Source organism: Clostridium lentum (genome assembly GCF_014287815.1).
GTDB classification, from domain to species: domain Bacteria; phylum Bacillota; class Clostridia; order Clostridiales; family Clostridiaceae; genus Clostridium; species Clostridium lentum.
Genome location: NZ_JACOOQ010000001.1, coordinates 57,672 through 173,014 on the forward strand (window position 1 = coordinate 57,672; position 115,343 = coordinate 173,014).

At 27.6% G+C, this 115,343-nt stretch carries 102 protein-coding genes and 2 riboswitches (1 of these 104 only partly in view); of the genes, 90 read left to right on the forward strand and 12 right to left on the reverse strand.

What is annotated here, in order from left to right; genetic code table 11:
• Positions 1 to 2,064: the 3' portion of a bifunctional lysylphosphatidylglycerol flippase/synthetase MprF gene (gene mprF / locus H8R92_RS00285; RefSeq protein ID WP_186834355.1), read on the forward strand. 528 nt of this gene lie to the left of the window's left edge; the window shows 2,064 of its 2,592 coding nt (coding positions 529-2,592); its start codon lies beyond the left edge, outside the window; its stop codon occupies positions 2,062 to 2,064.
• Positions 2,065 to 2,115: 51 nt separating this feature from the next.
• On the opposite strand, the gene H8R92_RS00290 is transcribed toward mprF, so the two are convergent.
• A complete protein-coding gene (locus tag H8R92_RS00290; protein WP_186834356.1) occupies positions 2,116 to 4,176 on the reverse strand; it encodes an LTA synthase family protein in 2,061 nt (686 codons plus the stop codon).
• Positions 4,177 to 4,375: 199 nt separating this feature from the next.
• Positions 4,376 to 7,087 carry a YfhO family protein gene (locus tag H8R92_RS00295; RefSeq protein WP_186834357.1) on the reverse strand — a complete coding sequence of 904 codons (2,712 nt, stop codon included), beginning with the start codon at positions 7,085 to 7,087 and terminating at the stop codon, positions 4,376 to 4,378.
• 249 nt (positions 7,088 to 7,336) lie between these two features.
• Between H8R92_RS00295 and H8R92_RS00300 the strand changes: the two genes are divergently transcribed.
• Positions 7,337 to 9,262, forward strand: a complete 1,926-nt coding sequence (locus H8R92_RS00300) for an FUSC family protein (RefSeq protein WP_186834358.1) — start codon at positions 7,337 to 7,339, stop codon at positions 9,260 to 9,262.
• A 308-nt stretch (positions 9,263 to 9,570) separates the two neighbouring features.
• Here the strand turns inward: H8R92_RS00300 and H8R92_RS00305 are convergent, their stop codons facing one another.
• Both H8R92_RS00305 and H8R92_RS00310 read right to left on the reverse strand, forming a co-directional pair.
• Complete coding sequence (locus H8R92_RS00305; protein ID WP_022168670.1) at positions 9,571 to 9,906, reverse strand: hypothetical protein; 336 nt, start codon at positions 9,904 to 9,906, stop codon at positions 9,571 to 9,573.
• A 12-nt stretch (positions 9,907 to 9,918) separates the two neighbouring features.
• On the reverse strand, positions 9,919 to 10,320 hold the full coding sequence (locus H8R92_RS00310; protein ID WP_186834359.1) for a YtxH domain-containing protein: 402 nt from the start codon (positions 10,318 to 10,320) through the stop codon (positions 9,919 to 9,921).
• Between the two features lie 271 nt (positions 10,321 to 10,591).
• Between H8R92_RS00310 and H8R92_RS00315 the strand changes: the two genes are divergently transcribed.
• The 6 genes from H8R92_RS00315 (at position 10,592) to H8R92_RS00340 (ending at position 15,541) form a co-directional block, all read left to right on the forward strand.
• Complete coding sequence (locus H8R92_RS00315) at positions 10,592 to 10,888, forward strand: nitrous oxide-stimulated promoter family protein (protein WP_186834360.1); 297 nt, start codon at positions 10,592 to 10,594, stop codon at positions 10,886 to 10,888.
• Between the two features lie 13 nt (positions 10,889 to 10,901).
• Entirely contained in the window at positions 10,902 to 11,321 is a 420-nt protein-coding gene (locus tag H8R92_RS00320) for a YbaN family protein (protein WP_186834361.1), read from the forward strand.
• Between the two features lie 24 nt (positions 11,322 to 11,345).
• Positions 11,346 to 11,666 (forward strand): hypothetical protein, encoded by a 321-nt coding sequence (locus H8R92_RS00325; RefSeq protein WP_186834362.1) that lies wholly within the window; start codon positions 11,346 to 11,348, stop codon positions 11,664 to 11,666.
• A 127-nt stretch (positions 11,667 to 11,793) separates the two neighbouring features.
• Positions 11,794 to 14,412 (forward strand): calcium-translocating P-type ATPase, PMCA-type, encoded by a 2,619-nt coding sequence (locus H8R92_RS00330; RefSeq protein ID WP_022212265.1) that lies wholly within the window; start codon positions 11,794 to 11,796, stop codon positions 14,410 to 14,412.
• Between the two features lie 54 nt (positions 14,413 to 14,466).
• Positions 14,467 to 15,303: a mechanosensitive ion channel family protein gene (locus H8R92_RS00335; protein WP_186834363.1), complete on the forward strand. Its 837-nt coding sequence runs from the start codon at positions 14,467 to 14,469 to the stop codon at positions 15,301 to 15,303.
• Between the two features lie 79 nt (positions 15,304 to 15,382).
• The gene (locus tag H8R92_RS00340) at positions 15,383 to 15,541 is read left to right on the forward strand and encodes a hypothetical protein (RefSeq protein ID WP_022212263.1); all 159 of its coding nucleotides are present in this window, start codon (positions 15,383 to 15,385) and stop codon (positions 15,539 to 15,541) included.
• Between the two features lie 111 nt (positions 15,542 to 15,652).
• On the opposite strand, the gene H8R92_RS00345 is transcribed toward H8R92_RS00340, so the two are convergent.
• Entirely contained in the window at positions 15,653 to 17,338 is a 1,686-nt protein-coding gene (locus H8R92_RS00345) for a PTS transporter subunit EIIC (RefSeq protein ID WP_186834364.1), read from the reverse strand.
• 699 nt (positions 17,339 to 18,037) lie between these two features.
• Between H8R92_RS00345 and sfsA the strand changes: the two genes are divergently transcribed.
• The 9 genes from sfsA (at position 18,038) to H8R92_RS00390 (ending at position 29,670) form a co-directional block, all read left to right on the forward strand.
• Positions 18,038 to 18,730 carry a DNA/RNA nuclease SfsA gene (gene sfsA / locus H8R92_RS00350; protein WP_186834365.1) on the forward strand — a complete coding sequence of 231 codons (693 nt, stop codon included), beginning with the start codon at positions 18,038 to 18,040 and terminating at the stop codon, positions 18,728 to 18,730.
• A gap of 112 nt (positions 18,731 to 18,842) precedes the next feature.
• The gene (locus tag H8R92_RS00355; RefSeq protein WP_022212261.1) at positions 18,843 to 19,517 is read left to right on the forward strand and encodes a beta/alpha barrel domain-containing protein; all 675 of its coding nucleotides are present in this window, start codon (positions 18,843 to 18,845) and stop codon (positions 19,515 to 19,517) included.
• A gap of 172 nt (positions 19,518 to 19,689) precedes the next feature.
• Positions 19,690 to 19,862: riboswitch (Lysine riboswitch) on the forward strand.
• Positions 19,863 to 19,995: 133 nt separating this feature from the next.
• A complete protein-coding gene (gene lysA / locus H8R92_RS00360; RefSeq protein ID WP_186834366.1) occupies positions 19,996 to 21,285 on the forward strand; it encodes a diaminopimelate decarboxylase in 1,290 nt (429 codons plus the stop codon).
• A 224-nt stretch (positions 21,286 to 21,509) separates the two neighbouring features.
• Positions 21,510 to 21,737 (forward strand): DUF3006 domain-containing protein, encoded by a 228-nt coding sequence (locus H8R92_RS00365; protein ID WP_022212259.1) that lies wholly within the window; start codon positions 21,510 to 21,512, stop codon positions 21,735 to 21,737.
• Positions 21,725 to 22,279 (forward strand): signal peptidase I, encoded by a 555-nt coding sequence (lepB, locus tag H8R92_RS00370; RefSeq protein WP_374047278.1) that lies wholly within the window; start codon positions 21,725 to 21,727, stop codon positions 22,277 to 22,279. Before H8R92_RS00365 ends, lepB begins: the two co-directional genes overlap by 13 nt.
• 28 nt (positions 22,280 to 22,307) lie before the next feature.
• Positions 22,308 to 24,248, forward strand: coding sequence for an ATP-dependent zinc metalloprotease FtsH (ftsH, locus tag H8R92_RS00375; RefSeq protein ID WP_186834367.1), 1,941 nt, complete (start codon positions 22,308 to 22,310; stop codon positions 24,246 to 24,248).
• A gap of 70 nt (positions 24,249 to 24,318) precedes the next feature.
• On the forward strand, positions 24,319 to 26,421 hold the full coding sequence (locus tag H8R92_RS00380; RefSeq protein WP_186834368.1) for a HelD family protein: 2,103 nt from the start codon (positions 24,319 to 24,321) through the stop codon (positions 26,419 to 26,421).
• Between the two features lie 159 nt (positions 26,422 to 26,580).
• Positions 26,581 to 26,756: riboswitch (Lysine riboswitch) on the forward strand.
• A gap of 202 nt (positions 26,757 to 26,958) precedes the next feature.
• Entirely contained in the window at positions 26,959 to 28,401 is a 1,443-nt protein-coding gene (locus H8R92_RS00385; protein WP_186834369.1) for a YfcC family protein, read from the forward strand.
• 135 nt (positions 28,402 to 28,536) lie between these two features.
• Entirely contained in the window at positions 28,537 to 29,670 is a 1,134-nt protein-coding gene (locus H8R92_RS00390; RefSeq protein ID WP_186834370.1) for a M20 family metallopeptidase, read from the forward strand.
• Between the two features lie 69 nt (positions 29,671 to 29,739).
• Here the strand turns inward: H8R92_RS00390 and H8R92_RS00395 are convergent, their stop codons facing one another.
• Together H8R92_RS00395 and H8R92_RS00400 are read right to left on the reverse strand one after the other, a co-directional pair.
• Complete coding sequence (locus tag H8R92_RS00395; RefSeq protein ID WP_022168688.1) at positions 29,740 to 29,892, reverse strand: hypothetical protein; 153 nt, start codon at positions 29,890 to 29,892, stop codon at positions 29,740 to 29,742.
• Positions 29,893 to 29,977: 85 nt separating this feature from the next.
• Positions 29,978 to 31,063, reverse strand: a complete 1,086-nt coding sequence (locus H8R92_RS00400) for a PRK06851 family protein (protein WP_186834371.1) — start codon at positions 31,061 to 31,063, stop codon at positions 29,978 to 29,980.
• A 182-nt stretch (positions 31,064 to 31,245) separates the two neighbouring features.
• Here H8R92_RS00400 and H8R92_RS00405 point away from each other — a divergent pair, with 182 nt between their 5' ends.
• The 5 genes from H8R92_RS00405 (at position 31,246) to H8R92_RS00425 (ending at position 37,052) form a co-directional block, all read left to right on the forward strand.
• Complete coding sequence (locus tag H8R92_RS00405) at positions 31,246 to 32,079, forward strand: transporter substrate-binding domain-containing protein (RefSeq protein WP_186834372.1); 834 nt, start codon at positions 31,246 to 31,248, stop codon at positions 32,077 to 32,079.
• 16 nt (positions 32,080 to 32,095) lie between these two features.
• Positions 32,096 to 32,776 (forward strand): amino acid ABC transporter permease, encoded by a 681-nt coding sequence (locus H8R92_RS00410; protein WP_022212243.1) that lies wholly within the window; start codon positions 32,096 to 32,098, stop codon positions 32,774 to 32,776.
• Positions 32,763 to 33,485 carry an amino acid ABC transporter ATP-binding protein gene (locus H8R92_RS00415; RefSeq protein WP_022212242.1) on the forward strand — a complete coding sequence of 241 codons (723 nt, stop codon included), beginning with the start codon at positions 32,763 to 32,765 and terminating at the stop codon, positions 33,483 to 33,485. Before H8R92_RS00410 ends, H8R92_RS00415 begins: the two co-directional genes overlap by 14 nt.
• A gap of 118 nt (positions 33,486 to 33,603) precedes the next feature.
• On the forward strand, positions 33,604 to 36,210 hold the full coding sequence (locus H8R92_RS00420) for a tetratricopeptide repeat protein (protein WP_186834373.1): 2,607 nt from the start codon (positions 33,604 to 33,606) through the stop codon (positions 36,208 to 36,210).
• Positions 36,211 to 36,341: 131 nt separating this feature from the next.
• The gene (locus H8R92_RS00425; protein ID WP_186834374.1) at positions 36,342 to 37,052 is read left to right on the forward strand and encodes a Fic family protein; all 711 of its coding nucleotides are present in this window, start codon (positions 36,342 to 36,344) and stop codon (positions 37,050 to 37,052) included.
• Between the two features lie 116 nt (positions 37,053 to 37,168).
• Here H8R92_RS00425 and H8R92_RS00430 read toward each other — a convergent pair whose 3' ends face one another.
• Positions 37,169 to 38,347 (reverse strand): cation diffusion facilitator family transporter, encoded by a 1,179-nt coding sequence (locus H8R92_RS00430; protein ID WP_186834375.1) that lies wholly within the window; start codon positions 38,345 to 38,347, stop codon positions 37,169 to 37,171.
• A 162-nt stretch (positions 38,348 to 38,509) separates the two neighbouring features.
• Between H8R92_RS00430 and H8R92_RS00435 the strand changes: the two genes are divergently transcribed.
• Positions 38,510 to 39,805, forward strand: a complete 1,296-nt coding sequence (locus tag H8R92_RS00435; protein WP_186834376.1) for a M18 family aminopeptidase — start codon at positions 38,510 to 38,512, stop codon at positions 39,803 to 39,805.
• Between the two features lie 52 nt (positions 39,806 to 39,857).
• Here H8R92_RS00435 and H8R92_RS00440 read toward each other — a convergent pair whose 3' ends face one another.
• On the reverse strand, positions 39,858 to 40,286 hold the full coding sequence (locus tag H8R92_RS00440; protein ID WP_186834377.1) for a prepilin-type N-terminal cleavage/methylation domain-containing protein: 429 nt from the start codon (positions 40,284 to 40,286) through the stop codon (positions 39,858 to 39,860).
• A 282-nt stretch (positions 40,287 to 40,568) separates the two neighbouring features.
• Between H8R92_RS00440 and H8R92_RS00445 the strand changes: the two genes are divergently transcribed.
• Positions 40,569 to 41,303 carry a hypothetical protein gene (locus H8R92_RS00445; RefSeq protein ID WP_243166538.1) on the forward strand — a complete coding sequence of 245 codons (735 nt, stop codon included), beginning with the start codon at positions 40,569 to 40,571 and terminating at the stop codon, positions 41,301 to 41,303.
• 233 nt (positions 41,304 to 41,536) lie between these two features.
• Here H8R92_RS00445 and H8R92_RS00450 read toward each other — a convergent pair whose 3' ends face one another.
• Complete coding sequence (locus tag H8R92_RS00450) at positions 41,537 to 41,746, reverse strand: hypothetical protein (protein ID WP_186834379.1); 210 nt, start codon at positions 41,744 to 41,746, stop codon at positions 41,537 to 41,539.
• 136 nt (positions 41,747 to 41,882) lie between these two features.
• On the opposite strand from H8R92_RS00450, the gene H8R92_RS00455 reads away from it, so the two are divergent.
• The 53 genes from H8R92_RS00455 to H8R92_RS00715 all read left to right on the forward strand — a co-directional run bounded on the left by H8R92_RS00455 (position 41,883) and on the right by H8R92_RS00715 (position 99,683).
• Positions 41,883 to 42,821 carry a type I phosphomannose isomerase catalytic subunit gene (locus H8R92_RS00455; protein ID WP_186834380.1) on the forward strand — a complete coding sequence of 313 codons (939 nt, stop codon included), beginning with the start codon at positions 41,883 to 41,885 and terminating at the stop codon, positions 42,819 to 42,821.
• 201 nt (positions 42,822 to 43,022) lie between these two features.
• Complete coding sequence (locus H8R92_RS00460) at positions 43,023 to 43,943, forward strand: CPBP family intramembrane glutamic endopeptidase (protein WP_186834381.1); 921 nt, start codon at positions 43,023 to 43,025, stop codon at positions 43,941 to 43,943.
• A 292-nt stretch (positions 43,944 to 44,235) separates the two neighbouring features.
• On the forward strand, positions 44,236 to 44,838 hold the full coding sequence (locus tag H8R92_RS00465) for an ATP/GTP-binding protein (protein ID WP_022212232.1): 603 nt from the start codon (positions 44,236 to 44,238) through the stop codon (positions 44,836 to 44,838).
• A 259-nt stretch (positions 44,839 to 45,097) separates the two neighbouring features.
• Positions 45,098 to 45,541, forward strand: coding sequence for a MarR family winged helix-turn-helix transcriptional regulator (locus tag H8R92_RS00470; protein ID WP_022212231.1), 444 nt, complete (start codon positions 45,098 to 45,100; stop codon positions 45,539 to 45,541).
• A 70-nt stretch (positions 45,542 to 45,611) separates the two neighbouring features.
• Positions 45,612 to 47,345, forward strand: a complete 1,734-nt coding sequence (locus tag H8R92_RS00475; RefSeq protein WP_022212230.1) for an ABC transporter ATP-binding protein — start codon at positions 45,612 to 45,614, stop codon at positions 47,343 to 47,345.
• Between the two features lie 43 nt (positions 47,346 to 47,388).
• Positions 47,389 to 49,245, forward strand: a complete 1,857-nt coding sequence (locus H8R92_RS00480) for an ABC transporter ATP-binding protein (protein WP_207722783.1) — start codon at positions 47,389 to 47,391, stop codon at positions 49,243 to 49,245.
• Between the two features lie 131 nt (positions 49,246 to 49,376).
• A complete protein-coding gene (locus H8R92_RS00485; protein WP_186834382.1) occupies positions 49,377 to 50,537 on the forward strand; it encodes a DUF6688 domain-containing protein in 1,161 nt (386 codons plus the stop codon).
• Positions 50,538 to 50,742: 205 nt separating this feature from the next.
• The gene (locus tag H8R92_RS13410; protein WP_186834383.1) at positions 50,743 to 52,419 is read left to right on the forward strand and encodes a PP2C family protein-serine/threonine phosphatase; all 1,677 of its coding nucleotides are present in this window, start codon (positions 50,743 to 50,745) and stop codon (positions 52,417 to 52,419) included.
• 18 nt (positions 52,420 to 52,437) lie between these two features.
• Entirely contained in the window at positions 52,438 to 53,796 is a 1,359-nt protein-coding gene (locus H8R92_RS00495) for a vWA domain-containing protein (protein ID WP_186834384.1), read from the forward strand.
• 18 nt (positions 53,797 to 53,814) lie between these two features.
• Positions 53,815 to 54,321, forward strand: a complete 507-nt coding sequence (locus H8R92_RS00500) for an FHA domain-containing protein (RefSeq protein WP_186834385.1) — start codon at positions 53,815 to 53,817, stop codon at positions 54,319 to 54,321.
• An 11-nt stretch (positions 54,322 to 54,332) separates the two neighbouring features.
• Positions 54,333 to 55,469 carry a serine/threonine protein kinase gene (locus tag H8R92_RS00505; RefSeq protein WP_186834386.1) on the forward strand — a complete coding sequence of 379 codons (1,137 nt, stop codon included), beginning with the start codon at positions 54,333 to 54,335 and terminating at the stop codon, positions 55,467 to 55,469.
• Positions 55,466 to 56,545, forward strand: coding sequence for a serine/threonine-protein kinase (locus tag H8R92_RS00510; protein WP_022212223.1), 1,080 nt, complete (start codon positions 55,466 to 55,468; stop codon positions 56,543 to 56,545). Before H8R92_RS00505 ends, H8R92_RS00510 begins: the two co-directional genes overlap by 4 nt.
• A gap of 30 nt (positions 56,546 to 56,575) precedes the next feature.
• Positions 56,576 to 57,280: a hypothetical protein gene (locus tag H8R92_RS00515; RefSeq protein ID WP_186834387.1), complete on the forward strand. Its 705-nt coding sequence runs from the start codon at positions 56,576 to 56,578 to the stop codon at positions 57,278 to 57,280.
• Between the two features lie 283 nt (positions 57,281 to 57,563).
• Positions 57,564 to 59,159, forward strand: a complete 1,596-nt coding sequence (locus H8R92_RS00520; protein ID WP_022212221.1) for a peptide chain release factor 3 — start codon at positions 57,564 to 57,566, stop codon at positions 59,157 to 59,159.
• A gap of 342 nt (positions 59,160 to 59,501) precedes the next feature.
• Entirely contained in the window at positions 59,502 to 61,436 is a 1,935-nt protein-coding gene (locus tag H8R92_RS00525; RefSeq protein WP_186834388.1) for a polysaccharide biosynthesis protein, read from the forward strand.
• Between the two features lie 31 nt (positions 61,437 to 61,467).
• The gene (locus H8R92_RS00530) at positions 61,468 to 62,607 is read left to right on the forward strand and encodes an aminotransferase class I/II-fold pyridoxal phosphate-dependent enzyme (protein WP_186834389.1); all 1,140 of its coding nucleotides are present in this window, start codon (positions 61,468 to 61,470) and stop codon (positions 62,605 to 62,607) included.
• A 36-nt stretch (positions 62,608 to 62,643) separates the two neighbouring features.
• Positions 62,644 to 63,249 (forward strand): sugar transferase, encoded by a 606-nt coding sequence (locus tag H8R92_RS00535; protein WP_186834510.1) that lies wholly within the window; start codon positions 62,644 to 62,646, stop codon positions 63,247 to 63,249.
• Between the two features lie 26 nt (positions 63,250 to 63,275).
• Positions 63,276 to 63,980, forward strand: a complete 705-nt coding sequence (locus H8R92_RS00540; RefSeq protein WP_186834390.1) for a YveK family protein — start codon at positions 63,276 to 63,278, stop codon at positions 63,978 to 63,980.
• A complete protein-coding gene (locus H8R92_RS00545; protein WP_186834391.1) occupies positions 63,964 to 64,662 on the forward strand; it encodes a CpsD/CapB family tyrosine-protein kinase in 699 nt (232 codons plus the stop codon). The genes H8R92_RS00540 and H8R92_RS00545 overlap by 17 nt, the downstream gene beginning before the upstream one ends.
• A gap of 24 nt (positions 64,663 to 64,686) precedes the next feature.
• Positions 64,687 to 65,361, forward strand: a complete 675-nt coding sequence (locus H8R92_RS00550) for an acetyltransferase (protein WP_186834392.1) — start codon at positions 64,687 to 64,689, stop codon at positions 65,359 to 65,361.
• Complete coding sequence (locus tag H8R92_RS00555; RefSeq protein WP_186834393.1) at positions 65,330 to 66,487, forward strand: glycosyltransferase family 4 protein; 1,158 nt, start codon at positions 65,330 to 65,332, stop codon at positions 66,485 to 66,487. The genes H8R92_RS00550 and H8R92_RS00555 overlap by 32 nt, the downstream gene beginning before the upstream one ends.
• Positions 66,480 to 67,562, forward strand: a complete 1,083-nt coding sequence (locus H8R92_RS00560) for a glycosyltransferase family 4 protein (protein WP_243175327.1) — start codon at positions 66,480 to 66,482, stop codon at positions 67,560 to 67,562. The genes H8R92_RS00555 and H8R92_RS00560 overlap by 8 nt, the downstream gene beginning before the upstream one ends.
• 22 nt (positions 67,563 to 67,584) lie before the next feature.
• Positions 67,585 to 68,832 (forward strand): hypothetical protein, encoded by a 1,248-nt coding sequence (locus tag H8R92_RS00565; RefSeq protein WP_186834394.1) that lies wholly within the window; start codon positions 67,585 to 67,587, stop codon positions 68,830 to 68,832.
• A gap of 16 nt (positions 68,833 to 68,848) precedes the next feature.
• Positions 68,849 to 69,934 carry a glycosyltransferase family 4 protein gene (locus tag H8R92_RS00570; RefSeq protein ID WP_186834395.1) on the forward strand — a complete coding sequence of 362 codons (1,086 nt, stop codon included), beginning with the start codon at positions 68,849 to 68,851 and terminating at the stop codon, positions 69,932 to 69,934.
• Positions 69,935 to 69,945: 11 nt separating this feature from the next.
• Entirely contained in the window at positions 69,946 to 71,016 is a 1,071-nt protein-coding gene (locus H8R92_RS00575; protein ID WP_022212210.1) for a glycosyltransferase, read from the forward strand.
• A gap of 34 nt (positions 71,017 to 71,050) precedes the next feature.
• Entirely contained in the window at positions 71,051 to 72,121 is a 1,071-nt protein-coding gene (locus H8R92_RS00580) for a glycosyltransferase (protein WP_302630683.1), read from the forward strand.
• Positions 72,114 to 73,148, forward strand: a complete 1,035-nt coding sequence (locus tag H8R92_RS00585) for a glycosyltransferase family 2 protein (RefSeq protein WP_022212208.1) — start codon at positions 72,114 to 72,116, stop codon at positions 73,146 to 73,148. The genes H8R92_RS00580 and H8R92_RS00585 overlap by 8 nt, the downstream gene beginning before the upstream one ends.
• Positions 73,148 to 74,170 carry a glycosyltransferase family 2 protein gene (locus H8R92_RS00590; protein WP_022212207.1) on the forward strand — a complete coding sequence of 341 codons (1,023 nt, stop codon included), beginning with the start codon at positions 73,148 to 73,150 and terminating at the stop codon, positions 74,168 to 74,170. The genes H8R92_RS00585 and H8R92_RS00590 overlap by 1 nt, the downstream gene beginning before the upstream one ends.
• A 10-nt stretch (positions 74,171 to 74,180) precedes the next feature.
• Complete coding sequence (locus H8R92_RS00595) at positions 74,181 to 75,341, forward strand: glycosyltransferase (RefSeq protein ID WP_022212206.1); 1,161 nt, start codon at positions 74,181 to 74,183, stop codon at positions 75,339 to 75,341.
• Positions 75,295 to 76,290, forward strand: a complete 996-nt coding sequence (locus tag H8R92_RS00600) for a glycosyltransferase (RefSeq protein WP_243166540.1) — start codon at positions 75,295 to 75,297, stop codon at positions 76,288 to 76,290. Before H8R92_RS00595 ends, H8R92_RS00600 begins: the two co-directional genes overlap by 47 nt.
• Before the next feature lies 1 nt (position 76,291).
• Positions 76,292 to 77,569 (forward strand): glycosyltransferase family 4 protein, encoded by a 1,278-nt coding sequence (locus H8R92_RS00605; protein ID WP_022212204.1) that lies wholly within the window; start codon positions 76,292 to 76,294, stop codon positions 77,567 to 77,569.
• Positions 77,570 to 77,584: 15 nt separating this feature from the next.
• Positions 77,585 to 78,583 carry a glycosyltransferase gene (locus tag H8R92_RS00610; protein WP_186834396.1) on the forward strand — a complete coding sequence of 333 codons (999 nt, stop codon included), beginning with the start codon at positions 77,585 to 77,587 and terminating at the stop codon, positions 78,581 to 78,583.
• A gap of 10 nt (positions 78,584 to 78,593) precedes the next feature.
• The gene (locus H8R92_RS00615; protein ID WP_022212202.1) at positions 78,594 to 79,670 is read left to right on the forward strand and encodes a polysaccharide pyruvyl transferase family protein; all 1,077 of its coding nucleotides are present in this window, start codon (positions 78,594 to 78,596) and stop codon (positions 79,668 to 79,670) included.
• A gap of 65 nt (positions 79,671 to 79,735) precedes the next feature.
• A complete protein-coding gene (locus H8R92_RS00620; RefSeq protein ID WP_022212201.1) occupies positions 79,736 to 80,731 on the forward strand; it encodes a glycosyltransferase family 2 protein in 996 nt (331 codons plus the stop codon).
• Positions 80,732 to 80,777: 46 nt separating this feature from the next.
• On the forward strand, positions 80,778 to 82,316 hold the full coding sequence (locus H8R92_RS00625) for an MATE family efflux transporter (protein ID WP_022212200.1): 1,539 nt from the start codon (positions 80,778 to 80,780) through the stop codon (positions 82,314 to 82,316).
• Positions 82,317 to 82,338: 22 nt separating this feature from the next.
• Positions 82,339 to 83,592, forward strand: a complete 1,254-nt coding sequence (locus H8R92_RS00630; protein ID WP_022212199.1) for a hypothetical protein — start codon at positions 82,339 to 82,341, stop codon at positions 83,590 to 83,592.
• 209 nt (positions 83,593 to 83,801) lie between these two features.
• The gene (locus H8R92_RS00635) at positions 83,802 to 85,973 is read left to right on the forward strand and encodes a hypothetical protein (RefSeq protein ID WP_022212198.1); all 2,172 of its coding nucleotides are present in this window, start codon (positions 83,802 to 83,804) and stop codon (positions 85,971 to 85,973) included.
• An 86-nt stretch (positions 85,974 to 86,059) separates the two neighbouring features.
• The gene (locus H8R92_RS00640) at positions 86,060 to 86,656 is read left to right on the forward strand and encodes a hypothetical protein (protein WP_022212197.1); all 597 of its coding nucleotides are present in this window, start codon (positions 86,060 to 86,062) and stop codon (positions 86,654 to 86,656) included.
• Between the two features lie 17 nt (positions 86,657 to 86,673).
• The gene (locus H8R92_RS00645; RefSeq protein ID WP_022212196.1) at positions 86,674 to 88,899 is read left to right on the forward strand and encodes a hypothetical protein; all 2,226 of its coding nucleotides are present in this window, start codon (positions 86,674 to 86,676) and stop codon (positions 88,897 to 88,899) included.
• Positions 88,900 to 89,153: 254 nt separating this feature from the next.
• Positions 89,154 to 90,239 carry an acyltransferase family protein gene (locus tag H8R92_RS00650; protein WP_022212195.1) on the forward strand — a complete coding sequence of 362 codons (1,086 nt, stop codon included), beginning with the start codon at positions 89,154 to 89,156 and terminating at the stop codon, positions 90,237 to 90,239.
• 86 nt (positions 90,240 to 90,325) lie between these two features.
• On the forward strand, positions 90,326 to 91,321 hold the full coding sequence (locus H8R92_RS00655) for an acyltransferase family protein (protein ID WP_022212194.1): 996 nt from the start codon (positions 90,326 to 90,328) through the stop codon (positions 91,319 to 91,321).
• A gap of 136 nt (positions 91,322 to 91,457) precedes the next feature.
• Complete coding sequence (locus H8R92_RS00660) at positions 91,458 to 92,345, forward strand: metallophosphoesterase (RefSeq protein ID WP_186834397.1); 888 nt, start codon at positions 91,458 to 91,460, stop codon at positions 92,343 to 92,345.
• Between the two features lie 146 nt (positions 92,346 to 92,491).
• The gene (locus H8R92_RS00665) at positions 92,492 to 92,758 is read left to right on the forward strand and encodes a hypothetical protein (protein WP_186834398.1); all 267 of its coding nucleotides are present in this window, start codon (positions 92,492 to 92,494) and stop codon (positions 92,756 to 92,758) included.
• 95 nt (positions 92,759 to 92,853) lie between these two features.
• On the forward strand, positions 92,854 to 93,417 hold the full coding sequence (locus tag H8R92_RS00670; RefSeq protein WP_022212191.1) for a thioredoxin domain-containing protein: 564 nt from the start codon (positions 92,854 to 92,856) through the stop codon (positions 93,415 to 93,417).
• Between the two features lie 233 nt (positions 93,418 to 93,650).
• On the forward strand, positions 93,651 to 94,853 hold the full coding sequence (locus tag H8R92_RS00675; RefSeq protein ID WP_022212190.1) for a nucleotidyltransferase domain-containing protein: 1,203 nt from the start codon (positions 93,651 to 93,653) through the stop codon (positions 94,851 to 94,853).
• A gap of 44 nt (positions 94,854 to 94,897) precedes the next feature.
• The gene (locus H8R92_RS00680) at positions 94,898 to 96,220 is read left to right on the forward strand and encodes a UDP-glucose dehydrogenase family protein (protein ID WP_022212189.1); all 1,323 of its coding nucleotides are present in this window, start codon (positions 94,898 to 94,900) and stop codon (positions 96,218 to 96,220) included.
• Positions 96,221 to 96,363: 143 nt separating this feature from the next.
• On the forward strand, positions 96,364 to 96,609 hold the full coding sequence (locus H8R92_RS00685; RefSeq protein WP_022212188.1) for a hypothetical protein: 246 nt from the start codon (positions 96,364 to 96,366) through the stop codon (positions 96,607 to 96,609).
• 106 nt (positions 96,610 to 96,715) lie between these two features.
• Positions 96,716 to 97,654 (forward strand): phosphoenolpyruvate carboxykinase (ATP), encoded by a 939-nt coding sequence (locus H8R92_RS00690; RefSeq protein WP_022212187.1) that lies wholly within the window; start codon positions 96,716 to 96,718, stop codon positions 97,652 to 97,654.
• A gap of 15 nt (positions 97,655 to 97,669) precedes the next feature.
• A complete protein-coding gene (locus tag H8R92_RS00695) occupies positions 97,670 to 97,999 on the forward strand; it encodes a lasso peptide biosynthesis PqqD family chaperone (protein ID WP_022212186.1) in 330 nt (109 codons plus the stop codon).
• The gene (locus tag H8R92_RS00700) at positions 97,974 to 98,432 is read left to right on the forward strand and encodes a lasso peptide biosynthesis B2 protein (protein WP_022212185.1); all 459 of its coding nucleotides are present in this window, start codon (positions 97,974 to 97,976) and stop codon (positions 98,430 to 98,432) included. The genes H8R92_RS00695 and H8R92_RS00700 overlap by 26 nt, the downstream gene beginning before the upstream one ends.
• 60 nt (positions 98,433 to 98,492) lie before the next feature.
• Entirely contained in the window at positions 98,493 to 98,732 is a 240-nt protein-coding gene (locus tag H8R92_RS00705; protein WP_022212184.1) for a hypothetical protein, read from the forward strand.
• 188 nt (positions 98,733 to 98,920) lie between these two features.
• Entirely contained in the window at positions 98,921 to 99,304 is a 384-nt protein-coding gene (locus H8R92_RS00710; protein WP_022212183.1) for a nucleotidyltransferase domain-containing protein, read from the forward strand.
• Positions 99,297 to 99,683, forward strand: a complete 387-nt coding sequence (locus H8R92_RS00715) for a HEPN domain-containing protein (protein WP_022212182.1) — start codon at positions 99,297 to 99,299, stop codon at positions 99,681 to 99,683. Before H8R92_RS00710 ends, H8R92_RS00715 begins: the two co-directional genes overlap by 8 nt.
• Before the next feature lie 58 nt (positions 99,684 to 99,741).
• Here H8R92_RS00715 and H8R92_RS00720 read toward each other — a convergent pair whose 3' ends face one another.
• Positions 99,742 to 101,469 carry an ABC transporter ATP-binding protein gene (locus H8R92_RS00720; protein WP_207722781.1) on the reverse strand — a complete coding sequence of 576 codons (1,728 nt, stop codon included), beginning with the start codon at positions 101,467 to 101,469 and terminating at the stop codon, positions 99,742 to 99,744.
• 204 nt (positions 101,470 to 101,673) lie between these two features.
• Here H8R92_RS00720 and H8R92_RS13280 point away from each other — a divergent pair, with 204 nt between their 5' ends.
• The 10 genes from H8R92_RS13280 (at position 101,674) to H8R92_RS00765 (ending at position 113,207) form a co-directional block, all read left to right on the forward strand.
• Entirely contained in the window at positions 101,674 to 101,796 is a 123-nt protein-coding gene (locus tag H8R92_RS13280; RefSeq protein WP_022212180.1) for a hypothetical protein, read from the forward strand.
• On the forward strand, positions 101,783 to 104,413 hold the full coding sequence (locus H8R92_RS00725) for a YfhO family protein (RefSeq protein ID WP_186834399.1): 2,631 nt from the start codon (positions 101,783 to 101,785) through the stop codon (positions 104,411 to 104,413). The genes H8R92_RS13280 and H8R92_RS00725 overlap by 14 nt, the downstream gene beginning before the upstream one ends.
• A 139-nt stretch (positions 104,414 to 104,552) precedes the next feature.
• Positions 104,553 to 106,130, forward strand: a complete 1,578-nt coding sequence (locus H8R92_RS00730; RefSeq protein ID WP_186834400.1) for an efflux RND transporter periplasmic adaptor subunit — start codon at positions 104,553 to 104,555, stop codon at positions 106,128 to 106,130.
• Positions 106,130 to 106,840, forward strand: a complete 711-nt coding sequence (locus H8R92_RS00735) for an ABC transporter ATP-binding protein (RefSeq protein WP_022212177.1) — start codon at positions 106,130 to 106,132, stop codon at positions 106,838 to 106,840. The genes H8R92_RS00730 and H8R92_RS00735 overlap by 1 nt, the downstream gene beginning before the upstream one ends.
• Complete coding sequence (locus H8R92_RS00740) at positions 106,840 to 108,126, forward strand: ABC transporter permease (protein WP_186834401.1); 1,287 nt, start codon at positions 106,840 to 106,842, stop codon at positions 108,124 to 108,126. The genes H8R92_RS00735 and H8R92_RS00740 overlap by 1 nt, the downstream gene beginning before the upstream one ends.
• A gap of 19 nt (positions 108,127 to 108,145) precedes the next feature.
• Entirely contained in the window at positions 108,146 to 108,844 is a 699-nt protein-coding gene (locus tag H8R92_RS00745) for a response regulator transcription factor (RefSeq protein WP_022167042.1), read from the forward strand.
• Positions 108,831 to 110,468 carry a sensor histidine kinase gene (locus H8R92_RS00750; protein ID WP_186834402.1) on the forward strand — a complete coding sequence of 546 codons (1,638 nt, stop codon included), beginning with the start codon at positions 108,831 to 108,833 and terminating at the stop codon, positions 110,466 to 110,468. Before H8R92_RS00745 ends, H8R92_RS00750 begins: the two co-directional genes overlap by 14 nt.
• Before the next feature lie 177 nt (positions 110,469 to 110,645).
• A complete protein-coding gene (locus H8R92_RS00755) occupies positions 110,646 to 110,792 on the forward strand; it encodes an aspartyl-phosphate phosphatase Spo0E family protein (protein ID WP_186834403.1) in 147 nt (48 codons plus the stop codon).
• Between the two features lie 140 nt (positions 110,793 to 110,932).
• Positions 110,933 to 111,640 (forward strand): LytR/AlgR family response regulator transcription factor, encoded by a 708-nt coding sequence (locus H8R92_RS00760; protein ID WP_022212172.1) that lies wholly within the window; start codon positions 110,933 to 110,935, stop codon positions 111,638 to 111,640.
• A 136-nt stretch (positions 111,641 to 111,776) separates the two neighbouring features.
• Complete coding sequence (locus tag H8R92_RS00765) at positions 111,777 to 113,207, forward strand: SpaA isopeptide-forming pilin-related protein (RefSeq protein WP_186834404.1); 1,431 nt, start codon at positions 111,777 to 111,779, stop codon at positions 113,205 to 113,207.
• A gap of 60 nt (positions 113,208 to 113,267) precedes the next feature.
• On the opposite strand, the gene H8R92_RS00770 is transcribed toward H8R92_RS00765, so the two are convergent.
• Positions 113,268 to 113,828, reverse strand: a complete 561-nt coding sequence (locus tag H8R92_RS00770; protein ID WP_186834405.1) for an RNA polymerase sigma factor — start codon at positions 113,826 to 113,828, stop codon at positions 113,268 to 113,270.
• Positions 113,829 to 114,067: 239 nt separating this feature from the next.
• Here H8R92_RS00770 and H8R92_RS00775 point away from each other — a divergent pair, with 239 nt between their 5' ends.
• The 3 genes from H8R92_RS00775 to H8R92_RS00785 all read left to right on the forward strand — a co-directional run bounded on the left by H8R92_RS00775 (position 114,068) and on the right by H8R92_RS00785 (position 115,179).
• Entirely contained in the window at positions 114,068 to 114,298 is a 231-nt protein-coding gene (locus H8R92_RS00775) for a single-stranded DNA-binding protein (RefSeq protein WP_022212169.1), read from the forward strand.
• Between the two features lie 291 nt (positions 114,299 to 114,589).
• Positions 114,590 to 114,814, forward strand: a complete 225-nt coding sequence (locus H8R92_RS00780; RefSeq protein WP_186834406.1) for a DUF1659 domain-containing protein — start codon at positions 114,590 to 114,592, stop codon at positions 114,812 to 114,814.
• A 149-nt stretch (positions 114,815 to 114,963) separates the two neighbouring features.
• Positions 114,964 to 115,179 (forward strand): DUF2922 domain-containing protein, encoded by a 216-nt coding sequence (locus H8R92_RS00785; RefSeq protein ID WP_186834407.1) that lies wholly within the window; start codon positions 114,964 to 114,966, stop codon positions 115,177 to 115,179.
• The last annotated feature ends 164 nt before the right edge of the window (positions 115,180 to 115,343 follow it).

The following is a 115,343-nucleotide window of genomic DNA, read 5'->3' on the forward strand; positions in this document are numbered from 1 at the left end:
TTTAGTACATGTAAATGTATAAAAGATAAGAATAAAGAAGCATATTTAATTAATTTGAAGATAATGTCTATTTCGATTCTTGAATGGATAACAACTATTTTATTAATTTATGGATTAATAGTTATTTTAGGAATAAAAGTAACATTAGTTCAATTTGCACCTGTATATATTAAAGCAATAATAATAGCTATTATTAGTATGGTACCAGGTGGTGCAGGAACATTTGATTTAACATTACTTGTAGGATTAAAGAAATTTAATGTTCAATCAGAACAAATATTATTATTACTTATATTATATAGGATAAGTTATTATATAGTTCCTTTATTAATAGGGGTAATATTATACATAACTGAATTATATAACAATACTAATTCAGAAATAAAAGAATTGATGTCAAGAATTAACTCTAAAATAGCAAGTACTATTTTAACATTAACAGTTTATATTACTGGAATACTTTTAATATTTTGGATAGAGATTGATATTAGTAAAGTAATTCATAGAAGTTCAATATTTAAAATTAATATATTGGATTTTGCTTTATATTTAAGTATTGTATTAGGATTTTTATTAGTAGTTTTAGCATCAATTTTAAATACTAGAACTAAAAAAGTATATTATATTTTAGTAACAAGCTTTGCGTTAATAACATTATTAACAATGACAGTTATAAAAAGTTTTACTAGCTATTTAGTGGTAATCATTGGATGGTTATTAATTATTTTAAGTAAAAATAGATTTTATAAAAAAGGGTTTATATATACATGGAAAAGTGCTATGAAAAGTATATGCTCAGTTTTAATTTTATTTACTATAAGCTTAATTGTTAATTCACCTTCTTATTCACAGCTTAATTCATTAGATATTAATTCATTAGATATTAATTCAATAAATATTAATTTTAATTCAGAAGAATTTAATTCAGAAGAATTTGATTTATCAAAGATTGATATTGAAGAATCAAAAGCATATGTAGAAAGAATAATAATTTCAATATTTTTAGGTGTAATAATTTCAATATCATTAGTTATAATTTTACTTAATATAAATAGATTTAATAAATTCCCTAAGGAAAAATTAAATAAAGAAAAAATTAAAGAGATAATTTCAAAGCATGGTGGATCAAGTTTAGCTCATTATGTTTTTGTTGGAGATAAATATGTGTATATAAATGATACAGAAGATGTATTTTTCCAATATCAAATTATAAGTGATAAAATAGTTATTTTAGGAAACCCTATAGGAAATGAAAATTCGTTCTTTAATGCTACTAGAGAATTTTATGATTTAGCAGATTTGTATGGATACACATTAGTGTTTACTGGAGTAGATATAAATATATTCCCAGAGCTTCATGATATGGGATATGATTTTATGAAACTTGGTCAAGAAGCAATTGTAAAATTAGAGGATTTCTCATTAGCAGGAAATAAAAATAAGAGTAAAAGACAAGCTGTATCTAGAATTGATAAAGCAGGATATACTTTTTCTATAGAAGAACCTCCATTTACAGATGAGCTATTTAAAGAATTAAAGGATGTTTCTGATGAATGGTTAAATGGTAAAAAAGAGAAAGGGTTCTGTGTAGGTTATTTTGATAGGGAATATATTGAAATGGACAAAATAGCTATAGTTAGAAATGCTGAAGGAGAAATTAAAGCATTTGCAACAATTATGCCTATGTATGATAATAAAACTCTATCAGTGGATCTTATGAGATTTAAAGATATACAATTAAATGGAATAATGGATTTTATATTTGTAAACTTATTTGAATATAGTAAAGAAAATGGATATGAATTCTTTAATTTAGGGTTAGTTCCATTAGCTGAAGTAGGAGAAAGTAAGTATTCATTTATAAGGGAAAAAATAGCATATCAAATATTTATTAATGGAAACTTTATTTATTCTTTTAAAGGATTAAAAAAGTTTAAAGATAAATATGCAAGTGATTGGAATGAAAAGTATATAGCTTATAAGAAAGAAAGTTCACTAGTAATTACATGTATTCAAATATTAAAACTTTTATCTCAAGAAAAAGATACTAGTGATAAAAATTAATTTAGATATTATAAATAAAAACTCTCGGTTATTAAGCCGGGAGTTTTTATTTTACTGTATTATAGTTTTCTCAAGAGAAAGTATGTCACTGTTTTCATTTAAAACATCACCATAAATATATGGTTCAGATTTACTTAAAGTAAAGTTGGTAATAGTAACTTGATCTACCCTTATAGAATCTGAATCACTTAGCTTTGTATCATCAAGCATTAGATAATTTGGAGATATAAAGGTAGTTGATTTTTCATGACCATTTATAGCAATTCTACTGAATGTAGTAAAGTTTTCTCCTTCTACAAATACTTGACCATCTTGTTCATACACATTAGATATTGTTATTGGGGCAACTCCCATTTGTAATTTAGTTCTTTCAAATGGATTAATTCCACCATAGATATATTGATTACCATAAAGCATATCATATTGAAGAAGCTTTAAGTTACGTTGATAATCTTCATCTTCTGAATGATTTTGATGGAAGTTTATTAAAGTTCCAGCAGTTAGATGAAGTCTATCAAGAGTGTATGAAGTTAATTGATAAGCATATAAGTTCTTATCTTCCTTAGGTAAGTTAAAATTAGACCACATTACATAAGGAGTTTCAAAGTTATTATTATAAGTAAGGTCCTCATTTTCAATACCTAAGCTTGGTAAGTGATCACCATACATAACTAACACTATATCTTCATCATAGTTAGATAATGATTGGATTAATTCACCAATAAAGTTATCCATTTCATGAATTTCATTAGTATAATATTCATATGCATAACGAGTTCCTTCGTCTTCAATGCCACCAACAGTTATTGCTGGGTTTTCAAGAACTTTATGTTCAGGATAATCACCGTGACCTTGAACAGAAATAGTATAAACATAATCTTGTTGATCCACAGTAGAATCTAGTGCTTTGATTATTTCTTCAGTAAGGACTCTATCTTTTGCCCAGCCTAAAGGTGTATATTCAAGGTTGTTCATATATTCAATAGATGTAAAGGTATCGAAACCTAATCTTGAAAATACTCTATGTCTTGTATAAAAGGTACCTTTATTATTATGGATTGCATGAGAACTATATCCTAAATCTTTTAAAGAGTAAGCAGCACTTTCAACTGTCTTTTCCTTTAAGATTGATTTATAAGGATATTCTCCAGGTCCAAAGTAATCTAAGCTCATTCCTGAAATAATTTCAAATTCAGTGTTAGCAGTACCGGCTCCAATAGATGGAACCTCCACTAATCCAGAAGAATAATTTTTAGATAAGCTTCTGAAATTAGGAATTGGATCTTGTGAGAAAGTTACTCCTTCAACTTGTGTAATATCGAAGAATGACTCTAATTGCAAGAAGATAATATTTGGAGTTCCATATTGTTCATTTGCTAGAGAGCTTGTACTAGCTAATACAGATATGTTATCTTCATCGGCACCAACTTGTGTATCTTTTGTAAAGATACTATTGATTGTTTCTTCAGAGTAATTAGTAGGTTTATCTATTCCTGTATTTAATAATGTATTACCAAAGCAATAAGGGAATCCATAATCTAAATAAGCAAAAGCTATATTTCCAAAGTAATCGGTAATAATATTAGCTTTTAAAGCAATCTTTGTTACTCCAAAAAAAGAAAAGAATAGTAATAAGAATGTTGGAATGTTTCTGCTATATTTAATTTTGCCTTGGTATTTTGGTGCAAATATAAAGAATAAAACAAGACCAATTAAGGCAAGTATTAATCCACCACAAATTAAAATTAATTGGAAATTATTAAAATAAGTATGCAACAATGAAAAAGCATTTTTTATCATTGTAAAATCAACTGCTGTAAAAGGGGTAACTCTACTACTTAAAATAATACCGTTAGTTATTCCGAATCCAAGCCAAATAGTACAAATTACTGCATAAACGAAAACACGTCTTTTAAATAAGAATATAAGTGCTAATGATATACAGATAATGAAAGAGTTATATAAGAACACAAGTGGACTTTTTGTCATGTATTTAAAGCCTTCTACCAATGACCTTCTACTAAAAAACTCTATTGCTAAGTTTAAAAACATTGATGTTAATATACAAATAAAAATAGGGTTTTTAAAAGGATTTTTTTTAAAAACTTTCATTTTTACCTCCCATAAATTATATACAAAATATTATATTTGTTAAATAAAGTTAATATTTCAAAAGTAATTTTAGCACTTTTTTAGCAAAAGTAAATACTTTAGGTAAAAATGTAATAAATTTGTAACTAATGTACGTTTTCTAAAGTACTGGTGGTAAATATTTATTAAATAAAAAGAAAGGTGAAAAACATCACCTTCCTTAAGAAAATAATCTAAAGATAAATATGTATATAGGAATTACATAGAAAATAAAAAGTATTAAAAATAAAAGCAAACAGTATAGATTATAAGAAATTGATAGTAACTTAGAATTAATCTTATATCCATTTTTAACCCAGTATAAGAAGATGAAAAGGATTATTGTAAGTGTAGATAAGCTTGTGACGGTACCAAACTTAAATCCTTTAGGATAATAAGCAAGTTCAATATAGTTATACCCTTCAATTAAAGGTATTCCAATAAAACCATCAAAAACATTTTCTATAGGCTGACCATTGCCATTTATTGTACAAATCCATCCTTCATCATAGGGTATAGTAAGGAAGAGCATTTGATTATTATCGTTAGCACTTGCCTGACAAATTAAATTATTATCATAAGTAATGATATCGGAATAGCTAGCTGTTTTATCAAAAACAAATTTTTCAAATTTATCAATGTCCATACTGCCCACAGATAATTCGGTGATATCAAAATCTCTTAAGACTTCAAGTTTTATGGTTACATCTTCAGTAGAATAGCTTCCTAAATCTAAAAGACCATTATTAAATGTTGAAGGAAAAGTACCATCAGCACTTTGATAAAATCTATTTGATAAATTGCAGTTAAGTAATTGATCATTAATATAAACTTTAAAGCAGTTGAATATTTCGATATTTTGGCTATTATCTAAACTTTTTAGGCAGTTTAAATATAGCTGATTATTAAAGCAATTTACTGTTACTTCTAAATAAGCAGGGGAAGATGAATCTATTATTTCATAGGAATAAGTACCTTCGTTATTTGTAACGTTTAAATTAGTAAGTTTGAAGGAGTTATATTCTTTAAAAAGGTTCTCTTCATCATTACTTAATGCCTTATATAGGTTATTTTGAGCTTCAAAAACCGATTTTGAATTGATAATTACTTCAGTATCAGTACCTTTTGTAAGTAGTAATCCATTATTGATAAAATAATTATTTTTATATATATTAAATGAACCAATAGAATCTAAATAGCTATAGTATTTTGAAGATAATTCACTATCAACTATTACATATTTTATATTGAATAAGCTATCGCTGAAGATAGTTCCTCCAACATCAGAAGTTCTCATCCATACAGAACTATAACCTAATTTTTTCATGATATTCATATGATCCTTATTGGTTAATGATGAAAAATGAGATAAATCATTTTTATTAGATATATAGGAGCTGTTAAAATTAAATAAATTAAAGGTATCTTTTATTCTAAAGTAACTTTCATCATTAAAATCATATGAATATAAGGAATTTAATACATCATATTCCTCACTGATATAAGGTGTATAGCTATCTATACATATATATATTAAACCATTAAATAGAACTTGAATAAAGAAGAACGTACTTAAGGTAATATACAGTAGTTTACCTTTGGCAATAAGGAATAATATCATATAGCAAATAAAGCAAACTATAAATAAGATAAATAGTATCAAGAAAACTTCCTTATTAGAATGTAAGGTAAGAGTCCTTATAGTATCTTGAATTACCAGATAATAATTTTTATAAACATAATAAATAGCACTTACAAATATAAAGGTTATAGGAATAAGAGAAATAAATTTTAGAGAATTTTTATTTCTGCAACCATATTTATTAATGTAGTATGCTGCCATTATTATTAAGATAAATGTTGGTATAAAGGCAAAGTTTAATGAAAAGCTTGAGTAGCATCCCATGTACCATAATTTATTTATACCATCAATTATTACTTGGATGGTGGTAAAAGCAATGGTGCTTAAAGTTAAGATAATGAATTTTCTATTTTCCTTGTATTTAATCAGTAACATTATGATAAAAGGTAAGATAGCACCAATTAAAAAGAAATAAGAAATTTTATCTAAAATATATGAAAATGGTGATCCATTTAAAATAGTTGTAATAGATTCAGGCACTCTATTAGATTTCAAAATTTGTATGGTAGACGGTAATGTTAAAGGCAGTACTATAAGCGATGAAAAGAATGTACTGCATAATATTTTAAATATTCTATCCTTTATAAATTCCTTAGGACAATAAAGTTTTAAATAAATAAAGGATGCAAAAATAATAAATAAAAATAACATAAAGCCCACATAAAAGTTACAGGCTGATGCTATGGTAAATAGAGTTATATAATAAGCTGGATTACCATCATCATATAATCTTCGCAATGCTAAAAGTAGTAAGGGAAAGATTATAAGAAAATCAAGATAACCAATCAGTTGATACATAATAAATGTATAGCTACATAAACCATAGCATACTGAAAAGAAATACATCCACCATTTTGATAAATTCTTAAATGTTCTTTGAAAGAAGAACATAGAAGAAACTGTTATTAAGCATACTTTAAGGACAAGCAATATATTCATAAAGTTAGGAATAAAGTTTCTTGGTATCAAAACAGTCAGTAATGAAAAAGGACTTATTAGATAATAAGCAGATATACCTAGAAAGTTTTGCCCCATACCACTGGAGAAATCATAAAATATACTATTATCTGTACGCAATATATCAGATAATTTATAAAATAAAGGTATTTGCTGCTCATACATATCTGCCCAGGCAATGCTACCATTACCAAAAGGAAATAGCCCCTTTAAATAATAAATTATGCCAAATACAATAAGTATGAAAGTAGACGGTATTAAATATATAATTATGTTTTTATATTTCTTATTCAAAAGTATCCTCCTTTTTTTTTAAAAGAAAAAAGTTTATATAAAAAAGAATATCATTAAATTAATATTATTGGAAATAAATTTTATAATATACAAAAAAGTTTAATATATTAATATTTAAAGTGGAGAATGGAAGATATAGTATTATATTATACTATATCTTTTATTTTTTTATATAGTATAAATAAACTTTTACAAAGTTTTAATATAATGTATAATATAAGTATAAAAAATTAAAAGGGGGAAGTGTTAATGAAATATGAAAAAGTAGTTAATAAAGAAAATATAAAAAAACAAACCTTTATGTTTGTTTTTATAGTAGCTTTTATTATGAGCTTTAAAAGTATTTTTGGTGACCAAAATACTTTAATAGGAGTAAGCACCATTACAGCTATGTTGATGTTTATAAATGTAGATTTAACTATGTCACCTATGGAGAATTTAATGAAACTTATACTTTTAAATGTAATAACTGGCGTTGGAGCATATATTTCATTATTAAATCCATGGATAGGTATTCCTATAAATTTTATAATAATATTTATAATCAGTTATAAGTTATATTTTAATTTAAAGGAATCGTTATATCTTCCATTCACGTTGCAATATGCTTTTATTTTATCAATACCTGTAACATTAAAGGAAATGCCAATTAGATTGGCTTCATTATTAGTTGCACCTATAGCAATAATGAGTTTTCAAATGCTTTTTAATAGACAAAAAATCTTTAAAAAGGGTAATAGAATTATTGAAAATATTTGTAGTAAAATAATAGAAAAAATAGATATTATATTAGATGAAGATAATGTTGAAAAAAATAATTCTTATATAGATAAAGATATTAGAAAGTATATAGATGAATTTAGAGCTATTGTTTATGATAATAGAAAAGAAAATTTTTATATAACAGAAGAAGCAAGAATTAAGATAAATATTTTATCAACGCTTGAAAAGATATCTATAAATTTAAATAAAGATTATAATGTTGAAGAACTTAAAGGTATATTAATGGGTTTAAGACAATGTATGAAAAGGCTTAATGTAGTACTAGGTGAAGATAATAATATAAAAGAGTTAGAAGATTATATAGATAGTGTTATTGATAATCATAAAGATATACAAGCTAGTAGAATACATGCTATACAAATTTTAAATTCTTTAGAAATATTAAAGGTTGCTCTTACAGAATTGAGAGTGTTAGGTAAAGAAAATTATAATAATATTAAATTTACAGAAACTGATTATCCTACTCAATTGCAATCAATAAATAAGAAGAGATTTATTATGAATTCAGTAAAACTTTCTTTTGCAATAAGATCAGCTATTGGAATTTCTTTAGCAGCTTTTGTTAGTGATTACTTTAATTTATCAGAAGGAAGATGGATTATATTTACTATGGTTTCATTGGTAGTTCCTATATATGAGGCTTCCATAAAGAAGGCTAAGGATAGATTTATAGCTACCATAATAGGAGCAGTTATAATAGTGATACTGTTTAGTATTTTTAAAAGTGTTGGTATAAGAAGTATGATTCTTATTGGTGCTGGTTATGTAAATTCATATTTAAAAGAATATAAGCATAAGACCATATGTACTACAGTGTCGGCTATAGGTTCTGCAGCTTTATTAGGAAATACTACTGTTTTAACTTTAAGAAGAATAATATTTGTTGCCATTGGTGTTGTATTAGCAATAATTATAAATAGATTTATCTTACCAAGAAAAATTGAAGACTATACCAGAGAGTTAGAAGGTATGTATTTAGAGGCAGTAAAAGCAATGCTTAAGAAGGTATATTTATCACCAACAGAAAACAATATGCATGGTATGAATAATTTATTTATTATTACATCATTAATTGAAAGTAGATTGGAGAATAATAAAGAGTTTCTTAATAAGAGAGCAATAAAGTCTATCAGTCAAAACAGGCTTTTAATATTAAATATTCATGAATTATATATTTTATTTAGTAATGATAAATTTAAAAATATAGATTCAAAATATATAGTGGAAGATATGAAGATGATTACTTCATTTACAGATCAAAATATCAAGGAGCTATTAGACAAAATAGAAGACCATATTAAGAAATCAGACAACATCTACAATAAGATGATGCTTGAAAATATAAGAGAAGTTTATAAAGAAATATACAAAATAAACAAATACGTTTCATAATTATGAATTAATTATGAAATCATTACAGAGTTTATTTATTGTCAGTATTAAAACTATGTAACATAAAGAAAGCCTCCTTCATATATTATAGGGAAAAGATAATATATGAAGGGGGATTTTTAATGAAGAGATAATAGCCTCTATTTTGTATAAATTATTAGATGGACAAGATATAGTATCTGAAATGGCTAAGATAGCAATTATTGCACCAGAGGCAGTAATAAGTGGATTATATTTATTTGAAATAGCAGCTTTATAAATAAGAAAAAAGTAGAGGAATCCAAAACAATAATTTTGGATTCCTTTTACTATTTTATGAATATAGATGCAATTATATTTATAATGTCCTTTATAGTTTCATAGTTTGAAAGAAAGTTATCCTTAGCAACAATAGCCTCAGCAGTTGCTTCTGTAGCTACATCTGTAATTCCCTTTACATTATCAGTTATATCAATTGCATTTTTAGAAATAGTAGGAAGATTACTACAAGCCTTAGTTATATTATTTTTATTGCTATCAATTAATGAGTTTATATTATTAACAAGCTTTAAAACTTTTAATATAAGTATAATAAATAATATAAGTGCAGCTATTCCTAATGAACCTAAGATGACATTTAATAATAGCGATAAGCTTATGTACATATTAATCTCCTATTAAACTTCTTCAGTTAATTCTTCTTCTGTTATTTCTTCATCAACTTCTGTATCAGCTAAAGCTAATTCTTCAACTACATCACAAGCTTCTTGCTTTTGACCTTTTTTAGAAGCTAAGTATTCAGAAATTTTTTCTTTAGCAGTAGAAACATCTTTTTTACCTTCACTAACTTTTTTGCTTATAGCAGCTTTAGTTGCTTTAGTTTTTTCAACTAACTTATCTTTAGTTTCAGAAGATTTATTAGCAATATTTTCTCTAGTTTCTTTTCCAGACTTAGGTGCAAATAACACTCCTGCAGTAGCACCAGCAGTAACTCCTAGAGCAGCAGTTAAAGCAGCTGTTTTTACCATTTTAGCTTTTTGTTTTTTCTTCTTTTTATTTATTAAATCATAGATACTCATAATTTCCCTCCAATAGTTTATTTTTATTAATTATACTGGGCGGTATAAAGAATAACAAGTTAAAAAAAGTAATTTTTTCATAAAAAAGTAATAAAAGGTGGTGGCGTATAAAAATAAATTTTCTTTATAGTAAAATAATTAAAATTTTACTGATGATTAATTCTAAAAATACAATAAAAAGAAACTAAAAATACTTAAAATGTATAGAAAATTACTATGATATCTTAAAGTATATAAATGAAAATAATTATCATTTAAAAGGGAGAAAATTATGACAAGAATAGAAAGAGAAAAACAAACCATAAAGCTTATGGTAGAAATATATTGTAAAAAGAAACATGGCACTAAAGGTGAACTTTGTGCGGAATGTCAGGAGTTCTTAGAATATGCTCATAAGAGATTAAGTTTTTGTAAATTTGGAGAAGAAAAATCAACCTGTTCAAGATGTCCAATTCACTGTTACAAGAAGGATATGAAAGAAAAAGCAAAAGAGGTAATGAAATTTTCAGGACCAAGAATGTTATTATACAAACCTTCAGAAGTAGTAAGACATGCATTAAATAAATAAGGAGATTTGAGATATGAGTAAGGTTAAAAAAGGTATTTATATATGCATTGGTTTGGTAGCGTTTGCTTTAGGTGCAATAGGTGTAATTTTACCAATTCTACCAACAACGCCATTTCTATTATTAGCATCATTTTGTTTTGCTAAGGGATCAGAAAGATTTAATACTTGGTTTATAAACACTAAAGTATATAAAAAGCACTTAGAATCATTTGTTAAGGAAAGAGCAATGACATTAAAGCAAAAGGTGATTTTATTAACATTTGCAGATACCATGATAGCAATTCCACTAATAACTGTAGATGTATTGCCTATGAGAATAACCTTAATAGCATTAATATTATTTAAGCTATACTATTTTATATTTAAAATCAAAACTATCACACCAGAGGAGAAGGCTTCTAGAGATGCTGCAAGAGCAACAGCTACTAGTTAAATATAGCTAAGGAGGAAATAAAAAATGGAAAGAATATCATCATCATTATTTTACTTATCATTATTAGTTTATTATATACCAAAATTATTTAAGGTTAAGAAAAAAGTTTATGTTAAAGCTCATATGTTTTTAGGTGCAATATCAGTTCTTGCAATGATAGCAGCAGTAGTCTTAAAATTTGGACAGGCTGATTTTATTAAGTACATTGGATTTGCCAGCATAATGATAGCAATAGGTATAACAGGAACTATTATGAAGAAAAATTATAAACTGTACAGAGTACTTCATATAGTATTTACTATTTCATTTTTTGTATATCTTCCTTTAGCAATTAAATTCATGTAATAAATTAATTTAAAAAAGAAATAGATATTATAAAAAGACTGCAAGTTATGAAATTTGCAGTCTTTTTATAATATTTGAAAAAATACAAATACTAAAGTCATGAAAAATTAAGGAAGGAGATTTTTTTATGGCTTATAGAAAAGAAATAGAACAGGTTTTTAAGGAGTTGGACACTAGCAAGAATGGACTTAGTAGCAGTGATGCAGCTTCAAGGCTAAAGGCTGATGGATATAATGAACTTACTGAAGGTAAAAAGACACCTTTGTGGAAGATGTTTTTTGAAAATTTGGCAGATCCACTAGTGATAATTCTTATAGTGGCAGCAGTGGTACAAATCTTTTTAGGTGAATTAGTAGAATCAATAATAATATTGATTGTTGTTATTTTAAATGCAATTTTAGGAGTAACTCAATCTAGAAAAGCAGAAAGCTCATTGGATAGTTTAAAGAAGTTATCAGCTCCTAATGCTAAGGTCATAAGAGATGGTAAAAAGGTTACTATTCAGGTAAGAGAACTTGTGGCAGGAGATATAGTTCTTTTAGAAGCTGGTGATTATGTACCAGCAGATGGTAGGCTTATTGAAGCTGAGAGTCTTAAGGTTGTGGAAGGAATGCTTACAGGTGAATCAGAACCAGTGCTTAAGCATACAGAGAGAATTGAAGATGAAGTTGTTGTAGGAGATAGAAGAAATTCAGTTTTTAGTGGTGCAACTGTAGTTTATGGTAGAGGAATAATGGCAGTGACAGCCACAGGGATGAATACGGAAGTTGGTAAGGTTGCAACACTTCTTGAAAGTGCAGGTACTAAGCAAACGCCTTTACAGGTTAAATTAGATAGTTTTGGTAAAAAGCTAGGGCTTATTATAATGATAATTGCTGCTATTATTTTTGGTGTAGAGGTTTTTAGAGGGTATAGAGCTGGTGGAAATTTAAAAGACTTAATATTTAGTTCATTTATGTTTGCAATTGCAGTGGCAGTGGCAGCTATTCCAGAGGCTTTATCATCAATAGTAACCATAGTTCTTTCTGTAGGAACAAAGGAAATGGCACAAAAGCAAGCTATCATAAGAAAGCTTCCAGCTGTGGAAACTTTAGGTTCTACAAGTATTATATGTACTGATAAGACAGGAACCCTTACACAAAATAAAATGACGGTAGTAGATTTCTTTATGTATGGCGTAAAGAAGGAGCAGATAGACAAAGATACAACTTTAGAAAGCCAAGATGGAGCAATGAATTTAAGTTCAACATTATGTAATGATTCAGAAATTGCTGAAGGTGGAGTAGAAATAGGAGATCCAACAGAAGTAGCTTTTTTAAGATATGCAGAAAAACGAGGTCTTGATTATAAGGAAATAAGAGATAAATATGATAGGTTAAATGAAATTCCTTTTGATTCTGATAGAAAATTGATGTCTACTGTAAATTCTATTGGTGGCAATGCAATTATGTTTGTTAAAGGAGCACCAGATATAGTATTACAAAGATCAATAAAGGCACTAAATGATGGTGATGAAGTACCTATGACAGAAGAAATATTAAATAAATATAAGCAAATCAATGAAGAGTTTTCTGATAGAGCACTTAGGGTGTTGGCATTTTCCATTAAAGATGTTCCTGATGAGAACTTTGTGCCAGCTATAGAAGACGAAGTTGATCTTACCTTTGTAGGGCTTATGGCAATGATTGATCCACCAAGAAAGGAAGTGTTTGGAGCAGTTAAAGAAGCCATTAGTGCTGGTATAAAGACAATTATGATAACAGGTGACCATAAGACTACAGCAGCAGCCATTGCCAAAGAGCTTGGAATAATGTCTAAAGATGATAAGGCATTAACTGGTAAAGAATTAGATGCATTAAGTGAGGGAGAATTAAGCGAACAATTGGAACATATCACTGTTTATGCGAGAGTTTCGCCAGAAAATAAAATAAGAATAGTAAAGGCATGGCAAGAAAAAGGAAAAGTTACAGCCATGACTGGTGATGGAGTTAATGATGCTCCAGCACTTAAGCAAGCTAATATAGGCATTGGTATGGGGAGTGGAACTGATGTTGCTAAGGATGCAGCAGCAATGGTTTTAACTGATGATAATTTTGCAACTATAGTCAATGCTATAGAAATAGGAAGGACAGTATATAGCAATATAAAAAAATCTATTACTTATCTTTTAGCAGGAAACCTTGCAGCTATTATAGCAATAGTATTTGCAGTAGTGATAAATTGGGAAAATCCTTTTACTACTTTACAGTTGCTATTCATTAATCTTATTAATGACTCTTTACCTGCTATTGCTTTAGCTTTTGAAGTTGCTGAGCCTAATACTATGAATAAACCACCTAGAGATATTAATGAAGGGATATTACAAGGAGGTACTAGTAGTGTTATTTTAATAAGAGGAATAATAATAAGTATTGTTGTTATTATTGCACAATACTTAGGTAATAAAACTTCACCTATACTAGGTGCAGCTATGGCATTTTCAACTATTACATTAAGTAGAATATTTCAAACTTTACCAGCAAGATCAGATAATATTTCTGTTTTTAATATTGGTGTAGCAAAGAATAAATATGTTTTAGGAGCAATAGGTATATGTCTTTTATTATATTTAATAGTATTGCTTCCAGGATTAAGAGCAATATTTTCAATACCAAATTACTTTGGGGTTATGGAATTTGCTATATGTATATTACTTGCTTTAATATCGACAGTATTGATGGAGTTGGTAAAAATATTTAAAAAATAATATTTAAGATGATATAATATAAAATGTCTTATAGAATAAGGATGGAGGGCAAAAATGAAAGATATTGTATCGTTAGAAAGGATGTTAGAAAAACTATATGAATGGGTAATTACTAGAGGGGTAAATATGTTTTTTGGAGTTATATTTCTCTCCATAGGATGGAAGGTTATTAATAAAACATTAAAAAGAATTAGAAGGATACTGGAAAGTAAAAATGCAGATCCAACAATTACTAGATTTCTTGATAATGTAATGAATGTTACCTTAAAAACAGTGCTTATTATAATAATACTTCAATACATTGGAGTGAACTTAACTGGGCTTACTACTATAGTAGCATCAGCAGGAGTAGCTCTCAGTCTTGCTTTAAAAGGAAGTTTAGCAAATTTGGCTGGAGGAGTTATTATTCTTGTAGCTAGACCTTTTAATGTAGGAGATTTTATAGAGACAACAGAGCATTCAGGTGTTGTTGAAAAAATAAGCATATTTTATACATATTTAGTTACCTTTGATAATAAGCAAATATTAATTCCTAATGGAATTTTAACAGATAGTAGTATAGTAAACTATTCTTCAAAAGAAATAAGAAGAGTAGATCTTACTTTTAGTGTATCTTATGAAGAAGATGTAATTAGAGTAAAAAATGTACTTATAAATATATTGAAAAATAATGAATTAGTATTGGAAGAACCAGAATTTTTTGTTGGAATATCAATGCATGGTGATAGTGCTATAAACTTTATTGTTAAAGCATGGTGTAAAACAGAAGATTATTGGACTGTATATTATGATCTTCTTGAAACAGTAAAAATTAAGTTTGATGAAGAGGGAATATCAATACCATATCCTCAAATGGATCTGCATGTAAAGAAAAATATAATTATAGATTAATATGTATGAGCCTTAAGTAACTTTCCTAAGTAACTGAGAATAAATTAATAATATAGGAAAGGATATAAGGTGATTTAATATGGATAAGGGAATTAATATTCGTAGTGTACTATTGGTGAAAAAAGCTGTTAAAATATTAGACTACTTAGGAACTAAATACGATATTGAGAAGTTAAAAAAGAGACCAGATATATGTAAAGAAATAATCAATAAATTCAAAGATGAATATATGGTATAAATAAAAGGTATAAAAAAGAGGCTGTCACATTAAATGACAGCCTTATATTGTTGAGTGAGTTTGTTATTTACATGAGTTGTTGACAATTTTGTTTTGGTAAAATATCTTGGATTACTCTCCAAGGATTGAGTTTATTTCGTTCTTGTATCCGTCTGCTTTTGCTCCGAAAATAGCTTGAATTCCGTTCCCTACTTCTACAACGCCAGCAGCACCTAATGTTTTAAGTTCATCTTTTTGAACTTTAGCTTTATCTTTTACTTCTACTCTTAATCTAGTGATACAAGCATCAACACTTACTATGTTTTCAGCTCCACCTAAAGCAGCTAATACAGCAGGTGCTTTTTCAGCTATTTCACCTTTTCCAGAAGTGGCAGCAGGTTGTTCATTGGCATTTCCATTTTTAGCTTGGAAATCAGCCTTTGTGAATAACTTAGTTTCACCTTCATTTTCATCTCTACCTGGTGTCTTTAAGTTAAACTTAGTAATTAAGAAGTAGAATAAGAAGTAGTAAACTACTGCATAAGCTAAACCTACTAAGATAACGAATAACCAGTTAGTTTTAACACCAGCACCAGCAGGTAATAAACCAAATAAAGCAAAGTCAATTACACCACCAGAGAATGTCATACCAATGAATACTTTAAGCATTCCCATAATCATATAAGATAAACCAGCAAGCACACAGTGAACTGCATATAAAGCAGGTGCTACGAATAAGAATGTAAATTCTAATGGTTCAGTTATACCAGTTAAGAATGAAGTAACAGCAGCTGAAACTAATAATGAACCTACAATCTTCTTTTTGCTTGGAGCAGCAGCTCTATACATTGCAAATGCAGCAGCAGGTAAACCAAACATCATGAATGGGAATTTACCAGCCATGAAAGCAGTTGTACTGTTTACGATAGTACCCATAGTTGATGCAGAAGCTCCAACTAATGCTCCCATATTAGATAATTGTACAAAGTATGCAGTGTTAGCACCAGCAATTGTAGTAAATGTTCCAACAGAACCATTTAGAAGAACTTGACCTTCAACAAATGAACTATACCAGAATGGTGTATAGAATACGTGGTGTAATCCAAATGGAATTAAAGCTCTTTCAATTAATCCATAGAAGAATACTCCGATAGAACCAGATGTTCTAACTAAGTTAGCAATTACTCCAATACCGTCTTGTACTAAAGGCCAAGCAAAGGCAAGTACTGCTCCTACAAGTGCCATAACTAAAGATGTTATGATTGGAACAAATCTAGATCCAGAGAAGAACCCAAGTACTGGAGGCATTTGAATTGTATGGAATCTATTGTGTAATGCAGCTGTAACCAAACCAGTAATAATACCACCAAACACTGACATATTTAATGTGAATATTCCTAAGTTAGTTGTGATATAAGTACCATATTCTCTAACGTTATCAGGTGTTAATACTCCAAGTTGAGTAACACCTAAAGCAAGTAATGAAGAAATTGTTTGATTCATTACTAGGAATCCAAATACAGCAGCTAAAGCAGCAGTACCTTTATCTTTTTTTGCAAGACCTACAGCAACTCCAACTGCAAATAGTATTGGTAAGTTACCAAAAATAATATTTCCAATATCATTCATTACTGTTAATACAGCATTAACAGCAGGAATAGATATAAAAGTAAGTAATGGCTGATAAATAGCAGGAGCGTTTTCTAACCCTGCAATTCCTAATAATGCACCACCAACACCAAGTAATATACCTGCAATTGGAAGAGCAGCTATTGGAAGCATTACAGCCTTACCAATTCTTTGTAAAAATTGTAGCATAATATTAATCCTCCTAAACCTATTTTTAATTCTTAAGTTATAAGTTATATTTACATAGCGTAAAATTTCTCTGAAGCTGGCCAGCTTTCATAAAGAAAGTTAAACAAAAAAGGCTTAAATATCTATAAATTATATAATTCCACCAAGGTAAAGGAATTATTACAATTCACACATATTTAAGCCTTGCCTGCATAACCAGTAACACGCTAAAGTATTTAATTTACTTTTAAATAGTATCATAAAAATGTTTACATGTAAAGTTTTGTTTTTAAAATTATAGAAAAATTTTTATATTTTAAAAATTGTGACAATATTAGTTGTATATAATAATATGAAAAAGTAAAAAATAACAATTTAACTTATCCACAGAATGTGGATAAGTTAAATTGGATTATAAGTGTAAAGAAAAAAAGTTGACACAATATATTAGGTGTTGCAAAATAGATTAAACAATATAATGTGGTTTGGATAAAAAAGTAAATAATTTATCCAGTAAAAAAATTCTTAAAATAGTTAATAACAAAGTTATCAACAAAATTAACAGGCTTGTGGATAAATTCTGTGGATAACTGTGAAAAATGTGAATTATTTAAGTGAAAATGAGCTGAAACAAATATATACTGTGGATAACTTTTGAAATAGTATAAAAAGTTAGGGTATGAATTATAAAATATAGAATAAAAGAAAAGAGGATAAAAAATGATATATGAGAAAAGAATAGTAAAAGCACAATTTATTAATAGACCCAATAGATTTTATTCAAATGTTAAATTAGATGGAAAAGAAATAAAAGTTCATGTACCAAATACAGGAAGATGCAAGGAGCTTTTAATACCGGGATGTACAGTATATTTAAGAGAAGAAAATAATCCAGCAAGGAAGACTTCCTATGATTTAATTGCCGTTGAAAAAGGTGATATATTGGTGAGTATTGATTCACATATTCCTAATAAGGTTGTGGAAGAGGCTCTTCAAAAAGGAAAAATAGAAAAGTTAAAGGGATATAAAAATATTTTAAGAGAAAAAATGTTTGAAAAAAGTAGATTTGATTTTAAACTGTCAAATGATGAAAGTGATGAATATTATTTAGAAATAAAAGGAGTGACTTTAGAAGAAGATGGATATGCTAGATTCCCTGATGCACCTACAGAAAGAGGAGCACGCCATTTAATGGAATTAATTGAAGCTAAAAGAAGGGGATATGGAGCAGGAGTATTATTTTTAATTCAGTTGGAGAATGTTTATAAGTTTTCACCAAATGATGAAAGAGATTCTAAATTTGGTGAAGCTTTGAGAGCTGCTAAGGCAGCTGGAGTAGATATATTTGCTTATAATTGTCTAGTTACAGAAGAAAGTATTGAAATTAATCAAGAAGTTGAAATAATACTATAGAAATTTATTTTCTTTATGATATAATTTTTACTTAATAATAAATGTAATAATATTTTTATAGTCAAGATTTTTTATAAGAATATATATATAAATTTATAATAGGAGTATGCTTATGGAAATTAAAAGAAAGAAGAATGTACCAGAAATAAAAGGTATATTAAGAAGTAATGTTATTGAAGTACCATCATGTATTAGAGATTGCTCTGGAATAAAGATATTTGGTAAGAGATTAAAGTCATTTTTATTCACCACAGATGTAGCCTTGATAAGAAATACTAATGCTGATGCAATAATAGCAGTATATCCGTTTACTCCACAGCCTTTAATAACAGAAGCGTTAGTAATGGCTGCAGATGTACCTATATTTTGTGGAGTTGGAGGTGGAATTACTCAAGGTAAGAGAGTAGTTAATCTTGGATTAGATGCAGAGTTTAAAGGTGCAATGGGAGTTGTAGTTAATGCCCCAACAAGTAATGAAATAGTTGAAAACCTTAGAGAGACTATAGATATACCAATAATAGTTACAGTGGTGTCAAAAGATGAGGACATAAAGGCTAGAATTGAATCAGGAGCAACTATATTAAATGTTTCTGGTGGTAAGGATACGGCAGATATTGTAAGAAAGATTAAATCTGAATATCCAGCTTTTCCTGTATTAGCAACAGGTGGGCCTACAGAAGAAACAATAAGGGCAACCATAGAAGCAGGAGCAAATGCTATAACTTATACACCACCATACAATGGAGAAATAATGAGTGCACTTATGGATAGATATAGAGATAAATAAAAAATGAAAAATTGTGGATAGAACTCCATAGGAGTTTCAACATTAAATTTCATTCCTAACATCCTTATTTACAAAATATTGGTATAATGGTATCATTTATTAAAAGTTGTAAGATATTAATTTATATAAAAAAATAAATTAAGAATAAAATAAAGCTAAATTGAATAAAATATTACCTGGTAGAGGTGCTGTTTATAATAAGTAAGAAAAGGGAGCTTTTTTTGCATGGCATGGATTTTTTCTGAAAGGTATGATAGCCGAAGGAATAAGGGACGCAAAGACTTATTTCTGGGTATGCATAAAATATATGCATAACTGTCACAGTAGTGGAGCGCTACAGGGTTTAAATGAAATTATGAAATAAGTTTTAAAAGAAAATTTCATATATCATATATAATCTTAAAAAAGTGAACTACCATCATAGAATTTCTATGATGGTTTTTTTATAATTTATTAGAGGATATTAGGAGTTGAGGATATGAAGTTATTTGGAACAATGGAAATAAGGGAAAATGAACTATTTATAGGTGGAGTTAGCACTACAAATCTAGTAAAAAAATATAAATCACCGTTATATGTTATGGATGAGCAGCTATTAAGAGATATATGCAGAAATTATTATAAATGTTTTAAATGTAATGAAGATAATAGGGTAGCCTTTGCAGGAAAAGCATTCTTAACCTTAGAAATGTGTAGGCTTATTCATGAAGAGGGGCTTAATTTGGATGTAGTTTCAGGCGGAGAACTATATACAGCTTATATGGCAGGTTTTCCAATGGAAAAGGTATATTTTCATGGAAATAATAAAACATTAGATGAAATTAAGTTAGGAGTAGAAAAAAGAGTTGGTAGATTTATTGTTGATAATCTAGAAGAAATGGAAATGATAAATGAAATAGCAGCAAAGTATGGAGTGATACAAGATATTTATTTAAGGCTTACGCCAGGGATTGAAGCTCATACTCACCAGTATATACAGACAGGTCAAATAGATTCAAAATTTGGATTTGCTCCTGTGGGAAATACTATAATGGAAGCGGTAAAACATGCTTTATCTTTAGATAATTTAAGATTAACAGGACTTCATTGTCATATAGGTTCACAAATATTTGAGATAAAGCCATATGAAGATGCAGCTGAAATTATGTTAAATTATATTGATGAAATTAAAAGAGAAACAGGTCATGAAATTAGAGAGTTAGATTTAGGTGGTGGCTTTGGTGTATATTATACAGAAACTGATAAACCAAGAAGTATAGAAGAATATTGTAGTGCTATCTTGAATAAGGTTAATGAAATTTGTGAAAGATTAGGATTAGTTAAGCCAATACTTACCATTGAACCAGGTAGATCTATTGTGGGGAATGCAGGTACCACTTTATACACCATTGGAGCTATAAAAGAAATAAAAAATGTAAGGAAATATGTTTCTGTAGATGGTGGAATGACTGATAATATAAGACCAGCTTTATATGAAGCAAAATATGATATGTCTATAGTTGATAAATTAAATGAGCCAGCTGATGAAAAAGTAACTATAGCAGGCAAATGCTGTGAATCAGGTGATATATTAATGAAGGATATATACATTCAAAAACCTGAAAGAGGAGATATATTAGCTGTCTTTACCACGGGTGCATATGGCTTCTCAATGTTTAGTAATTATAACAAAAATGTAAGACCGGCAGTGGTATTTGTTGGTGATGGTAAGGAGAAAGTAGTATCTAAAAGACAAGACTATAAAGATTTACTAGGGTTAGAAATATAGAATAATGGTAAAAATTAAGGTGAGATGAATTATCATAAATTCTTCTCGCCTTTTAATATATAAATTTTTAATGAATGTTTTATATATTGTAATAAAATTGACATATTGCTGTAGTATAATGTAATGGTAAAATTAGATTAAATAATAGAAATATGATATACTTATGTTTCAAGTAGATTGAGAGGGAGGAAGTTCTGGCAAAATTTTGCTAAAAACATTAAGTTATGAAGGAAAGTCATTTTATAGTCGATAGAATAGAAGGTAGGTCGTTAGTATTACAAAATCGTAATGCAGAAATAATAATAATAGATAAGACAAATGTTGAGGATGAGGTAAGTGAAGGAGATATATTAGTTAAAATTAGTAAGAACAGATATATTGTAAATAGAGAAGAGACCGATAAGAGAAAGACTAAAATTGATAATTTGATGAAAGGCATGTGGGAAGATTGAAGGAAAGTAATAAAGAAGTTAAAAATCAAAAGACAGGATTCTTTTACGAATGGGTAGTACCAATTGTAATTGCGATTATATTGGCTTTTTTAATAAATAAATTTGTTATTTATAAGGTAAAGATACCTTCAGAATCAATGGTTCCAACATTGAATGTTAATGATAGGCTATTTGTTACAAGAGTATATAATCCAGAAAAGCTTAAGAGAGGCGACATTATTGTATTTAGTTATGATCAAGAAGGCGAAGAAATCAAGATGATAAAGAGGCTTATAGGATTACCAGGAGATGTTGTGCAAATAGTAAATGGAGTAGTATCTGTTAATGGAGAGGTACTTGAAGAAGACTATATTGGAGCTGAAGATACTTTTAATGGTACATATACCGTGCCAGAAGGAAAATACTTCTTCTTAGGAGATAATAGGAAATGGTCTAAAGATTCAAGATATTGGCCTGTAACACCTTTTGTTGATGCAAATGATATAGAAGGAAAAGCAGTAATAAAAGTTTATCCATTTAGTGATTTTGGATTAATTGAATAAGGATATAGACAGATAGGAGATGATTTAAATGGAAGAAAACAAAAATAATCTTAATGGACCACAAAAAAAGAATAATAATAAAAAATATTTAATTATATACGTAATTGTGGCATTTATGTTTATATACTCTTTTAACTATGCAAAGAATATGTTGACAACACAAGAAATATCATATAATAAGTTTATGCAACTTGTAGAAAATGGTGAAATTTCAGAAGTTAGAACTAAAGGTGATTCACTTGTAATAACACCTAAAGAAGGAAGCTCAGAAAGTGGAAAAATGCTTTATACAGGTGAAGTTAATGACCCTTCTTTAGTTGAAACATTAAAAAATAATAATGTTCAATATTATGGAAGAATAACAGAACAACAATCAATTATAATGGAGCTATTACTTTATTATATAGGACCAATATTGTTAACATTCTTACTATTTAAATTATTATTTAAAAAAATGGGTGGAAAATTCGGTGCTGGCCCAATAAACATGGGAAAAAGCAATGCAAAGATGTATGTTGAAACAGATGTAAAAGTTACTTTTGATGATGTTGCAGGGCAAGATGAAGCAAAAGAAAGTTTAACAGAAATAATAGATTTCTTAAATAATCCAGAAAAATATGCAAGCATAGGTGCTAAATTACCTAAAGGTGCATTATTAGTTGGGCCTCCAGGTACAGGTAAAACTCTTATAGCTAAAGCTGTTGCTGGAGAAGCAAAGGTGCCATTCTTCTCAATGTCAGGTTCAAATTTTGTTGAAATGTTTGTAGGTATGGGTGCTGCTAAGGTTAGAGATTTATTTAAAGAAGCAGAAAAGAATGCTCCATGTATTATTTTCATAGATGAAATAGACTCAATAGGTAAAAGTAGAGATAACCAAATGCAATCTAACGATGAAAGAGAGCAGACTTTAAATCAGTTATTAACTGAAATGGATGGATTTGATGCAACAAAAGGAATAGTAATCCTAGGAGCAACAAATAGACCTGAAATACTAGATAAGGCATTACTTAGACCAGGTCGATTTGATAGAAGAGTTATTGTAGATAGACCTGACCTTATTGGTAGAAAAGCTATTTTAAAAGTTCATAGTAAGGATGTTAAATTAGCTGATGATGTTGATTTAGATTCAATTGCTAAAGGTACACCAGGTGCAGTAGGGGCAGATCTTGCTAATATGATAAATGAAGCAGCCATTAGAGCAGTTAAACATGGTAGAGATGAAGTAGTTCAAGAGGACTTAGAAGAAGCTGTGGAAGTAATTATAGCTGGTAAAGAAAAGAAAGATAGAATCCTTTCTAAACAAGAAAGAAAAATTGTTGCATTCCATGAAGTTGGTCATGCTCTTGTAGCAGGATTATTAGAAGGTACTGATCCAGTGCATAAGATTACGATAGTTCCAAGAACTATGGGAGCTTTAGGATATACAATGCAACTACCAGAAGAAGAAAAATATCTTGTTTCTAAAGAAGAAATGTTAAATCAAATTACTGTAATGCTTGGTGGAAGAGCTGCAGAAGAAGTTGTTTTTAACATGGTATCTACAGGAGCTTCAAATGATATTGAAAGAGCGACTCAATCAGCAAGAAGTATGGTAACTGTATATGGTATGACAGAAAGATTTGATATGATGGCTTTAGAATCTATTCAAAATAGATATTTAGATGGTAGAGCAGTAAGAAACTGTAGTGAAGCAACTTCAACTTTAGTTGATGAAGAAATCTTAAAGATAATAAGACAATGTCATAATAAGGCTATTGAATTATTAACTGAAAATAGAGATCTTTTAGATGAAATATCAGAATATCTTTTAGAAAAAGAAACTATTTTTGGTACAGATTTTGAAAAATTTATTTATAAAAAGTATCCTGAACTTAAGAAGATTAAAGAAAAGGAAAAAGAAGAAAATAAATTAGATTTAGAAAAAGAAGAAAATGAAGTAGCTAGTACAATTGATATGATAATTGAATAGCATATATATTTAAGGAGTTAGGATAAGTATATCTTAACTCCTTAAGTTACTATTGTAAGGAGGTATTACTTTGGATAAATATCAATTTCTAAAGGAAGAAGAAAGATTAGATTATACTTTACAAACGTTAAATGAGGAAGTTTTAAACTACATAGAAAAAAGAAAAGAGATAGCTAATTACATATTAGATTATAGAAAAAACTTTATAGAGGAACATAAAGATGATGAAGATGCTTTGATGGAGTATTTTGATCATGAAAGATATGTTAAGGAAGAATATTATAAGCAAATTGATAAAAAGCTAATGGAGCTTACTAAGCTTAAGGAAACTCCATACTTTGGAAAGGTAATTTTCAGTGATGAAGATGATTGTCAAGAAGAAATATATGTAGGAAGATATGGGCTTACTAAAGACGCTACTTTTGAAAGTATAATAATAGATTGGAGAGCTCCAATAGCTTCATTATTTTATAAAGGGTCATTAGGGCCAGCCACATATAAGACACCAGATGGAGAACTATCAGCTGACATATTAGCTAGAAGACAGTTTGTTATTAAAAAGGGGTCTCTACAGGGATATTTTGATTCAGAAGTTGATGTTAAAGATGAAATTCTTCAAATGATTCTTTCTTCTAACTCAGGAGAAAAGTTAAAAGATATAGTAATGACAATCCAACAAGAACAAGATGATATCATTAGAGAAGAGAGAATGAAGGTTGTAGTGGTAAATGGAGTTGCTGGTTCAGGAAAAACTACCATAGCCCTTCATAGAGTTGCGTATCTTCTATATAACTACAGACAACAATTAGGTAATAAGGTATTAGTTTTAGGTCCTAATGATATATTTGTTGATTATATTAGTGAAATACTTCCTACTTTAGGTGAAAGTGATGTGGCTGAAGAGACTTTTGCTGGTTTTGCTATGAAAGAAATAGGCTTAACTGAAAATGTCCTTGATTTTACAGCTTATTTAGAAGAAGTATTAAAAGGAAATGAAGAAGTAGTAAAAGAAATCAGGTATAAATCAAGTGAAGAATTCATTAAGTTCCTTGATAAAAAATGTATGGAGTTTGAAAATGAATACTTTAACCTACAAGCACTTAATGCCTTTGATGAAGAAATAGTACCATTAAATGAAGTAGAAGAATTATTTGAAAAACACTATAAATATATGCCTTTATTTAGAAGAAGTCAAAAAGTTAAGAGAGTTCTTATATCAAAATTAAAAGATAAGAGAGATGAAAAGGTAAGAGAAATAAATGCTGAATTTAAAGCTAAGCTTGAAGTAATGTCAGATGATGAAAAGAATATTGAGCAAAACAATTTAGAATTTAAAAGACGTAATGACATCAGAGATGTTGTAAGAGAAGTGATGAATGTAAAAGCAGATCTAGAGAATTGGATAGATAATGAAAGTATAGTTGATATTTATAAGAAGTTTATGAACATAGATATGTTATCATACTTAGATCTTCCAGCAATACTATACTTAATGATTAAGCTTGATGGAAAGAAATCTAAGGCAGAAATCAGACATATAGTTATTGATGAAGCTCAAGATTATAGCATGCTTCAATTTTTAGTGCTGCAAGGATTAACTGGTTGTAGAAGCTATACTGTTGTAGGTGATGTTAACCAAAAACTTGTAAAGATTGATGAAGTACCTGCCATGTTAAGATTAGAAGATATTTATGGAAAATTTGTTAAGAGATTTGATTTAAATAAGAGTTACAGGTCAACACAACAAATTATGGAATATGCAAGTAAATTATTAGATGAAAATGCTATAGTTCCATTTGTAAGAAAAGGTAAATATGATGTGGAAGAAATTGAAATTAATGATAAAGAAGATTTAATCGATACTATTCTAGAAACCTTAGAAGAATATGATGATGAAAACTATGAAAATATAGCTGTTATAACAAAAGATAAAAATGAACTTCAAATAATAGCACCAGAACTTAAAAAGTTCACTAAAATAATGGCTTTTGATAAAGCAGATATAATTTATAGAGGGGGAAAAGTTATAGTACCTTCTTATTATGCTAAAGGTCTTGAGTTTGATGGAGTTGTAGTTGTAAATTTTGATGATAACACTGATGATTTAGTAAAATATATTATGGCAACTAGAGCTTTACATCAACTTAAAATTATAAATTATAGGGAAAAATAATTTATACTTAATATAGTTTTATCTATTATAAAAGTAGTATAAATTAAAAAAATATTGATGAAATATAATATAAAAGCACGAAAAATTTATAATTATGCAGAAAATATACTTTACATTTAAGAAAAAAAGTTGTATATTGTTAAGAGAGAATTATATTATGAAGTTGATAGAGGTTGCGATATTTAAGAGTAGATTTACGGAGGTAAGCACAAAGATGTAAATTGAAAGGAAATTTCGCCGAAACATATAGTTGATGCTTTGAAACTGTAGTGTTGGGGTTATGTAAAATATACATAAAACTGTCACAAATTAATTTGTGAAGAGCTATTACTTAACGATTATATTATTGATAATAATACTTTTATTATAATATTTGGTATTTTAGTGATTATATAGTCTTGAGTGAGAAGCTCAAGGCTTTTTTATTATTTTAAAATTAAATGTGAATAGCTATTACTTATTAGTTAAAATTTTTTAAAAAATTATTTTTTTCAAACTATTGTGACAAAATATTATAAATAGGGGGATTTTAAAATAATGCAAAATGTATCAGGTAAAGAAAGACAAGGTTTCTGGAAAAGATTTAATGGTGGAATAAAAGTTCCACATACATTAGTTATTATTTTTTCAATAATAATTTTAATGGCAATAGCAACATATATAGTGCCAGGTGGTACATATGAAAGAGTAGCTACTGAAGTTAATGGACAAATTAGAACTGTAGTTTTAAATGGTTCATTTCAGTATGTTGAAAATGAAGCACAAGGGTTGTTCCAAGTTATGCAAGCACCAGTAGAAGGAATTCAACAATCAGCAGAAATTATAGCATTCTTATTTATAGTTGGTGGTGCATTTAGTTTAATAACTAGAACAAAGGCAATAGACTCAGCTATAGCTAAGGTTGTTAATATTTTTAAGGGAAATGAGTTATTAATAATTCCTATTATATTTACTTTATTTTCTCTTGGAGGAGCAACATTTGGTATGACTGAAGAAGCTATACCATTTATAACAATATTACTTCCGTTAATGCTTGCTTTAGGGTTTGATAGTATATTATCAGTGGGAATAAGTTATTTAGGGTGTATTGTAGGGTTTGCAACAGCTATGCTTAATCCATTTACAGTAGGAATAGCGCAATCTATAGCTGAAATACCTTTATTCTCTGGAGTAGTATATCGTACTATTACATGGGTTATAGCTACAACAGTAGCAGTTATATTCTTAATGGTTTATGCAAAAAAAATTAAGAAGAATCCTGAGCTTAGCCCAGTGTATAAATTAGATGAAGAAAAACGTGAAAAATTAAAAGAAAATAAAAATGAAGAAATTAAATTTACATTTGCACATAAAATAATAATTGCTTCAATTGGTGTTTGTTTAGCAGTTATCATATGGGGAGTATTAAAAGAAGGATTCTGGATTCCAGAAATAGCTGCAGTATTCTTAATAACTGGAATATTTGCAGGAATAGTTGGTGGATTAAAAGCTGATGAAATGGCAGAAGCATTTATAGATGGAGCCAAAGATATGATTGGAGCTGCAATGGTAATAGGGTTTGCAAGAGCTATAGTAATAATAGCAGAAAATTCTCAAATCATAGATACAATATTATTTGGTTTATCATCATTTATAGGTAAATTACCATCATTACTAGCTGCATGTGTAATGTTACCAGTTCAAATGTTTATAAACTTCTTTGTTATTTCAGGGTCAGGACAAGCAGCATTAACTATGCCAATATTAGCACCATTAGGTGATTTACTTGAAATATCAAGACAAACAACAGTATTAATATTCCAATTAGGAGATGGTTTCTCAAATGCTATTTTCCCAACATCAGGAGTATTAATGGCATGTTTAGGAATGGCTGGAGTACCATATTCTAAATGGTTTAAGTGGATAATGCCATTACAAATTATATTATTTGCACTAGCTATAATATTTATAACTTGTGCTATGTTGATGGGTTGGGCTTAAGAAGTTAAAAGTTAACGGTTAAGAGTGAAGGGGTAGGAGTTAAGGAATAAATTCAGTAACTTTTATCTTTTCACTCTTACCTTTTACTTAAATAAATGGCTTGATAATTTATTTAAATATGGGAGGAAAGAAGAAATGAAGACAAGAATATATAACGAAGGTCAATTAATTAAAGAAAGATTAGCTGAAATAAGTGATTATATATATAATAATCCAGAATTAGGAAATGAAGAATATAAGGCAGTTGAAGCATTAACTACATTTTTAAAAGAACATAATTTTCAAGTAGAGTGTCCAATAGCAGATATGGATACAGCATTTAAAGCAACTTTTGATAGTGGAAAACCTGGAATGACTATAGGATATTTATGTGAATATGATGCATTACCTAAAATAGGACATGGATGTGGACATAATATGATAGGTGTTATGTCATCAGGTGCAGCAGTAGCTTTAAGTAAAGTTTTAGATGAAATTGGTGGAAAGATTATAGTATACGGAACTCCAGCAGAAGAAACTAATGGGGGAAAAGTTATTTTAGCAGAAGCTGGTGTATTTGATGAATTAGATGCAGCAATGATAGTTCATCCAGATGGAGAAACTAGAGCAAGTGGATCAAGCAGTGCTTTATATCCAATAAGATTTATATATAAAGGTAAAACAGCTCATGCAGCATCTTGTCCAGAGAAAGGAATCAATGCATTAAATAGCGTTATTCAATTATTTAATGGAATAGATGCACTTCGTCAACATGTAACACCAGATGTTAAAATGCATGGAATAATAACAAAAGGTGGAGTTGCAGCTAATATAGTTCCAGATGAAGCAGTTGCTGATTTTTATTTTAGAGCTTCTACTAAGGAAAGAGTAACTGAAGTTATAGAAAAAGTTAAGAAGATTGCAGAAGGTGCAGCTTTAATGACTGGGGCAACTCTTGAAATGGAAAGATATGAATTACCTTATGATGATTTAAAGACTAATGAAAAATTATCAGAGATGTTTAATGAGAACTTAAGAGCATTAGGTATTACAGATATAAATCCAGGTAAAGCTACAGGTGGCTCAAGTGATATAGGAAATGTAAGTCATGTTGCACCAACTATACACCCATATATAGGAATAACAGATTGTCCTATGATAGGTCATAGTGTTGAAATGGCAAAGGCTACTACAACAAATAAAGCACATGATAGATTATTAATAGCTGCTTTAGCAATGGCATATACAGGTTATGATGTAATAGTTAGAAATGAAAGCTTAAGAAGCTAAAATAAATGATGAATTAAGAAACTTTCTAGGAGGTTCCTTAATTCATCATTAATTATTTATACTAATTTATTAGTATAAATAATTAAAAAGGTTTTCTATTTTCCTTAAAAGTGAACACTCTTCTGCTGTATAGCGGCAGTCATTACATATTCCTAAAAACATAAACCAAGAAGCTGGTGTTATGTTTTTATCTTTTGCTTCATAAGCATATTTGCTTTTCATAAACAAGCTTCCCTTCATTAACTTTAATTTATTTTCTTATATAATAATATATTAAGGGTAGATGTAAATGATTACAAATATTTTACTATACGTAATATTTTTCTAATTTTTTAATTACACTGTCATAAATGTTATCAACAATTGAAAAATCCATTGCTGATATATAGTAAGTTTCCAGTTCATCATGAAGAGTATGTGCCTTATCAATGAGTTTTACAGATTTAGCTATCAAGTTATAAAATAGTTTGGAGTTATATTCTATTTCAGATAATTTATCGCCAGTTATGGCATATTTAGAGTAATCTGATAAGTTATAATCTATTTGTGAAAAGTTACATTTACTTATTTCATTATTGGTTAATATGCAGGTATTTAGCTCTGGAATAAGTAAGTGTTCGATTCTTTCAGGAATGAAAGGGTCATGCATATATTCAATATAATATCCTTTCTTTTGACCACAAGAACCGATATATTTTAATATTTCAGTTTTCCCATATCCTGGTCCTCCAATTAAGACATACTTAGTTTTATAATCTTCCACTATGTTTTTTGTATAAGTAGTTATACCACTAGGAGTTATGGCTGTTGAAAATAGATGTCTTTCATCTCCATATCCGCTTTTATCTCGTTTAAAAATATTATTTTTTAAGTTTTGTATAAAATTAGATATTTTTGTTGAATCAAGAGATTCATAATTGATGTTGCTCCAATCATCATGTATATATTTTGCAGAACCTAGAAATCTATAAGCTCTCTTGAAGTTTTTGCTTATTTCTCTATTGAGAGCAATGATTTCTTTTTTATGAGGTGTTAATTTATCTATATCTAATGCATCACCTAAATTAATTATTTCATCTACTGCGCCAGGAGTTATGGGATCCACAATATGGGGAGAGGTACCATCTAATATTGCTACATTTAGTTCTTTTACAACTATTCCATCCAATGAATTAGAGTCAGATGAACAATGGTGATATTCTATATTGTAGCCTTTATCAAAAAAATATTTTCCTACTTTCTTCATAAGTGATGATTTTCCAGTGCCAGGTCCTCCTTTTAAGCAAAGAATGCGATTGGCATTATCTTGAGTAAGTATATACCTATAAAATGAATAAAACCCTTTTGAGGTGTTTGAACCTGGGAATAAATTTATTTCTTTAGGTTTGGACATTATATCACTCCTATAAAAATGTTAATGTTATACATTATAGTGTATTCAAAAATATATAAAAAAGTAACAAGTTGAAAATTATTATGAAAATATAAAAAAACTATTGCATAAATATTAATACTTGATGTATAATTATGCGTATGAAAAAGATAAATATGCATAAGTTTATGGGGGTATTTAATATGAAAAAAGGTATAATTAAAAATGTTATTGTAACAGGTTTAATTTCAATTATGGCTGTAGGCCTTGCAGGATGCGGAAATAGTGCGACGAAAAAAGAAGACACTGGTGTGTTAGACTCAATAAAAGAAAGTGGTAAGCTTGTAGTAGGTTTAAGTGCAGATTATGCACCATATGAATTTCATATAATTGAAAATGGACAAGATAAGATAGTTGGTTTTGATGTGAGCTTAGCGAAAGAAATTGCTGATGAACTTGATGTAGAATTAGAAATTAAAGAAATGGATTTTGATGCTTTAATAACTGCATTACCAGCTGGAAAAGTAGATATGGTTATTTCAGGAATGAATCCTACAGAGAAAAGAAAAAAAGCAGTAGATTTTTCAGATATATACTATACAGCTAACCATGGGATTTTAGTAAGAGCTGAAGATACAGATAAATATACTAATTTCTCGGATTTAGATGGTTTAAAAGTTGGAGCTCAGCTTGGTTCAACTCAAGCAGAATTAGCATCTACATTAATTAAAGATGCAAATCTTCAATTATTATCTAATGTAAATAATTTAATCTTAGAATTAAAATCAGGTAAAGTAGATGCAGTAGTTATGGAAGTAGGCGTGGCACAAATGGCTGTTAAAAATAATCCTGAGTTAGCAGTAGGAAAGCCAGTTTATGAAGAAACAGATAGTGGTAATGCTATAGCTATAGCAAAAGGAAATGAAGACTTAGTTAAAATAGTTAATGGAGTTATTTCAAGAATTACTGAAGATGGAACTATGAATAAATATATAGAAGAAGCTACTATATTATCATCGGAAGCAGTAGAAGAATAGTTAGGTGGTTTAAAATATGAATTTAGATTTTAGCTTTATAGCAGAATATATGCCATATTATTTTAAAGGCATTAAATATACATTATTAATTTCTTTTGTAGCAGTATTATTTGGTGCTATTTTTGGTTCTATACTATTTTATATGAAAAGTTCTAATTTTCATATATGGAAGATTAAACCATTAAAGATACTTGCAGTAGCATATATAGAAATTATCAGAGGGACACCTATGATATTACAAATATTTATTGTTTATGCAGGAGCAGAACCATTTTTAGGCATTGATTTAACTGCATTACAATCAGCATTTATAGCTATAGCACTAAATTCAGCAGCTTATGTTTCTGAAATTGTAAGGGCTGGTATTGATGCAGTAGATAAGGGGCAGATGGAAGCTGCAAGAAGTTTAGGAATGAAAAAGAGCACAGCAATGATACTTATTGTAGTACCTCAAGCCATAAGAAATATACTTCCTGCTATAGGAAATGAATTTGTAACAGTAATTAAAGAATCATCAATGGCTTCAGTTGTTGGTGTTGGAGAGCTTATGTATGCAGCAAAAATAGTTCAAGGCTCTACATATAGATCTTTAGAACCATTAATAGTAGCAGCTGGATTTTATTTTATATTAACTTTTACTTTAGGTAGGGTTATTTCTTTAATTGAAAGGAGGATGAAGGTAAGTGATATACGTTAATAATCTTGAAAAGAGCTTTGGCAAAAATAAGGTCCTTAAAGGTGTTAATGAGCATATAAAAAAAGGTGAAGTTGTAGTGGTAATAGGGCCATCTGGTTCAGGAAAAAGTACATTTTTAAGATGTTTAAATTTACTGGAGGAACCTACAGGTGGAGAAATAATTTTTGAAGGTAAAAACATAACTGATAAGAAAGTGAATATAAATAAATTAAGGGAAAAAATGGGGATGGTTTTTCAGCAATTTAATTTATTTCCACATAAAACAGTGTTAGAAAATATAACTATAGCACCAATTAAGGTGAAAAAAATGAAGAAAAGTGATGCAGAAGCAAAAGCAATAAGGTTATTAGAAAAGGTAGGGCTTGAAAATAAAAAGGATGCATATCCAGCACAACTTTCAGGTGGACAAAAACAAAGAATTGCTATAGCAAGAGCGTTAGCTATGGAACCAGATGTGATGTTATTTGATGAACCAACATCAGCACTAGATCCGGAAATGGTTGGGGAAGTTTTAAATGTAATGAAGAATCTGGCTAGTGAAGGAATGACAATGGTGGTAGTAACTCATGAAATGGGCTTTGCTAAAGAAGTTGGTGATAGGATTGTATTCATGGATGGAGGAAATATACTAGAAAGCGAAAAGCCACAGGAGTTTTTTGAAAATCCAAAAAATGAAAGAACAAAAGAATTTCTATCAAAGGTACTATAAACTTTCTATGGGGAGGGAGTATATAGTGGTAATAAAAGGGACACTTATATTTTATAAGTGTTCTTTTTTATACGTTTTATAATAGAATAATAGTAGGATTAATGGCAGGCAGGGTAATATGTCGAAGAAAACTGTATATAATTTTTTAGAGTTAGAATTTAGAAGATTATATGATGATATGAAAATTTTTATTGAAGATAATGAACCCAGGAAGATATTTAACAATCAAAGAAAATTACTAAAGGATATAGTGTACTATATCTATTTTAATAATGAAGTTTATTATGAAAAGAACTTAAGCTTTTATGATAATGTAAGGCTTTTAAAGGAAGCAAGACTTGTAGACGAATATGTTGAAGAAATGCTATTTGGGGCATTAAGAAATGTTGAGCTATATGAAGAGAGAATTACCACTAAAGAAAATTATTTTTATGATGAGATAGAGATAAAAAGATTAGCTGATGAAAACTTTAGAGAAATATATGAACTTATAATTTGGCTTGTCTTAACTTATGGAGAGGAAAATTATCAGTTTTTAAGAGAAAATTTAAGTGATGAATATAAAGAAATATTTGATAAGTTTAGTAATAAAAAAAATGATTTTGATAGTTTAATAAAGAGTATGAATACCTTTGAAGATGAAGACATAAAGGTAAAGGCAGCTGCTTTAGTAGAAGAGGGAGAAAAATATTATTTTGGAAAAGATGTATCACAAGACTATAAAAAGGCTATGCAATATTTTTATAAGGCAGCAGAATTTGGTGATGAATATGGTGAAGCATATTTAGGATTATTTTATGAAAAGGGCTATTCTGTAGAAAGAAATTTTTTAGCAGCTTTTAGTTGGTACTATAAAGCTGCATTAAAAGGTAATGCTTTTTCGCAAAATGCTTTAGGCTTACTATATATTAATGGTAGAGGTGTTAAAAGGAATAATACTGCTGCCATGATATGGTTTCAAAAAAGTGCAGAAAACGAATATTTACCAGCTTTTTACCAGCTTGGTAGGATATATTATCTAGGCTTAGGTGTAGAGAAAAGTTATGAGAAGGCTTTTTATTGGTATAAGAAGAGTGCTGAAATGGATTTAGGGGCAGCGCAATATGCCATTTCCTTTATGTACAAAAACGGTGAAGGATGCCTAAAGGATAATTTTAAAGCTTATTATTGGATTGAGAGGGCAGCGGAAAATGGCTATGAAGATGCGTATTATATAGTAGGAAAATCATATTTAGAAGGCATATGTTATGATATGAATTATGAAAAAGCTTTTAAGTATCTGACGAAAGGATATGAAGCTTGTGATTTAAATTGTATTGAATCATTGGCAGATATGTATTTAAAAGGATTATATGTGGAAGAGGACAGGAAGAAGGCATTGGAGCTGTATTCCGTAAGTATTGATTATGGAAGTTTTCAACTATATTTTAAAGTAGGAAAGATATATGAAGAAGAGAATTTAGTGCAACAAGCCATATACTTTTATGAGCAAGGTCATGAACTTGGCGATTTAAGATGTACTCAAAGGTTAGGTGTGATTTATTATAATGGAGAAGGGGTTAGTCGTGACTTAAATAAATCTATTAAATATATGGAAGTTGCTGCTAAAAACAATGCTCCACATGCTATGTATGTTTTAGGAGTAGCATATTTAAGACTTAATAAATTTAAAGAAAAGACAGAAGAAATAGCTAAGGAACTGTTTTTAAGTGCATATGAGTTAAAATCGCCATATGCAGCAGAATATTTAGCTTTTATTAGTCTTAATGAATTTAATGAGGGAAAGGTCATAGATGAGCAAAAGTTACTTGAATATATAAACTTTGGTGCAGAACATGGGCTCACAGAATCAGTTTTTCAGTATGGGTATATTTACGAAAAAGGCATAGCTGTTAAAAAGGATAATGAAAAGGCGTATTATTATTACGGTTTATCAGCAGAAAGTGAATATATAAAGGCCATGAATAAGATTGCAGAATGGTATTTAAAGGGTTTTTTTGTGAAACAAGATATAGATTTAGCCATTAAATGGTATGAGAAGAGCGCTGAAAAAAATGATATAGAATCATTGGAAAAGCTCATAGAGATTTATGAAAAGGCTATTGGTGGAAAAGATGAAGAGATAAGAGCTCTTTATTATGTGTTTAAGCTTATTGATGTTGATGCTCTAAGAGGAAAGTGTAAGCTTGCTTACTATTGTTTTAAAGGAATTGGTATAGAGCAAGATAGTAAAAGGGCTTATGAGATATTAAATGAAGTAGAAGAAATAGATGAAGGCACTGCCTATAATTTAAAAGGATTATTAGGTAGTGAAAGGATTATAAACTATAATCAGCAAGAAATAGTGCAGTTATTTTTAAATGGAATAGAATGTGGTAATTCAGAATGCTATGGAAACCTAGCATACTATCTTTATAATAATAATTTATATAAGGAACCAGCCTATCAAGAGGCCTTTGAAACATCTCTTATAGGTAGAAAGATTGGAGTTACTAAATGTAAATATATTTATCTAAAAAAGAAATTAGATGAAGTAATCAATAATAATGTAATATCATTGGAGGAAATTGCTTTAATAAATAAATTAAAGGAATTAATTAATAGTGGTTTTGTTTTAGCATTGCCAACAGTTATTAATTGGTATGAAAAAAGAAATATAAAGGATAATATTGCTTATTTAAAATTAAAGGAGCAGCAATATTTCTATAATTTAAAAGAAAATTGAAAAAAAATTAGCTTAATTTAATTTACGAATTTTCCATTGAAAATTCGCTCCAAGGACTATCATCACTGATAGTCCTTTATGATATAATAAATTAAGTAAATTAAATCAATTATGAAACAGGAGCAAATGTAATGGAGAAGATAGATTACAATAGATTTTTACAGATCCTTATGGAAACTAAAGGAATCCATAATTCATTAAATGAATTATTAAAATATGACTTCATATATCATTCAAATAAAATTGAGGGAAGTACCTTTACAACAGATGCATTACAATTGTTATTCGAAAAAAATATAGTACAAGGTACACATACGTTAGATGATGTTCAGGAAACAGTAAACTCATTTTATACCTTTGATATAGTGGTGGATCAACTAGATAATCAACTTACTTTAGATATGATAAAAGAATGGCATGGAAGCTTAATGTATAGAACAAGGTTATATGATATGGGGTTAGCCGGAGTATTTAAAAAATATGCAAATAAAATATTAGGAGCTAATTTTAATACAGCTAATCCATGGGAAGTAGAAGATAAATTAAATAATTTAATAATTTGGTATAATTCATTACAAAATGTTACTATTGAAGATATAGCAAGATTTCATTTTGAATTTGAATGTATCCATCCTTTCCAAGATGGAAATGGGCGAATAGGTAGATTTATTTACTTGAAGCAGTTATTAGATAATAGATTACCATTAAAATATATGAATGGAGAATCAGCTAAAGAGTATAAAAAAGCTTTAGGTGAGTGTTCTAAAGAGAATATAAAAGCTTTAGTTGAATATATAGAAAGCCAAAATGATTTTATAACTGAAAATAGTAATATGTTTTAAATTGTTAAAAATTAATTATTGAACATAAAATAAAAGTCGGCCTTAAAGCCAAAAGGAACAGTAGATAGATTTGTGTAAAATGCAAATCTATCTACTGTCTTTTTTGTATGATTATTTTAATGAAGTTGAAGATCTATAGTTACTATACAATTATAAGTTGGATGAGCTAGTTTTACTGAGTTTTCTATAGATTCCTTTAAGTTTTCTGATTGAAAGTTATTAGTAAATTCATTTGAATCAACAACTACATCAAAGATAATATTTTTATGTTTTTCATCACCAATAACTCTAAAGTCATGATAAGATTTAACTATTGAATATGATTTTAAAACCTCTTCAATATATTTTCTTGTGGATGATATTTCATCAGTATCAACAGAAACAGGATCCATATGGACTACTAAATATACACCAAGCTTTTGAGAAATTTCCCTTTCAGCACTATCAATAATATTATGGATAGTCATAATATTGATGTCAGCAGGGATTTCTGCATGAATTGAAGCCATAATCCTTCCAGGACCATAATTATGAATCACTAAATCATGGACACCGGAAATATGTTCATAAGATAAAACCATATCATTTATTTGCTGAACTAACTCAGCATCAGGTGCTTCACCTAGAAGAGGACTGATAGTTTCCTTTATTAAGCTGAAACCTGAATAAATAATAACAAGAGCAACTAAAACACCAATATATCCATCAATTGGGAGGCTAGTAAAGTTAGATGCAAAGAAGGAAATCACAACAGTGGTAGAAGTAAATACATCACCTAAAGCATCGGTTCCAGCAGCTTTAAGAGCTGATGAATTAATTTTGTTGCCTAAATTTTTATTAAATTTTGAAAGCCAAATTTTAAATCCTATGGATATTAATAAAAGTAAAAAAGGCATAATTTCAAAGGTTACTGCTTCTGGATTTAATATTTTAGAAAATGAAGTTTTAACAAATTGAAATCCAACCAGCATAACCATAAAGGAAACTACAAGAGCTGAAATATACTCAATTCTTCCATGACCAAAAGGATGTTCGGCATCAGCAGGTTTATTGGCCATTTTAAATCCTATAATAGTTATTATAGATGAAGCTGCATCTGACAAGTTGTTAAATGCATCAGCAATTATAGCAATAGATCCTGCAAATAATCCTACGAATAATTTAATAAGGAACAGTAGTGTATTTATAATGATTCCTACTGCTCCACCTAAGTTTCCATAGGCAATTCTAACTTTGTTATCATTAATATCATCATTGTTCTTAATAAATTTTTTAATTAGAAAGTTTGATAACATAAATCACACTCCACTTTTAGATTTATTATTTAATATAATAATAAACTACATTAAATGATTAAAAAGTACAAGCTTTATTATAATTTCCTATATTGTGGAATAAATTAAAATAGTTTATATTATAGAGTATATCCAAGTTAATAAAAAAGGGGTTTGAAATATATGGAAAGAAAACAAGCAAAAGATTTATTGGATTTTATATATAACAGTCCAACAGCATTTCATGCTGTAGAAACTGTTAAAAAGATTTTAGATGAAAATGGATTTAGACAAATTAAAGAAAGTGATAAGTGGCATTTAAAAAGTAGAGATAAATATTATGTAATAAAAAATGATTCTTCTATCATGGCTTTTATAGTAGGAGATGAAAAGATAGAAGAAACAGGTTTAAGATTAATAGGAGCACATACAGATGCACCAGGTTTTAGAGTTAAACCAAATCCTCAAATGATTTCTGAAGGAAAATACGTTAAGCTTAATACTGAAATGTACGGAGGACCAATAATCAGTACTTGGTATGATAGACCTCTAGCTTTAGCTGGAAAGGTTGCTATAAAAGGAGCATCTCCATTAAAGCCAGAAACAAGATTAGTTAATATAAATAAGCCAATGATGATAATACCTAATATAGCTATTCATATGAATAGAGAAGTAAATGATGGTTATAAATACAACAAGCAAGTTGATACTTTACCTTTATTAGGTTTAATAAATGAGAAATTAGAAAACAAAGATTACTTAATGAATATATTAGCAGCAGAATTAAATGTAAACAAAGAAGATATATTACATTTTGAGCTTATGCCATATGAATATGAAAAAGGAACATTAATAGGAATGAACGAAGAAATGATTTCTTCAGGAAGGCTTGATGATTTATGGATGGTATATGCAGGTTTAGTAGCATTACTAGATAGCAGAGATAATGCAGCAACTAAAGTATTAATATGTGTGGATAATGAAGAAATAGGAAGCTTAAGTGCTCAAGGAGCTAATTCAACATTATTAAATAACTTACTTGAAAGACTTACAATGGGACTTGGTAAGAATAGAGAAGAGTACTATAGAGCACTATCAAACTCAATAATGATTTCTGCAGATTTAGCCCATGCTGTTCATCCAAACCTTGGTGATAAAGCAGATCCAACTAACAGACCAGTATTAGAAGGTGGTCCAGTTTTAAAGATAGCAGCAGCAGGAAGCTATAGTACAGATAGCTTTAATGGAGCTGTATTTGCTGAAGTATGTAAGGCAGCAAATGTTCCATTCCAAAAGTTTGTTAATAGATCAGACTTAAGAGGAGGAACTACCATTGGTCCTGTTACAGCAGCAAACTTAACAATACCAGTAATAGATATGGGAGCACCACTTATTGGAATGCACTCAATCAGAGAACTAGCAACAGTAAAAGACAATACGTACACAATAAAAGCATTTACAGAGTTTTTCTCACTATAATAACTTGTAAAAAGGAATCCCTGGTTTTTTTAGGGGTTCCTTTTTTATGAAGTTATTCATCAGTAGATATAGGAGAAACTGATTTAAATGTACCGTTATCATTTAAAGTAATATCATTTTCTTCAGTATTAACAATACTATAACAATTTTCAATACTTGTGTTACTTAGTTTATTAACATCTTTATCTTCTAATAAATCAGAACCAGAAGCAAAAGTATTTACTGTTGTCTCAAGGGTATAACTGTTAGTTGATTTTACTTTAGTTGCTTCATAAGCAGTAACTACATTTTTTGCTTGATTAATTACAGCAACTTTCTTTGATTCATTTATATATCCTGTAAAGGAAGGTGTTAAAGCAGCAGCTAATATGGCAATTATAGCAATAACAACTATAAGCTCAATTAAAGTAAAAGCAGATTTCTTTTGTTTATTACTAATAGTATTTAATTTTGAGTCCAAGTCTTTATTTATATTGATCATCGTTATGCACTCCTTTCTTAATTTTTATTTGTTGCACAACATATCTCAAAGTATTACGTAAATTTTTTAAATTATACCTGAGGACAAGATAAAAGTTTTCGACAAAGTTTTATTTAATAGTTAAAAGAATATATAAGAAAATAGATGATAAATTTAGTGGTGATGATATTTCATTACATGATGGGCTTTTTTCCATAGAATTTGTAGAATAGAACAATTCTTAAAAAGAAATCTAAAAAAAGTATAAAAAATTTAAATATCATGAATAATTTTAATTATAAAATGGGAAAAATATTAATAGGAGATGATGTTATTAAAGAAGATTTATATTTCTTTAATGGATATGGAGGTTTTGATAATTACTCTATGAGCTATAAAATTAAGCTAAGGGATTTTATTACAACTCCAGCTCCATGGATTAATGTCATTTCCAACGAGGATTTTGGGTTTCATGTTTCCGAGAGTGGTTCAGCTTATACTTGGTGTCAAAACAGCAGAGAAAACAAGTTGACCTCTTGGAGCAATGATTGGATTGTAGATCCTTTGAGTGAAGCTTTATATATAAGAGATGATGGTGCAAGAAAGTATTTCAGTATCACACCAGAGCCTGTTAGAGATGAAGATGTATACGATATTGAGCATGGTTTCGGATATTCTATTTTTAAACATACTGCAAATAATATTAGTGGTGAACTTACAATGTTTTGCCCTAAAGATAAGAAATTAAAGCTATGTAAAGTGCTTCTTGAGAACAAATCATTGGAGGGTAAAGGACTGACTCTATTTTACTACAGTTCAATGGTGCTTGGAGTTTATAGCTATAAAAGTGCTAAATATATTAGCACCAATATAGAAGAAAACTTCATTTATGCCCAAAATCCTTTTAATAAGTATTTTTATAAAAATAAAACCTATCTAACTATTTTAGATTGTGAAGCATATGGTTTTAGAGAACAGTTACAAGATTCTATGTCATTAGGAATTTTAGATTCTATGGCTTCCTTATGTTATTATTGAGTATATAAAATCTACTGGTGATTATTCCGTTTTAATTAGATGATGATATAATCCCAAAAAGTCCTGGTAAAAATGAAATAAAGGTTTTCTTTTAAAAAAGGAGCTGTACACTAATTATTTAGTGCCACAGCCCCTTTTTCTTATGGAAGCTAAAATAATATTTAATGTTTATTATTTTGTTTAGATTCTCTTTCTATTTTTTCTAAATCAGTAAATTTATTTTCAAGTATTACTTATTCTAATTCGTCATCAGAGTCCTCTAACATAGGGCTATTAGTATAATCAAATTCCATATATGAAATATTATTTACTACGATAGGATCCTCTGCAGGATTAGGTAAAATAGTGTCTATTCCTTCAGGAGATTTACTTATTAAGCTTTCCTCAGAAGGTTCATACCAACTTCGTAAATTAGGTAAATAAGGTTTGTTTTTTTTTGTCATAAAAATTAATCACCCTTTCTTTTCTTTAATAATATTAATATTATTTGAAGCATTAAAAAATATATACCTGGGGTTTATTGCAATAAATTTTATTTAAAGCTAAATTAAAAGATTTTGTTAATTATGAGGTGAAAATATGTATCCAATAAGATTTGAAAATCTATACTTTGAAAAAATATGGGGAGGAAGAGATTTTAAAGCAATAAGAGATAATTTACCAGAAGGAAATATTGGGGAAAGTTGGGATATAGCGTGTCATAGACATGGGGTGAGTATTGTTATTAATGGATATCTAAAAGGACAAACTTTACAAGAAATAATAGAAGAATATGGACATGATTTAGTGGGAAGTAAAGTAGGTGTTGAAAAGTTTCCATTGTTAGTTAAGTTAATTAATTCAAGAGAAAAATTATCTGTTCAAGTTCATCCAGGAGATGAATATGCTATGAAGAATGAAAATGAGTTAGGAAAGACAGAAGCATGGTATGTTATAGATGCAAAACCAAATGCAAAATTAATTGTTGGAACTAAAAATTGTACTAAGAAAGAGTTTGAAAAAGCTATAGAAGAAAATCGAACAGAGGATTATTTAAATGTAATAGATGTAAAAAAAGGTGATGCATTTTTAATAAATAGTGGAATGGTACATGCTATATGTGAGGGGTTGATTATAGCAGAAATTCAACAAAATAGTGATGTTACTTATAGGGTATATGATTATGGAAGACAGAGGGAGCTTCATGTAAAAAAATCATTAGATGTAATTGATTTTAATTTAAAAGCAGAAAATTTATCTAATAGTAAAATTGAAGAATTTGAAAAAATTGACAAAGTGAAATTGTGTAAAAATAAATATTTTGCAATGGACAAAATTAATATTCAAAATAAATATATTAGCAGTAGTGAAAAAGAAAGATTTCATATAATTACTTGCGTAGATGGAGAAGGTAGTATAAGCGGAGGTAGTATTTCAGAAGAAATTAAAATAGGAGATAGTATACTTATTCCAGCAAATTTAGGTCAGTATGAAATTGTGGGCAATATTTCAGTTTTAAGAAGCTATGTTACTATATAAAATTTAAATTTTAATAGCAATAATTACAGAAAAGAAACTATTATTTTTAGTATTTCTTTAGTTGAAAAGATATTTGGAAAAATATCTGTAGTACTTTTTTGTTTAAGTTAAAGCTATTCTTTAATGTGTATAATATACAGTAAATGGTAATAAATAAAATGTAATAGAAATATATTTATAAAGAAATAAGGGGTGAATAAAATGAATTCTGAGTTAAAGACAAATGTAAATGTAAAAAGCGTATTTAGTAGAGTTGGACTAGCAGCAGCGGTGCTGGGGGTTGTTGTTAATTTGGTACAAATGCTAATAATCACAATATTTAATATGGTTAATCCTGCTTTTGAAAGCAATGGTTGGTTTAGATATTTACTTATAGCAGTAAGTTTTTATTTAATAGGATTTCCTCTATGTTGTTTGATACTTAAAGGCATTCCAGATGGACACAAAAGAGAAGAAGAAAGTTTAACCTTTGGTGGTTTCATTAAGTTCTTTTTAATTTCCTATTTTGTAATGGTATTATTAAATTTATTTACTATGGGATTTATATTGGTAGTAGGAAAAGTAAAAGGAGCAGATGTAGTAAATCCATTGGAAGGAGTTATTTCTAATAGTAGTATTTGGGCTACTATAATTTTTGCAGGAATATTATCACCAATAATTGAAGAAATTTTATTTAGAGGAGTAATGCTTAATAAGCTTAGAACTTATGGAGATAAGATAGCAATAATAACTACAGCTTTGTTATTTGGTTTATTTCATGAGAATTTTTCTCAATTCTTCTATGCAGTAGGTCTTGGAGTAGTATTTGCGTATGTTACTTTAAAGACAGGAACAATTAAATACTCCATTGGACTTCATATTATGATAAATATGATGGGAAGTGTTATAGGCACAAAAGTACTTAGCAGTAATACTGCTACAATGATTTTTGGTGTTGTAGTATGGGTATTTGTAATAGCTGGATTAATTTTATTTATTAAAGATTTTAAGAAGATGTCATTATTACCTGGTGAAGTGACCATTGAAAAGGGGGATGTAGTAAGTGAAACATGGTTAAATATGGGGATGATGATAAATCTTATAATAAGTTTATCTTTAATGATTTATATCCTACTTGTGTAAGGATATTCTTATAATAAAGCTTAAAAGTAAGTGGGGTTGTATTTAATATGCCTCACTTTTTTATATAAATTATAAGTAGATAAGTTTTAATTAAGATACGATGAAAGTATAAAGATGAATAGTATAGTGGGAAAAATTAATGGTGATATAGAATATTTGAATACTTTAATTATAGAGAATCATTAAAAGTTGAAATAACTTGAAAAAATATATAAAAGATGATATAATAAAAACTCCTTTAAAAATACGAATGAAAAATTGATACTTAATAGAAATATTTGGAGGTTTATCAATGCCAACAAGAATTGCAATTCTAGGAGGACCTAGATGTGGTAAGACAACTTTAATACAACAATTATATGTAGATTTAAAAATTAGAGATTTAGATGTAGGTGTTGCTACAGAGTATAGTACAGATTACTTAAGAGATAAAGGTATGATTGAAACTATTTCTGAGCAATATGGAATATATTTAGGGCAATTACACCTAGAAAAAAGCTTAGATTGTCACCAGTACGCTATTACAGATTATGCAACTTTCGTTCCATATATTTATGGAAGATTAATGCTTGGAGATAAGATAAGAAGTAAAAAGGAAATTGAAATTTTAAATGATTTATATAGTTTAGCAATAAGAGATTTACCTCAATATGATTACATATTCTTTGTTCCAAGAGAATTTGGATATAAGAAAGATGGAGTTAGGTGGCAAGATGAAGAAGTTGCTAAGGCAGTAGATAAAGCTATATTAGGGTTCTTAGATGCTGAAAATGTTAAATATTCAGTAATTACTGGTTCAACTAAAGAAAGATCTGAAGCAATCATGAAAATAGTTGGAATAAACAATCCAGTTGTTCAGCCAATAAAGTTAACAGAAGTTAAAAACGCTAAGTAATATTTTTTAATATTATACATATATTATAGGGAAGTAGGTTTAGCTTGATAAATGGACAAGCTACTCCTATTTTATTTTATTTAAAAATGAATAATTAATAGAGATTGATGAGGATTCTATTTAATTATGTATTTAAAGCAAATCCATTAAAGCTTATAACAATTCATAATTTTCCATTGTAAATTAATTTAAACTTGTGTTTAAAAGTTTATTGTTATATAATACATAGTATGCTATGTATTATATAGGGAGAGAAACAATGAAGAAGGCTAGAGTAGATGCTCATGTTGGGCTCTTAATTAAATTTCTTAACAATTCTATAACTAATGAAATTAATAGAAATCTTTTAAAATTTAATTTGACAGCAACACAACATGAAGTATTAGTATATATTTTGAAAAATGAAAATAAGAGAGATGTATTTCAAAAAGATGTTGAAAAACATTTAAAATTAACTAATCCTACTATTACAGGAATAATAAAAAGACTAGAAGAAAAAGGGATGATAGTTAGGTGTGCTAGTACTGGTGATGCTAGATGTAAGTGTTTGCATGTTACAGAAGAGGGTCATAATATATTACATAAATGCTTTCATCAAGGAATACTTAGTGTTGAAGCAAAGCTTGTAAAAAATATATCTGAAAAAGATCAGGTATTACTAAAAGAACTATTATATAAAGCATTAAAAAATTTAGAGGAGTAATCCTCTTTAATTTTAATATTATACATAGCTAACTATGTAATTACAAAATTTATTTAAAGAGGTGAAGAAAATGATAAAGAAGTTATACCCTTATATGAAAAAGTATAAAAAGTATTTATTTTTAGGGGTTGCATGTGCTGTTTTAGAAGTTGTTTTTGAACTTTTAATACCACTGGTAATGGCTAAAATAGTAGACGTAGGAATATCGTTAGGTGATACTGGATATACCATTAAAATGGGGTTATTAATGGTTTGCATGGCAATGATATCACTAAGCTTTGGTCTTGCATTATCAAAATTTGCAGCTATAGCAGGACAAGGCTTTGGAGCAGAACTTAGAGAGGCTGAATATATTAAGATTCAAAGTTATTCATTTAATAATATTGAAAAATTCAGCACTTCGTCATTGATTACTCGTTTAACTACGGATATAACAATGATTCAAAACTCAATGACAATGGGAATAAAATTACTAGTTAGAGCACCTATGATGCTTATATGTGCTTGTGTTTTAGCTATAACAATAAGTCCTAAATTAGCAATGATATTTCTAGTATCAATTCCTGTTTTAGTAATATCTATAGGTCTTATTATTAAGACTGTTAAACCAAGATTTGATATTATGCAAAAGAAGATTGATAATATCAATACAGTAGTACAGGAAAATTTAATTGGTATTAGAGTAGTTAAGTCATTTGTTAGACAAGCTAAGGAAAAAGAAAAGTTTAAAACAAGTAATGATGATTTAGTAAATGCATCCACTAGTGCTTTTGGACTAGTTGTTTTAAATATGCCAATTATGCAGGCTGTTGTATTCTCTAGTGTAATAGGAATACTGTGGTTTGGAGGAAATATGGTTTATGCAGGAACATTAACTGTTGGTAAGTTAACAAGTTTCATGACATATTCATTCCAAATTCTAATGGCGCTAATGATGATTTCTATGGTTCTTATGATGATATCAAGATCAGTAGCATCTGCTTCACGTATTTTAGAAGTGTTAGAAGAAGAACCAGATATAGTTGATCCAGCTAATGCAGTTATGGAAGTTGAAGATGGTGAAATCGAGTTTAGAAATGTTAGCTTTAAATATGAAGATGATAGCGAAGAAGAAAATCTTGAAAATATCAACATAAAAATTAAAGCTGGCGAAACAGTAGGTATTATTGGAAGTACAGGTGCTGGTAAGACAAGCTTAGTACAACTTATACCAAGATTATATGATGCCACTAATGGTGAAGTATTTGTTGGTGGTAGAAATGTTAAGGAATATAACATAGAAGCCTTAAGAAACTCTGTAGCCATGGTACTGCAAAAGAATACACTATTTAGTGGAACAATTGCTGAAAATTTAAGATGGGGTAATGCTGAAGCAACAGAAGCACAAATTGAAGCAGCAGCAACATCATCTTGTGTAGATGAATTTATCGATAGATTACCAGGAAGATATGATATGCATATTGAGCAAGGTGGAGTAAATGTTTCTGGTGGACAAAAACAAAGACTTTGTATTGCTAGAGCTATTCTTAAGAATCCAAAGGTAATTATCCTTGATGATAGTACAAGTGCAGTAGATACAGCAACAGATGCTAAGATTAGAAAAGCTTTTGCAGAAGATTTAAAAGATACTACTAAGATAATAATTGCACAAAGGGTTAATTCAGTTTGTGAAGCTGATAAAATAATTGTCATGGATGATGGAAGAATCGATGATATTGGTACACATGATGAATTAATGGCAAGATGTGAAATATATAAAGATGTATACAAGTCTCAACAGGAAGGGGTGGGGTTACGTGAGTAAGGATAAAATGCATCCAGTGGGAAAAGGTACAGATGGAAAGAAAATGCCAGGTGGCAAACCTAAACCTAAGAATATGAAAAAGACATTAGGTACTTTATTAAGGTACTTAGGTAAATATAAGTTATTTTTAGTTATAGTATTAGTACTTGTAGTATTTAATTCATTTGCCATGGTAGCAGGTTCATATTTCTTAAAACCATTAGTTAATAATTATATACTTCCAGGAGATTTTGCAGGATTGGCAAAGATGCTGGTAATACTAGGAGCAATCTTCTTAGGAGGAGCTTGTTCAGCCTATGGTTATGGAAGAATTATGGTACATGTTTCTCAAAATACAATTAGAGATATAAGAAGAGATTTATTTAATAAGATGCAAGATCTTCCTATTAAATATTTTGATAGAAATACTCATGGTGATTTAATGAGTCTTTACACAAATGATATTGATAATATTGGTGAAGCATTAAATAACAGCGTTGCCAATATCATGTCATCATCACTTTCATTTATAGGAATGATTATTATGATGGTTGTATTAAGCCCAATATTAAGTTTAATAACAATATCATTTTTAGCATTAATGATTTTTATAATTAAAAAGATTGGTTCTAAGAGTAAATATTACTTTGGAATGCAACAAAAAAATATTGGTAAGTTAAATGGTTATATTGAAGAAATGATTGAAGGGCAAAAGGTTATCAAGGTGTTCTGTCATGAAGATAAGGCCATTGAAGATTTTAAGAAGTATAATGAAGAGTTAAGAGAATCATCTACAGGTGCTCAAGCCTTTGGTGGATATATGATGCCAATGCTTGGTAATATGTCTCATATGAATTATGCTATTACATGTTGTGTTGGTGGACTTTTAACCATTGCAGGAAAGTTTGACCTAGGTTCATTAGTCTCCTTCCTTCAATATACAAAGCAAGTATCTAATCCTATAGCTCAAGTATCACAACAGGTAAATATGATATTAGCTGCTCTTGCAGGTGCTGAAAGAATATTTGCAGCTCTTGAAGAAGAAGAAGAAGTTGACAATGGACAAGTTACTCTTACTAGAGTTGAGGTAGCAGCAGACAATACATTAAAAGAAACTACTAAAAATACAGGACATTGGGCTTGGAAGCTTAAAGATGGAAGCCTTAAATTGCTTACAGGTGATGTTAGATTTAAAGATGTTGTCTTTGGATATAATGAAGAAAAAATAGTATTAAAGGATATTAATCTTTTTGCTAAGCCAGGACAAAAGATTGCTTTTGTTGGTTCAACAGGAGCAGGTAAAACAACAATAACAAATTTAATAAATAGATTTTATGAAATTAATAGTGGTAAGATTACTTATGATGGAATAGATGTTAAAGATATTAAGAAAGCAGATTTAAGAAAATCGCTGGGAGTAGTATTACAAGATACTCACTTATTTACAGGTACAATAGCTGATAATATTAGATATGGTAATTTAGATGCAACAGATGAAGAAGTAATTGCAGCTGCTAAGCTTGCCAATGCTCATTCATTTATCAAGCACTTACCACATGGATATGATACAGTATTAACTGGTGATGGTGAAGGATTATCACAAGGTCAAAGACAATTATTAAATATTGCTAGAGCAGCAGTGGCAAACCCACCAGTACTTATTATGGATGAGGCTACTAGCTCAATTGATACAAGAACAGAAAAGCTTATTGCAGAAGGTATGGATAAGCTTATGGAAGGAAGAACTGTATTTGTTATAGCACACAGACTTTCAACTATTAAAAACTCTGAAGCAATAATGATACTTGAACAAGGACAAATTATTGAAAGAGGAAATCATGATGAGCTTCTTGAAATTGGTGGAAGATATTATCAACTTTATACAGGAAAAGCACAATTAGATGCCGAAGAAGCAATATAGATAGAAATGAAAAAGGGAAACTCTTATTTAATTAGGGGTTTTCTTTTTTTAATAAAATATAAAAAAGCAACTCCATAAGTCTATTATTATTTGAAAAAAAGAATTATAATATTTTTAAAAGAAGGGATTTTATGGTTTGGAGAGTATTGTTTTATTTATATGTTATTGCAGCTTTTTCAGTGCCAGTCTTTTGGATTTATAAATTGATACAAAGTTTCTTTGGTAAAAGAGGAATATTTATAAGTAAAAAGTTTATCTTAAACAATGAGAAAGTAGAGGTATTTTACTCTTTTATTGTGATAGCTTTAAGCAGTTTTAATTTATTATGTATTAGTAGTTTAATAGATACAGGTATACCTCTTGAAAGATATGAATTAAATGGTCAGTATTTAAATAGCTATACGCCTTTATCTTTTCAGCATATTTTAACCTTTGCAGTGCTTTTTATTTTAGGATTGCTAGTATATTTTATCTTGATAAATTTCAATGGAAAAATGGCACCTTTACTTTATGTCATAAGCTGTAGCATACTTTTAATTAATATAGCATTAAACGTCATATATTTTACTCATACTTTTAAAGTAAATGACTGGGAGTTTACCTCTTCTTATATAATTAAGGCTTTAGGACGTCATTTAATTTATTTGAGCATGATGTATGTGGTACTTTTAAAGCAATCTATGGATAAGGTAAGAAGTGTAGAAGGAGAAAAAAATAAAATTTATAAGAATGTATTAGTAAATAAGCTATACAGAATTTTTATAAAGTATGAAACTAATGTTGGCTTTTGGACATTGTTTATATTTCCTGTTCTTTTAGCTATTCAGCTATTCCTTGTATTATTTGGCCAAAAGCCTGATAGTTTTATTCAAGTGTTTTTAGATACCAGTACGTATAATTATTCTAAGGTTATACCGCCAGATCCAGTGATACTTCCAGGGGATGGACACTATTTATGTACGGTGGCAGCTAGAGGTCATGAAAATTTGGTGAAGCCTTTAAGAAGTGGTATTAGACACGGTAAACGAATAACTGTAAACAGGCAGCTTATGGTAGCCAATGCTTTTGAAAATATTTTAGAAGAATATACGCCAACAATTCATAAAATAATTAGATATATTTATGATAAGTACGGATATCCATTAAGTAAGCATATAAATACTAAATTTTCTGCGGATATAGTTTATATTCTTATGAAACCGCTGGAGTGGATTTTTTTAGTTGTTTTATATTGTGTAGATAATAATCCAGAAAATCGCATTAATATTCAATACAGTGAATTAAGGAATTGACCATAGTTCACTGTTACCTAATGCAGTATTCATAAGCAATACTGTATTTTTTTTATGTCACAAAATAGAAGTAATGTTCAATATATAGTAACAACATTTACTGCAAACAGAAGTAGAATCAGTTATATTTCAAGATAAATTTTAATATATATTATGGAGTTATTAGTTTAATTTATAAGAAATTATAAGGCAGGGAGGTGGAGTAGTGGTAAATATATGTCCAAGATGTGGAAAGGTTCTGAAGGATTCAAAATATTGTGATAGCTGTGGTGGGGTAATCAGTACTGCTGAGGGAATTCAAGAATATGAAGAGTGTACTCTTACCAATAATTTTTACAAGATAAAATCAAAGGTAAGCTATGAAGATTTTATTTTCCATAGGAAAACTATTGAAAATCCTCAATATGTTGATGAAGAAAATCAGGAAATTTACTTTTTAAAAAAAGAAAATAGCAAATCTTTGCATCAATATATAGGTGATAGGAAGCTGGAATTAAATGAGATAAATACAATTATCATAAGGCTTATAAAAATATTTAAAGAACTTGCAGAAGAGAAGCTCATTATAAGTGCTATTAACCTAGAAGATTTTTGGCTAAATGGCGATGATATAGAAAGCTTAAAGCTATTTAATAGACGTAGATTTATAAGGAATAAAGCAATTGTAGATAACTTTGATTATGGATATTCCATAAGTTCACCGGAGGTATTAAATAAGGTTGAAGGAAAACTAGATGAGGAGTCCAATGTTTATATCTTTGGCAAGCTTTTATTACAACTTATATTAAATAACTTTGGAATCCTAAGTGATGATGAAGAAATGTATTATGGATATAATTTAAGGTTATTTAGAGGTGATCTGCCATATAAGTTTCATAATTTTATCATGAGATGCTTAAATATTACTAAGGAAAAAAGATTTAAATCCATTAAAGAATTGGAGGAAAGATATAAGTATCTCATTGAAGAAAGACATAATATTGAAAAGGCAAAACTAAAGGTAAAAAGCCTTGGCAGTACTAATGTAGGTGTAAATAAATTGAAAAAGGCCTTAAGAGATATGCATATAAAAAAATATGAAGATGAAAATGAGTTTAATGAAGATATGTTTTTAGTGATGAAGGATGAAAAAAAGGAAGTTACCCTTTTAGCCATAGGAGATGGAGTATCAACGGCAAAACTAGGGTCAGGGAAAGAAGCCAGCTCCATCTTAAGAAAGAATATAATAGAAGCTTTTAAGGAAAAGGGATCTCTTCTAAAGGATGAAACTAATATTAAGGAATTTTGTAGTAAAGTAATTACAAAATCGAATATAGATATTATTGAATCCATAAAAACAAAGGTAGACATAAGAAAAGAGCCACCATCAGGAATTATGGCCAGTACATTGATATTGGCCATTGTGGTAGGAAACAGAATGTATTACACATCCATAGGTGATAGTAGGCTCTTTATATATAGTGAAAAAGATGGACTTAACTTACTAAATTATGAAGATAATGTGATGAATTTAAAATTAGCTAATGGAACGCCTTGGGATAAGGTGGTGAATTCAGAAGGTAGACATGCCATAACAAGATATATAGGGGGAGGATCTTTTAAAGATGGCAATCTTTTTCCTAGGAAATTTAATATCAGTATACATTGTCTAGAATTAGAACCAGGTGAGATAATTATTATTTGTTCCGATGGAGTCACTGATTATATAAATAAATCTTATTATAATGATGACTTATGGAAAGTTACAGAAAGCCTTGAAAGAATAATAAAAGAAAATAAGCAAAAGTCATTGGAGGTATTAAATAACAAGATAATAACTGAAGCTAACTTAAATGGTGGAGGAGACAATATAACCATTATAACTTCTAAAATTTTAAAATAATTTCATGGAGGGGACTAAATGCAAGATTTAGTAATAAAGACTGGAGCTAATATTCCATATTTGCTTTCAGATAATGAAGAGAAAAATATCATTGTAAGGGTTGGAGTACAGCCTAGCGATGAAATAAGAAAAGACTTTATGGAAAAAGAAAAAGTAAATTCAGGGGTAGATTTATGTTTAGTGTTAGATGTTAGTGTATCCATGACAGATGTTATAGAACAAGATAATGTTGAGTATGGTAGTAGGTTTGAAGTAGCTAAAAAAGCAGTGGAAAGTTTAATAAAAAATAGCAGTGAAGAAGATAACTTAAGTTTAATAACTTATAATGATTTACCAACAGTAGTATTTAAAAATATCAGCGGCAGAAATAAAGATTTTATGTTAACAGAATTAAATAAGGTAACTGTATCAGGTAATACAAATATTTCAGCAGCCATAAGAGAAGCAAGGATATTAATGAAGGAAGAAACCAGCGATAAGGTAAAGAAGATAATTTTTGTTACTGATGGTATTCCCACCTGTGATACTGAAGAAGATGGCATTAGAGAAGCTGAATATTTAGGTGATGATAGTATTTCACTAGATTGTCTTGGTGTAGGAAATAAAGATATCAAGTTTTCCTTCCTAGAGAAGCTTTCAATACCTAGCAATGGTAGAACAGATATCATTTCCAATGGGGAAGAAGCTGTGAAGATATTCCATAATTTATTTGATAAATCAAAACAAGTAATCATGACTAATGTAAAACTTAGACTTACTGAGATAAGTCCTCTTGTAAGAATTACTGATCATTATAGAGGGACTCCAGAAAAAAAGTATTTAGGTAAGGCCAAGATTTCTTCTGATAGAGAATATGTCATTAATATAGGTCAGATAGAAAAAGATCAGCTTTATAACTTCTATTTTAATGTAACGGTATCCAGTAGAGTTAACTTAAAGGGACCTTTTAATATCATGAAGACTGCTGTGGAATATTGTATACCGGATATGTATGGTGATAAGGTAAAGACCAATGCCAACGTAGTGGTGGTGGAATTTGGTACAGATAGTAGAAGAAGCAGATATAGAGTTGGTGATATTGAGAGAAATTTTAAGATGGTAGAAATCAAGCGATATGAAGATGAAATTGAAGAGGATTCTAAAGATGGTAATGATGCTAGGGTAATAAATAATCTTCAAAGAATCATAGGCATTTGTGAATACTTGAAAAATGAAGAGCTTATTACTGGTTATAAAGGAATATTAGAAAAGTATCGTGAAGAAAAGAAGCTTGATATGTCCAAGATGAATGAAAATAGAAATACCAGTACCAAGATAGGTGATGATGGGCTTATTAATCTGCCTCTAGACATAGAATCAATTTTTGAAGACCAATAATGGGAGGGAGCAAGATAAATGGAAAAAAAAATATGCATAAAGAATTCCTGTGGTAAGATTTATACTCCGGAAAATGATGAAGAATATGAAACAAGAACATGTTGTGGAATATGTGGTGCGCCAGTGGAAGTAGATTTAGGAGATTATCCTTATGAAATAGTGGAAGAAGAAAGAATCGTTAAAAAAATAGAATCTCTTCCAGGAGAAGGACCAAGGATTCTTATCTATAAAGGAAGAGAAATTGCTGAAGTAGTTAATCTTGAATATGATGAAACTATCATAGGACGACAAAGTATTAACTCAATACCTGATATAGACATGACTAGTATAGATGAAGATAGAAATGTCAGTAGGCAGCATGCCATGATTTATAAGGAAGATGGTAACTTTTATTTAAGAAAGCTTTCAGCTTCCAATGCATTGCATGTTAATACTGAACCAGTAATAGATGAAGATGTTAAATTAAATGATGGAGATATGATAGTATTAAGCAGGAAATATGGATTACAATTTATAGCACAGTAGGTGATGTATTTATGTGGAAGTGTTGTAGATCACTTAATAGAAATTTTCAAGAGTTTACCATTGAATGTGGTGAAAAGGATGAAACGTTAAAAGCTCCAATAATCATTGGAGAAGGAAGATATGAAATCAAGGATATAAAATCTGCTGATGGAGGCTTTGGTATAGTATATAAGGCTATTGATAAAAAGCTTAATAATAGGAATGTACTTATAAAAGCCAGAAGGTATGATAATATTCCAGGACTATTTAGTTATGCTTACGACAAATCAAGAGATGATGAAATAAGGGATATGAGAGAAGAAATATCCTTTGAAATAAAATGTCTTAAGGCATTTAAAAATAGTGGTGAAAGCAGGATGCCTAACATAAATGATGTGGTCTACGATTACTGTCCAGAAATTCATGGACCACATATAGATGTGGATGGTGTCAGGTTTTATTGTGAAGATGAAGAAATATATAATAATGAACCATATATAGTTATGCAGATGATAGATGGAGAAAACTTAGGACATTATGTTAATATGGGATTTAATTATGTAATGAATGATAGGAATTATACTAATATCAGGCGTTGGGAAAATGATGTTATGGAATATGCCCTGGAGCTTACCACTATCCTCTCCAATTTTCACCAGCGACATAAATCAAAAATTTATCCTAAATATAATAAACAATACTTTATTTATCAAGATTTAAAACCTGATAATATTATCATCACCAGCAGGCTTTTTATTACACTCCTTGATTTTGGTTCAATGAACCTTGTGTTAGAAAATGATGAAGAAGAAGTCATCAGCAATATAAAGGGAGCAGGTATACCAGGAGCAGGAACTTTTGGTTATAAACCACCGGAATTTAGAAGTGGTAGTGCATCTTTAGCTAAGCTAGATGAAAGAGCTGATATATATACCTTAGGTGCAACTCTTTATCATTTATTAAGATGTAAGCCTTTAACAGAAGAATTAAAAACAGAAGATACCATAATTCCCATAGAAAGATTGATGGATATGGGGTATTTAGATGAAACAGCCAGCCTTGTGAAGAAATGCACTGAATATAGTAAGGAAGATAGATATAAGAATGTAATGGAAGTGAGGACTGAAATTCTCAAGAACATGGAATTAATAAGGAGAAATATGCTATGACCATGGAAAATATAAATGAAAGATGGAAGATATTATCCTTAGAAGAAATTGAAGAACGATGCAAGGGAAATTTTAATTGGGTAAAGGAGGTGGAAGAGAGAACAGATACTCTTACCAAGATAAATATGGCATATGATCAATCGGTGAAAAGGCTTGTGATAGCAAAGAGTACATGCTATAGAGAAAAGGACTTAAAGGAAGGGCGCATAGAAGAAAGAAGAGAATATTTAATGCAACAATTAAATATCTTAAATGATATTTCATCAATGCTTTTGCCAGAGCCCTTAGATTGGTTTAAGACCATAAATGATGAATTGGAAGATGAATATAGCTTCAGTGAGCCTATCTTAATTTTAGATTATATACCAGGTATAGATTTAAGAAGTAAAATCAGAGAAAAGGTATTTACTGATGAATTCGGTAAGGTACAGGTTAATAGGATAATAAAGCTTTGTCGTAAGATATTAGCATTTTTAAAGGTATTGGAAGAGAAAGGCTATGGTGTAGTAGGATTAAGTGATGAGCATATCGTCATTCTCAATGATGATGTACCTAGGTTTGTAGGCTTAAGTCACATATGTAAGATGAGGGAAGGGTACCTGGATATAGGACATTTAAATTTTGAAAGAACCATTTATGGATATTCAGCGCCAGAACTTAATGATTACAATAGTAATGCTCGTTTTAATATAAGAGGAAGGCAAGTGGGAGCTTTTTCCCTTGGAGTGCTAATGCATCAAATAATCTGTAGCAGATATAAGTTTGCGTCCAGTGATATAAAGGGAGGAGCCTTTGTTTATCCCAATGCAACCACAGGAGATTTTATTATAGATGTTAATAATAAAAGTTATAAGGGGAAGCTTCTTCATATGCTTATAACAGATTTATGCAGACATGAAGTCAGTGAAAGGTTAATTGATTATGATGAAATTGAAAGGCGCCTTATGGAAATAGAAGAAGCAGACGATGGTGATATTTATAGAGTAAAGCCTATAAGAAACAGTACAATTCACATTCATCGCCAAAATAAGAAGGGATTTTTAGATAAGTTAAAGGAGATTTTAGGATTAAATTAATAAATTATTTGTGTATAAGGAAGTGACAGAGTGGAAGAAAAATTGGAATTAAAGTTTGCACAAATAGATAAAAGTGGAGCCATAAACTTTACTGATAAATGGATATTATCAGAATATAACAACGGGGCTTTCTTTTTAACTAAGGATAATAAGTCATTGGTTGGTAGACGTATAATAATGATAGATGATAATGAAGAGGAAATATGGACATCAAAAATAATGTATATGGACAATGTATTTTTTGATAGCAATAAGATTAAGTATAATTGTTTATCATCTAATGCCATTAATATTAAAAATATACCTAATATAAATAAAATCTATCGTGTATATGTGGAAGGTACAGAACTATATACTAATTTGTCCATAGAAATAGCAACTGATGAAGAGGAAATTGTTCTTAATGAAGAAGTAAATGGTCAGGAAAAATCCATTTGTGATTATTTAAAAGGAGCCATTGCTAATTTGCAAAATGAAAGCAAGTATACCTTTTTTCACAATAAATCCAGTGTGAACTTTGTTAGATTTGCTCATAATAAATTTCAGTTTTTAGCAGTAGATAAGGATAACGGCAATATATGGCTAGAAGTGAAATATAAGACACCAGCAGAAGAGGAAGCTTTAAGGGAAGCAGTAAGAAAGATTAAAAATGAATTTAAAGAAATAAATCTAGTTGAAGTCAGCAAGGACGAAGAAAAGTTTGCTTCCATTGCAGAAATTATAGTTAAAAATTAAATGGAGGATGTCGCATTAAGAATAAGTACTACAATATATTGTGTTGATTTTTATTTTTTAAAACAATATATTGTGTATAAAATTTTTAGTGCGACAGCCCCTTTTAGTTAAAGAGGTGGAGATGGAATTATAAATAAACTTGAATAAAAGACATACATGAATTACAATAGACTAGGAATATCTATAATAACGAATTATAGATTATCAATGATGAATTAAAGAAAAAACTCCAGCGATAGCGGAGTTTAGGTAATTATAGATTAAAATTTAGGAGGATGACAAATTGGCAGATTACATAAATGAGATTAAGAAAAGAAGAACCTTTGCAATCATATCTCACCCTGATGCTGGTAAGACAACATTAACAGAAAAGTTCCTATTATACGGAGGAGCAATTAGGCTTGCAGGTTCTGTAAAAGCAAGAAAGGCATCAACACATGCTGTTTCAGACTGGATGGAAATAGAAAAACAAAGAGGGATTTCTGTCACATCATCAGTAATGCAGTTTAACTACTCAGGACACTGCATCAACATATTAGATACTCCAGGACATCAAGACTTCTCTGAAGATACATATAGAACTCTTATGGCTGCTGACTCTGCAGTAATGGTTGTAGATGCTGCTAAAGGGGTGGAAGATCAAACAAGAAAGTTATTCCATGTATGCTCATTAAGAGAGATGCCAATCTTCACTTTCATCAATAAGATGGATAGAGAAGCACAAGATCCATTCCAATTACTTGAGGATATTGAAAGCGAACTTGGAATCAAGACATATCCAATGAATTGGCCAATAGGTTCAGGTAAGGAATTTAAAGGTGTTTATGACAGAAAGAATGAAAGAATCATAGCTTTCAATGGTGGTAATCATGGTGCTACAGAAGTTGAGGCAATAGAAGGTTCTGTAGATGATGAAAGATTTAGAGAAATCTTAGGATCAGCACTTCATGATAAGTTAATGGAAGATATTGAACTTCTTGATATAGCTGGTGATGAATTTGATGTGGAAAAAGTAAGAACAGGAGAATTAACTCCAGTATTCTTTGGGTCTGCCTTAACTAATTTTGGAGTTGAGCCATTCTTAGAAAACTTCTTAGAAATGACTACATCACCACTTCCAAGACAATCAAACATTGGAGAAATAGATGTATTTGATGAAAATTTCTCAGCTTTTGTATTTAAGATACAAGCTAATATGAACAAAGCTCATAGAGATAGAATTGCTTTCATGAGAATATGTTCAGGTAAATTCCAAAAAGGATTAGAAGTTTTCCATATGCAAGGTGGTAAGAAAGTTAAACTTGCTCAACCACAACAATTCATGGCACAAGATAGAGAAATAGTAGAAGAAGCATATGCAGGAGATATTATTGGGGTATTTGATCCAGGTATATTCTCAATTGGAGATACATTATGTATGCCTTCAAAGAAATTCAAGTTTGAAGGAATCCCAACATTTGCACCAGAACACTTTGCCAGAGTTAGACCAGTGGATACTATGAAGAGAAAACAATTCGTTAAGGGTGTTACACAAATAGCACAAGAAGGTGCAATTCAAGTATTTAGAGAAAATCATGTTGGTATGGAAGAAATTATCGTTGGAGTTGTAGGGGTACTACAATTTGAAGTTCTTGAATATAGACTAAAGAGTGAATATAACGTTGAAATTAAGATGGATAGACTTCCATTTAGATATGTAAGATGGATAGAAAATAATGACATAGATATAGATAAGTTAAACTTAACTTCCGATGCTAAGAAGGTAAAAGACTTTAAGGATAGAAACATATTAATATTCCAAAATGATTGGGGTATCAATTGGGCTCTGGAACATAATAAAGGTTTAATACTTTCAGGTGTAGGAAAAAGTGATGAATAATTAAATTAAATAAAGTAATATTAAAAAAAGACATCAAATTTGAGTAAATTTGATGTCTTTTTGTTATGTTGAATTTTATATTAATTAAAATTTTTAATATAAATAAAAATAAAATAGTATTAAAAAAATAATAGAAAGATTAATATTTCCAAAAATAGAAAAAAATATAATGTTGAAAGAAAGAAGTTTATATCATAAATTTTAGAACGAAACTTTATGTTTATATATTAAAAGAGTGTTATACTTAATTAGGTATTAATGTTAAATAATGGGCAAGTAATTTTATTAAAAATACTTTATTGAAGTTAATGAAGAAAGAATATGAAATGAGGAGGGAAGCTAATGATAAGCAATGTACTAACAAAATATGTATTAAAAAATAGGAAGGCTAAAGTTGGAATTTTACTTTTATTAGATTTTTTTTTAATAATATTCTCATATTTTTTATCTTATATATTTAGATTTTATTTAGAGTATATGACTTTTAATGAAATAATAACATATTTTATTGGAAATTTTAATAGGATAATTTTAGCAACTATAATATATATTACAGTATTAGCAATATTTAAGCAGTATAATAGCATTTGGTCTTTAGCAGGAGTTTCAGAATTAAGCAAAGGAATTATTGCAGTTACAGTAGCTTATGTATTAAATGCTATATTATCATTAGTGTCAACAAACAGAATACCAATTATGGTAACTACTTTATCAGCAATATTTATTATGGTTTCTTGTAATGGTCTTAGATTAAGTTGGAGAATATTAAGACGAGCAATTATTTTTAATACAACCATTAAAAATAAAAACTTTAAAAGAGTATTAGTTATTGGAGCAGGTTCAGCAGGGGCTTTAGTAGTAAGAGAATTAAGCAAAAGACCAGAACTAAAAAAGAGAGTTGTGGGAATTATTGATGATGATAAACAGAAGCTAGGAACTTATATAGATGGAATAAGAATATTAGGCAATAGATATGATATAAAGCAAATAGTTTATGAAAAGGATGTTGAAGAAGTAGTAATTGCTATTGCTAATTTAGAAAAAAAGACATTAAAAGAATTAATTAATGAATGTAAAGAATTAAAAGTTCAAGTTAAAATAATGCCAGGTCTTAATGAGATGATAGATGGTAAATTTTCTATTGATAGCATTAGAGATGTGGATGTTAATGATTTATTAGGTAGAGAAACTGTGAAACTTGATTACAGTGGAATAGCTGATTATTTGCAAGAAAAAATAGTATTAGTAACTGGTGGGGGAGGTTCTATAGGTTCAGAGTTGTGCCGTCAAATAGTAAGATTCAATCCAAAACAACTTATTATATTAGATATTTATGAAAATAATGCTTATGAAATTCAAATGGAGTTAAAAAGAAATTATCCAGAGCTTAACTTAGTAACTCTTATAGGCTCTGTAAGAGATAAAGTAAGATTAGAGCATGTATTTAATCAGTATAAGCCTCAAGTTGTTTTCCATGCAGCAGCTCATAAGCATGTGCCGTTAATGGAAGATAGTCCATGTGAAGCTATTAAAAATAATGTTATGGGCACATTGAATGTAGCAGAAGCAGCAAGTAAATACAATGTTGAAAGGTTTGTTCTAATATCAACAGATAAAGCAGTAAACCCAACAAATGTTATGGGAGCCAGCAAGAGACTTTGTGAAATGATAATACAAGCAATTAATAAAGAAAGTAAAACTGATTTTGTGGCAGTTAGGTTTGGCAATGTATTAGGTTCCAATGGATCAGTGGTTCCGTTATTTAAAAAGCAAATTGCTAAGGGAGGACCTGTTACCCTTACTCATAAAGAAATAACAAGATTTTTTATGACTATTCCAGAAGCAGCACAGCTTGTACTGCAAGCCGGTGTTTATGCAAAAGGTGGAGAAATATTTGTTCTTGATATGGGAGAACCAGTTAAGATATATGACTTAGCGAAAAACTTAATTAAGCTTTCAGGTTTTGAACCTAATAAGGATATTGAAATAGAAGTAACAGGGTTAAGGCCAGGTGAAAAATTATATGAAGAACTTCTTATGGATGAAGAGGGATTAAAGAATACAGCTCACGAAAAGATTTTTATTGGTAAGCCAGGATACTTTAATTTAGTAAAATTGAAAAAAGCTATTTCAAGATTAATGTATATTTCAAGTAAAAACGATATGGTGGAGTTGAGAAATACATTAAAAAGTATAGTACCAACTTACAAGGAAAATATAGAAGAATCAACAAGTATGGCAAAGGAAGAAATAGCAGCAACTACAACTTTCAAGTGATAAATAATTATGATAATAAGAGGTGTTTAGTATGAGTAGTGAGAGGATATTTTTAGCATCACCACATATGGGAGGATTAGAAAGGGAGTTTGTTAAGGAAGCTTTTGATACAAATTGGATTGCGCCATTAGGGCCAAATGTGAATGAGTTTGAAAAAGAACTATCAGAATATGTAGGAGTTAAATCAGCAGCTGCTTTAAGTTCAGGTACCAGTGCTATTCATTTAGCAGTGAAGCTTTTAGGTATAACAAAAGGAGATTATGTTCTTTGTTCAGCTTTAACATTTTGTGCAAGCTGTAATCCTATAGTATATGAAGGTGGAATTCCAGTATTTATAGATTCAGAGCCAGAAAGCTTTAATATGTCACCAAAAGCTTTAAAAAAGGCCTTGGAAGATTTAAAAGTAAAAGGAATAACTCCAAAGGTAGCAATTGTTGTTAACCTTTATGGTAATAGTGCAAATATAGAAGCCATTAAGGAGTTATGTGATTCGTATAATGTAAAAATTATTGAAGATGCAGCAGAAAGTTTAGGTTCTACTTATAAAGGTAAGATGAGTGGAACTTTTGGAGATATAGGAATATATTCTTTTAATGGTAATAAGATAATTACTACATCTGGAGGAGGAGCTTTGGTATCAAATAATGATGAGTATGTGAAAAAAGCTAGATTTTTATCAACACAAGCTAAAGAAGCTATGCCTTATTATGAACATAAAGGAATAGGTTATAACTATAGAATGAGTAATGTAGTGGCAGGAATAGGTCGTGGTCAATTAAGAGTATTAGACAGAAGAGTAAAAGAGAAAAACCATATTTTTGAAACATACAAGGAAGCATTTAAAGAAATTGATGATATAAAGATGATGCCAATAACAGAAGGGTGTACAAGCAATCAATGGTTATCAGTAATAACATTAAAGGAAGAAAGTAAAGTTAAGCCAACAGATATAATTGAAGCTTTAGAAAAAGAAAATATAGAATCAAGACGTATTTGGAAGCCAATGAACTTACAACCTATATATAAGGACAATATGTTTTATAGTCACAATGAAAGCGGTATAAGCGTTGGAGAAGATATATTTAATAGGGGTGTGTGTCTTCCATCTGACACTAAGATGAACAATGATGATTTAAAAAGAGTTATTGAAATAATTAAAAATCTTTTTTAATTAATATAAAAGAGGTGAATTGATATTAAAGGGAATATTTTATATGAAATTGCTAAAAGGTTTTTAGATATTATTATTTCATTGACAGCCTTAGTAGTTTTATCACCTATATTAATTATAGTAGCAATTCTTGTTTATTTTAATTTAGGAAGTCCTGTATTTTTTGTGCAAGAGAGAGTTGGTAAAGATAATAAGGTATTTAAAATGATTAAATTTAGATCAATGAAAGATAGTAAAGATAAAAACGGCAATTATTTAAGTGATGAAGAAAGATTAACTCCTTTTGGAGCTAAACTTAGAAGTTTAAGCGTAGATGAACTTCCAGAGCTTATTAATATATTAAAGGGAGATATGAGTATTGTTGGGCCAAGACCTCTTTTAACACAATACTTATCTTTATATAGTGAAGAGCAAAGTAAAAGACATGATGTAAGACCAGGATTAACAGGTTGGGCGCAAATCAATGGCAGAAACTCAATTACTTGGACTGAAAAATTTAATTTAGATGTTTGGTATGTAAAAAATAGAAATCTTTTACTAGATTTAAAGATAATATTTTTAACTATGAAGAAGGTAATTATTAAAGAAGGTATTAATCAAGAAAATAATGCTACAATGGAGTATTTCAATGGAAGCAACTAATAGATAAAATGCTAGGAGGAAATTAAATGGAAGAGAATTTAATTAGTATAAGTGAAATATTAAGAAGCTTCAAGAAAAGATTATGGATAATTATTCTTATAACATTAATTACCACAATTTTAGGTTTTAGTAGGACAATAGGTATTGGACCATCTTATTCAGGTTTTATGAAAGTATTAATAAGTACTAGTGAAAAAGAAATGGATTATTATTCTGAAGATCAAATTGAGTATTATAGTAATTTTTGCAAAATATTTATTGAAATTATAAAGGCTGGAGATTACTTAGAAAAACCACTTAAAAGAAATCATGTTGAAACAAAATATGAAACTGTAAAAAATAATATAGGAATTACTCCAGGAGCAAATGCACCTATATTTACAATTTCATATAGTGGTGGAAATAAAGAGGAGGTAGAGAAAATTATAGATACTATTTATGATTGTTTAATTAGTGAATTAAAAGAAATTCAACCTGATGTAAAGTCAAAAATAGTTTCTGATATAAATGTAAGTACTATATATCCAAATAAAAAGAAACCTATAATATTAGGTTTTGCTATAGGGTTAATTTTTTCAAGTGGAATAGTTATGGTCTTAATATATTTAGATGGAAGTGTGAAAAATAGAAAGCAATTAGAAAAGATAACAGGTTTACCTATATTAGGAATAATACCTACACACGAAAAAGAGTTTGAAAGGGTGGTAAGAAAAAATGTTCATAGTAGATAAATTGCCCAAATCAATTACAGCAGAAAGTTATAGATCCCTTAGAACCAATATTCAGTATTCATCTATTGATAAGCAAGTAAAAACATTAGTAGTGACAAGTTCTAATGCTGGAGAAGGCAAATCAACAGTTGCTGGTAATTTAGCTTATACATTTTTTCAAAATGGGAAGAGAGTATTGATAATAGATTGTGATTTAAGAAAGCCATCTCTTCATAGAAAATTTAATGTTTCCAATGAAGAAGGGTTAACAGATGTTTTAGTTGGTACATCTAAATTAAATAATGTAATGAAAAAGATAGATGATAATTTATATCTGCTTACCACAGGAACTTTACCACCAAATCCTGCAGAAATTATAGGATCAAATACTATGGAGAACTTTTTAGAGCAATGTAAAATTAATTTTGATTATATAATTTTAGATACTCCACCAATATTACCAGTAACAGATTCGAAGCTATTGGCAATAAAGGCAGATGCTACAGTAGTTGTTGTACGATCTGAAATAAGTAAATCAAAACATGTATCACAAGCTTTTAAAGAGTTAGAGAAGGTAAATGCTAATATTATAGGAACGATTTTAAATGATGTAGAAATGTATTCAGAAAAATTATATTATGATTACTCAAATAAAAGTAAGAAAAGTAAATTTATAAATTTAAGAAATGTAATAAAGATTTAAACAAATTATAAGGTAGCGGTTGTTATGAAAAATATAGTTATTGTTGGAGCAGGAGGCGTAGGTCGAGAAGTTTCTTTGATAATACAACAGATAAATAGGTTAGAGCCAACTTGGAACTTGATTGGATATATAGATGATAATCCAGAAAATTGGGGTAATGTTGTAAATGGATATGCAGTTTTAGGTGGAATTGATTCTCTTACTATGATGTGTAAAGATACTTATGTGATAATTGCTATTGCTAATTATGAGGTTAAAAAGAGAATTGTAACAAAATTAAATAATAAATTTAAGTTTGCTACAATTGTACATCCAAAGGTCTTGATACATGATTATATGGAAATTGGTGAGGGATGCATAGTTTATGAAGGTGTTATTATAACTGCTAATGTATCCATAGGAAATCACGTGATAATAAGTCCAAAATGTGGAGTAGGTCATGATACCATAATAGAAAATTATGTATCTCTTTTATGGAATGTAAATATATCAGGTAATGACAGAATTGGAGAAGGAGTCATGTTTGGATCAGGGTCTACAATAATTCAAGGGAAAAATGTAGGTATGGCAGCGATAATAGGTGCAGGAGCAGTAGTAACAAAAGATATACCAGCAGGAGCTACAGTAGTAGGAATCCCTGCTAAAGTAATAAAATTAGGAGGAGTTAATGAAGAAAGTATTATATGTAACAACAGTTAGTAGGACAATCAATGCATTTCTTGTTCCTCACATTGAAATGTTATTAAAAGAAGGCTATGAAGTGCAGTGTGCTTGCTCTATAGATAAGCCTATCAATAAAGGACTGCTAGAAAAGGGAGTAAAGATATACGATATTCCTTTTTCTAGAAATCCTTTGGGTTTAGGAAACATAAGAGCTTTTAACAATCTTGTTAAGATACAAAAAAGAGAGAAGTTTGATATAGTTCATGTGCATACACCTATAGCATCTATATATGGAAGATTATTAAAGCTAAGGTTTAACAATTTAAAGACAATTTATACAGCTCATGGATATCATTTTTTAAAAGGTGGTTCAAAGTTAGGATGGATAATGTATTATCCCATAGAAAAAATAATGGCCAAGCTTACAGATACTACTATTAATATTAATTCTGAAGATTATGAAATAACTAAAAATAAGTTAAAGCCAAAGAATTGTTATTTATTAAATGGCGTAGGTTTAGATTTAAATCAATATAAGAAATTATCTCAGAAAGAAATATTAAGCAAGAAAAAGGAGCTTGGGCTAAAAGAAAATGATTTTGTTGTTTTGATGATAGCGGAACTTAATGAAAATAAAAATCAAGTACAACTTATTGAAGCAATGGAAGTTTTAAAGGATACATATCCTGAAATAAAAGCCATATGTGTAGGTGAAGGAGATAAACTTTCAGAACTACAAAGTGAAGTTAAAAATAGAGGGCTTGAAGGTAAAGTTAATTTCCTAGGATTTAGAAATGATATTAATGAACTTATTAATATATGTAATATAGGGGTACTTCTTTCATATAGAGAAGGTTTGCCAAGAAACTTAATGGAGCTTATGGCCTGTGGTAAAAAAGTAATTGCTACTAATATAAGAGGCTGTAGAGATATTGTGGTAGATGAAACCGTTGGTGAGATAGTGGAAGTAGGAGACTATGAAGCTACAGCAAAAGCTATAGAAAATCAGTATTTATATGGAGATAATCAATTTATAATTTCAAAAGAAATTGAAAAGTATGATGTTAAGACCATTAACGAAGGATTAAGGCTTATATATAAGGAATTAGAAGAAGGAGGTTATTATCATAAAGAAGGTTATGCATATTCTGCCAATGAATAAAATGAGCGGAGCAGAAAAAATGGCATTATTAATGTGCAGCAATTTTAAAAAGTATGAACCAATAGTTGTTTGTGGTGGAGAAAGTTTAAAGAAGGCTTTTGATGATAAAGGTATAGATACATATACATTAAGCTTTAGTAAAAAAAATTTATTAAAGACTTTAAAAAAATTAAAGTCTTTAATTAAGGAAAAAAATATAGAAATACTTCACTGCCATGATAATACAGCATCATTATATGGATATATATTAAAAGGAATATATAGAGTAGATGTAAAAGTAATTTCACATATTCATAATTGTTATCCATGGATAAAGGAAGATGGAATTAATAAGAAGATAGATAGTATTTTTAGACCTAAATATGATTTTAATATTACATGCGGCAGTCGAGTATATGATTTTTATGATAAATATGCACCATATTTTAATAAGAATAAAACAGAAAGTCTTTCTAATGCAATGGATATAGAAGATATTACAAATATTAGTTTTAATGATATTGAAAATGTCAGAAAGGAATTTAATATTCCAAGAGATAAGAAAATTTTGGGTTTTATAGGAAGATTATCAGAACAAAAAGGAATAGTACCATTTATTAATGAGTTTGCTAAGAATAAAAAAAGATTTGAAGATTGTAAGGTTCTTTTAGTAGGAAATGGTGAACAGCAAGAGCAAGTTAATGATCTTATTAGGAAATTAGGTATCAATGATATGTTTATTCTTACTGGCTTTCAAGAAGATATTTATAAATTTTATCCTCTAATAGATGTGCTGTTTTTACCATCAATATATGAAGGCTTGCCAATGGTATTATTAGAAGGCATGGCCTTTAAGAAAGCAGTTATATCAATGGATGTTGGAAGCATTAATGAGTTAGTGACAAATGAAACAGGATTATTAATACAAGCAGGGAATTATAAAGAGTTTATAGATAAGTTAGAAAAAATTAAGAGCAATGAGGATATTGCAAAAAGATATGCATTAAACGGATATAAATTTGTACAGAAAAAATACAATATAAAATGTTATGTGAAAAATATAGAAAGCATATATGATAATGTTTTAAATGGCTAAGTGATAAGTAAGGAGGAAACCAATGAGAATATATTTGTTATTTTCAATGATGGAAGCATTTATAAGTTTAATGTTAAAGGATGTAGTTGATAGCTACACATTAACTGTACTTTGGATGTTTATAAATTCCTTTGTTCTTATTGGATGGTTTTATCATAAATCTAAGGATACCACCATGTTTATGTTTTTACTTATAGGCTTTTTACTTAGATTATTAATGATGATTTATGATACTAATGTATCAAGATTACCATTTAACACTGGTGATGCATATAAATTTGATGAAATGGCAAGGCTCACGGCTGCAGCACTGCCAGAACAGCTTTTAGAGCACTTTACAGGTTTTTATTCTCAATTTTTAGGGGTTGTTTACTATATTTTTGGAGAGTACAACTTCTTTGGACATTTTATAAATATATCATTTATCATGCTAGCAGCGACAAAGCTTATTGATATAGCTGATTTGTTAGAATTTAAGACTAGAAATGAAAAGCTATTAATTGCATTATGGCTTTTCATGCCTATACCTATGCTTATGGGATATGCACTATTGAGAGAAGCATCAATGTATTATTTTATAGTTCAATCTATTTACTTTTTCCTTAAATGGTTTGAAAAATATAACTATATATATGCAGTACTCGCCATACTAATGGGACTTATGGGAGGAAAATATCATAGTGGTGTTAGTGTTATTGTTGTTCCATATATTTATTATTTTATTTTTTATAGTCGTAAAAAGAAAAAAATTAGCTTTAATATATTTAATAAGCTTATAATTGCAGCGGGAATAGTTGTAGCACTTCTTGTATTACAAAGTGCAGGTGATGAAATATATGGTAAGGCTACAGCAGATACAGGAGGAGGTTCCGCTTACTTAACTAATATAGAAATGGATAGTCCAATAGACTTAATAATTTGGGGACCTGTTAAGGAAATATTTTTATTATTTTCACCTATGCCATGGCTTGTAAGAGGGGGATTGGATATAGCAACATTAATGTTTGACTCTACTATATTTGTTTTCGGTATGTATTTAATGGCACGGTATTTTAGAACCATGGAAAGTAAGGTCAAAGCTTTAGTTTTAGTATTGTTGCTTGGTGGTTTTGTTTTTGGACTTGGAAGTCTTAATACTGGTACAGCTATGAGACATAGAAATAAGTTTACTTCATTAGTATTAGTAAGCGGTATATATGTCATAGATAAAAATAAAAAGGTAAGTGATAATATTGAAAATTTTGTCAAGAATATTTTGTATAAGTTTTAATTAAGGGGAATGGGGAATGAAGAAAATATGCTTTTTAAGTGGAGATATGTCTAGAAGTGGGGGAACTGAAAGAGTATTAGCTATTATAGCCAATGAGCTTTGTAAAAAAGAAGATTTATTTGAAATTCATATTTTAAGTACGGTAAATGAAAAGAATACTTCCTTTTTCAAGATAGATAGTAGAATAAAGCAAAATAGAATTTTAAATAGTAAGTCTTTAAATTTTAAGAAGCAATATTTTAAAGTAGTTAAAGGCATAAGAGATTATATAAAAGAAAATAGCATTGATGTTTTTATAGATGTGGAAGTAATAAGTAGTATATTTTCGATTCCAGCCACAAGATTTACTAAAACAAAGCATATAGCTTGGGAACACTTTAATTTCTATGAAAACAACGGATCTTCCTTAAGAGCTTTAGCACGAAAAATTGATGCTAAATTTTCAGATTATATAATCACTCTTACAGAGGAAGATAAAAATAATTACTTAAATAATTTAAAAATAATAGGAAAAATAGACTATATTTATAATCCTATGGAAATAAAGGAAGTTAAGAAGTGTAGCTTACATTCAAAACAAATAGTAAGTGTAGGAAGGCTTACATATCAAAAGGGATTTGACATGCTTATTGATGTGGCAAAGGATGTCTTAGAGAAAAATAAAGAGTATAAGTGGCTTATATTAGGTGATGGTGAAGATAAAGAAAAGCTTCAAAGTAAAATCAAGGAATATAATTTACAAGATAGATTAATTCTTAAAGGTAAAGTTTCTAATGTGGAAGATTATTATGAAAATAGTGCTTTATATGTAATGACTTCAAGATTTGAAGGATTACCAATGACTCTTTTAGAAGCTAAAAATCATAAGCTACCTATAGTAAGTTTTGATTGTCCAACTGGACCATCAGAAATTATAAGAAATAATGTTAATGGATATTTAGTTAAAGCAAATGATATTAAAGAAATGAGTAATAAAGTTAATAGTGTTTTACAAGATGATAAAAAGCTAAAGGAATTTAGTGATAAAGCAGAACTTGATATAGATAAGTTTAATATTAATTCAATAATCAATAAGTGGATAAATATTTTATGCACTATTTAAGGAGAGAAATTATGGCAATAGCGATATATAGTAATGTTCTAGATAATGGTGGAATCAGTAAATTTGTATATAATATGCATCATGCTTTTCAAAAGAAAAATATTAAAAGTGAAATAGTTACCTTTAGTGCAGATACTATATATGGAAATAATATAACGTTATTAAGCTGTACTAATCATGGTAATAGAATTATGAAGCTTAGAAGATTTATTTTAGATAAAGATATAGATTCAATTATAGCAAATACATGGTTTGAAGGTCTTATAGCAAAATTAGCAGCAGTTTTTAGCGGAAAAAAAGTAAAAGTAATTTCTGTTGTTCATATAAGACCTAATTTATGGGGATTTTCTAAAAATGATATTTTAAGAAGTGGTGTAGCAAAAATATCTTTAAATTTATGTGATAAAGTTATTGCTGTTTCCAATGAATTAAAGGAAGCTCTCATAAAAGAAGGTTGGGTAAATAAGAAAAAGATTACTACAATATATAATCCAGTTATTTTTTATGAAATAAAGTATCACAAAATTAAATATAAGGATATTAAAGGTAAGAAAAATATCAATATTGCAGTTATAGGTTGGATTCAACCAAGAAAAGCTCAGGATATAATTATTAAAGCTTTTAGTGAAGTAAAAGATAGAAACTTTACTTTAAATTTTATTGGTGGTGTTGAAGATAAGACATTTAATGATGAGGTATTAAGATTAATTGAAGATAATAAGCTTAAAGATAAGGTGAAATTTTGGGGAGCGAGAAAAGATGTTTTTAAAATATTAGATCAAATGGATATATTAGTTTCAGCAAGTAGGGGAGAAGCATTACCAACAGTAATGATTGAGGCATTATATTGTGAAAAACCAATAATATCAAGTGATTGTGATTATGGGCCAAAGGAAATATTAGATAACGGAAAATATGGTCTTATATTTAAAGTAGATGATTATAACGGTTTAGCAAAATGCTTTAACACTATGGTAAATAACAATGAATTATATAATAAATTTTTAAGTTTATCACAAGAAAGAAGCAAACTATTTACTTATGATAAAGCAGTAAAATCTTATTTAGAAATATTGAAATAAGGAGAGGGTTACCATTAAGCCTTTAGTTAGTGTAATTGTTCCAGTATTTAATGGAGAAAAATATATAGAAAAATGTATTAAATCTATTTCAAATCAAAGCTTAAAAGAAATTGAAATTATTGTAGTTAATGATGGCTCAAAAGATAAAACATTAGATGTGTTACAAGCTTTAAGTTTAGAAGATAAAAGAATTAAAGTTATAGATCAAATTAATTCAGGAGTATCACAGGCTAGAAATAATGGTTTAAAAAATGCTTCTGGAAAGTATATAGGCTTTGTTGATGCAGATGATTATATTGATGTGACAATGTATGAAAAAATGTATAAAAAAGCTGAAGATAATAATTGTGAAATAGTTATATGTAATGTTAATGATGTAAAAGGTGAAGAAAAAAAGGTTAGCTTATGCCTAGAAGAAGGAATCATTAATATGGATATGATTATTAAGGAAGATTTCCTTTGTGAAAAATACTGTAAATTAGGAACAGCAGTATGGCATAAGATATTCAAAAGTGAGCTTATAAAAAATAATAATATTAAATTTGTAAATTATAACGAAGTTGCCAGTGAAGATACATTATTTAATTTTGAAGCAATGATGAAAGCTAAAAAAATATATTGTTTAGACGAACCTTTATATAACTACATAATAACAGAAGCTTCACTTACTAAAAGTAGCGTAGCAAAAAGTAATATGGTAAAAAGGTGCATAAATACTGTAGATATAATAAGAGATTTCCTTGAAAAAAACAGTATTAAAGCAGAGCAATATATAAATTATCTAATTTATTGGGAATTTATTAATGCATTATCATATGTTGATGAAGTAAATGTGAAAAATATTTCAAAAGCTATAAAGGAATATAGCAAAATTAAAGGTTTTAAAGCTGCATTAAAAAATATAGCCTTTAGTAGTAAGTTAGATAAATATTTTATAAATCATAAAGGAAGCTATTTAACTGTTAATAAAATATTTGATAAAACATTTTCTATATTATGTTATCTGAATTTAAATTCTTTAGCAGCAGTAATTCATAGTAAAAGGCTTAAAAGAGCAAGAGCAATACAAAAGTATAATAAAATCAGGGGGAATGATAGTGAGTAATATTTCTATAAGTGTATTGATGCCAGTATATAATAGTGAAAAATTTTTATTAGAAACAGTACAAGCAGTTATAAATCAAAGCTATACTGACTGGGAACTTATATTAGTTGATGATGGATCTACAGATAATAGTAAAGAAATATGTACAAAGCTTATGAATGATGATAAGAGAATAAAATATATATTTCAAGAAAATTTAGGTGTATCTCATACGAGAAATGTAGCTCTTGAAAATGCTCAAGGAAAATATATTGTATTTGTTGACAGTGATGATTTAATACATGAGGATTATCTAAAGATATTAATAAATTCTATAGAAAAAAATAATTCAGATGTATCAGTATGTAATTTTATTGAAAGAAAGATTTTAAATACAGGAAAAATTGAAGATATAACTAGAGAGTTTTATCTAAAAGAAGTTATGGAAATGTCAGAAATGAAAGATTATATTATGGATTTTGGAAATAGTGGTCTTTTAAATCCATTATGGAACAAAATATATAAAAGACAAATTATAGAAAATAATAATATAACTTTTGATGAAGATATTAAAACAGGAGAAGATTTTATTTTTAACCTTCAGTATTTTAGAAAAACTAAAAAAATATCATTTATTAAAGAAAAGCTTTATTACTATATTAGAAGAAATAATAACAGTATTACATATCAGTATATAGAAAATATGTATGAGAGGGGATGGGAAATACATTCACTATTAGAAAGCTTTTTAGAAGATATGAATTTTTATAGTAATGAAAATGCTTATGTACTTTATGGTAATCACTTAACTGGAGCATTTTCAGCATTTTTAAATTTATATCATGATAATTGTAAATTAACTTCAAAGGAAAAAAGAGAATATATAAGAAGAATAATAGATAGACCATATGTAAAAAAGTGTGCAGTTAATAGAAAAAGTGATAAAGGAATTATAGGTTTAACTTCCTTTTTAGTAAGAATGAATAATACTTTATTAATATCAGCTGCATTTAAAGGAATATCTTTAGCTAGGAAGGTGAAAGCATAATGAGTATAAAAGTTAGTGTAGTAATGCCAGTATATAATGCTGAAAAATATTTAGCTAAGTCTATAGAAAGTATGCTTAGCCAAAGTTTAAAGGAAATAGAGTTAATTTTAGTTAATGATGGCTCGAAGGATAAGAGTTTAGCTATATGTGAAGAATATGCTAAAAGAGATTCAAGAATAATAGTAATTAATAAGAAAAATGAAGGTGCATGTATAGCAAGAAATACAGGAATATCTATAGCTAAGGGAAAATATATTCAACTTGTAGATGCTGATGATTATATAGAAAACAATATGTTAGAAGAACAATATAACTTAGGTGAAAAAACTAATGCTGAAGTTGTAATGTGTGGTATGAAGTTTGATGTACACAAAAAGAATGGACAGGTTGTTATCAGTGAAGCTCATTATAAAGATATGGTGTTAAATTCACAGGAAGAAATAAAACTAATATTTATGGATTTATTTGATAATCTTTTATTTAACTATACACACAATAAACTTTATAATAGAGAGTTTTTAAAGAAAAACAACTTAAAGTTTATTGAATGGCTTCCAATAGATCAAGATACTAACTTTAATATAGATGTTTTCAAAGCATTAAATAAGTTAACAATAAGCACAAAATCTTATTATCATTATGTAAAAACTTTTGAAGAAACAATAGTTACAAGATATCATGCTAATAAGTTTAAAGTAAGAACTTTTAGATATGATAGATTAAAGGAGTTACTGGAAAGCTGGGGTATATATAATGATGAAAATAAAAAGAAATTAGCTTCCATGTATATACATCATGTTATTGAGTGTTTTGAAATATATAACCATAAGAAATGTGACTTAAATACTAAAGAAAAGAAGAAGGAAATAGAAAAAATATTAAATACAAAACAAGTTAAAGATTCTTTAGAAATACTAGATAGAGCAAATTCATTTTACACAAATATGGTATTTAAAGCTATGAAAGAAGGAAGTGTTAATATAATATATGATCTTTGTAAAGTAAAGAAATTCTTAAAATAGGGGTAAAAATATGAAGAAAAAAATTCTATTTTTAATAGAAAGCTTTGCTGGTGGTGGAGTTGAAAAAGTATTTATAGATTTAATAAATAATATGGATATAAGTAAATATGATATTACTGTAATGAGTATATGGGATTATGGTGTAAGAAAAAAAGATTTAAGAAAAGATGTAAAATATAAATCTATTTTTCCTAATATAAGAGGAATAAGCAGAGTGTTTCATAATTTTGTGGAAAAAAGTGATGGAAGTTTACTTTATAAGCTTGGAATAAGAGAAAAGTATGATATTGAAATTGCTTTTATTGAAGGAAGAGCTACAAAAATAATAGGGGCATCTACTAATCCTAATAGCAAAAAAATTGCATGGGTTCATATTGATCTATCTCAAGGACATTGGACAAGTAGAGTTTTTAGAGAAAGCTTACAAAGAGAAAAAGAGTGCTATAAAAAGTTTAATGATATAGTTTTTGTTTCTAACTCTGCTAAGGAAGGGTTTAAAAATTTATTTGGAGATGATTTTGATAATCTTCAAGTTAAATATAATCCTATTATAGCTGAAGAGGTAGTAAAAAAAGCTGAAGAAGAAGTAAATGATATAGAAAAGCCAAAAGATAAAAGGTTATTAGTTACCAGCGGAAGATTAGTATCACAAAAGGGGTATGAAAGCCTTTTGGAAGTTTGTAATAAATTAAATAGAGATAATATTAAATATGAATTATGGATTTTAGGAGAGGGATGGGCTAGACCTAAGTTAGAAGAGCTTATAAATAAATATAACTTAAGTAATGTTAAATTATTAGGCTTTAAGGAAAATCCATATAAGTATATAAGTAAAGGGGATTTATTTGTATGCTCATCTAAAAATGAAGGATTTTCATTAGTAATAGCAGAGGCAATGATTTTAGGATTACCTGTTATAAGTACAAACTGTTCAGGACCAAATGAACTTTTAAATTTTGGACAATTTGGATATATGGTTGAAAATAATGAAGAGGCTTTATATGAAGGTTTAAAAGAAATTATAAATAATGATGAAAAGCTTAAATATTATAAGAAAAAATCTAAGGAAAGAATAGATTTCTTTAATTATAAAAATAGAATTAGTGATATTGAGAGGTTATTTAATGATGACTACCAAGCCGAAAATCAGTGTTATAATACCTGTTTATAATGTGGAAAAATGGTTAAATAAATGTGTTGATAGTATATTAGCTCAGTCATATGAGAATTTTGAAGTTATATTAGTTAATGATGGATCTACAGATAAGAGTGGAGATATATGTGATAAATATTTAAAAGAAGATAATAGAGTTAAAGTATTTGATATTTTAAATAGTGGTCAATCTGTTGCAAGAAATATAGGATTGAAAGAAGCAAAAGGTGATTACATATTATTTATAGATAGTGATGACTATATAAGTGACAAAGTAATAATAGAGAAGTTTATAAATATATTAGATAGTAATAAATATGATTTTATTTATACATCATATTGTAGATTTGAAGATGGTAATGAGGAGAAAATAACAGAAGTATTACCTATAAATTTAACTAATGATGAAATTAGAGATAAGGAAGGCAAAGAGATATTAGTTGATTTAATAAATAAAAACTCATTTCATCATGCACCATATTTAAAAGTATGTAGAAAAGAGTTTATTCTAAAAAATAAATTATTTTTTAGAGAAGGTTATTATCATGAAGATGCAGAATGGACTTTTAAAGTATTTTATTATGCTAAAAAAATATTTATAGATGATAAGCCTTGGTATATGAGAAGAATGAGAGAAAATTCCACAATTACATCAAGAGATGAAAGAGCAATATGTAAAAAAATATGCGATAGATTAATAATAGCAGATGATTTAATAAAGTTCTTTGAAAAGAAAAATGCCTCTAAAGTTATTATTGATGACCTGGTAAGAATGTATTGGGGAGATTTAATGATTACACGAGGTGTTGAAGAAAAATATAATATTAATAAATGTGCAAAAGTAATAGCATCTACAAAAAATGTTTTAAATAAATCAAGTATAAAAAAAAATTTAATTGGAAATAAATTGATTAAATATTTAGGAGCGAAGAATTTTATTAATTTATTAAAGATTGTGGGGATATAATATGAAGGTTTGTTTTTATTTAAATACTCATGGATTAGAAAAAAAAATTTTTTCTAATCCCTTACTAGGCAATCCTGGTATTGGTGGAACAGAGTTTATGTTTTGGACAATTAGTTTTTATTTAAAAAAAATATATCCTGAAGTTGATGTAGTAGTATTGGCATCTCATATTGATACTTTACCTAAAGAAATTATATCTATTAGATGTATAGATGAAATAGAGGCAGTAAAGATATGTAAAGAAATTAATGGTGATATTTTTATATTCAAAGGGCCATATCATGATATTAAATTATTTAATTTAATTGATGAGTTAAAAGTTAAATCTATAATGTGGTCTCATAATTATGAAAGTATCATAGGTTCAAAATATGCCAGTGGATGCAAATATTTAAAAAGAAATTTATGTGTTGGAAAAGAACAATATGATAGATTAAGAGATCATAAGGTTTTTGAAAAATCAGCATATATATATAATTGCTTAGATTTTTCTCCTTATAAAAGTAGAGATATTAAAAAGAGAAATATTGTTACATTCATGGGCGGATTAAGAGTTACAAAGGGATTTCATATATTAGCAAAGGTATGGAAAGAAGTTGTTAAAGAAGTACCAGATGCAGAACTTCATGTTATGGGTGGTTCTAAGTTATATGATGAAAATGCATCTACAGGAAATTTTGGAATTGCAGATGAAAAATATGAAAAAAGATTTATGCCATATCTTTTAGATGACAATGGAAAAGTAATGAATAGCGTTAAGTTCTTAGGGGTATTAAATGGAGAAGAAAAAATAAATGCTATAAATGAAACAAAGGTTGGAATTGCTAATCCTTCAGGATTTGGTGAAACTTTTTGTATAAGTGCAATAGAATTTGAAGCTATGAAGGTTCCGGTGGTAAGTTGCAAGAAAAATGGTTTATTAGATACAGTTGAAGATGGTAAATCAGGAATATTAGTAAAAAATGAAAAGCAGTTAAAAGATGCAATAGTTACTTTATTAAAAGATGATAAATTAAATGAAGATATGGGTTTATATGGAGAAAAATTTGTTAGAGAAAAATTTGATATATACAATGTGTGCAGTAAATGGAAAAAACTTTTAGAAGATGTGTATAATGATATTCCACAAAAAGAAGAACTAATAAACAATAATTTTAAATATAATCTTAAATGGTTAAGGGAATTTAATAGAAAAATTAAAAAAGCAAAAATATTTAATTGGTTACCACCAATAAGTGAGTATGAGGAAAGAATAGTTCCTAAATTTAAGAAATTATAGAGAGGATAAAGGGGAATGAATCCGGAAATTAGTATAATAGTTCCAGTTTATAATGTTGAAAAATATTTAAAAAGATGTATTGATTATATATTAAATCAAAGTTTTACTGATTTTGAATTAATATTAGTAGATGATGGTTCTACAGACAACAGCGGAGAAATAATAGATGAATATGCTATAAAGGATGAAAGAATAAAAGTTATTCATAAAGAAAATGGTGGATTATCCTCTGCAAGAAATGTTGGAATAGAATATTCAAAGGGAAATTATATAGCATTTGTTGATTCAGATGATTATATTAATAAGAATATGTATAAAATTTTATATAAAAATGCTATTAAATATAATGCTGAAATTTCCATATGTAATTTTGAATATGTTTATGAAAATGATGATGTAGATGAAGAGCAAGACATAATTAGTGAAAAAATAAGTGTTAATAATAATATTGAATCTTTAGAAAAGTTATATAGTAGTGAAAATATACAATTCATTGTAGCATGGAATAAATTGTATAAGAAGAATTTATTTGAGAAAATAAGATACGATTATGGAAAATATCATGAAGATGAATTTATTATTCATAAGTTACTTTATAAATGTAATAAATCTGTTTATTGCTATGATAAGTTATATTATTACTTACAGAGAAATGGAAGTATAATGGGATCAAGTTTTAATGTTAACAAATTGGATGTTTTAGATGCAATGAAGGAAAGAATGGATTTCTTTAGAGAGATTCATTTAAAGGAATTAGAGTATAAAACACAGAATAATTATCTTTATTATTTTTTTGATTATTATTTTAGAACAAAGTATGAATTGAATAATAATGATATGTTAAGGTATATGAAAAAGCAGTTTAAAGGTATTTTGAAATATTTGCTTAGTAATCCTAATTATAATTTAAAGGCAAAATTATTATGGAGTTTATTTGCAATTAATCCAATTTTATATCAACTTATAAATAATATAAGGAACAAATACAGAGTTAATAATATTGATTATATTTAATGGAGAAGCTATGAGAAAGATAAAAGAGTTATTAATTAGAAGATTAAATGAAGATCAAATAAATAAAATTATGTATAGTATAGGTTTTAGATATTATAATATATTTAAAAAATACAAGGATAAGAAAAAGATTATTCATATTTTAACTCCATTGCATGGAAATATGGGGGATCAAGCTATTGTATATGCAACTAATAAGTATTTAAGAGATAATTTTAGTAATTATGAAATAATAGAAGTTTATAGACGTGATATTTATAAATATATGAAAGCGATAAAAAAAGTAGTTAATCCTGATGATTTAATAGTTTTAATAGGTGGAGGAAATATGGGGAATTTATGGATTGATGAAGAACGTGATAGAAGATTTGTAATTAAAAATTTTCCAAATAATAAGATAATTTCTATGCCTCAAACTATAAGTTTTACTCTTGATGCAGATGGAAAAAAAGAGTTTTTAAAAACACAACAAATATATAATAAAAATAAGAATTTAATATTAATTTCTAGAGAAAAGACATCTTATAAGATAATGAAAGAAAACTTTAAAGATAAAAATGTTATTTTAAATCCAGACACAGTATTATATTTAAATAACACAATACATGACAATAAGTTTAAGAGAGAATATATTATGACTTGCCTTAGAAATGATAAGGAAAGTGTATTAGGAAGTAATAAAGAAAAGTTAATTACTGATTTAAAAAGAAATCATGGACAAGTAGTTGAATTTGATACAGTAATAAATAAAACTGTTACAAAGGAAGAAAGAGAAAAAGAATTAAATAAAATGTTTGATAAATTTTCAAAATCAAAGATTGTTATTACAGATAGATTGCACGGAATGGTATTTTGTGCAATAACAAAAACCCCATGTATTGTAACTAAATCATTAGATCATAAGGTTACAGGAACATATGTATGGATTAAAGATTTAAACTATATAAAACTTGTAGATAAATTGGATTTTAAATATATTGAACCGTTAATCAATGAATTAATTAATTTAAAAGAATTTAATGATATTAAATTTAAAGATATTTATTTTGATAAATTAACTGAAAAAATAAAAGAAGTAATAAAATAAAGTGCTTTTTATTAAAAAGATTATATTTTTGAATTATAGTAGTTATTTTAAAGGAACTGAAGGATATGGAAGAGGTTAGTGTTATAATTATTGCTTATAATATTGAGCAATATATCGAAAAGTGTATAAAGTCTGTAATAAATCAAACATTTAAAGAGATAGAAATATTGATTGTAAATGATGGATCAACTGATAAAACTTTAAGTATAATTAACGAATGGGCATTAAAGGATAAAAGAATAAAAATTATTAATCAAGTTAATAAAGGTGCAATAGAAGCAAGAAAAGCAGGATTAGATAAATGTAATGGTAAGTATGTATTGTTTGTAGATGGAGATGATTGGTTAGAGTTAAATGCAATAGAGAGATTATATAATGAAATTGAGCAAGATCAAGCAGATATAGTAGTATATAATTCGTATATAGTTGATGATTTTGGAAGAAAAATAGTAAGAAGCTTTAATATAGAGATATATAATGATAAGGATTTACTTAAGAATTTATTAATTGGAAAATCATCACCTTTTTTATGGGATAAATTTATAAGAAAAAGTTTTATAATAGAAAATAAAGTGAAATTTCCTAAGGAAGTTAGTTATTCAGAAGACTTAGCAGCTTTAGTAGAGATATACTCTAAACACCCTAAAGTTAGTGTTCTAGGTGAAGAGCTATATAATTATTATCAAAGGGTAGACAGTGCTACAAAACAGCTAAATAATAAATCTTTAGATATATGTAAATCTATAGATTTTATTCATGAAGTTTTAGAAGAGAATAAGTTATATAATATTTTTTTAGATGAATTAGAAATGTGTATATACTTAAATTTATTTATTTATGTGGTTATCAATTTTAATAAACATAATGCATATAATAAAAGTTTATATAGAATGTATAAAAAGAAAAATATTAATATAATTAAGAATCAATATATAAATGAACACATAGGAAGTTACAACAAAAATGGTCAAGTAAGAATTAGATTATATAATAGATCATATTATTTAGGATGTTTTTATGATTATATAAGAAAAATAATAAAATGCATAATTAATAAATAAGTATATATGCTATTTATTAATTTGAAAAGAAATGAGGTATTAAGGGATGGAAGATAATTTATCTGAAAATAAAAAACTAATTATAAATTTACTTAGCAGTATAATTGCCTTTGGAATTAATTTAATAATAGGTTTTTATTTATCTCCATATATAGTTAAAAATTTAGGGGTTGAAGCTAATGGATTTATTTCTTTAGCAAATAATTTTATTACATATGCTAGTTTAGTTACAATAGCATTAAATTCAATGTCTGGTAGATTTATAACCATTGCAATTCATCAAAGTGATTATGAAAAGGCTAATAAATATTATAATGCTGTATTTGGTGGTAACTTAATAACTGCTTCTGTTTTGGCAGTACCTGCAGTAGTAAGTGTTATAAAATTAGAATATTTAATAAATATACCTAGCAACCTCATATTTGATGTTAAAATATTATTTTCCATAATATTCATTAATTATTTTATTGGTATGATATTGCCAAATTGGGCTACAGCTACATTTGCTACTAATAATCTTTACTTACAATCAATTAAATCTTTACAATCAAATATATTAAAAGTAGTTTGTATTTTAGGATTATTTATAATATTTTCACCTAAAGTATATTATATAGCTATAGCAAGTTTAGTATGTACTATTTATATCGCTGTATATAATTGGTATTATCATAAGAAGTTATTGCCACAGCTTATAATAAAGAGAAAGTATTTTAATTGGATTTATGTAAAAGAGTTAATTTTTTCAGGAATATGGAATACGATTAATCAAACAGGACAAATTCTTTTAAGTGGATTAGATTTATTAATCGCCAATTTATTTGTTGGAGCAACTTCTATGGGTGCACTTTCATTAGCTAAGACAGTTCCTAATATAATTACTGGGCTATCAGGAAGTCTAACAAGTATATTTGTTCCTACACTTACCATAGATTATGCTCATAATGATAAAGATTCATTAAAGAAAAATTTAAAAAAAGGAATGAAATTAACAGGAGTTTTATTAACTATCCCTCTTGCTATATTAATAATTTATGGAAGTGAATTCTATAGCTTATGGGTACCATCACAAGATGCAAAAGTTCTCCAAATATTATCAGTACTTACGTGTTTTGGGCTTATATTTACTAGTGGAACTCAGTGTTTATATACTATTTTTACTGTTGTAAACAAATTAAAAATAAATTCTCTATTAGTATTACTATCAGGATTAATTAGTACCATTATTGTTTTTATATTAATGAAGACTACTAACTTAGGAGTATTTGCAATAGCAGGAGTAAGTTCTTTCGTTAATTTAGCACGTAATATGATATATACAGTACCTTTTACCGCTAAGTATATTGGTTTAAAATGGAACACTTTCTTTCCAGAGGTATTATCTTCAGTTACTAGTGTAATTGTCCTTGTATTAGTAGGGACTACAATCAAACAGTTTGTAACAGTGAATTCCTGGATTATGCTTATTATAGCAGCTGGAATAACTGCAATATTAGGATTAATTATAAATATGTTTATTGTTTTAAGTAGAGAAGAAAGAAATTTTTTACTTAAATTATTTAAGAAAAAGTTAAAGATAGCATAAATATAAAAAATAAGGAGTTACTATGAGGAATAGAGTAGTTGTAAACTGTATTGAAAAAGAAAAAAATATAATAGAATATAACTTTGAAGTTGATGGAGAGTGGAAACAATATTTTAATAATAAAGAAAAATTTATAATTGAATATGACCAAGAAATTGAGGAAATACCCTATGGAATAGCTGTTATTCCATTCTTATGCAATGTATTACCAATTGCCTGGATTTTTGATGGAGAAATTATAATAGATGAAGTTGATGAAGATTTCTATAATAGTATTTCAAATTTTAAAAAGGGATATATAGATATGTATCCTAAAATTGATTTTTTGGGAAAGTTAACAGTAAATAATATTGTTAGTTATAAAGTAGAAGATAATAAAAAATCATTAGCTTTATTTAGTGGCGGAGTAGATGCATTTTATACTTTATTATCTCATATAAAGGAAAAGCCATGCATAGCAACTATATGGGGTTCGGATATTAAATTAAATGATACTGAGGGTTGGAGTAAGGTTATAGAGCACACTAAAGCAACAGCTAAGTTATATGATATTGACCATACTTGGATAAAATCTAGTTTTAGAATGTTCATTAATGAAGGAAGATTAGGACAAGCTGTATATAGTAGAGCAAATGATGGATGGTGGCATGGATTTCAACATGGAATAGGACTAATAGGACATGTAGCACCGTATATTTATAAAAATAATATTAGTAAAGTTTATATTGCAGCATCTTTTACTATTCAGGAAAAGGGGAAAGTTACCTGTGCATCTGATCCTACCATTGATGATAATGTAAGGTTTTGTGGAGCAAAAGTAAAGCATGATGGATATGAAGCATCTAGACAAGATAAAATTAAATATATTTGCCAATATTCAAGAGAGAATAATGTAGAGATTCCATTAAGAGTTTGCTGGGAATCAACAGGTGGAAGTAATTGTTGTAAGTGTGAAAAATGTTATAGAACTTTATTTGGTATATTAGCAGAGAAAGAAGATCCAAGAAAATATGGTTTCAATTATACTGATAAGGAATTTGTTAATATAGTTAAAGATTTAAAGAATAGAATATTTATTGGTAATTTTAGGTGGAAATATATTCAGGATGAATTTAGGGTAAATTATGATATAAGTGAGATTGACAAAAAATTAAGATGGTTCTATAAAACCGATATTAATAGAATTGATAAAAATTTTGCAAAAATATTTTTTAGAATAAAAAGAAAGTTAGCTAGTATAATGTATAGTTTTATAAAAAGATTTAGAATAAGATAAAAAGAGCTTTTATTGAATAGATAAAGTAAAGCAGTTAAATTATAAATAAATTTTTAAATAAGAGTGAGAAATATCATAAGTTTGAAAAAATACTATATAAATAATTAATATAAATACAAAAGTTATAAGTGATAATGGGATATATATGATTATGGTCTATTATCACTTTTGTTTTATTATAGTAATTCGGAAATAATATAGGAGTAGGTATGAAAAAGAATAAAAAAAATATATATGTTTCTTTATGTTGCATTGAATTAATTATTATATTTTTATTTACTTTTAATATTTTTACAAAAAAAATAAAGATAAATGAAATAGAGTCTAAAGAGAACAATTATGTTTTTAATAATATCTTTGAGATGAAAAGTTCAGATTTAAAAGTGAGAGATATAGTTAAAACTGAAGGGTATTATTCTAAAGGTGATGGCGGTGGAGCGGTATATATAATAGAAGATTATAATTATTATTTAAATACTTGGTTACCTGTAGATTGTAGAAAGGTAAGCTATAAATTTAATAGGTTGGGAACAGATAAGCTTTTAATGGATACACCAGTTGATGAACATGGCAATCATACCTTAGAAAATGGATTAGTTGCATGTCTTTATGATAAAGAAAACATTAAAGCAGAACAATATGGAGCTATAGGAGATGGAAACTTTGATAATTCAGAAGTATTTATTCATTTATTTGCCCATATGAAAAAAGGTGCTATAGAATTTAAAAAAGATGCAGTATATCTTATAGGACAAAGAAATATAGAAAATATAGATGATATTTATAGTGAAAATGGATTAGATAATCCATACAGAGCATATATGACAGGACGAGGAGCTTCAATGTCAAAACCTATTATGGCTAATATAGATGGAGTTAATATAATAGGAAATAATTCAATATTAAAAATTAAGGAGAATGATTGGTGTAATAGTAGTAGCGTAACTGATATGGGATTACTTAATCTTATGGGAGTTATTAGAAACTTAAAAATAGATGGAATTATATTTGATAATAATGGTTTAACTATGGATGAAACTCATACATTAAGTAACCATGGGATATTTTACAAAAGTGGAAATAGAACTGGTGAAGATGAATTACCTTATAAGGATGTAGAATTTGAATTTTCAAATATTGAAATTACTAATTGTGAATTTAGAAATGGAGGTACAAGTGCTGATGTTAATGATTGTGGTGGAGATGGAATTTTAATTATAGAACCACCAGCTTTATCTTATAACATAAATATTCATGATAATAAGTTTATTAATTGGGGAAGATGGGCTTTTGCTATAGATTTAGGAGGAAATGGAGAGAGAATAGATGAATTAAAATTTAATAATAATATATGTATACAAGATGATAAAAATAGTAATACTTCAGAAAAGTATAGAGGCTTAGGTTGGGTTGATTTTGAATCAAAAAAATGCTTTTCAAATCTAGAAATAAAAAATAATTATGTAAATGGATTAAATGGCTTTGCAATTAATGGAGCAGGTGAAGTAACAGAAAATGTAATTATATTAGGTAATACTATAATTAGGCCAGATAGAAATTATAAAAGTGCATATCCATATATGTTTAATTTTTATGGAGTACAAATTAAAGATTTAATATTTGAAGAAAATGATATATGTAAAGGAACTAATAGATTTGGATATACTTCTAACAATATAACTATAAAGAATAATAAATTAAGAGAATCTATACAAATTTATGGATTATATGGAGATATTATAGTTGAAAAAAATAGTATGGAGAACAAGGGATGCATAATATCAATTGAATCATTAGATATTCCAACATATATTTCAAAAGAAGAAAGGATATATTGTAATTTTAAATTTATAAATAATAATGGTGGTATAAAAGGTAAGATATTTGATGAAGATAATCCAGGAAAGTATAGTTATATAGATATTACAATAGATAATAATAAAATGAATTATATGAATTTTGAAGCCTGGGATGATAATGATTTTACTTTTAATCCAAAGCAGGTAAGTGAAAATATAGATTCATTTAGTTGTAGAGGAGCAAGATTTACAAATAGTACTTCCTATAATTATAGAAATATTCCTAAGGGAGGCGGTAAATATAATGAAGGTGATATTATCATAAATGATAGTGATAAGATTTTAATGTGTACTAAAACAGGTTATGTACCAATGCAAGGGGCTTTTAAACTTGCAGAATCAGACGTAAAGTTTATTTCAAATTTATCTGTAAAAAAAGGACAATATATATATAATGATTCATATCTTTATATTGCATGTAATGATGGAACATTAGGTAATAAATTAAGTCATAGTGAAGGAAGTAAACTATGTGGTGATGTTTATATGCTTAAGTTAGCTGAGTTAGCTAAATTTCAATAAATATGTTATTTGTTATGTTAATATTATACAACTTATATGTGTTCATTGAATATACTAGTAATATATTCATATGAGGAGGAAAGCTTATGCTAAATATTATTGAAATAGTAAGTGAGCTTAATAAAAACACAAATAGTATAAAAGAAAAATATGAAGAGTTACAAAAAGAGTTAGAAGAGAAAAATAATAAAATAAAAGATTTAGAAAGTAAAATCATAGATCAACAAAAAATAATAGATGAACAGAACAATATAATAAATTTTAAAACAAATTGTAATGATTCAGATTGTAATGAAGAAGACGAGAATTTAGGACTATTAGGAGATATTAATAAATTAAGTTGGATTAGTGAAAATGGTGCAGTGTACTCAATTAATAATGGAAATTTAATTATTGAAGGTAAAAATAGATATGCAAATATATATTTATATTATAAAGAAGTAGATGGAAACTATGTTGAAGGTGTAAGAACAAAGTATATATTAAATGTTGAGGGTAATATAGAAAGAGGATGTACTAATGGATATATTTGTAGCAGAAATTATAGAATAATAAATAGTTTTAATAAAGAAATTGAGTTATTTGCAACTTGGAAAAGAACTTTAAAAGTAACATTTATGCTTAATCAAGCAAATTGGGAAGATTCAAAAGTTATAATATCTAAAATTAAATTATCTCTATGATAAAAGAGGTGATATTAATGAATGATTTAATAACTGAAAGATTGAATATATTAAATAAAATAAATAGCAATATAAGTAATTTGTCTTATAAAGATTTAAGTGATTTAAGTGAAGAGCTAATTAATCAGTTTATTTTACAAGAGTATACTCCTACTAGTGAAATAAGGGAATTCGTAAATGTTGAAGAAATGAAAAAAGCAGATTTACAATTAGATGATTTAGTTATTACAAAAGGATATTACAAAGAAGATGATAATGGACAAGCTATATATATAATAAAAGATTATAATTATTATTTAAATACCTGGCTTCCAATAGATTGCAGGAAAGTTGGATATAAATATAATAGATTGGGAACTGATTTAATGTTAATGGATACACCGGTAGATGAATATGGAAATCACACTTTAAATAATAGTTTAGTAGCTTGCATTTTATATAAAGAAAATATTTATGTAGAGCAATATGGTGCTATTGGAGATGATAATTTTGATAATAGCGAGCAGCTTATTCATCTATTTGCTCATATGAAAAAAGGAAAAATAACTTTTAAAAAAGATAAAGTATATTTAATGCCTCAAAGAAGTAAGGCAAATATTCCAAATGTATATAGTACTTTAGTAAATCCATATGCTCCATATATGTGTGGTAGAAGTAGTGGGTGTCAAAGGCCTATTATGGCAAATATAGATGGAGTTGAATTAGTAGGAGAAAATTCAACTTTAAGGATTAAGGATAATGATTGGAATACAGTAGGTTCAGCTGATTTTGCATTATTAAATTTATTTAGAGTTATTAGAAATTTAAAAATACATGGAATTATATTTGATAATAACGGTTTAACTATGGATAATAATAATTCAGTTGAAAATCATGGAATAGCATGGAAAAGTGGAAATCTAACTATAGATGCAGGTGGAAAATCACCAGTAGTAGAAGACGGAACGATTCATGAAATATCAAATGTTGAAATATATAATTGCGAATTTAAAAATGGAGGTACAGCTAGGGCGGTTAATGATTGTGGTGGAGATGGAATATTAATTATAAATCCAATGGAAAATTCTCATGATATAAATGTTCATGACAATAAATTTACGAATTGGGGAAGATGGTGCTTTGCCATTGACTTAGGTGGGAATGGAGAGTGTATTAAAAATGTAAAATTCAACAATAATACTTGCATTCAATATGAAACTAATATTAATTTGGCAGGGAAGTTTAGAGGACTTGGATGGATTGATTTTGAAGCAAGAAAGTGCTTTAAAAATCTTGAAATTTGTAATAATTATGTTAAAGGATGCAATGGATTTGCATTTAATGGAAATGATAAAGTAAGTGAAAATATAACTATAAAAAATAATACTATTATAAGAACTTTTTATGGTTTAAGTGCTGCTGGAGTATATCCTTATATGTGGAATTTTTATTATGTTAATGCTAAAAATTTAGTTTTTGAAAATAATGATTTTTCAAAAGGGTTAGGATCAAACAGATTAGGTTTAAGCTATAATAATGCAATAATTAGGAATAATAAGTTTCCTAATACAACTGATGCTATGGCAATAAAACATCCAGTAGGAGATATAATTATAGATGGAAATGAAAGAACTGATAATGGTTTAATAAGTTCATTTAGTTATTTTTCATATCCTAATTATTTTTCTGAAGAAGATAAGCGAAATTCCTATTTAAAAATTAAATTTATTAATAATAAGGGTGGAATAGCTGGCCATTTTATTAGTAAGTCATGCTCAGATAGAAAAATAGATTTAATAATTGAAGGAAATACTATGAGTTATTGTAATATTGGATATTTTAATAGTAATTGGAGTTTTGATTCATCACAAGTTTTAAGCAATGTACCAGCATTTTCAGCAAGAGGTGCTACATTTACATCATTAGCACCATATAATTATAGAAATTACCCTAATGGGGGAGGCGTATATAAGGCAGGAGAAGTAATAGCTCAAAATTCTTCAAGAAAAACAATTTGCACTAGTGATGGATATTTAAAAGTTATAGGATCTTTTAAATATTGTGATAGTGATATTTCTTTTACTGCTAATAAATATGTATATGTATTAAGTTATATTTATACTGAAGATAATTTATATATTGCTTTAAATGATGGAACATTAGGAGCTTCAAAACCAAGTCATGAAAGTGGAAGTGAAGTTAATGGAGATGTTACATTATATTTTTTAAGAAAAATAGCATCAATAGATACTATAACACTTTAATATAAAATAATCGTATGAATTTTTTATACTGCTGATTTAAATATCAGCAGTTTTTTATATTTATTAAATTGAAAAAAATACATTAAATGGTAGAATTAGATTGTAGCGAATAAAGAAAAATAATTATTTTAAATTGAGATTGGGGGAGTATAGTGAAAATTATTAAAAGTTTTCAAGAACTGAGAGTTATTGAAATGTTTTTTATGTAATATCATTTAGAATTAGTAAAATAAATAATAAAAGGGGAGTAGTTAATGCAGGGTAAAGAGAATATTTTAAAGGATTTAGATTATTTAAAAGTTATAGGAATACTTTTAGTGGTTATAGGTCATTGTACTTCCATATATACAGGGGGATGGGTATATAAATCATCAGTAAATGCACCTATATATGGATTAATAGCATCATATGTATATACTTTTCATGTTCCTATGCTAGTATTTGTTTCAGGCTCTATTTACTATTATTGTAGAAAAAATAAAGAAAAGTATAAAAGTTTAAAAAGGTTAGTAAGTAATAAATTTAAAAGATTAATAGTGCCATTTTTAACAGTAGGTTTATTTTACTCAATTCCAATTAAGTATCTTATAGGAAATATAGAAAAAGGAACATTACTTAATAGCATAAGAGATTTTCTTATAGGATTAAATACTGGGCACTTATGGTACTTATTAATGCTTTTTGATATTTTTATATTATTTTATTTATATGAAAAATTTATATTAAATAAAAAATATTCAGTTATAGTAAATATTGCTGTTTTTACTTTAATGTATGTTTGTTCAGGATTTTTTACTAGTTTATTTTTAATCAATAGAACAATTCAATATAGTATATTTTTTTATTTAGGTTATGAATGTTTTAGAAGTAAAGATAAAATATATTCAAAAATGGTTTCTACAAAAACATTAATAATTATTATTTTAATACCAATATTAATAATAATTTCATTAGCATTAATTTTAGTAAGTAAAATAACAATAGATAACATAATTTTAAGTAGAGTATTTTCATTAATTAATGTAATTATAGCTTTAATAGGTATAACAGAAACATTTTTGGCAGTGTATTTATTAAATAATAAATTAAAAAGTAGAAAGCTACAAAGTAATATTGATAAATGTATGAAATTTTTAAATAAGTATTCATTTAATATTTATTTATTACATGAACCATTAATTTTTATTATCTTATCATATATTGCTAGTAAAAATATAAATTCAACAATTCTTGTTTTAGCATGTTTTATTGTAAGTATAGTTATTCCTATATTATTAACTAAAGCTTTCCAAGTAATAGTAAATAGAAATAATGTTAATGAAAGAGTTGCTACTAGATAAAGACACAACTAGAGAATTTTAAAAATAGAAATGTCTATTTTTTATAAAATAATATATATTTAATTTTTAGTAATTTTGGAGGATTTATGAAAGAAAAAATTAATTATATTGATTACTCAAAAGGAATAGCAATATTATTTGTAATATTTGGACATGTTTATTCTGGAAATAATATAGCCACTACTTGGATTTATTCATTTCATATGCCATTATTTTTTATAATATCAGGTTTTTTATTAAAGCTTAATAAAAATAAAGATACAAAAAGTATGATTTTAAAAAAATTTAAATTGCTGATGGTGCCGTATATATTATTTAGTATAATTAATATAGTAGGATTTTATTTAATAAAGGATTTATCATATGAAGTATTTAAAGGGAACATTTTTAATACTATAACTTTATTTGGAATAGGGGCGTTATGGTTTTTACCAGCACTATTTATATCAGAGACTCTATTTTTATTTGAAAAAAATAATATAAGTAAAAATAAATATAAAGCTTTATTTTATATAAGTATAGTTTTTATCATTGCCATATTTATCTTTGTTAGTAAGGGAAATTATACTAATGTAATTGGAAAGTTAACTATTGTATTAGTACGTAGTATGGTAGCTTTATTTTTTATTAATATTGGATATTATCTATATAAGGTAATAAGTAAAATTAATTTTAAAATATATCAAATTTTAATTTTAATAGTTATAAGTATAATATTTTCTATATTAAATGGATATGTTGATTTATGGGGAGTGCAGTTTAATAATTTACCTCTATATGTATTTAACTCAATTATAGGATCACTTTTAATAATAGCCATTGCTAAAAAAATTAATGGTAGTAAAGTACTAGAATTTTTAGGTCAAAACACATTAGTTATTATGGCAACACACCAACTGATTTTAGAAGCAATATTAAAAAGTTCTTTAATAAAATATTTAAATGATATAATGATTATTTTTATAATATTATTGCTGGAATATCCATTAATAAAAATTATAAATAAATATTTACCTTTTATGTTGGGAAAGAAAAGAGAAAAGAGTATTATAAATAAAGAGAATAATGCTGTTATGGAATAGAGCATATATAACTTTAATATTAAGTTGATTTCTAATGATGATATAGAGATCAACTTTTATTTTATAAAAATAATACAATAAATTTAAAATATGATAAAATATGGGAAGGGTAATTTGTAATAAATGGAGGGATAAAATGTTAAAAATTATAGGGAAGTTTTTTAAATGGTTAGGGATAATTATATTATCATTAATATTGATAAGTATAATTTACAATATTTTTGATAATAACAGAATAAAAGTTGTAGAGCAAGAAGTTGAAGTGGTAGATTTACCAGAAGAGTTTGAAGGATTTAAGATACTTCAAATAGCAGATTTACATGGTAAAACTTTTGGAAAGAATCAAAAGAGATTACTTAAAAAAATGAATGCCATAGATTATGATATGATTGCTATTTGTGGAGATATGATGGACAAGCATACTGAAGATAATAAGCCTTTCTTTGATATATTAGATGGTTTAGAAAATAAGGAGAATATTTTTTATGTAAAAGGTGATACAGGATTGGAAGCTGTTAATGAGAATATTGGAGAAATAACTAGTGATGGACAACTATTAATTGAAAAGGGATGCAAGGTTTTAGATAAGCCTTATGCTATTACAAGAGGCGAAAGTACCTTATGGGTATCTAGATTTATTAATGGAACAACTTTTTATAATGAAACAGGTGTAGATAAGGATAATGATAATTCAGTTAAAGTTGTAGTTACTCATTATCCAAGACATGAAAATCATTATGCAACAGATCAAAATATACCAGATTACAATCTTGTTTTAGCAGGGCATTATCATGCAGGACAAATTAGAATACCTTTCTATGGAGCATTATTTATTCCAGATGTTTTTGCACCAGTATATTTTTTCCCAGATCAAAAAGAAGTAAAAGGTTTAATTACATGGGGAAATACAAATCAATATGTAACAGCTGGCCTTGGTGCTAATGCACCATATAAGTTATTACAATTTAGATTGTTTAACACACCAGAAATTAATGTACTTACTTTGACAAAAAGAGCAAAATAGTATGAAGATATTATAAATAATATGTAAAAAAAATAGTTAATTTTTATAACGAAAGTTAGTATTAAATTGAGTTCTAATTGGTAAAAAATGGTATAATGATATTGGAATTAAAATTTTAATAATAAAATTATATGGAGGTATTTTTTATGAAAGCTAAATGGAAAACGCCACAAGTAAAGAAATTAAATTTAGAGGAAACAAAAGCAGTAGAAGCAATAATTATGTATAGGAGTGGTTCACCAGAATTAGTAACTATGGATTTAGAACCATTTATAGGTTGGAAATGTCCATGTTGCCAAAAGGAAAGTGGATATATATTTACTCAAGAAGGTGAAGCACAAAATGATTTTAAAACAAATCATTTACCAAATTGCCTTAAGTATGATAAAGTACATGACAGGTGTATGAGTTAAGTGTAAATTTATTTAGCGCATAGCTTAAAAGGGATATATTGGTAATAGTATATTCCTTTTTATATAATAAATATTATGTTAATTAGGAGAAGTATATGAAAAAACACTTAAAATATATATTTAGTATTGCTATTGTTTTTTTTATTACAGTTTTAAATATAAGTTGTAGTAAAGATAAAGAAGTAGGATTAGTATACGGAGTTGAGTCAGCGCCTATAGTAATAAAAAACTATACAAGCTTTCAATGTCCAGATTGTTCTGAGTTACACTTAAAATTACATGATGTTTTAAAAAAATATATAGATAATGGTGATGTAAAATATATAGAAAAGCAAATTGATATAGAAAGATTTCAATTTGATGATTTAATTTATAAAAAAATGAATGATGAACAAATAAATGATTTTGAAAAGTTATCAGAAATATATGAAAAACAAAGTCAATGGATAGCTTATGAAAATGATGAAGATGTTATTAAACTATTAAATTTAAAAGAAGATGATAATAAAAATAATATTAGTGATTTGAAGAGGATAAGAAAAGAAAAAGAAAAGTTAGATATTCATGCAGTACCTACTGTATATATTAATGGTGAAGAAATGTCTAATAAAATCACAGCAGAAGAACTTGAAGAAAAATTAAAAAGTTTACTTAAGTAAAAAATTTGATTGTATATAAAAGGGGAAAATGGTGGAATTTGATGAACGGTTGATGATAATAATTAAGTGGAAATATGATAATATAAATATAGTACACTAAGATGCAGAAGATGTTATTAAGAGTAATTTTAATATACATAGAGAGTTTTATTTGGATACACTTCAAAAAAGGGGAGTATCCTTTTATTTTGAAATAAACAAAAAGCTTAATTTTATCACCGTGGAGGATAAGGATGGAAAAGTATCAAGAACAGATAATTGATTTATTAAATGCATCTATACATGATAGTAAACCAAAATTAAATTATTCTAACAATATTGATTGGGATAAAATCATTGAAGAATGTAATGCTCATAGTATAGATGGACTTTTATATCCAGCACTAAAAAATAGTGGAGATAATATAGATAATAAAATTATAAATAAATTAAAAAAAATTACACTTATATCTGCAATTCAGCAAAGTAAGCATATTAAAGATACAGAGGAAATATTAAAATTATTTAATGAAAATAATATATCAGTAATAGTTTTGAAAGGACTAGTTATTAGGTATTATTACCCAAAACCAGATTTAAGGACAATGTGTGATTCAGATATAATTATTCATAAGGAAGATCTGCCAAAGGTGAGAAAACTTCTTTTAAATGAAGGTTTTAGAGAAGAAGAGGATGCAGGGCATCATATTGCATTTTTAAAACATGGATTTAATTTAGAAGTTCATTGGACATTAGCAAATGAAACATTTAGAAATGGGCAAAAATGCTTTCAAGAATATATTTGGAATGATGCTAGGAAGATTAAAGTTGGGAGAATTGATACATTAGCATTATCACTTGAGGACCAGGCTTTACATTTTTGTGCACATATGGCATCTCATATGGCTATATCAGGCTTTGGTGTTAGACAATTAGCAGATTTAGTTTTATTAGTTGAACATGAGGGAAAGAATATTAATTGGAATAATTTTTTATTAAAAGCAGAAAGAAGTGGATTATTAAGATTTTCTATAGGCATGTTTAAAGTATGTAATTATTTATTTAATATGGAGATACCAAAAGAGCTTAAAGATAATAATAATGATGATGATGTTATAAATTTAGTTGTAGATGATATATTCACAGGAGGAGTTTATGGGCAAAGAGATTTATCTTATACCTTTAGAGCTCAAGTGGGGTACGATATAGATAAAGATAATACCTTTAGTATGGTTAAAAGATATATACAAATAATATTACCTCCAGTAAATAAATTATCTGATAGATATGGATATGCAAAGAAATATAAAATATTGCTTCCAATTGCATGGATACATCATATATTTGTAGGAATTACTACTAAAGAATATGACAAGGAAAGTAAAAAGAAATTTTTAACCTCAACCATTAGTAATGCAAAAAGTAGAAATAAGGTTGTAAGATGGTTAGAACTTTAAAATATATTTATAATTAATGTGGTGTTAAAGGGAAGGAGTTAATTATGAGAATAGTTGTAGCAGGAACAGGTTATGTAGGATTAGTTACAGGAGCTTGTTTATCGGAAATAGGACATAATGTAACTTGTGTAGATATAGATGAAAACAAGATTACAATGATGAAGGAAGGAATTTCTCCTATATATGAGCCTGGATTAGATGAATTATTAAAGAAAAATCATGATGAAGGAAGATTAAATTTTACAACAGATTATAAAAATGCTTATAAAAATGCAGAGATAGTATTTATAGGGGTAGGAACTCCTGAAAGAGAAGATGGTTCAGCTAATCTTGATTATGTTTTTACTGTCTGCAAAGAAATTGCTGAAAATATTGAAAATGATTGCTTAGTAGTGGTTAAGTCAACTGTTCCAATTGGAACTAATGATAGAGTAGAAGCATATTTAAGAGAAAATGTAATAAATAATGTGAATATTGAAGTGGCTTCAAATCCAGAGTTTTTATCACAAGGAACTGCAGTTGTAGATACTTTGCACGCATCAAGGATAGTTATTGGAGTTGAAAGTAAAAAGGCAGAAGAAAAATTAAGATACGCTTATGAAGCATTTAAACAACCTATAGTAGTTACTAATAGAAGAAGTGCTGAAATGATTAAGTATGCTTCTAATGATTTTTTAGCGTTAAAAATAAGTTTTATAAATGAAATGGCAAATGTTTGTGAGATTGTTGGAGCTAATATAGAAGATGTAGCTAAAGGTATGAGTTATGATAAAAGAATTGGGGACAAGTTTTTAAAAGCTGGTCTTGGTTATGGAGGATCATGTTTTCCTAAAGATACAAAAGCTTTACATTGGTTAGCTAATGATAGTGGATACGAAATAAAAACTATTAAAGCTACAATAGAAGTTAATGAAAATCAAAAGTATAAGATGTTTAGAAAAGCAAAAAAACGATTTGGAACTTTAAAAGGAATGAAAGTAGCAGTACTTGGATTAACTTTTAAACCTGAAACAGATGATTTAAGAGAAGCTCCATCTATTCCTAATATTAATAGGTTATTAGAGGAAGGAGCAAAAATAGTCGCTTATGACCCTATAGGTGAAGAAAATTTTAAAAAAATATTTAAATCAGGAATTGAATATGTAAATTGTCCAGAGGAAGCATTAAAAAATGCAGAAGTAGTGTTCATATTTACAGAATGGAAAGAAATTAAAAATTTGGATTTAAAACTTTATGAAAATTTAATGAAAACACCAATAATTTTTGATGGTCGTAATTGTTATGATATTGATTTAGTAGAAGAATATAATATAGATTACTATTCTATCGGAAGAAGTGAGATATTAAATATTAATAAAGAAATATAGTTAATTGCGAAAAAAATAGAAATTTGTAATACGATTAATTATAAAAAAATAGGAAAATATGGTAAAATATAATATAAGGTTATACATTTTATTTGAAATATATAATAAACCTTAATTAAATTATAAACATATTGGAGGTAAAAATGATAAAAAAATGGATGAATCCAGAATTAAAAGAATTAGATGTAAGAAGAACTAAAGTAATAGAACCAACTATAAGTTCACCACGTTCAATGGAACCATTATATGGATGGCATTGTCCTTGTTGTTTAAAGAATAGTGAATATATATTTAATACAGAATCTTTAGCACGTTATGATTTTAGCACAAATCATTTACCAATTTGTCCTAAATATGATGAAAATACTAAGTCATGTATAATATCTTAATTTTAAAAAGAAATTATATATGAATAAACAAGGTAGATTAATTTCTACCTTGTTTATTCATATATTATGAAAAAATTAAAAATTATATTTAAAATGGAGAGAAAGTATGAATTCAGGAAAAAGTAAGTTTTATTATGAAGTATATGGCTTAGATATTGAATCAGAAATAAAAATAGATGAGTTTGTACCAATTGAAAATATTAATACTGATAATAAAGTTAATATGATATATAGTAAAATGCCAGCCAATATAAAAAAAAGTATAGAAGATAATAAAAAAGCTTTTTTTTCTAAAGAAGAAGTGTGGTTTCATATTGATGAAGTGGCTACTTATAGAGTGACTAATGGGGAGTTCATTGAATTTGAACCTTGTGAAAAGGCAGACCCGTACATTTTAAGAGTGTTTTTAATGTGTAGCTGTTTAGGTTTTATAATGATACAAAGGGATATTATAGCTATTCACGGAGGAACTATTGTTGTTGATAATAAAGCTATAATTTTAACAGGTGATAGAGGGGCTGGAAAATCAACACTTACCACTGCTTTAAGATTAAAAGGATATCAATTTATTTCTGATGATGTAGCTGCTTTAGAAATGAAAAATAATATTCCAATGGTGAAGCATGGGTTTCCTTATCAAAAGCTATGCAGTAGCGCTATGGATAAATTAGAATATGATAAAGAAAAATATTTTTCATTTATGAGTGATACTGAAATTAAATATTTAGTGGATGCTCATGATGATTTTATATATGAGGATACTAGGCTTTTTGCTTTATGTGAATTGTCAGTAAGTGATACTGCTCAGGTTCAAATTGAAGAAATAAAAGGTAGTGAAAAACTAAATAAACTTATAACCAATAGATATAGAGCAGAATTTGTACAAGCAATGGGGGGAATATCACCAATTGCTTTCAAGACTTTACTACAAATTGCCAAGAGCATAAAATTTTATAAGATTATAAGACCAGAAGGTCAATTTACAGTAGATAAGCAGATAGAATTATTGGAAGAAAAAATTAAAACATTACAAAGTATAAATTAAGAAGGAGTGAATCATATGTTAGATTTTAAAAAGTTTTCAGGAAAAGTTGGAGAAGTAAAAAAGGATTATGGAGTTAATCTTGATTCTGTTGTTTCAAAAAATGAAGAAATAGATGATACGGATCTTGATGGTGAAAAAGTAATGATGAACCTAGATAAAGGTCAATACTTTATGATGAATGAAGTAGGAAGTAGAATATGGGAACTTATTGAAGGAAATACTTCTATAGTAAATATAATAGAAACTTTAACTAATGAATATCAAGTAGATGAAGAAACTTGTGAAAATACTGTAATGGAGTTTTTAGGAAGATTAAAAGATGCAGAGCTTATTAAAGTTCTTTAAAAAAATAAAAACATTTTTCAAAATAAAAAATCAGGATAAATTAGCTTTTATAAAAGCATTTATATATATGGGTTACTTTAGATCTTTTATATTATTTGTACCATTTAATAAATTGAGAAAGCGTATGGGTAAGATTAAGTTGGAGTCACCACAGGAAGTAGATGATGAATGCTATAAAAAAGCTGTAAGAATAGCAAGGATAGTAGGAATAGTATCTTATCATACACCATGGGAAAGTAAATGTTTAGTACAAGCATTAACGGCTCAAAAAATGTTAAAGAAACAGGGAGTATCTACAACTCTTTATTTAGGAGTAAAGAAAGACAATAATAATCAAATGTTAGCTCATGCTTGGATCAGATGTGGAGATTATTTTGTTACAGGTGGAGGCAATAGACATGGATATGCCGTAGTTGCCAAATTTGCTAGTTAGTATCTATGACTTATTATAGTCTTAAAATAAATAAATATTAACTTAAAAGGAGAATGGAAAATGAAAAAAGAATTTGTAAAACCTGAATTAAGAGATTTATCAGTAAACTTAACAAATGATATAGAGTATGTAGATTATTGTAATTGGGTAGGTACAGAAGTTATTGGATTAGGCAATGAAGACTACACAGATCCAAATAAAAAACCTACTCAGCACCCAGATTGGGTATGGTGTAATAAGCATAATAGATGGCATCCAAAAAATCATGGTTCAAATGATTCAACAGTAAGTGGCTCATAATATTAAAAATGTAATTTAGTAAAAAATAAGCTTAAGGATAAATATGACCTTAAGCTTATTTTTTATTTTAAATAGAAAAGTATAGATTCAATTTTAAACTTATTGATTTTAACAATATATATATATAATAAAAATAAATTTTAGGATATAATATTATAAAATGATATTATTTAGGATGTGATTAAATCATGTTTTATGGTTGTAATATAAAAAATGATGTTGAGTACTCTCTTGATAAAAACATAAGAAATGAGATTATTAAGATTAGAGATATATGTATTTATAGATTAAAAAATGCAGATATATTATTATTTGGTTCTATAGCAAAGGGAAAATATAAAAATAGTAGTGATATTGATATATTAATATTAATTGATGATAATAAAAGTGTTAGTGAATTAAGAAAATTAAGACATGAATTAGAAGATGATATAGATAACCTAAATTTAAGTAGAAGTGTAGATATTAAATTATATAATAAAAATAGATATATTGAATTAAGTAAGGAAATAAGCTTTGAAGGAGATATAATAAAAGATTTAATAGATATAAGGAAGTGGAATTATGGTTAAGAGAGATATGTTTTATTTTGCAGATATTGATGAAAAATTTATAGATTCAACGAAAGATAATGAAGGATTAGAAGATGGAGTGCTAGTTCATTGTCAGCAATGTATTGAAAAAAATTTAAAAGCTATTATTCAGAAGAAGTACGGAGTGATATCAAAAGAACATAATCTTGTTAAACTATTAGAAGTATTATATTTGCAAGGTTATCCAGAATTAAAAAAGTATAAGAGTCTTTGTAGAGATTTAAAAGATTTTTATTTTAGTAGAAGATATGCCAGTGATGATTATGAAATTTTAACTCATGAAGAATATATTGATTATATTAATAATTTTTATGAGTTATTAAATGAACTTAAGAAAATCAGAAGTGAATTTGAATAAATATAAAAAACACCTAACAGCATGTTTATTATGTTGTTAGGTGTTTTTTTATAAAATGTTATACTAGTTCAGTGGCAACTTCTAAGATACTTTCCTTACTTACTTGTTTTAAATGACCTTTTTCCAGTCGTATTATACGATGACAAATATTAAGGGCTGAAGGTCTATGAGTTATGATGATGCAAGTTGGTTTATGGGGCAGTGATTTAACTGATTTTAAAACACTTACTTCTGTTTCAGGATCAAGAGCAGAAGTTGCTTCATCTAAGATTAATATTGGTTTCTTTCTTAAGAATGAGCGAGCTATGGCTAAGCGTTGAGCTTGTCCCTCGGAAATGCCAGTAGCTTTTTCACCAATTACTGTTTCAATGCCATTTTCTAATTCATTAACGAAATCTAAAGCGCAGGCGTTTTTTAAAGCTTCATATATTTCTTCTTCTGTAGCTTCAAAGTTACCATATCTTAAGTTGTCTTCAATAGTACCAGAAAATAAAGTATTTCCTTGTGGAACATAAGAAATTAAATTTCTGTAATCTCTATTAAAGGAATCCTTTTTATTATTTTCTTTTAAATAAACTTTACCACTGCTTGGATTTATTAGCGCAAGTATCAGTCTAATTAAAGTGGTTTTCCCTTCACCAGATGGACCTACAAAAGCAATGGTTTCACCATAAGGAATAGTTAAATTAATATCATTAATAATTTTAGTACCTTTTTTATATTCAAAAGATACATCTTCAAAGGTTATTTCTGGATTAATAAAATCAATAACTTCTTTTTCTGATGATTTTTCCAGTGGTATTTCTTCAAGTTCCATTAATCTTTCGGCAGCGGCAATAGTTGATATTAATCCAGGAAACATAGATGCCAATGAAGAAAATGGAGATTGTACCTTTCCATATAGCTGTAGCATGGCTGTAAAGGTACCATAAGTAGTTACTCCAGTAGAAATATTTAAAGCACCCCAGCAAAAGATTGTAAAGTAAGCTAAGTTTGAACATAGTGACATGGCTAATCCAGTCATAGCTGAAAGTTTAGTATTTTTCATGGCTATATTATATTTATTATTTTGAATTTGTATTAATCTATCCATATTTATTTTTTCCATACAAAAAGTCTTTACAATCATTATATTTTGTACAGATTCTTGAATGAAGGCTCTATATTTAACATCTTCTTCTTGAGCTTTCTTATAAAGAGCTTTTAACTTTTTGCTAAAATATCTGCTTACTAACACAAGAAATGGTCCAATAAATATTGCAATTATAGCAATGGAGGGAGCTAAATAAATAAGCGTAGAAAAAGAAGCTAATAGTGTTACTAAAATTGAAATAATGTTAGGAATGGTACTAAGCAAAGTAGAACTTATAGTTGCTACATCAGAAGTTATTCTTGTCAATAAACTTACACTATGAAATTTACTTTGTTCAAGCCAGCTACTATATTCAATATGTTCAAACATTTTATTTTGAATATTTTGATTAAGCTTTGTAGAAGCATGGGTGCTTAATAAAGATGTTATAGGATTTAATAACATCATACCTAAAGTAATACTGATCATGATAATAAGATACTTTATCACTTGCGAGGTGTTACCGCCTATAGCATTATCTATTAATGATTTGGAAATTAACGTATTATAAACGCTGATTAAAGAGGAAGCTGAACTTATTACAGTAGTAAAGATTAAAAATGGTATTACAGGTTTAGCATGGGATAAAATCCACTTTATTTTTATAAAAAATTCTTTTAAATCATGAATATTTGTTAGTTTTTTCCAGTTCATCTAGTAATCTCCTTTTTAAAATACTAAGAATATATTAACATAAAAAGAAATTAAAACCAATTAATAAAAGTGATATTTTAGAGAATATTATAAAAATAAATTGTAGGGAAATGTTGAAAATTGACGTATGAAAATTTAAGTATTATTTGACAAATATAGTAAAATAAATATGTGAAAAATGTAAATAATACTTAGAGGTGAATTATGGATAATGTATGGAGAATAAATAATGGTTATATAAGTAATAGTAATTTAGAGAGAAATAAGAAAATAGTGATAGTAATAAATGTAGTTGAGGATGAAGTTAGGTCATATGAAGAAAATTAAAGAAAACTATATCTTTATTTTATCCTTTATACTTCCAATAGTTCTACTGTTTATAACATTTACAGTCTTAGGAGTAGGCTTTATTGGTGAAAAGACTATAGTGTCCAGTGATATGTATACTCAATATGTTGCTTATTTTGGTAAATTTAAAGAAATTTTAAGTGGAGATGGCAGTATATTTTATTCATTTAATAAATCTCTTGGTGGAAATAATATAGGGTTATTTGCTTACTATTTAGCAAGTCCATTAAATTTGCTTTTGATATTTTTTCCTAAGTCAGCTATAGGTGAGTTTATCTTTAGTATTTATTTAATAAAGATAGGGTTAGCTTCCTTATGTTTTTCCATATATATAAGCAAGGTTTATAAAAAGAAGGATTTATCAGTAGTGATTTTTTCCTTATGTTATGGACTTATGGGATATAACATATGTTTTCAAATGAATATAATGTGGATGGATGGGATGATGCTATTACCATTGGTGGCATTAGGTATTGAAGAAGTAATAGTTAATGAAAAATATAAATTATATATGATAGCTTTATTTATGGTTATTGTAAGCAATTATTATATAGGCTATATGATATGTATTTTTTCAGTATTATACTTTTTCTATAAAGCCAGTATTTATAGAAGAATTACTTTGTCAGGGACAGTTAAGTTTTTTTATTCATCAATTATTACTGGAGGATTGGCAGCTTTTTTACTTATTCCAGTGGCAATATCTTTAAGTACTGGTAAGGCTGATTTTAATTTGTTTAGTGAAGCTATAACCATTAAACAGGATTTAAGTAGCATCTTAAGCAAGTTATTTATTGGTAGTTATAATATGGGACAAGTAATGAAGTCACCTGCCAATATTTATTGTTCAGTTATGGTGGCAGAATTATTAATATTATATTTTTTTAATAAGGAAATTAAGCTAAGAAATAAACTTACTTCTTTAATAGTACTAGGTTTTATTGCTTTAAGCTTTTTTATAAGCACATTTATATTATTATGGCATGGCTTTGATTATCCCATAGGATTTCAATATAGAAATTCATTTATATTTTGCTTTTTTGTAATTACTTTATCATATGAAGCTTGGTTAAAAATTAAAAGCACTAACTTTAAAAGTTTGTTTATAGTAACGCTTTTTTTTGCAATGATAAGTATCTTAGTAAGTTATGGAGATTATGATTATTTAGATATAAATAAAATAGTAGTTACATTTGTAATTAGTGTTTCTTATGTTATTATCTTAACGATTTTTATTAAATTTAATGATATCAACAGAATTATATTGCCCTTAATTAGTGTACTACTTGTCACAGAGCTTACTTTAAATTCTTATCTTTCCATGAAAAATATTAAATATATTGATAAAGAGCATATTGGAGGCTATATTGAAACCATCTCACCATTAATTGAAGAAGTAAAATCACTAAATGATAATTTTTATAGAATTGAACAAGTTTATAGAAATACCTTAAATGATTCTATGCTTTTAAATTATAATGGTCTTGGTCATTCTAGCTCAGCTAATGAGGAAAACACAGCTAAGTTAATTAAGAGTTTTGGTTTTAAAACCAATGTCATTAATAATGTTTATAATATGGGTTCAACAATTCCCATAGATTCAATTTTAGGTATTAAATATCTGATTTCCATGGAGCAGCCAGAATTTTTTAAGTGCTATAAATATAAGCAAAATATGTTTTATAAAAAAGTTAAAACAGAAGGGAGTTATGCTGTTTATGAAAATCCTTATGCTTTACCTATAGCATTTATGGTTAATGAAAGATTAGAGTCTACCAATATCAATGAAGTTAAAAATAAATTTGTTTATAGTAACGATATATTAAAGTTAATGGTTAATGAAAATTATGATATATATAAAGTATTAAATATCACTGATATTAAATTAAATAACTTATCAGAAGTGAAATATGATGATGAAACAGTATATCAAAAGGAAATTAAGGGTGTGAAAGCTACCATAGAGCTTATTGTAAAGGCTGAGCAATATGCACCAATATATATGTTTTTAAAATCTAGTGAATATGAAAATGGTTTTAGTAGCAAGAAAAGTAATATTAGTTCACAAAATAGCGTTAACATAACAGTAAATAATAATGTAAAGTATGATCAGTTTACAGGTTATGGTTATAATATTCAATTTATTGGCACCTATGATAAGGATGAAGAAATAACCATTGAAATTTCTGTACTAAATGATAGCTTTAGTTTAGATGAAGTACAATTATATTATTGTGATATGGATAGATTCCAAGACATTTATAAAAATTTATCTTATAATATAATAGAAAATACAATATATAAAGATGGATATATTAAAGGTGATATAAAGGTAACAGCAGATAAGACATTGATGTATACTTCAATTCCTTATGATGAAGGTTGGAATTTAAAAGTTGATGGTGAGGAGTATGATTATTTTAAAATTTTAAATGGATTAATTGGTGTAAAGCTTCAGCCAGGACAACATAAAATTGAATTTAAATATAAGTTACCAGGTTTAAGATTAGGCATAGGGATTTCTATATTTTCATTGGGAATATTAATTCTAGCATTTAAAAATAAAAAAAGAGTCTTTTCTAAGTTAAAGAGTTAGAAAAGACTCTTTGTTATTATAAATGAATACTTTATAGTCACTATAACATATTAAGGTTATATTAAGGTTATATTATGTATAAAATTAATATCTAATATTTAAAATAAATTTATATAATAGTGAAAGGATGAACTGCTTTATGAAGAGAAAAGAGATTAAGGATGTTATTAAAAAATTTACATATAAAAATAAAAAGAGTTTATGTATATTTATGGTTTTAGCTGTTTTGGCTGGGGGAATTGTTATTGTTAAAATTAATTCTTATAAATCACAACAAACAATAGATTCTGAAAATTATGCTAGAACTGTTTTTGTTGAAAAGGGAGAAATAAATAGGTCAATAAATGTAAATGGTAAAATTGAAAGTGCAGAAGTATCAATGGTTTCAACATCATTAACGGAAAAAGTTAAGTCTGTTAATGTAAAAGTTGGAGACTATGTTAAAGCTGGAGATGTTATTTGTACTTTAGATGATGGTGATATAACAAAAGAAATTGAAAAGAAAAAATCTGAAATAGCTGAAAATAAGAAAGAATTAGAAGCTAATTATAATAAATTATCTAATCAGTTAAAAGAAGCAAAAAATGTTAAAGTATCTTCAGTATCAGCACAAGATAATGTAGTATCAAATTTAAAAAGTAACTATGAAAACACAGAAAATGATTTAAATAATTATGATGGAACTTATAAAAAGATTCAAAATACATATAACACAATGTTAAGTGCAATAGAAAGTAAAGTAAATAATTATAATGAAGCTGAGAATATTAAAAATTCTGCTTATAATGCTTGGATAGCTAGTGGAGGAAATGCTTCTTCTGATGAATATGTAGCTTATAAAAGTGCAGAAGAAAATTTAAATAATAAACAAAGAGAATTAGAAGAAGCAAAACAACTTTATAATTATGAAGAAATAAAAGAAAGCTATAATGCAGCACTGGCAATATTTAATGAAAAAATAAGCAATAGAAATTTAGCTAAGGAACAATATGAAGCAGCAGTAGCAAATCGTTTAAGTGTGATTAATAGTGCTGATGGAGAAATATCTAATCTTGAATCATCAGTTAATGATGCATATAAACAACTACAAAAAGCTGATGATAATGAAGAATTAAAAAACTTAGAAGAAAGATTATCAAAAACTGTATTAAAGGCTGAAACAGATGGGAAGGTAACTGAACTAAAAGTAAAGGTAGGGGCAGTACCAGAGGGACAAGTTGCTACAATTCAATCTGATAATAAGCTTATTATAAGTGCTATTATTCCAGAGTATGAAATTAAAAATGCAAAAGTAGGTATGAATGCATTGATTACTACTAATTCTAGTGATAAAAAGATTTCAGGAAAGCTTACAAGAATATCTCCTACAGCTAATGCTGGAGAAACAAGTGGTTTTTCAGCAGATATATCTATAGATGATGCTAAAGATTTATATATTGGAACAAATGCTAAAGCAGAGATAATAGTTTCAGAAAAGAAAAATGTTCTTATGGTTCCTAAAGATGCAGTTAAAGAGGTGGGAGGAAAATATTTCCTAATGGTAAAAGGAAAAGATAATCAATTTATTGAAACAGAAGTAACTCTTGGAGAAGAAAATGATTATTATGTTGAAGTAAGTGGAAGTGGCATAAAAGAAGGTAGTGAAATACTTGCTGATCTTACAAATTATAATGAAACAACAGAAGGTGTTGAGAATGAAAGTAAAGGTGAAGCATAATGATAGATAAAGTCAAACCACTAATAGAAATGAAAGAAATAATTAAGGCATATAATATTGGATTAGAAAGTGAAATAGAAATACTACATGGTATAGATTTGAAAATTTATGAAGGAGAATTTGTGGCTATTGTAGGTGAATCAGGTTCAGGTAAATCTACATTAATGAATATTATAGGGGTTTTAGATAAACAAACTAAAGGTGAATATTATTTAGATGGTATAGATATAAAAAATGCCAATGAAGCAGAAATGAATGTTATTAGAAATAAAAAGATTGGTTTTGTTTTTCAAAATTTTAATTTGATAGGAAGAACATCTGCTCTTAGAAATGTGGAATTACCTATGCTTTATGCAGGTGTACCAGCAGAACAGCGTACAAAAAGAGCTAAGGAGCTTTTAAGTAAAGTTGGAATGGAATCTAGAATGAATCATATGCCTAATGAGCTTTCAGGAGGACAAAAGCAAAGAGTTGCCATTGCTAGAAGTTTAGTTAATAATCCTGCAATAATTCTTGCGGATGAGCCAACAGGAGCACTTGATAGTGAAACTAGTACTATGGTAATGAATATTTTTAATGATTTAAATAAAAATCAAGGAAAAACAATTATTCTTATAACTCACAGTAAAGAAATAGCAGAGCAATGTCCTAGAATTGTAACCATAAAAGATGGAAAAATTATAAATGATAGCAAAGAGGTGGTGAGTTAATGGGATTAATGGAAAATGTAAGGCTAGCTATCAGTAGTTTAAAAGCAAATAAGCTTAGAGCGTTACTTACAATGTTAGGTATTATAATAGGTATTGCCTCTGTAATTACCATTGTTACCATAGGAGATTCATTGGCTGCATCAATAAATAGTGAAATGTCAGGTTTTGGTGCTAGAAATATTAATATGTACTTAGAACAAAAAAATTTAATTACATATAATGAAAATGGAGAAGAAATTTATTCTGAATATGAAGCACCCACAGAAAAGGATTTTGTTACAGATGAAATAATAAGTGATTATAAAAAAAAATTTGCTGATGATTTATTAGCAGTACCTCTTTCAGAAAGTGCTGGAAGTAGTACTCTTTTAAATGGAAGAATCAAAGTTGATATAGAGGTATATGCTGTAAATGCAGATTACTTCAAAGGGGAAAATGTTAAAATAATATCTGGAAGAGCCTTAACGGAAAAAGATAATGATGAATTAAGAGCTGTTACTGTAGTAAGTGATAGTTTTGTTGATAAGTATTTTAAAGGTAAATATACATATGATGAAGTTTTAGGTAAATCTTTTGAAGCAAATATAGGAAATAATACAGTAAAGCTATATATATGTGGTGTATATAAGTATAATAAAAATGATGGAGAAGGTATGTATTCATCAGATGGAAAAACAAGTACAAAAGTATTTATTCCTATGTCAATTTATAAAAAAATTAATAATAAAAGTAAGGGGTATGAATATTTTACTATTATACCTAAAGAAAATGTAGATTTAAATGAGTTTTTAAATAAGACAAACAGCTATTTTTCTGAAGCCTATAAATCAAATAAAAAATTTGAACCAACTGGATATAGTATGGAATCAATGATGGAATCTACAAATAAGATGATTAATAGTATTAAACTAGGAATAAGTGCTGTAGCAGCAATATCACTTTTAGTAGGTGGTATTGGTGTAATGAATATAATGATGGTTTCAATTACAGAAAGAACAAAAGAGATAGGCATTCGTAAAGCATTAGGAGCAGGAAAGAGGGTTATACTTATACAATTTATTGTGGAAGCAGTAATTATATGTATAATAGGAGGTATAATAGGTGTTATAATAGGAAATTGTTTTGGAGCAATAGGTGCAAAAATCATGGGATATAGTGTTAAAGCTAATATTTATGCAATTTTATATTCAGTTGCTTTCTGTATGGCCATAGGGATATTCTTTGGATATTATCCAGCTAGTAAAGCAGCAAAGATGAATCCTATTGATGCATTAAGATACGAGTAAAGAGGAGTAAATTAATTATATGACAAAAAATATATTAATTGCAGAAGATGATGAGGATATAGTTGGTTTATTAAGATTATATTTAGAAAAGGATGGATATAAAGTTATATCTGTAGATAATGGAGAAGATGCTTTTAAAATAGTAAAAAATAGTCAAATATCTTTAGCATTATTAGATATTATGATGCCTAAGATGAATGGTTATGAACTTACTAAAAAAATTAGAGAGATAACAAATATTCCCATTATAATTTTATCAGCTAAAACTCTTGATAGTGAAAAGATACTAGGTCTTGACTTAGGTGCTGATGATTATCTTACAAAGCCTTTTAATCCATTGGAAGTAGTAGCTAGAGTAAAGTCACTTTTAAGAAGGTGTTATGAATTTAAGTTAGATAATGTAGAAGAATCTAAGAAAATATTAAAAGTTGGTGAATTAGTATTAAATGAAGAAACAGTATCTTTAACTAAGAATGGGGAAGAAATTCAACTAACTCCAACTGAATTTAAGATATTAGCTCTTTTAATGAGTAATCCAGGAAGAGTATATACAAAGGTGCAAATTTATGAAAATATTAATGGAGAATATTTCAAAAATGATGATGGTGCATTAATGGTGCATATTTATAGAATTAGAGAAAAAATAGAAGATGATTCAAAGAACCCAATGTATTTAAAAACAGTAAGGGGGCTTGGTTATAAAATTGAAAAAATCTAAAAAGGCAAATAGAAGGGGAAGTATATTTTCCCTTCTAATTAATAATTACATATTATTCACAGTAATTATTATAATTTCAGCTATATTAATAAACAATGTTAGCAATTATTTAATATTTGGTGATTATGATGCTATTTTAGGATTAACTAAGAAATATCAAAATTACTTGAAGGAAGAAAAATTTAATAAATTAAATCTAAAAGAGATAACAGGTGAAGATGGTACTATAGAAATATTAGATGAAAATTATAATTTAATTTATTCTTTAGGAAAGGATATTAATAAGGAAAAATATAATGAAGATGAGATAAATGCTATACCAAACTATAGAAAGGATGATACATATTTAAATATATATGATTATTATAGTGAAAATGGGGAAAGTTATAAGCTAATTATTGCTGAATCATATTATTCAGAAGGTGTTATAAGCAATTCATTAAAATCTACTAGTAAATGGTTTAAAGTATTAGATAAAAATTTGAATGTTATATTAGAAAGTGATAATGCGCCAGCAAAAAAAAATTATACTGAAAAAGAAATTATTTATATGAGAGGTTATTATAATAATGGACTATTTATTGAAAAGTATCAATATATTAATAATGACGGCATAAAAAGAACAGCTATTATTAAATCAAGAGAGTTGTACACAAATAGTTTCTTTAAAAAAATGAATATATTAACTAAGATAGATTTTGTTGTGTTTGGAATAGCTTATATAATTTTAGTGGTGATATTTGTATTTGTTCTTAGAAGTAAGTTTTATGAGCCATTAGAAAAGCTTAATAAAGCAATGGAACTTTTAACAGAAGGAAAAAGAAAAAAACCTGTAGATTATAGTGGACCTCGTGAGTTTGTAGATATATGTGATAGATTTAATATTATGGTAAGTAAGCTTGAAGATAGTGAAAATCAACGTAAGAAGTTGATGAATGATAAAGAACGTATGATGGCAGATATATCACATGATTTAAAGACACCTATAACAAGTATTCAAGGATATGCTAAAGCGCTTTCAGATGGAATAATTGCTGATGAAGATAAGGATAAGTATATAAAGATTATTTATGAAAAATCAAAGAAGCTTACAGAGCTTATTAATATTTTTCATGAATACAGTAAACTAGAGCATCCAGACTTTAATCTTATTTTTGAAAAAGTTGATTTAAGTGAATATTTAAGAGCATATATTGCTTTAAAATATGAAGATATAGTTGAAAGTGGCTTTAATATAGAAGTGGATATTCCAGAAAAGGAAATGGAAATAAAAATTGATAAGGTTCAGTTACAAAGGGTATTTGATAATATCTTAGGCAATAGCATTAAACATAATGAAAAAGGTACTAATATATATGTATCATTGAAAGAAAAAAATGATATTTATGAAATAATAATTGCTGATGATGGAAAGGGAATTTCAAAAGATATAGCAAATAATATATTTGAAGCATTTACAGTAGGTGATGAATCAAGAAATAGCAAACAGGGATCAGGTCTTGGTCTTGCTATAGCTAAAACAATAGTTGATCTTCATGGAGGAACCATAGAGCTTGAACCAGAATCTCTTAAGAAATTTAGTACACAATTTAAAATAATTTTAAAGAAAAATCCTAAACTATAGATTTCGTTTATATTCTTTACAGTATACTTTTTTAAACAATTAAGTTGAAAATATGAATTAAGAGAATAAAAATATATCCATACATTTTAACAAAAAAAAACAACGATATTACAAAAAGATACATTTAAATAAATTTATGTTGTAATCTTAGAATAATATTATTGAAGAGGTGGTTTTATGGACATATATGATGAAATTGATAAGATAAGAGAAATTCTAGAATATGAAATTGACAAAAGTAGTTCTTTAAGTGACAATAAGATTTTAGAATTAAGTGTTAGATTGGACAAACTTATTAATGAGTATTATAGGAGTATAAATTAAAGTTAATTATAAAGGATATGTATTGGTAATTATATTATGGAGGAATCTTATAGAATAGGTGTTAAATAAATCTATTTTATAGGGTTCTTTTATATTTAGGTTTTAAGTGTTAGATTTTGAATTTAGGGAGGTATTAACTAATGATTAATGTAGCAATATGTGAAAATAATGCAATGCAAATAAAATATGTAGTAGATGTGATTAAGAAGTATTCAATAAAAGAGAATATGGATTTTATGATAGATAAATTTATCAGTGGTGAAGAGTTATTAAATAGTAACCATAGTAAATATAATGTGATTTTTTTAGAAATAAAAATGAATGGAATATCAGGCATAGACACAGCAAAAAAAATAAGGGAAATCAATGAAGAGGTTAAGATAATTTTTCTAACAGCATCAAAGGAGTTATGGGCAGAAGCATTTAAAGTAAATGCATTTAGATATTTAGTTAAACCTGTAAAGGAAAAGGAACTATATAATGAAATATCTACTGTAGTTAATGAAATTAAAAGAAATAACAAATATATAATATTAAATTATAATAATGAAATAAATAAGATTTTTATAAGCAATATAAGATATTTGGAAATTGAAAATAGAAAAGTAGTATTTCATTGTAATTCAGGTAAGTATTATTCTATGAGGCCATTATCATACTGGAATGAAGTATTAACAAAATATAATTTCTATAAACCACATAGTAGCTATTTAGTAAATTTAAAATATATATCAAAGATAAACAAGGAGTTATTGGAACTATCCACTGGTGAGATAATATATTTTTCAAAAAGAAAGTATAAAGAATTTAAAGAAAAGTACATGGAGTATATAATTAGTGAAATATAAGTAAAGATATATATTCATAGTATAAGTAATATTAATAAAATTTATGAAAATAAATTTAAAAGAGTATTTATTTGGTATATAATCTAGATATAAGTATAAATATACTTATAAATATATCAACAAAAAGGGTGAATATATGAAAGGAGTAAAAAGAAGATTCGCAAATGTTAGAAACATAGCAATATTTATAAGCATTTTTATGTTTATAAGCTTATTTTCTAATATTACAGTGAAAGCAGATGAGCTAGAAGATGGAGAAGTTAATCTAGTAGTTTCAGAGCAAGCAGAAATTCAAAGTAATGAAGAATTTGATGCTGAAAATGAGCTTCTTATTACAGAAGAAATAAAAGAATATGAAGATACCCAAAATCATAAGGTTACGACAGTTAATGTAAGTAATGGTTATGAAGAGTTTGTTGAAGAAACAAAAGAAGAACTTCCTACTGCAGAGGAAGCTAATGAACAAGAAGAAATTTTTCAATATGAAAAGGAATCTGAAGGAGCTATAACTGAAGATAAAGAAGAAGTTATAGTGCCTGGAGAATCTACAGAAAAACTAAATGAAGGTGACACTGAAAGTGAAGAGCCTAAAGAAGATGAAGAAGATACTGAACAAATGAAGATATCATTATTAATTAATGATGAAGAAGTAAACTATGAAGACAATATTAGCTTAAATGAAGACGATGATATTGATTTAAGTGTAATGTATTGTACTAAGGATAAAATAAAGGCTGGAGATACATTAGAGATTAAGATTCCTACATTTATCACTGTAAAAGATATAAAATATGAAAAAACTGATTTCAGTGAAGAAAGTGTTGCAGATGATGGCACTGTAAAACTTATTTTTAAAGAAAGAATTTTAGATGTAGGATCAATATACATTGGGAAAATTACCATAAGTGGTACTATAGCACATACAGAGGAAAGTGTTACTGAAGGCACAGAAGTACTTGTAAATGGAGCAGCTTTAATTGGTGCAAGCATTACAGCTATTCCAAAAGTTAATACAGAGCCTAATCCAGAAGAACCAGCAGAGGAGGTTTATAAGGGATCTGTAGTATTAACCAATGTTGAAAGAGGAAATAATGAAAAGGTTCTTGTAGGAGCTATGTTCATTTTACTTGATGAAAATCTAGATAAGATGGGAGATATCTACACCACCAATGAACAAGGGCAAATTACTGTTGATAATTTGATTGAAGGAGATTATTACTTTATAGAAATAGCACCTGAAGCAGGTTATGTTTTGGATATGATTCCAGTTAAATTTACTATTTCGAAAGATAATGAGGGACCTGTTTTGGTATTTAAGGAAAATTCACTTATGCCAAAATTAACTTTTCCAAGTGGTGATGGTAATGTCAGCAGTGGAAGCACTATTAACAAATTAAGCGGACTTTCTATGGCTAGTAAGTTAAGCACTAACACCAGCACAAATTATAGAAGAACCCTTCCTAACACAGGGGGGAATTCAAAGGCTGTGGCACTAGTAGTGGCACTTACAGCTATTTTAATAGGCTTTAAATTTGTCAGAAGAAAAAAGGACAATAATGTAACTTAAGTTAATAAAAAAATGCGTGATTGAGCAAGTGCCAACACGCATTTTTTATATAATAATATATTATATGAAAAATTTTCTAAGCTTGGATAGTATTAAATCTAAGTTCTTTTTTCCTTCATATCGTGTGATTTCTTTTTCTAGGCAATAAGGCCTAAGTTTTCCTTTGAATTTGTAAAATATAAGATAAAGTACTTCTAGTTCATCTGATGATAAGGTAGATAATGCTTCTTTTAGTGTTGTGTGTATAGAACTTGAAATTAGTAATTCTTCTAGATTTACACTATCTTCTAATAAATCAATGATATCATAATCACCTACTACATTAATATTGAGACTGGATTCTAAATTAGATTTGTGGTGATTGCGGATAAGTACATTAAAGGTATTTCTGATGGTATTCATGATATAAGCATCATATGTTATGCTGTCTTTATTTAAATCTAGAGCATTTAAGGCTTTAAGTACTGAAAGGCTAGCCTCTTGTCTAAGATCATTTTTATCAAATCCCTTTAAGTTTGTCTTTAAGCAATATTTATTAATAAGTGGTTCATATTTGTGCAGTACAGCTAGAGCTGCATCTTTATTTCCTTCTTTAAATTTTTTTACTATGGTCTTATCCATTTTTAACTCCCCCTTTTTAAAAAATAAAACACATAATAGAACATGTGTTTATTATACTATATAAATATTCAGTTTTTACCAATTTGTAAAAAAATCTTATCGACAAATTATTTTAGTGAGAATAAGACATATTATAGGAATAAAATTATTATTTTTTTAATATAAACAAAATAGATGGATATAAAGCCGGTACATTAAAATTATATTTTATTTATATTAATTATTTTGGAGGAATAGATATGAATGAATATTTAGAACAAGCTATTTCCGAGGTTAATAATTTAAATGAAGGTGAAGAGTTTTTAGTAAGAGATTTGTTCAAAGGATATACTTGGAATAGGATGACAGTTGGTACTAAACTTAGTCTTGATAAGTTGTTTTTAAATGAAGTAAATACAAATAAGAATTTAAAAATCAGTGTACTCGGCAAGAACTCATTTCATCAGCCAATTTTTAAAAAACTAAAGTAAATGATATAAGCTAATTTAAGCAGAAAGCTGGTTACATGGAAGGTTAGGTTTCTATGTAATCAGCTTTTTAAGTTTAATGACACTAAATAAAACAAAAAATAAAAAGGAAAATGAATTTAAAAACACGAAGGTTTTAAATTAAAAGGGTATTATAAGTATTTACATCTATATGAAAAATATTCAAATAAATTTGAAAAATTCCTAAAAAAAATTTCACAAAATTCTTTAGGTGCATATTTATTATATGTAAGGCGAAAGACTTACAAGATAAATAAAAAGGGGGACTGTAAAATGGCAGTAAGCAAGGAAATTTCAACAACATCACTAGCAATTGAAGTGGAAAGTGGGGTGGATTCAAGTGGTAATGCTACTTACAGCAAAAAGAGCTTTTCAGGAGTAAAAGATGGGGCAGATCCAGAAAAGGTTTATGCAGTAGCAGAAGCAATCAAAGGTGTTATAGGGGCAAACACTAGATACTACTACTTAACAGAAGTATCATTACTAAAATCTGAATAAAAATTATGAATTATGAATTACGAATGATGAATTAAGGATGAAACTCGAAGAGTTTCTATAAATTAATTCTTTCTAAACTCCTCTCGGAGTTTATTCCACAATTCATAATTTATCACTCATCATTCATCATTATCTAAGGGGGTTTTTTTATGGAATTTACTTTATCAATGACTTTTTTAACTTCTACAGGGGAAAAAACAACAATGTCAGTTTCTAATGTGAAGGAGAATATAACACAAGATGAAGCAGTGACACTTATGGATGCTATAATAGCAAATGATATTTTTCAAACTTCTAAGGGAAACTTTGTAGCTAAGTCAGCAGCACAAGTAACTGAAAGAAAAGTAACTAAGTTTGAAATTTAGTATTTAGTATAAATAAAATACTTTAGAACTCAGAAAGATGCTGTATCAAAATAACATTTGATGCAGCATCTTCTTTTAGTTTAGCACAAGTATAAATATTGATTTTTAAAAGGATAAACGTTCATTAATTATTATAGGTATATTATTAGTAATTTATTCATAAA

Excerpts from the sequence above, each read along its gene's own strand:
- H8R92_RS00290 (WP_186834356.1), bottom strand. The coding sequence starts at position 4,176 with ATGAAAGTTTTTAAAAAAAATCCTTTTAAAAACCCTATTTTTATTTGT.
- H8R92_RS00300 (WP_186834358.1), top strand. The coding sequence starts at position 7,337 with ATGAAATATGAAAAAGTAGTTAATAAAGAAAATATAAAAAAACAAACC.
- H8R92_RS00305 (WP_022168670.1), bottom strand. The coding sequence starts at position 9,906 with ATGTACATAAGCTTATCGCTATTATTAAATGTCATCTTAGGTTCATTA.
- H8R92_RS00310 (WP_186834359.1), bottom strand. The coding sequence starts at position 10,320 with ATGAGTATCTATGATTTAATAAATAAAAAGAAGAAAAAACAAAAAGCT.
- H8R92_RS00315 (WP_186834360.1), top strand. The coding sequence starts at position 10,592 with ATGACAAGAATAGAAAGAGAAAAACAAACCATAAAGCTTATGGTAGAA.
- H8R92_RS00320 (WP_186834361.1), top strand. The coding sequence starts at position 10,902 with ATGAGTAAGGTTAAAAAAGGTATTTATATATGCATTGGTTTGGTAGCG.
- H8R92_RS00325 (WP_186834362.1), top strand. The coding sequence starts at position 11,346 with ATGGAAAGAATATCATCATCATTATTTTACTTATCATTATTAGTTTAT.
- H8R92_RS00330 (WP_022212265.1), top strand. The coding sequence starts at position 11,794 with ATGGCTTATAGAAAAGAAATAGAACAGGTTTTTAAGGAGTTGGACACT.
- H8R92_RS00335 (WP_186834363.1), top strand. The coding sequence starts at position 14,467 with ATGAAAGATATTGTATCGTTAGAAAGGATGTTAGAAAAACTATATGAA.
- H8R92_RS00340 (WP_022212263.1), top strand. The coding sequence starts at position 15,383 with ATGGATAAGGGAATTAATATTCGTAGTGTACTATTGGTGAAAAAAGCT.
- H8R92_RS00345 (WP_186834364.1), bottom strand. The coding sequence starts at position 17,338 with ATGCTACAATTTTTACAAAGAATTGGTAAGGCTGTAATGCTTCCAATA.
- sfsA (WP_186834365.1), top strand. The coding sequence starts at position 18,038 with ATGATATATGAGAAAAGAATAGTAAAAGCACAATTTATTAATAGACCC.
- H8R92_RS00355 (WP_022212261.1), top strand. The coding sequence starts at position 18,843 with ATGGAAATTAAAAGAAAGAAGAATGTACCAGAAATAAAAGGTATATTA.
- lysA (WP_186834366.1), top strand. The coding sequence starts at position 19,996 with ATGAAGTTATTTGGAACAATGGAAATAAGGGAAAATGAACTATTTATA.
- H8R92_RS00365 (WP_022212259.1), top strand. The coding sequence starts at position 21,510 with ATGAAGGAAAGTCATTTTATAGTCGATAGAATAGAAGGTAGGTCGTTA.
- ftsH (WP_186834367.1), top strand. The coding sequence starts at position 22,308 with ATGGAAGAAAACAAAAATAATCTTAATGGACCACAAAAAAAGAATAAT.
- H8R92_RS00385 (WP_186834369.1), top strand. The coding sequence starts at position 26,959 with ATGCAAAATGTATCAGGTAAAGAAAGACAAGGTTTCTGGAAAAGATTT.
- H8R92_RS00390 (WP_186834370.1), top strand. The coding sequence starts at position 28,537 with ATGAAGACAAGAATATATAACGAAGGTCAATTAATTAAAGAAAGATTA.
- H8R92_RS00395 (WP_022168688.1), bottom strand. The coding sequence starts at position 29,892 with ATGAAAAGCAAATATGCTTATGAAGCAAAAGATAAAAACATAACACCA.
- H8R92_RS00400 (WP_186834371.1), bottom strand. The coding sequence starts at position 31,063 with ATGTCCAAACCTAAAGAAATAAATTTATTCCCAGGTTCAAACACCTCA.
- H8R92_RS00405 (WP_186834372.1), top strand. The coding sequence starts at position 31,246 with ATGAAAAAAGGTATAATTAAAAATGTTATTGTAACAGGTTTAATTTCA.
- H8R92_RS00410 (WP_022212243.1), top strand. The coding sequence starts at position 32,096 with ATGAATTTAGATTTTAGCTTTATAGCAGAATATATGCCATATTATTTT.
- H8R92_RS00420 (WP_186834373.1), top strand. The coding sequence starts at position 33,604 with ATGTCGAAGAAAACTGTATATAATTTTTTAGAGTTAGAATTTAGAAGA.
- H8R92_RS00425 (WP_186834374.1), top strand. The coding sequence starts at position 36,342 with ATGGAGAAGATAGATTACAATAGATTTTTACAGATCCTTATGGAAACT.
- H8R92_RS00430 (WP_186834375.1), bottom strand. The coding sequence starts at position 38,347 with ATGTTATCAAACTTTCTAATTAAAAAATTTATTAAGAACAATGATGAT.
- H8R92_RS00435 (WP_186834376.1), top strand. The coding sequence starts at position 38,510 with ATGGAAAGAAAACAAGCAAAAGATTTATTGGATTTTATATATAACAGT.
- H8R92_RS00440 (WP_186834377.1), bottom strand. The coding sequence starts at position 40,286 with ATGATCAATATAAATAAAGACTTGGACTCAAAATTAAATACTATTAGT.
- H8R92_RS00445 (WP_243166538.1), top strand. The coding sequence starts at position 40,569 with ATGGGAAAAATATTAATAGGAGATGATGTTATTAAAGAAGATTTATAT.
- H8R92_RS00450 (WP_186834379.1), bottom strand. The coding sequence starts at position 41,746 with ATGACAAAAAAAAACAAACCTTATTTACCTAATTTACGAAGTTGGTAT.
- H8R92_RS00455 (WP_186834380.1), top strand. The coding sequence starts at position 41,883 with ATGTATCCAATAAGATTTGAAAATCTATACTTTGAAAAAATATGGGGA.
- H8R92_RS00460 (WP_186834381.1), top strand. The coding sequence starts at position 43,023 with ATGAATTCTGAGTTAAAGACAAATGTAAATGTAAAAAGCGTATTTAGT.
- H8R92_RS00465 (WP_022212232.1), top strand. The coding sequence starts at position 44,236 with ATGCCAACAAGAATTGCAATTCTAGGAGGACCTAGATGTGGTAAGACA.
- H8R92_RS00470 (WP_022212231.1), top strand. The coding sequence starts at position 45,098 with ATGAAGAAGGCTAGAGTAGATGCTCATGTTGGGCTCTTAATTAAATTT.
- H8R92_RS00475 (WP_022212230.1), top strand. The coding sequence starts at position 45,612 with ATGATAAAGAAGTTATACCCTTATATGAAAAAGTATAAAAAGTATTTA.
- H8R92_RS00480 (WP_207722783.1), top strand. The coding sequence starts at position 47,389 with ATGCCAGGTGGCAAACCTAAACCTAAGAATATGAAAAAGACATTAGGT.
- H8R92_RS00485 (WP_186834382.1), top strand. The coding sequence starts at position 49,377 with ATGGTTTGGAGAGTATTGTTTTATTTATATGTTATTGCAGCTTTTTCA.
- H8R92_RS00495 (WP_186834384.1), top strand. The coding sequence starts at position 52,438 with ATGCAAGATTTAGTAATAAAGACTGGAGCTAATATTCCATATTTGCTT.
- H8R92_RS00500 (WP_186834385.1), top strand. The coding sequence starts at position 53,815 with ATGGAAAAAAAAATATGCATAAAGAATTCCTGTGGTAAGATTTATACT.
- H8R92_RS00505 (WP_186834386.1), top strand. The coding sequence starts at position 54,333 with ATGTGGAAGTGTTGTAGATCACTTAATAGAAATTTTCAAGAGTTTACC.
- H8R92_RS00510 (WP_022212223.1), top strand. The coding sequence starts at position 55,466 with ATGACCATGGAAAATATAAATGAAAGATGGAAGATATTATCCTTAGAA.
- H8R92_RS00525 (WP_186834388.1), top strand. The coding sequence starts at position 59,502 with ATGATAAGCAATGTACTAACAAAATATGTATTAAAAAATAGGAAGGCT.
- H8R92_RS00530 (WP_186834389.1), top strand. The coding sequence starts at position 61,468 with ATGAGTAGTGAGAGGATATTTTTAGCATCACCACATATGGGAGGATTA.
- H8R92_RS00540 (WP_186834390.1), top strand. The coding sequence starts at position 63,276 with ATGGAAGAGAATTTAATTAGTATAAGTGAAATATTAAGAAGCTTCAAG.
- H8R92_RS00545 (WP_186834391.1), top strand. The coding sequence starts at position 63,964 with ATGTTCATAGTAGATAAATTGCCCAAATCAATTACAGCAGAAAGTTAT.
- H8R92_RS00550 (WP_186834392.1), top strand. The coding sequence starts at position 64,687 with ATGAAAAATATAGTTATTGTTGGAGCAGGAGGCGTAGGTCGAGAAGTT.
- H8R92_RS00555 (WP_186834393.1), top strand. The coding sequence starts at position 65,330 with ATGAAGAAAGTATTATATGTAACAACAGTTAGTAGGACAATCAATGCA.
- H8R92_RS00560 (WP_243175327.1), top strand. The coding sequence starts at position 66,480 with ATGAATAAAATGAGCGGAGCAGAAAAAATGGCATTATTAATGTGCAGC.
- H8R92_RS00565 (WP_186834394.1), top strand. The coding sequence starts at position 67,585 with ATGAGAATATATTTGTTATTTTCAATGATGGAAGCATTTATAAGTTTA.
- H8R92_RS00570 (WP_186834395.1), top strand. The coding sequence starts at position 68,849 with ATGAAGAAAATATGCTTTTTAAGTGGAGATATGTCTAGAAGTGGGGGA.
- H8R92_RS00575 (WP_022212210.1), top strand. The coding sequence starts at position 69,946 with ATGGCAATAGCGATATATAGTAATGTTCTAGATAATGGTGGAATCAGT.
- H8R92_RS00590 (WP_022212207.1), top strand. The coding sequence starts at position 73,148 with ATGAGTATAAAAGTTAGTGTAGTAATGCCAGTATATAATGCTGAAAAA.
- H8R92_RS00595 (WP_022212206.1), top strand. The coding sequence starts at position 74,181 with ATGAAGAAAAAAATTCTATTTTTAATAGAAAGCTTTGCTGGTGGTGGA.
- H8R92_RS00600 (WP_243166540.1), top strand. The coding sequence starts at position 75,295 with ATGATGACTACCAAGCCGAAAATCAGTGTTATAATACCTGTTTATAAT.
- H8R92_RS00605 (WP_022212204.1), top strand. The coding sequence starts at position 76,292 with ATGAAGGTTTGTTTTTATTTAAATACTCATGGATTAGAAAAAAAAATT.
- H8R92_RS00610 (WP_186834396.1), top strand. The coding sequence starts at position 77,585 with ATGAATCCGGAAATTAGTATAATAGTTCCAGTTTATAATGTTGAAAAA.
- H8R92_RS00615 (WP_022212202.1), top strand. The coding sequence starts at position 78,594 with ATGAGAAAGATAAAAGAGTTATTAATTAGAAGATTAAATGAAGATCAA.
- H8R92_RS00620 (WP_022212201.1), top strand. The coding sequence starts at position 79,736 with ATGGAAGAGGTTAGTGTTATAATTATTGCTTATAATATTGAGCAATAT.
- H8R92_RS00625 (WP_022212200.1), top strand. The coding sequence starts at position 80,778 with ATGGAAGATAATTTATCTGAAAATAAAAAACTAATTATAAATTTACTT.
- H8R92_RS00630 (WP_022212199.1), top strand. The coding sequence starts at position 82,339 with ATGAGGAATAGAGTAGTTGTAAACTGTATTGAAAAAGAAAAAAATATA.
- H8R92_RS00635 (WP_022212198.1), top strand. The coding sequence starts at position 83,802 with ATGAAAAAGAATAAAAAAAATATATATGTTTCTTTATGTTGCATTGAA.
- H8R92_RS00640 (WP_022212197.1), top strand. The coding sequence starts at position 86,060 with ATGCTAAATATTATTGAAATAGTAAGTGAGCTTAATAAAAACACAAAT.
- H8R92_RS00645 (WP_022212196.1), top strand. The coding sequence starts at position 86,674 with ATGAATGATTTAATAACTGAAAGATTGAATATATTAAATAAAATAAAT.
- H8R92_RS00650 (WP_022212195.1), top strand. The coding sequence starts at position 89,154 with ATGCAGGGTAAAGAGAATATTTTAAAGGATTTAGATTATTTAAAAGTT.
- H8R92_RS00655 (WP_022212194.1), top strand. The coding sequence starts at position 90,326 with ATGAAAGAAAAAATTAATTATATTGATTACTCAAAAGGAATAGCAATA.
- H8R92_RS00660 (WP_186834397.1), top strand. The coding sequence starts at position 91,458 with ATGTTAAAAATTATAGGGAAGTTTTTTAAATGGTTAGGGATAATTATA.
- H8R92_RS00665 (WP_186834398.1), top strand. The coding sequence starts at position 92,492 with ATGAAAGCTAAATGGAAAACGCCACAAGTAAAGAAATTAAATTTAGAG.
- H8R92_RS00670 (WP_022212191.1), top strand. The coding sequence starts at position 92,854 with ATGAAAAAACACTTAAAATATATATTTAGTATTGCTATTGTTTTTTTT.
- H8R92_RS00675 (WP_022212190.1), top strand. The coding sequence starts at position 93,651 with ATGGAAAAGTATCAAGAACAGATAATTGATTTATTAAATGCATCTATA.
- H8R92_RS00680 (WP_022212189.1), top strand. The coding sequence starts at position 94,898 with ATGAGAATAGTTGTAGCAGGAACAGGTTATGTAGGATTAGTTACAGGA.
- H8R92_RS00685 (WP_022212188.1), top strand. The coding sequence starts at position 96,364 with ATGATAAAAAAATGGATGAATCCAGAATTAAAAGAATTAGATGTAAGA.
- H8R92_RS00690 (WP_022212187.1), top strand. The coding sequence starts at position 96,716 with ATGAATTCAGGAAAAAGTAAGTTTTATTATGAAGTATATGGCTTAGAT.
- H8R92_RS00695 (WP_022212186.1), top strand. The coding sequence starts at position 97,670 with ATGTTAGATTTTAAAAAGTTTTCAGGAAAAGTTGGAGAAGTAAAAAAG.
- H8R92_RS00700 (WP_022212185.1), top strand. The coding sequence starts at position 97,974 with ATGCAGAGCTTATTAAAGTTCTTTAAAAAAATAAAAACATTTTTCAAA.
- H8R92_RS00705 (WP_022212184.1), top strand. The coding sequence starts at position 98,493 with ATGAAAAAAGAATTTGTAAAACCTGAATTAAGAGATTTATCAGTAAAC.
- H8R92_RS00710 (WP_022212183.1), top strand. The coding sequence starts at position 98,921 with ATGTTTTATGGTTGTAATATAAAAAATGATGTTGAGTACTCTCTTGAT.
- H8R92_RS00715 (WP_022212182.1), top strand. The coding sequence starts at position 99,297 with ATGGTTAAGAGAGATATGTTTTATTTTGCAGATATTGATGAAAAATTT.
- H8R92_RS00720 (WP_207722781.1), bottom strand. The coding sequence starts at position 101,469 with ATGAACTGGAAAAAACTAACAAATATTCATGATTTAAAAGAATTTTTT.
- H8R92_RS13280 (WP_022212180.1), top strand. The coding sequence starts at position 101,674 with ATGGATAATGTATGGAGAATAAATAATGGTTATATAAGTAATAGTAAT.
- H8R92_RS00725 (WP_186834399.1), top strand. The coding sequence starts at position 101,783 with ATGAAGAAAATTAAAGAAAACTATATCTTTATTTTATCCTTTATACTT.
- H8R92_RS00730 (WP_186834400.1), top strand. The coding sequence starts at position 104,553 with ATGAAGAGAAAAGAGATTAAGGATGTTATTAAAAAATTTACATATAAA.
- H8R92_RS00735 (WP_022212177.1), top strand. The coding sequence starts at position 106,130 with ATGATAGATAAAGTCAAACCACTAATAGAAATGAAAGAAATAATTAAG.
- H8R92_RS00740 (WP_186834401.1), top strand. The coding sequence starts at position 106,840 with ATGGGATTAATGGAAAATGTAAGGCTAGCTATCAGTAGTTTAAAAGCA.
- H8R92_RS00745 (WP_022167042.1), top strand. The coding sequence starts at position 108,146 with ATGACAAAAAATATATTAATTGCAGAAGATGATGAGGATATAGTTGGT.
- H8R92_RS00755 (WP_186834403.1), top strand. The coding sequence starts at position 110,646 with ATGGACATATATGATGAAATTGATAAGATAAGAGAAATTCTAGAATAT.
- H8R92_RS00760 (WP_022212172.1), top strand. The coding sequence starts at position 110,933 with ATGATTAATGTAGCAATATGTGAAAATAATGCAATGCAAATAAAATAT.
- H8R92_RS00765 (WP_186834404.1), top strand. The coding sequence starts at position 111,777 with ATGAAAGGAGTAAAAAGAAGATTCGCAAATGTTAGAAACATAGCAATA.
- H8R92_RS00770 (WP_186834405.1), bottom strand. The coding sequence starts at position 113,828 with ATGGATAAGACCATAGTAAAAAAATTTAAAGAAGGAAATAAAGATGCA.
- H8R92_RS00775 (WP_022212169.1), top strand. The coding sequence starts at position 114,068 with ATGAATGAATATTTAGAACAAGCTATTTCCGAGGTTAATAATTTAAAT.
- H8R92_RS00780 (WP_186834406.1), top strand. The coding sequence starts at position 114,590 with ATGGCAGTAAGCAAGGAAATTTCAACAACATCACTAGCAATTGAAGTG.
- H8R92_RS00785 (WP_186834407.1), top strand. The coding sequence starts at position 114,964 with ATGGAATTTACTTTATCAATGACTTTTTTAACTTCTACAGGGGAAAAA.